Raw genomic sequence first — 114,018 nt, 5'->3', positions numbered from 1 at the left:
TACGGGTAAAAAACAATTAGAAGAAAATAGCAAATATAAACTACAATAAAATAGTAAGTATTAACGATTAGTAATCAAACAGAATATTAAGACTAACAAAAAAACAAGAAGTAAACTTGAAATTACACTAGATTTTGCTAAATTAAAAAAAATTACTTTGATTTTTTTAAACCCAATTAGTCGAATCAAAGACCTGTTTTTCAAATTTCTAGATTTTTCCCTAATATTTTTAAATAATGAATTGCAACTGTCAGCATTGTGTCGAAATTCAAAGACAAATTATTAGAGCAGAAAAAAGGCAAGCAATTTTAATTAAAGAAAGGAGTTCTAAATTAAATATTAGGTAAAAATTATTCCCTATATGGGAATACTGGTATTGAAATTCTTTTTTGTTTTTTATCGTCTTTACTTGAATTTTTTTCATAAAGTTCACTTTCAGATTTTAAAATAGATTTATTTTTTTGTTCGTCTATTGTTTCAAGATTTATGAAAAAGAAATACAATGCAATTAACAATAAATAGGGTATAAGATTTTTAATGTTTTTTAGTATCAAACCCATTAGCTTCATATTTTAAACAATTAATTTTATATATTATAATTCATTATTAAAATCTATGCAAAGTTTTATTTATTTTCCGAACTAAATTAATCAAAACATATGATATTCAAAATCTATTTAATTAAACATTTTATTTACAACAAATTAAATAAAAAATAATTTAAGCTAAAAACTAAATATTGTAAAAAAATCACGTTTGATTGACCCTTTTTTCTATAGAATAAGTCACGAATAGTACTAATAGTAGTTATGTTTATACTACTTTCAGGACTTAAGTTTTTTCGTTAGCAACTGCATTTTTTTAACTTATTTAGGGCATTGTCCTTGTCCTTGGAATCAAATACTTCTAATTTTCTTTCGCTATTTTTATTACATTTTTGATTATCTTTAATTCAGCAAGAAGTTCTGACGGGGAATCCAAATAGAATTAAGGATCAGGCTACTAGATTGCCAGACTTACACCCTAGATCCTAAGTCAAAAACTAAATTAACTAATTTTATTAACAAATAAAATATCATAATTTTTGTCGTTACTTTCAATAGCATCTATCCACTCTTTGAACTCGCTTTTTAGGGCTTTCTTATTTTTACCTTTGAGAGTAGAAAGTCTCTTGATTACAGAATTAATAGTCACCTCACAGCTATTAATTAAGTTTGCTTTTGACATTCAAGTTGATATTGCTCAGAATATTGTATTGATTAAACTTAATAAGGTTAATTAGTGAATCCCGTAATATAGCAAATTTTATCCTCAGTTCAAAATTACATAAGAATAGATTTTATTAATAAAATTTTTTTATACTAATACATATAATTTATGTACATATTACTATGATTTAGCAATATGTAATAATTTAAACTGAAACTAGTACTTGTATGATTTAAAATATAAAATGATTCATTTAATCTATGTCTTCAATGCAATCTGGAGCTTTTCATGCAGTTGAGGTAATGCTTAACGGATCACTCCGACGTCTCAATAATTTGCACGGAGATAACAGGGAAGCACTTTATGATGAATACAAGGAATGGATTGAGCTTGATGATAATAATGTAATCAATGAAGGAGTTTTGTATTGTAATTATCTTGGATAAAGAGGAAAGCTATTTTCCTAGCAAATCTAATTGTAAACATGCGGAGTAACACACTATCCCACACGCAACAGATAAATTCAAACTTCGAACTCCACCCATTTTCAAATTTTTCTCACCTCCTGGCATAGGTATACCCGCAACTATTTCACACTCGTTCATTATGTTATCGGGTAAACCTGTATCCTCTCTCCCGAATAAAAGTATATCTGTATTTTTATAAATGACTTTTGAGATAGAATTGCTACTTTTTTTTGTTAGAGCGATAATTCTTGAGTTGCTAAAAGAATTTTTATATTGTTCAAATGAGTCATATATATGTAAATCTACGTTAGCCCAGTAATCTAAACCTGCTCTTTTTAAATATTTATCTTCAAAGCTAAAACCAGTTGGCTTAATAATGTCTAATGAAATATTAAATGCTAAGCATGACCTACCAATTGTTCCAGTGTTCTGAGGAATTCTTGGCTCAAATAAAGCGACTCTTGGTCTAGAACTATTTAATGAATTCATGGTATTACATGACCATATTTATCTAGGTCAATTGCAGTCCCATTGATAGCAAGCCACCTTTGCTTTGAATAGCGACTTATCAAAGAGGTTAGTTTGCTATGACGTTCACGAAATAAATGACCTATCGGTGTAGCAGGAACAATTCCCCAACCAACTTCCTCTGAAACAACTACAATACATAAATTGTTTTCTGAAAGGCAATTAAGAAATTTAATTTGGAAATAATTCCATTGATCGTCATCTTTTATTAGGTGCTGTTCCACTAAGCCACCTAACGAGTCAATTAATATTGACTCATTTCCTTTAATCGATTCAATTGCATTGCTAATGTCTTTTGGATGCTCTATTAGCGTCCAGCTATCAGGTCTTCTTTCCCTGTGGATAGCTATCCTATCTTGCCAATCTGAATCATTTGGTCTTGGTTTTGATGTTGCTATGTAAGTGACTCGATCTTGCTCCGAAATTAAAAATTCAGCTAATTTACTTTTTCCACTTCTCGTTGGTCCAGTAATTGATATGAGTCCTTTATAATTTTTGGCTATTGGTGTGATCATATTCTGAGCTATTGGATAAATCTATTAATAGTGTTTTTTAATATATTATATCGATATTGATTAAGAAATAAGGTTGGCTTTGATATGTATAATAAAGAATCAATATATTGATTTAAAATATTGAATAGATAAATGTATAAACTTTCTAACATAGTTATAATATTTGGAACTTTTTTACTAATTTTATCAATTATAAATATTGGGTCTGCCAATCAAGTTAATCCAACTCTAGTAAGAGCAGAGACAATATCTGGAATTGCTTCAATAGCGTTAATAACAATAGGTTATCTATGGACTGAAATTAAAACTAAACAACCTTCTAAGGTTAGCTTGGATGGAAAAGAGGGTTTTGAACTTTGTACTAAATTAACTGACGATCAAAGAAATGAATTAGCATGGGGAAGTCAGCAAATACTTACAGCAACGGCAGCTAGTACAATTTTAATATATTGGGATAATAAAGTAATACTTAGAAGAGGTTTGATATCTGAGAAAATATTTGAACCTGGAGAAATATGTAAGAGATCAATAGATCAAAGACGATTAATCTCACTAGTTAATACTGAATTATTTCCAGGTAGAAATGAGTTTGATGGAGTATTGAATAATTTACCTGCAGTTATTGTTTATCCTCTTGAAAATAGAGGCCTTACAATAGTTGGGGGTTGGTCAAAGAGATCGTTTACTAATTCAGATGAAAAATGGATATCAGGATGGTCAGATAAGTTATACGTACTACTCAGTAAGTAGGAAGTTTATAGTCGTTTCAACCTGTTTCTCGTTAGATGTAAATACTAAAGTATTATCTTTTTTAAACCATTTTGCAAAATCAGAAGAAATTATTATCTGATAATCCTCTTCACCTTTTGAATTATATATATATCTATTAAATTTACTATTGTCTATTTTAAGTAATTTTTCATTAATATTATATAATCCATTAGTTGCGTTGATTCTAGTGTTATCAAAATTAATATTGAGTGGATTATTTATATTAATAATAGAGGTATTTAAATCCCAATCAAAGGAATTAGTAATTATATAATAATCGGGATTGTCAAGAAATGATATGTTTACACTATTAAAAACCCTAATAGAGTTAGTTAAATTGGTGAGAGTTGAGTTGCCAGAATTAACTTTAAAGCCTTGACCATTTTTATTAAGTAATTCAATTGTGCTGTCAAATATATCTATATTATTATTTGTTGGATCAATTGTGGCTTTAGGACTAGTTATTCTTACACTGCTTTGATTATTGAGATTTTCCTGAAGTAGTTCAAAATCTTTAATGTAGCTTTTATTATCTATCTGAGTAGAAGATTTGTTTGATTTTTGACAACCAAATAGAGGTAATGTAGCAATTATTATCAGAAAATAAATTGATAAATATTTCACTATAAATACTTCTCATTAAATTCAATTTTATTCATTACAGGACAAGGATCATCTAGTCCATTATCCGGATCTAGCAAACCCCAATGTAATGACTTTTCAAAATTTATATTTGAAGAATCAATATTTAATTGGTTTAATATTCTAATACTTAAATTGGGTACAAAAGGATATAACAAAATTCCAATAATGCGGCAAGATTCTAGAACAGAATATATATCAATAGCAACAACATTTTTATTTTTTAAATCTTTAATTAACTTCCATGGTGCACGATCATTTAAGTAAAGATTTGCGCTATTCGCTAAATCTATAATTGCATTTGCTGAATTTTTAAAATTGCTGTCTTTAAATGATTGCATATATTCATTTATTTTTATCTCTGATTGAACCTTAAGAGGTGATTCAGCCAATAAAGAATAATCTATAGGAATTTTATCATTAAACCATTTTTTTGACATTGTAATAGTTCTGTTTAACAAATTTCCAATGGTATTACTTAAATCACTATTAACAATATCCACAAATCTTCTCATTTGAAAATCACCATCTTCTCCAAATTCAATATCTCTTAAAAGATACCATCTCATTGCATCTATACCCCCATATTCCAAAAGTTCAATCGGGTCAAGAACGTTACCTAATGATTTACCCATTTTCTGGCCTTCTCGTGTTAAAAAGCCATGACCAAAAACACTTAAAGGTGGTTTCAAACCAGCAGAAAGTAGCATTGCTGGCCAATAAACCGCATGAAATCTGAGTATATCCTTCCCAATTACATGTATATTTGCAGGCCAATTACATAACGATTCCTCGGTAAGTTGAGGAGAGTTTTGATCGCGAAGAGACCCACTAATATAACCTAATAAAGCGTCGAACCATACATAAAAAGTGTGATCATTGTTTCCAGGAACATTTATACCCCATTTTAAGTTTACTCTAGAAATTGAGAAATCTCTTAAACCTTTTGAGACAAAATTGATAATTTCATTTTTTCTACTTTTTGGAGAAATGAAACCATCAATTTTAATTAATTTTTCAATTTGGTCTTGATATTTTGATAACTTAAAAAATAAATTTTCTTCATCTCTCCATTCTAATTCCTTTTTATGAATAGAACATATTGGTTTTTTTTCATCCACATCTACATCTTTATATTCTTCACATCCAACACAATACCAGCCACTTTGTCTACCCATATAAACATCGTCAGAATTCAAAACTTTTGAGTAAAATTGATGAACTAGTGATGTGTGATCTTCAGAGGTTGTTCTCACAAAACGATCATAACTAATATTTAATTTATCCCACAAATATTTATACTTTTCTGTGATTTCATCACAATGCAGTTGTGGTTGAAGATTTTTACTTTCTGCGGTTCGCTCTATTTTTTGGCCATGTTCGTCAACTCCAGTGAGAAATAGTACTGTATTACCACTTAGTCTTTGAAATCGAGCTATTGCATCACAAGCGATTGTTGTATATGAACTACCAAGATGAGGCTTGTCGTTTACATAATATAGTGGTGTTGTAATTGTGTATTTCATATTCATAATATATTCTAATTATTATATTGTATTTTTAAAACTCTTGCACAATTATGATAAACTCTTATTTTATAATGAAATTAATTCAAAATATATTATATTATTATTATTATTGACCATATTTTTAACGTTAAAACTCTCGCCGATATTTATGTTCTTTTTTGATTTTAGAATACATATAGTAGAAAAATGATATTCAATAAAGTATAAGATACAAATACATTTATATTTGTTTATCCAATTTAGTAAAATCACATTATATTTCTTAAAAAAGTTTTTTTTGAACCATTTAATCAACCAATATTTTTGATCCTCTCTATATCGCATCATATTTTGTCTTGCTTGATTATTAATCTCAAGAGTAATTTGATCAACATCTTCTTTAGAAATAAGTTCTTTATTATTTAGATATTTGTTTATTTGGTAGTTAACCAACAAGTCAGAATATCTCCTTATAGGAGATGTGGCATGTAAATAAGATTTTAATCCTAAACTTGAATGCGGCATTGGGTTTATCGAATAATATGACTTTCCCATAGTTTTCTTAAGAAAATAATTATATAAAACTCTATTATTAGAATCTTGAATATTATCTTTAGAAAGTTTATCTATACGTTGTTGGACTCTATATGGAACAGGAATTTTATTGACCTTAGTAAAATCTGAAATTAGATTTCCATACAAGATCATTGCTTCACTTATTAATTGTCTGGATAACGTTGGATCTATTATCTTGAGGCTAGGATTGTTATTTTCTACAATAATCTTTCCAAATGATTCTAATATTTCCGTAGCACCTAAATTCTTTCTCCAACATTTTCTACTTTGTAAAATTTCAGAGATAATACTTAAATCTTCTTCTTCTTTTGGCGCATAATCTATTAGTTCATCAGCTTCTGTATAATTTAACCTGAAGTCTACTTTAATAATACTCTGGACTATTTCTGTAGAACTAATACTACCGTCTTCATTAAAAATAACACCTATACTTAATGATCTTCTTTTTTCTTTATCACTTAGACTAAAAACATCATTTATTAATATTTCAGGAAGCATATAATAAGTATTATCTGATAAATAAACAGTTGAAATAAGCTTCCTTGCCTTCTTATCAATAGCTGATTTATATTCAAAATATGAAGTAGGGGAGGCAATGTGGATCCAAAACTTATGCTGATAAGATAATTTTTCTAAAGAAATAGCATCATCTATTTCAATAGTTTCAGAATCATCTATTGAAAATGTTTTAAGATGTGTTAGGTCTTTGACTGAAGCATTAACATTAACTGTTTGTTTAAATCTAGAAATTATATTTTTAACTTCATTATCTATTATTTTATTGTACATTCTATTATTAATAGAATATTAAGTTACCCTTCTGGATTAACAAAGGGAAGTAAGGCAATAATTCGTGCTCTTTTAACTGCTGTGGTTAAATCTCTTTGTTGCTTAGCTGTTAATCCAGTAAGCCTTCTAGGTAAAATTTTTCCTCTATCTGTAATAAATTTCTTTAATAATTCTACGTCCTTATAATCAATAGGATCTCCAGGCTTTATGGGAGAAAGCTTTTGTTTGAATAGTGAATTAGTCATTTTTAAAAAGTGTATAAAAGGAAATAATTATTTGATTTCCCTATGAATCGTCATCTTATTTAATTCAGGGCAGAATTTTTTAAGTTCCAGTCTTTCAGTAGTGTTTCTACGATTTTTTTCTGTGGTGTATCTAGATACTCCTGCAGAACGCTTTTCTGAGCTAGGTACAGATCTAGACTCAGTACATTCTAAAGTGACCACTATTCTGGTGCCTTTTTTAGCCATACGAACTTAGCTCAATTTTTGTGAGTCTAGGGAACAAAGTACAATCTTACTAGGCTAAGCACCCTTTTTTATAAATTCATTCGATCACCTATGTTTAACTCCTGTAAGAGCAAATCATGAAGGTATCAGTCTCTTGGCTAAAAGATTATGTCGAATTTAGCAATGATATTGATGAATTGGCTGAAAAGCTTTCAATGACAGGCTTTGAAGTTGAATCATTAGAAGACTTATCAGCCCAAGCAAAAAATGTTGTTATTGGTTACGTAGAAGAAATCACACCTCATCCAAATGCCGAAAAGCTCAAGGTTTGTTCAGTAGATGTTGGTTTACCCAAAAAGTTAAGTATTGTTTGTGGTGCACCAAACGTAAAAGCCGGGTATCACGTCCTTGTGGCTAAGGTTGGAGCCTATTTATCATCAAAGTCATTAAAAATAAAATTATCTAATTTACGAGGCGTAGAAAGCGCAGGAATGATTTGTTCATTGGATGAATTAGGGATTGAAAGTTGTAATGAAGGTATAGAAATTCTTGAAGAAAATGAAACCAATATCCCTCCAATTGGTTCAAATGCTGTCGATTATCTTGGATTAAATGACACCATTATTGAATTAGCTATTACGGCTAACAGACCTGATGGTATGTCTTTGGCTGGCATAGCACGAGAAATATCAATACTAACAAATTCAAAATTAAGATTACCAACCTTAAATTTCAATAAAGACTTTGAAAAATTTGATCCACAAATAAAAGAAAAAGAAACGATAGGATCAGACTTTGTTTACTCACTTACATACATAGAGAATATAGACAATAATGGAAAGATAAATAAATCTATATCCAATAAATTAAATTCATTAAGACAAAATTGTATAAACCCTGTTGTGGACATAACAAATTTTTTAATGTTTGAGCAAGGCCAGCCACTACATGCCTTTGATGCAGATCTATTGGATAATATAGTTGGTAGAATAGTTATGCCAAATGATTTTGGTATTAGAAATGGTAGAGAGGGCGAATCATTTATTGCACTCGATAAAAAAGAATATAAATTAAATGAAAATATAAAGGTAATTACATGCGGCGATATTCCAATTGCAATAGCTGGGGTTATCGGAGGAAACAACAGTTCCGTAACTGCTAAAACTACAAGAGTTTGGTTGGAAGCAGCTGTATTTACTCCTACATCTGTTAGAAATAGTAGTAGAGAGATAGGACTCAGAACAGAGGCAAGCAGTAGATACGAAAAGGGTATATCACCTAATATGACAACTGCTGTATCTCTAAGAGCTAGTGATATTATTTCTTTGGAATTAGGTGGTAATATTAAATCGACTCATGTCAATAATGAATTTATTAGAAAAGATATTAGTATCAATCTTAGAATAGAAAAAATAAACAAGGTTCTAGGTAAATTGATTTACATAGATAATAATCAGTTAGATAAAAGTTCTAATACATACCGTTATCTTAATAAGGATGAGATTGAGCCTCTTCTCACAAAACTTGGCTGCCTAATTACGTCAACTTCTAGTGGTTGGGATGTACAAATTCCTCCTTATAGATCATCTGATTTAACTAGAGAAATTGATTTAATAGAAGAAATAGCAAGACTAATTGGATATGATAATTTTGATTCAAATATGCCAAATCCTCTTGAGCCAGGAGTACTAAAACCTGCAAATTTAGTTGAAAGACGTTTACGAAATTCCTTTATCCATAATGGTTTTCAGGAAGTAGTGACCTCATCACTTGTTGGTCCTGATAACACTGATGGAAATGCTGTAATAATCAAAAATCCATTATTATCAGAGACTAGTAGATTAAGAACAAATGTATGGGATGAACATCTTAAAATTCTTCAGAGAAATGTATCATTCGGAGCTGAAGGGTGTTGGATCTTTGAAATAGCAAAGACATACAAAAAAGATAAAGAAAGCTTTGTTGAAACAAATTTATTATCAGGAGCATTGACTGGAAATAAACGATTTAGTAAGTGGGGCTCAGCATCAAAACTAATATCTTTAGATTATTTTGAAGCAAGAGGAAAACTTAAGCAATGCCTTGAAGTTCTCGGAATTGAAACTATTGATAGGCAACTTATCGAAAAAGATTTCATGCATCCGGGTCGAACATCAGAATTGTTTGTTGAAGGAAAAAGTATCGGCTTCTTCGGACAAATACACCCTTCTCTATCCGAGAAATATGATCTGATTAAAGAAACATACTTATTTAATCTTGAGTTTGATTCATTGATTAAGGCCTCGACAAGGAAAACAAATTGGATAAGAATTTACAAGGATTACCCCACTGTTCCTTACATGGAAAGGGATATTGCGCTTATTCATTCAAGAAAATACAGTTCCTTAGAAATAATAAATCTAATAAAGAAATCTGGAAGACCACTTTTAGAGAAAGTGGAATTGATAGATCGTTACGAGGGATCCTCTATTCCCGAGGATTCAATTAGCCATGCTTTTAGAATAAAATACAGAGATCCTAAAAAAACACTAATAGAAGAGGATATAAATCCAATACACGAAAAAATAAGAACTGCTCTTAAAGAAAAATTAAATGCGGACCTCAGAAGCTAGTCTTGAGGATCTTACTCACGACTCACAATGAGTCCAGTATCAAGACTTAAAATAGACAAATTAGACGCTAATTTTCATTCCAAAAAATATTTTAACATTTAAAATATCTAGTCGATCATTTAACTTTTTTATCTTGATAAGAATTGCCTTATTATCGATAAATTTTAATTTTAAATTCGACAGGAAATTAAGAAATAAAAAGTAATGGTCTTATTGATCTCATTTAAGATTCAACTCTAGACCCGTAAATAGTCTCATCTAAGATTAATTAGAAAATTATAAATAAATTTCAGAACCAATTGCTGGCCAATCCAACTGCCAGGGATTTATGTGATGACTATGCTGCATAACTGTCTATTAAGCAGTTATGCACAGTAAAAAAGCTAGTCATATCAGGGCTAGAGAAACTAAAAAATCCGATTGGACAAAATATGGACATTTACAGGCGGAAGAGGCATATAGACTAGATTAAAACTGTTCAACAAAATCCAGAATATTCCTGCATTTTAAAATGCACTGGATGATGTCTAGTAATCTTGATTTGTTTTTCATACAGAAAACAATCAAATAATTTATTCGGCCGATTCAAATAGCCCATCACTGAATAAAAAAAGCAAAAAAAGAAGTCTTTCAAGTCTCATGTAAGTCGCGTAACTAGACTAGTTTTGAGACCAATCCGATACTTAGTAGAAGCTAATTTTTGTATAAATCTTTTAGTAATTGATAAGCCTCGTTTAATTTTCTCATATTTTCGTTTGATCCTCCAGCATCAGGGTGATTGGAAAGAGCTTTTTCTTTATACGCCTCTCGGATGAACGAAAGAGTCAGAGATGATCCTGCTTTTGTTGGTAAACCTAATAACTTCAAAGCACCATGAACAGTCATAGTTGACTCAAGTGTTTGGAAAGAAGTCACATTTTGACTACGTTTGAATTTATTCACAAACCTTCGGATAAGAGTGGGAATTCTATTTCTTAAGTTTTTAGTTGAAAAGGGGTCTTCAAGAGCACCCGCCAAGATGACAACATCATCAAAAGTTACTGAACCGATATTCCATTCACGACAATATGAATTAAGCATCTTACAAGCAGCATTCCAGGTAAAAGGTATGTTTTCTGTGCCATCGACATGGGGCCAGATATCTCTTGCAAGCCAAATCATTGATGCCTCGATAACACTTTCAGTCGGTTTTTGCCCATAAAGGTATATCCAATGTTTTTCTACAGCGTCTTTAGCTTTTATTAAATCATCAATATTAATTGTGGTTATTGAAGTGTCTTCCATATTTTTAAAAGTTTTGTCTTTACTCAAACTTTTTTTAAGGTTTGTCGTCTGTTTTCTTATAAAACCTGGTAATTCAATGCCTGTAGAGACAGTTCCCTTTTGATTTGTTTTTGCATTATTAGTTTTAACATCATTTACCGTTACATTTTTTATTTCAATATTTTTATTTCCTACTATCACTAATGCTTTTTCTTCTTTTTTACTATTTTCAATTCCACCTTGATCGCTTATAGAGTCATGATGGTCATTATGAGTAAAATCTAATTGTTCATTATCAATTACATCTTCATCTAAATCCTTAGGTAAAATAACTTGTAATAGTCTCTCGAAAACCTGTCCTCTTCTTCTGAATCCCCACTCTTTACGAAGGCGGTCGACGCCTTCTATGAGATCAATTGGTAAATCAATTGAAATTCTCTTAATATCTTTTTCTTCACCTTCCGCCACAAGATCATAATAACTATTCATATATTAATGGCCTTTTTATTTTCCACACACCTTTAGCTTTGAATTTATATAATTAAAATGATTATGAAATGAATATAATTATGGTGATATTGTTTAAAAACTAGGAAATAGCCACATCGATCAAGACTTATAAGTATTATTTAAAAAAATTAGTAAATTTAAATGGACTTTTGCACATCCTCCCAAAATTGGAACGAAAGAAAAAAATTTTTTCAAGCCAAGAAATTAAATTTTTTAATTTCTGTTAAAGAATCCTATGAAAGAAAACTTGCAGCTATTACTGCATCAATATCAAAGCTCGAAGAACAAATGAATACAAACAGTCAAGGTATTGAAAGCTAAATTAACTCTGATCTAGTTATTCAATTACATCTTTTAATATTTGTTCTGGACCAAACTTTATAAGTTGATCTACATCAGATCTTTTTGTTCCAAGAAAATATCCAGCAAAACCAAGAGCATTTATACTAAATCCATATGCACTATCTGTTTTACGCGTTATAAGCGCAATCCACTCTGGAGTAATAATCAAATTATACGGTTTTAAAGGTTTACTATCTACTTCAATATTACCTAAATTCATCTCATTAATCATAGATTTATATAAACTATATAGGTCATTTGAGCTTGAGTCTAATTTATTATTCCTTCGTTTAATTGAAACACAACAAGAAATCAGAGAGTTTTTAATATCGTTACTAATTAATGAGCAGAACCAATCATATCTAGGGCAAATACTCTCATTATTATGTCTTGGTAACAATTGAAAATGTCGATGAGGTTGACTTGCTCCAGCTTCCTTACTGCTATTAAAGAACCATAAACCAGTAGTATCATTATCAACATTTTTTATAGCATCGAAATCATCATTATCAAGCCATCCATTTTGGGGTTTCCATTTATTTGTTATTAACAACATATGTCCAATCTGTACTGGATATTTATTTAAAATTAATGTATGATTACTATGTATAGATTGTATTTCAAGCCTGGAATCCCAAGGAATAAATGGGTTTCTTTTTGGACCATATTCAATAAAATGCCTTGGGATAGGACTTAAAAGAAAACGTAATTCATAATCACAAAATAGCTTGCTTGTTTTATATTTTTTGGTTTCTAGAGGAATTACAGCCCCAGAATAAACAGCTTCTCGACTAATTTGAAGAGCTTTGGCCCATATAATTTGGCTCTTCACCTCAAATAGTCCTTTAATAAATAATCTAATGCAATTATATTATTAATATTCAAAAATATAAAGAATAATAAAAAGCTTAGTAACTAACCACTAATAATCAATTACCAAGTACTCGATGAACAAAATAAAGCTTCTTCAAATCATGCAATTTATGCCTATCAGGGGTTCCAAGGTTTGAAAGTTGATTTAGTTCTAGTTGAATGGTTTGGTGCTCTAGAGACGATTTATGGGCACCTACAGACCGATTTATTACTTACAAGATCTTTTTGAAAAATTATTGTACGAAAGTTCATAAAATCAAATTTACAAAAATCAAAAAGAAAAAAAGTCGTGAATAATCATTTGGTAATTAAATGAGCATAATCCCGAGATCAGTTGTACTGGAAAGGTTTTTGGTATACACAAAGACAATTCAAATTTATCAATTTGCAAAATAGTTTCAGATTATTAGCAAATAAGGTTGACGAAAGCAGGGGGGAAAGAGGTAAAACCTCTTTCAGTAATGTGTCCTCGATGGATTGGGACTTTTCTGAAGACGAAGCTTTTTTGGCTCTTTGCGATGCGTTTCGCGAGAGCGGGGAAACGTCTGCTATGGAATTTTTAGCAACAGGTGAAGGTGCTTTTCACTTTCAGGAATTAACTCAAAATGCTGCCGGGGAGGGGATTGATTTGAGTGACTCAGAATCAATGGCTGAGTTTCAGATGGAAGTATTAGAAACTATCGATGAAATGAATAACTAATTTTCTAAATTAGTTTATAAATTGAAGAAAATATTTAAATAATTTAAATACCAAAGTATTTAGCTACTGGATGTAATGCAACAATAGCTGTTGTACTTTGTTCAGGATGCAGTTGCTCACTTTCATCCATAGAGATATTAATTTTTTTAGCATCAAGCCATAACAATTGTTTTCTAGAATCAGAAACTTCAGGACAAGCTGGGTAGCCAAAAGAATAACGACATCCTCGATATTTAACATCTAAGATATCCTTTATATTATTTGGTTCACAGTCTTTAAATCCACATTCAATCCTAATTACAGAATGTATATATTCAGCAAGTGCTTCCGCTAGCTGGACTGTCAAACCATGAAAGAATAGATAATCTGAGTATGAATCCTGACTAAATAATTTATGGGAATATTCACTAGCTGATTCTCCCATTGTTACAGCTTGCATTGGCAAATAATCACTAGGCTGATTGTTATTTAAATCATTATAAAAATCTGCTATGCAAAATCTTTTTCCGGATCTTTGCCTAGGTAATAAAAAATTACCCAATAGACTTTGGTGATCTTTATCATATATATTTAAAGAATTACCATCTCTACCACAAGGGAAATACCCATAGACTAAAGAGGGTTTAATAAGCTTTTCATTGATTATTTTATTCATCCAGTAATCCAATTTCGGTTCTGCCTTCTCTAGTAAAAAATTCTTATAGTCGGATGCAGACATCTCCTTGGAACGTTTCATTTGCCATTGGCCTGCAAATAAAGCATTACGATCTAGGAAATTATAAACCTTAGCTATATCAATATCTTTTTCTAATAAAAACTTTGGGCCTATGAATGGCGGTTTAATAGGATCTATTTGAGGAATATTTTTTGATCTTGATTTATCTTCAATAGGATTTTCTTTTATTTTATTGATATTAATTTCCTGATGAGTATTTTTATTTTTATAATTACCAATAGTAATCCCCTCGGGAGCACCTTCTTTAAAACCCGAGAAATTATCCCAATTATTTAATTCCTTTGCCTTCATATATGAATCCATAAATTTTAAATCTGTAAAAGCATCTTTACCGTAAATAACCTTCCCTTTATAAACACTTGCACAATCTTGATTAACAAACTTTGGAGTCAAAGCTGCTCCTCCAAGAATAATAGGCACAGATATATCTTCTTCATTTAATGCTTTAAGATTATCTTTCATAAATGCAGTGGATTTAACTAGTAGTCCACTCATAGCAATACAATCAGCGTTATGCTCTTTCTGAGCATTAATTATTGAATTGACTTCTTGCTTAATTCCTAAATTAATAACTTCATAACCGTTATTAGATAAAATTATATCTACTAGATTTTTACCAATATCATGAACATCACCCTTAACTGTAGCGATAATAAATTTTCCTTTTGATTGATTAACCTCAGATTTATCCATGAAATCCTCTAAATACGAAACAGCAAATTTCATTGTTTCCGCAGATTGGAGAACAAAGGGTAATTGCATTTGACCCGACCCAAATAATTCACCAACTACTTTCATACCATCCAATAAATATTCATTAATTATTATCAAAGGTTTATATTTCTTTAATGCGAAATCAAGATTTGAATGTAAATTAGTTTTTTCACCATCAATAATATGATTCTTTAGTTTTTCTTCTATTGGTAATTTAATATCATCATTATTTGTACTTTTATTTAAAAGTGTCTTTGAATCTTCGAAATAACTAGTTAATGTTGTTAAAGGATCATATGTACATACTTTATTTTCAAATATTCTTCTATCATAAATAAGATCCATGCAGATTTTTATCTCTTCTTCACTTATTTTGTTTAGAGGTAAAATCTTGGACGGAGAAACAATTGCAGAATCAAGACCGGCCTTAATTGCTTCATCAAGAAAGATAGAATTAAGAACAATTCTTGCACTAGAAGATAAACCAAAACTTACATTTGAAATTCCAAGGATTAAATGAACTTCTGGATATTTATCTTTTATTAACTTAATTGCATTTATAGTTTCTAAACCATTCTTTCTATCTTCTTCTAATCCAGTTGAGATAGGTAATGCTAACGGATCATAAAAAAGTTCATAAGATTTTAATCCAGAATTAGTCGCATCCTTATATGCTCTTGTTGCTATTTCTGCTTTTTTATCAGCAGATCTAGCCATTCCATCTTCGTCAATTGTTCCAATCACTACCGCTGACCCGTAACTTTTAGCAAGATCAATAACTTTATAAAATCTATCTGGTCCATCCTCATAATTAGTAGAATTTAAAATACATTTTCCGCCAGCATGCTTTAACCCACTCTCCATTTTTTCATAATCTGTTGAATCAAGCATTAAAGGCAAATTAATATTATTTACAAGTCTTTTGACTAACATAGACATATCTTCGATACCATTTCTTCCAACAAAATCTACATTTACATCTAAAACATGAGCATTTTCCTTCAGTTGAGATTTTGCTATTCCAACAAGTCCGTCCCAATCCTCATCGTTTAGTAGTTCTCTTACTTTTTTAGATCCACTAGCATTTAATCTCTCACCTACGATCAAGAAAGAATTATCTTGCTCATAGGGAATAGACTCATATATTGATGATGCAGCTGGAATTATAGATCTTTCTTTTGAAAGAGAATCCAATCTTTGCTCAGAAGATAAAAGCTCTTTAGATAAATCTGAAAGTTGCTTAATATGTTCCGGTCTGGTTCCACAACAACCTCCTATTAGTTGAACTCCTAAATCATTAATAAAATGACTAAGTTGGAACTTAAGTTCCATTGGAGTTAATCGATAATGAGCCTTGCCACCAACATTTTCTGGAAGTCCTGCATTTGGTATACAACTTATATGAAATGGTGAATGTTGCGATAAATATTTAATATGATCTTTCATTTCTTCAGGGCCAGTTGCACAATTAAGGCCCAAAATATCAATGTTAAATGGCTCCAGTATTGTTGTAATAGAAGAAATATCACTACCAATAAGCATCTGGCCGGTGGTCTCCATGGTTACTGACACCATTAATGGAATTTTCTTTCCAGAACCAATAGCTTCATTTACGCTTTGCAGAGCAGCCTTGATTTGAAGGACATCTTGGCAAGTTTCAATAATAAAAAGATCAATTCCACCCTCAATTAGTGCTTTAGCTTGCTCAAGATAAGAATTTTTTAGCTCATCAAAACTGATATGACCTAGGGTTGGTAGTTTGGTTGTTGGTCCAATAGATCCAGCTACAAATCGTGGTTTCTCATCTGATTGATATTTATTTGCAACATTCCTTGCTATTTGTGCTGCTTTTAAATTGATCTCATAAGCTTTATTACCAATTCCATATTCATCTAGAACAATTGAAGTAGCACCAAATGTATTTGTTTCGATTACATCACAACCTGCATTTAAAAATGATTCATGTACTTTTTCGACGCTGGAGACTGATGTCAGTACAAGGTTTTCATTACAACCCTCTAATGAAGCTCCGCCATAGTCTTCTGCATTAAGTTGTTGATCTTGCAGAGACGTGCCTGTGGCGCCATCAAAGACTAATATCGGTCTCTTTTCAGAGTTGAGATAACCTAAAAAATCAGTCATAAATTATATATTTAACTTATTAGAATGAAAATCATTAATTTAAATAAGTTATATAATCTTATTTTAATCTATATGTACACGTTTGACCCAATTTTCATATTCAGGAACTAAACCTTCTGTAATTTTAGTCAACTTCGTTCTTAATGAATTCATTATTGGCATCTCTTTGCTCATTGATGTGGTTTCAATCATTTTTATAGGGGTAATTTTTGCCGCAGTTCCTGTAAGGAATACTTCATCAGATATAAACAATTCTGTTTTATCAACTGGTCTTTCTATAACTTTTAAACCATCTTTTTTTGCCAGTTCTATAACACTTGAACGAGTTATACCTTCAAGAATATCTTGATCAACACCAGGTGTAATTAATTCACCATTACGTACTATAAAAATGTTCATACCACTTGCTTCACTGATTTTTCCCTGACTATTTAATAATAGTGCTTCATCAAATCCACTTTTTACTGCTTCAGTTTTGGCTAAGGAGCTAGTGATATAAGCTCCACTAATTTTACCTCTTAATGGAAGTGAGTTGTCTTGCTGACGAGTCCAGCTACTAACGCGACAAGTAACCCCATCTGGTGACAGATAATCACCTAGTTCTATTCCATAAATAAAGAAATTAGTTTCTATATTATGTAACCTTGGTGCAATTCCTAAGTCACTAGTATATACAAATGGTCTGATGTAAACAGGTTGAGTCGGTTTGTTTTTAACAAGAAATGTTTCAAGAGACTTTAATACAAAATCCTCATCTAATTCAGTCATCAAAAATCTAGCACTTTGACATAATCTTTTTGCGTGTTTGTCTGCTCTAAATAATAAAAATGATTTACTATTATTTGGATCAGGAATAGCCCGCATTCCTCCAAAAGCTGCAGTTCCATAATGAAGTGCATGAGTAGCTATAGATAGCTTCGCCTCATCAAATGGTATACATTGCCCTTCAAACCAAGCAAATGGAAGAAAATTATGCATTATTAGTTCCAGCTAAGATGAAAACAATCAGCATTTCAGTTTTTACTGCTCTTATTACACATAATAAATGAATGCATAGAATTTCCACCCTTCCAGGGAATGAACCTCAAGAAGAAAATACATTTATCGAACAGCCATCAGCTCCAGTTGTCTTCCTAACTAGCGCTACAACTGATATAACCTGTTTATCTACAGTATTAAAGCTCCCTGAAAACAATAAGTGGAAAAATAAAATAAGAGCATTACCCATATCTTATTTATCATCAAATGCATCAATTGATCATTATATAACTAATACATGTAATACAGCTGAAATTATTCTTGTTAGATTTTTAGGGTCAAGATCATACTGGTCTTATGGCTTTGAACAATTAGGTTTATGGCAATTAGAGAAACCAAATAGACATCTGATAGTAGTCTCTGGAATTGAAAGTACAGCAAATGATGTTCAAGAAATTAGTAGCCTAAATCAAGAGAAAGTTGATTTAATTCAAACACTTTTAAATCAAGGAGGTATAAAAAATTATAATAATATGCTTCAAACCTTAGAGAAAATAATTAATTTTAAAGAAATTAATTTAAATTCAGATTTAATTGAATATCATCAAGAGTTAATAAAATGGAAATGGAAAAATAATGGTAATCCATCTATTGCTGTATTTCTCTATAAATCACTTTTACAATCGGGTAATACAGAGTTAGCTGATAAAATAAATGATATATCTAATAAATATAACTTAAATGCCAAAATAATATGGATTACAAGTTTTAAATCTAAAAATATAGAGAATCAAATAATAAGTTTATTAGAGAAAGAGAACATAAAAGCAATAATAACTACAACCTCATTTTCATCAGTTGAATATAAGCATGATGATGTGAAGAAAAACTTGTGGGACAGATTAGATATACCTGTATATCAATTACTAATATCTAGCTCATCTATAACTGAGTGGAAAGAATCTACAGTAGGTCTTAACCCCATTGACTTATCAATTCAAGTTGTTTTACCAGAAGTGGATGGTCGAATATGTACAATACCAGTTGCATTTAAAAACCTGTCTTATACAGATAATGAATTATCAATTGCTGTATATAAAACAGAGCCATATGATAAACATATTGAATGGTGCATAAAATATATAAAAAATCTAACTTATCTACAACAAACGAATAATTCAAATAAAAAGATAGCTCTCGTGATAGCAAACTACCCAGTAAAAGACTCAAGAATTGCGAATGGAGTTGGTTTAGATACACCCGAAAGCCTATTAAATATTTTGAACTGGCTTAAAGACGAGGGATATAATCTAGGGAATGAAGATATTCCTGATAATAGTAAAGAATTAATTAACCTTCTATTAAGTCATAGGACAAATTCTGAAGAGACAATCTCAAATGAACCTCAATCATATTTAAATATTCAAGATTATTTAAATTATTGGAAAGATCTCGACTCTAACGTTAAAGAAAAGATATCAAATCGATGGGGAGACCCACTTGATTCATTTCAATTAGAAAAGTCTGGCTTTCCTATTAATGGAATAAACTTTGGAAATATAACAATTTTAATTCAGTCAAATAGGGGTTATGAGAGCGATAATTTATCTGATTTACACTCGCCCGACTTACCTCCTACACATAAATATATTGCACAATATTGTTGGCTATATAATACATTTAAAGCGAATGCAATTGTACATCTGGGTAAACATGGAAGTTTGGAATGGTTACCAGGAAAAGGGGTTGGTTTAGGTCATAATTGTTTCCCATTTATTCTTTGTCCTCCTATTCCAAATATATATCCATTTATTGTAAATGATCCTGGCGAAGGCTCCCAAGCTAAAAGGAGAACACATGCAATCATTATAGATCATTTAACCCCACCACTATCTCATGCCGGTAGTTTTAATGACCTACTAATAATTGAAAATTTAATTGATGAATATTATGAATCTAAATTAATTAACGATAATAGAAATGAATTATTAGAAAAAAAGATACTAGATCTTTTAATTAAAAATTCATGGCCAGGCATTGAATCAAATAAATTAAAAGCAGAAAAAGATAAGTTAATTATACAAGATCTAATTGATAATGCAGAGAGTTATTTATGTGAAATTAAGAATTCTCAAATTAGAACTGGTCTTCATGTGTTTGGAGTTAATCAGAGTATAGATAAATTATTAGAATTAACACTCACAATTTCTAATGTACCTACAGGAAAAATTCTCGGTCTTACACAGGGTTTAGCAGAAGATTTAGGTTTTACGTTCGACCCTTGGAGTGACGAAGAGAGTAAAAACTTAAACCAAGTTGACATTGATTTATTTAAAGAGTATACAGATATTAATGCTAGGAAAGTCGGTAAAGTAGTTGAATGGTTGAATGATATCGGGAAATATATAATAGAGTTTCATTGTTTTAAAATACTTAATTACAAGATTAAATCAAAAAAGAAGATAAAACTAAATAGTAAAATTTTAAATTACCTAGATCTCGAAAAACCGAATATTTTTATAAATCATTTACTAAATAATATTTTACCCAAACTATTAAATAGTTCAGTTAACGAAAAAATAAATTTTCTCGAGGCTTTAGACGGTAAAAGAATTTCTAGCGGTCCTTCTGGGGCGCCTACAAGAGGGAAATTAGAAGTTTTACCCACAGGCAAGAATTTCTTTTCTGTTGATATAAGAGCAATACCAACTGAAACAGCTTGGGACTTAGGGAAAAGAAGTGCTGAACAAATAATGGAACTTTACCTACAAGAAAATGGTGAACACCTTTCACACCTTGCTATTTCAATTTGGGGTACTTCAACAATGAGAAATGGTGGAGAAGATATTTGTCAGCTTTTTGCTCTCATGGGTTTAAGACCAATATGGGACGGAACTTTAAGAAGAGTAGTTGACGTTGAGGTCATTCCCCTAAGTGTATTGAACAGACCAAGAGTAGACGTAACATTAAGAATTTCTGGTTTATTCAGGGATGCATTTCCACAGATAATTGAATTGATTCGAAGAGGTCAAAATCTTATTGGAAATTTAAAAGAATCCTCTTCTAATAATCCACTTGCTGAGTCATACAGAAATGGAAATACAAAATCAAGAATATATGGATCTGCCCCCGGATCATACGGAGCAGGATTACAAGAAATAATCAATAGTGGATCTTGGGAGAATCAATCAGAACTCGCTGATGCTTTTATCGAATGGAGTAAATGGAGATATGAAGGTTCAAGTAAAATCATAAAAGACAAAGATGGATTAGAAAGTAATTTATCAAAGGTAAAAGTAGTACTGCATAGTCAGGACAATAGAGAACACGATATACTTGATTCAGATGATTACTATCAATTTCAGGGTGGGTTAATTTCCGCGATTAAAAAAACTAGTGGAACAAATCCTCAAGCCTATTTTGCAGATAATTCAAGGTATCAACGGCCAAGAATTCACAAACTCTCAAAAGAAATTGATAAAGTCGTTCGTAGCAGATTATTAAACCCTAAATGGATAGAGGGGATTAAAAAACATGGATATAAAGGAGCTTTTGAAATGTCAGCTAGCCTTGACTATTTATTCTCTTATGATGCAACAACAAACTTAGTTCCTAATTGGTGTTATCAATCTATAGTGAATAATTGGTTAATGAATAATAATACGAAAAATTTTATTAGTGAAAACAATCCTTGGGCCTTAAGAGATATCGCTGAAAGATTACTAGAGGCCTCTAACAGAAAACTTTGGACAAATGCAACTATTGAAGAAATATCATCTATAAAAAAAATTCTATCAGATATAGATAGTAAAATTGAAACCTATTCGTCTAGTAATAATTTATAAATTATTTAACGCCTAAGAAGAGATAGTCCGTGGCTATCGGTACCACACGTTGATAATAATGAATAGGAGTTTGCACAATCAAATATTTTATCGCAGACAAATTCCGATGGGATCCAATCATGCGCTCTTTCGTAGTTATACCAGGTTTCAACACCATCAAAATTTAGTTTTGATGCTTCGTTAATCAGTAGATCAAATGGAAGCCTATATCTAGCAGGATGAGCTAACACAGCAATTCCATTAGCTTTATGAATCGAATCAACTACAGTCGAAGCTAATAATTCATTTCCAATAGCAGACTTATGGTCAACATAAGGTAATAAGTATTTTGATTTATGATCAAAACCAAGACCTAAAACATGAACTAAACAACCCCTTAACAGACAAGTAATTTCAATTCCAGTCCAAAGTTTAGGGAAATTAGATCTACCTTTATATATAGAATCGTTAGATTTACTTAATTCAATATATGCATCAACTGAATGATGATCTGTAATTGCATAATGATCAATATTTAGTTCAATTGCTTGTTTATAAATTTCTATAGCAGTTAAGCTTCCATCACTATATGTTGAATGCAAATGAAAGTTAATTGAATTTGGACAACTATATTTAGTAATTGATTTAATTATTTTAATTAACTTATGCTTATCAAAATTAGACATATTAATTAAATCAAAATTTGGATACTGATTCAATCAATTCATCAACCTTTTTAAAATCTGTTAATTCATAAACTTGCGAGATATCCTTTGGTCCATTTGTAATAACCATTATGAATAATATTGCTAATTTATTTGCACAATCTAGACTAGGGTAATCTAGTCTCCCAGCAAAAACCCCTTTTATGGTTGGTTCCCATTGTACTTTTTTAAGAAATTTTATAATATAAGGATTAGTTTCTGGTGTGTTTTTTTCGGGTTTCCGGGCAGTAAGATTTAATGAAAAGAAGGCAGTCTTTTTTTTCTCTAATGTTTCTTTATTGGTATTAATAAACTCATAAACATTCTTGCGATGATAACCATATCTTACACTCGCTCCAAGAACGATTTCGCTAAAATCTGACAAGTTAAATTTATCGGATTCCTCAAGAGAAGAAATTGTTATATCCTTATCTTTATTAAGTTTGTCTGACATATATTCACATATGTGTTTTGTATGTCCGTCAACGGTTGAATATAAAATTAAAAGTTTAGACTTTTCTTCAGTCACGGTTAGTTTTTGATACTTGCATACATTTTACTTCTAATTTTCAATAAAAACCTGAATTATCAATTTCTATGAATTATTGATAGTATATCAATAATGATTAACTATCTTTGATTCGTTATAATTTATCGATAAATTAATCATTTTCGTCTGGATGAAAATATTTTCGGATAACACCAGCAGTAGATGACCCTAATCCTGGTGTTGATGAAAGTTCAGAAAGAGATGCCATTTGGATAGCCTCAATTGATCTAAAATGCTCCAATAACAATTTGATTCTTTGTGGTCCCAATCCTGGTATCTCATTTAATTGAGAACGTTTCATACGTTGACTTCTTTTTTGTCTGTGAAAGGTAATTGCAAACCTATGAGCTTCATCTCTAATTCTTCTTAACAAAAGCATTCCAGGTTGATTAGGGTCAGTGTCTAATGATTGCTTAACATTTGGAATAAATATCTCTTCTTTCTTCTTGGCTAAAGATATGAGATTTATATTTTGATCTAGATTCAAATCTTCTAAAGCCTCTAATACCGAACTTAATTGCCCTTTACCTCCATCTATTACAACTAAATCAGGCCAATCATTTAAATTATCCTTGTCTAAAACACTAGATTCATTACTTGATAGATTATTCATATCACCTCCATCATCTTTATAACGAGCCCATCTTTTAAATCTCCTAGTAATAACTTCAGCCATTGATTCGAAATCGTCACTATGTCCTAGTTTTATATTTGAACTTTTAATTTTATATTTTCTGTAATGTTGTCTAGCCGCAATACCATCAATAAATACTACCTGAGAAGCGACAGCATCACTACCTTGTATATGACTAATATCGTAACATTCAATTCTTTTTGGAATTTTTACTAACTCAAGAATATTGGTCAAATCGTCAAGCTCAAGTAAATTTTTATCATGAGATTGTCTAATTCTTTGTAACTCCATATTTGCATTCTTTTCTACTAATTTTATAATTTCCGCCTTCTTAGATCTTTTTGGGATTGTTATGTTAACTTTTTGCTTTTTTAATTCACTTAGCCAATCCGATATTATATCTGTATTTTGTAATTGATGTTGAACTAATATTTCAGAAGGTATTTCAATCGGATCAACATTTGAGTAATGATTTTCTACAACTTTTTGAAGTATTTGAGAAGTACTGAGATTATTATTATCTGAGAAATATCCAAGTCTTCCAATTAATTTTCCTGAGCGCATTTGAAAAATTTGAATAGAGGATATATTCTCTTCTGATGCCAATGCGATTATATCTCTGCATACAGATGAATCAGGAATAATCATCTTTTGAGATTCATACAATCTATCTATACCCTTTAGCTGATCTCTGACAGATCCAGCTTCTTCAAACTTCAATGACTCTGAAAAAGAATGCATCTGTTTTTCTAATAATAGTCTCAATTCTTCAGTTCTCCCTTGAAATATCATTTCAACACGTTTTAGTGTATTTTTATAATCTTCTGAACTTATTTCTTCTTGACAAACGCCTGGACATCTTCCAATTGAATAGTTAAGACACGTTCTATCTTTGTAAAGTGGTATTCTTCTTTGTCTAAGAGGAAACAGTTTTTTTATACTAAAAAGGGTCTGTCTAAGTAAATAAACATCAACGTATGGACCATAATATTTATCTTTTTTCTGTCTTTCCCTTCTTTTCCTAGTTAAAAATATTCTTGGATATTTATCACCCCAGGTTATACAAATATAGGGATATTTCTTATCATCTTTTAATAGAACATTAAAATAGGGTTGATTAGATTTTATTAAATTTGATTCTAGAGTTAAAGCTTCACTTTCGGTATCAGTAACTATCAACTCAATATCTACAACTTGCCTAACCATTAAAGATATTCTTGGACTCAATTCATCACTTGCTCGAAAATAACTTCTAACTCTATTTCTTAACTTTTTTGACTTACCAACATATAACAATCTGTCCTCACGATCTTTCATCAAATAACAACCAGGATCGTTTGGTATATCCTTCAAAAAATTCGATAGTCTTGACTTGTCCTTAATTAACGGCGTTAATTCCACCGATCATGTCTCGTTAAATTAGCCGCCATAGTTCCAACCTGTACTCGCTAAATTTAAAGCAGATCCATCTTTATTCAACACTGCACTCTTTACTTCAGCGACAAAGACTGTATGGTCGCCGTGTTCTACGCCCGAAATAACTTCACATTCAACTCCACCTATTACATCCTCGATTAACGGCATACCAAACTCTCCATAAGTGAATTTACAAGCTTCAAATCGTCCCCCTAATCCTTTTTGTGGCTTAAAGAACACAGCTGCTAGATCCTTTTGATCTTCTCTCAAAACATTTAGAGAAAACATCTTCGTTCTTTGAATAATTCCATGACTGGATCCATCAGCGCGAACAGCCATTACAACTAAAGGAGGCGTAAATGATCCTTGGGTTACCCAACTAGCAGTAAAACCATTTATTTCATCTCCTTCTCTTACCGCACATATAAATAATCCATGAGGGATTTTGCGCAAAAGAACTTTTTTGGCATCCTGATTAAGAGTCATGCGCTTTGATACGTTTATAGATATGTGATTCTAAGAAAGAAATGGACTTTTTTAAAGTTAAAAAACCATGAAGGCGCTTTATCCCGGTAGTTTCGACCCGTTAACCTTTGGGCACCTTGATCTAATTCAAAGAGGAAGTGATTTATTTGGAGAAGTTCTCATTGCGGTTTTGGAAAATCCTTCAAAAAAGGCAACCTTCTCATGCGAGAGGAGAATAGAGCAGATTAATGATGCCACCAGAGATATACCAGGTTGTAGAACAATAGCTTTTAAAGGTCTAACTGTGGATTGTGCTAAAGAACATAATGCTCACCTTATTTTAAGAGGCTTAAGAGCTATGAGTGATTTTGAATATGAATTACAGGTAGCTCATACAAATAGATCTTTAAATAGTAAATACGAAACAATTTTCCTCGCGACAGAAACACATCATAGTTTTTTAAGTAGTTCTGTAGTCAAAGAAGTCGCAAGATTTGGTGGCGAGATTCGCCACATGGTTCCTGAGTTTATAGCCAAAGATCTAATGGCACTAAATACTAATTAACTACAATCTTCAGTATTATCTACTATTGATAAAATTTTCATTATATGTTTAGTTGAATCATCCATATTGTTAACTATAATACTAAAAATTTTACCCTCACCTAATATAAGACCGGAAAAAGATCTAACGTTATTTAGTCTTCCAGATTTAGCCAAAATTCTACCTTTAAGGCTTATTGGAGCACTTAAATTAGATAATGAGCCCCTAACACCTAAAATTGAAAAAGACGAGAAATAATAGTCAGAAAATCTATTAAGCTTCATTCTTCTCAAAAACTGAGATAAACCATAGGTAGTTACTCTATTTTTTCTTGATAAACCACTGGCATCTGCAAAGATAAAATTATCAGAATTAAAGTTTTGATCTGCTATCCAATTACTGTATTTTATATTAGGAAAATCATGGGACCAGTTATTTAATGCATGTCTGAAAATAACTTCAGCAGTAAAATTATGGCTCTCTGAGTTAACAAGATTTAGTAAAATAAATAAAGGAGCAGAATTGATAACGTTAATCGTTGAAATATAATCAATAGGATAGTCTTCACTTACGACTTTTACAAAATATCTTTTAGATAAATCTTTTTTTCTTAAAGCAGTCTCTAACTCATAAACAAAATTATCAATTGGATTAATTAAAGAGTTAATACTTGAATTACTAGCTATTGAATATTTAGTTATAGGTGCTCCATATTCTTCTTTTCGATCGGCATATGACCAGCTAGAAGGCCACCAATTTTTTTTATTGCTACCTTTAATAATTATTGGATATTTGAAATTAGGATTAGAAAGAATATTATTAAGATCGATAATCAACTCCTCTAAATGACTTGTTTCGAAATCTGGATCACCAGATGCCTCAATAAAAAAGCTGCCATCATTTATCTCTTTTAAAGTTGTATTAAGAGTATACTGAGGTCCTAATATATCTAAAGAGAAAGCACTTGAAAGAATCTTCTGATTAGAAGCAGGGATCCTAGGTATTTTGCCATTAATATCTGCAATAAAGTCGCCAGATTCATTCAAAATACTAATACTGATTTTAGAATTAAAATTATAAGTATAATCAACCAATTTATTTTGCAAAGGCTCACATATATTTATCTTTTCAGGGCTTAAAGAATAAATATTTACCCTTTGTCTAATGTATAAAAATAATGAAAAGATATTACCATTAATTATATTCGCTGATAATAAAATCAAGCTACTATATAAACAAATCTTTTTAATCATCCCGTTATAGATTAAGGATTATAGTTTCATCGTCAGGACGCTTATCGAATGATTTCACAAAAGAATAACCATTAGGATTTAATTTGAAAAGTTCCCAGTTATTAGGAAATTTCTTTAACAACGCTCCCATAGATAATGGTTGAACAAAATAAAGAACTTTCCATTTTTCAGCAAATCTTTTTCTCATCTCCCTACCTACACTTCCGATTCCTACAATGGGATCTTCCAATTTACCATTTATCATAATAACGGTTGTATTTGTATGCGAACATACCTCCTCAAACATCTCAATATCATATGGTTGAGGGGAACAGACTATTAATACTGAATTCAGATAATCTGTAGAATTAATAAACTCCTTAAATGTAAAAATCTTATTCGCTAGGCCGGGGTTATCCCTTTTAGCAAGAGCCGCTCCACCAGCATCGGCCCACAATAAAATATTATCGAATTTGAATTCAGTTAGTTTATCGGACAAACGAAAGATAATTGGATTGATTCTTAATCCTTCAAATTTAAGGTTAATAGAAAGAAAAGATTGTTCAGAATTAGATAAAAAATAACTTTGAATTGATTCATATATATTTGATTCTGCTTCTTTAAGATCTGAGGGTAGCTTATTGATCATTTGATAATCATTGCTTTTCGAGTTCTAAAGATTGCAATGATTCATATATTATATTTGAAACTGAATTAATATCATAATTTGAAATCCATGGACCAACAGTTATTCTCAATCCGGATTCTTGAAGTGATTTATCAACATTAATTGCTACCAATATAGGATTAGGTCCTTGACTAGATGAAGAGCAAGCACTACCACTACTTGTATAAACGCCATGTTGTGACAATAATCGAACCATTTCTCTACCTTTAATCGGTATCATTGATTTTGTATGACAGAGAAATGAAATATTATTAGGTAGTCGTTCTTTATGAGGCCCAATAAAAGTAAGTTGTTTATTCTTAACTAGATTTTTTTTTAACAGAGCAGTCATTTTGGAAACATTATTCTCAGGGAATAATGTTTGATTATCATTAACCTCTATGTATCCATTTAGCAGGTCAATTGCTGTAGAAAACCCTGCGATAAGGGGAACCGATTCAGTACCAGATCTTATAGAGCCACTCTTAAATCCATATGAAAGATCATTCATTAATAAATCTCGAACACCCTTTCGCAAAATCAATAAGCCAATACCTTTAGGTCCTTGAAGTTTATGTGCAGAAGCACTAAGCATATCAACATTTAAATTACCCCAATCAATTAGTCCACTTGGGAGAACCTGTGTTGCATCAGTATGAAAAAGTATATTTCGTTTTTTACATTCCATACCTATGAGATTTATGGGCTGAATTGACCCAATTTCACTTTGGCCCCAGATTATCGAAACCAATTTTGTTGGAGGAGATAACATCTCCTCCAACAAATCTAAGTCAATAATTCCATAACGATCTACAGGCCAGTATTTAATATCCCAGCCATCATTAAGTAATTGTTTGGCGATTAAGTTAATCGAAGGGTGTTCAACGCTACTTATAACAAGTCTTCCCTTATTAAGATTATTAGATACAACTTTTAGAGAAAGATAATTTGACTCAGTTGCCCCAGATGTAAAAAAAATATCGTCAGGTGAAGCTTGTAATTTATTAGCTATTGATAATCTAGATCTTTCCAAAATCTCACTTGCAATAATACCAACTTTATGGATACTTGATGGATTCCCCCAGCATTCCAATTGAATATCCTTTAGTTTATTAATAACATCTATATGTGGCGGAGTGGTCGCTGATGCATCGAGATAAATATTATTCATATTGATGAGAAATTAAATATCAATCTCTCCACTAAATACCTTTAATGCAGGGCCATTCATTAAGACTGGCCCGGTTTGATTGGGCCAGTCAATCTCTAATTTACCGCCAGGTAAATAAACGTTAGCGTTGTTAAAAGTTTTACCTAGCTTAGATGTTACGACCAGACACGCGCACGCTCCTGTGCCACATGCTAATGTTGGACCGCAACCCCTTTCCCATACTTTAACTTTAATATTTGATTTATCAATTAATTCAATAAAGTGAACATTCGTATCGTTGGGAAATGTATTGTGTTTTTCAAGATATTCCCCCCACTCTTCAAATGGTATCTCATCAATGTTATTAACAAATACTATCATATGAGGATTACCCATGCTAGCAGCATAAATATTTAATTTTTGATCATTTATAGTAATCTTTCCATTAGGAACTTTTAAATTATTCATTAACAATTTTGTAGGTATATCTTCGGGGGAAAGGATAGGTTCTCCCATATTTACTTTAATATTTTTATTAACATCAATAGAGGTAAGTATAGGACCGGCTTTAGTTTCAATTTTGATCTCAGACATCTCATTAATTTCATTATTATCGTTTAAGAAAGCAATCAAGCATCTTATACCATTGCCACACATTTCTGGCTCAGAACCATCAGAATTAAATATCCGCATTCTAACAAAACATTCATCTTTGGATTCTAATATAAGAATAATGCCGTCAGCTCCAATGCCAAAATTTCTATTACATAGATGTTCAATAAAGTTATCCTTATTTTCAGTAAAGAAATTATCTAAATTATTACCACGTGCATCAAAGATAATAAAATCATTACCTAGTCCTTGATATTTTGAGAAATTATTTTTCATGATTTAATGTTTGTTTTACTATGTTCTTAGTAAATTAAGCTTTCTTGGTAGTAATTTCAGAACTATTCGCATATTGGGCATCAATTTATGAGAATATTATCTGATTGGCAAATCAACTACTGAAGGAGATCTTCCTTGAATAATACTACTTCAGAGATTATCGACCAGCGTTACGAGCCACGTAATGTGGAGGGGTATTGGCAAAAAGAGTGGGCTAATCAAGGGATTTATAAAACAAAAACGGATGTAAACAAAGACAATACCTTTTATGCATTGTCTATGTTTCCTTACCCTTCAGGTTCTTTACACATGGGGCATGTGAGGAATTATGTCATTACGGATGTACTAGCTAGATATAAAAGGATGCAAGGTTATCACGTTCTTCATCCAATGGGATGGGATGCATTCGGTCTACCGGCTGAAAATGCAGCAATAGAAAGAGAAACAAGTCCATCTGCCTGGACAGATAAAAATATTTCACAAATGAAAGATCAATTAGATCGACTTGGATTATCAATAGATTGGTCTAAAGAAGTTACTACTTGCAAAGAAGATTATTATAAATGGACTCAATATATATTTAATCAATTACATAAAAATAATCTTGCCTATCAAAAAAAAGCGACAGTAAATTGGGATCCAATTGATCAAACCGTGCTTGCTAATGAACAAGTAGATACTGATGGTAAATCTTGGAGATCTGGAGCAAAAGTTGAGAAAAAAGAATTAAATCAGTGGTTTTTAAGAATTACTAGTTTTGCCGAAGATTTAAATAATGATTTAGTTAAGCTTAATGACTGGCCAGAAAGAGTCAGGGTTATGCAAAAAAATTGGATTGGCAAATCAATCGGCGCGGAAATAACATTTGATATAAAAAATCATTCTCAAAAAATAACCGCTTTTACCACAAGGATCGATACAATCTATGGAGTAAGTTATCTTGTCTTAGCATCAAATCATCCAATAATTGATCAATTAATAAGTGATAAAGATATTGATAAATTAATAGAATTCAGACAAAAACAAGAAAAGTTAAGTGATCTAGAACGTAATTCAGATAGTAGACAAAAACTTGGAATGTATTTAGGAAAAAATGCAGTAAATCCAGCAAATAATAAAGAGATCCCTATTTGGATTGGCGATTATGTGATTATGGAATATGGGACTGGAGCTGTCATGGGCGTTCCAGCACATGATAGTAGAGATTATAAGTTTGCTAAATCCTATAATTTACCAATTAATTATGTAATTAAGCCCAATAATGATCAAGATGATAATTATTTAAATGCTGAGTATGTAGATAAGGGAATAATGATAAATTCTGATATATTTAATGGGATTGAATCTGATATTGCAAAAGCAAAAATACTTGAATTAGGATCCAATGCCCATTGGGCAAAATCAAAAATTACTTATAAGTTAAGGGATTGGCTTATATCTAGACAAAGATATTGGGGTTGCCCAATTCCGATTATTAATTGCAAGAAGTGTGGTCAAGTAAGAGTACCTGACAAAGATCTACCTGTTTCTCTTCCTGTTGATATAAAATTAACTGGTAAAGGCAACTCACCTCTAACTAAAAAAACAGAATGGATAAATACTTTTTGTCCAAAATGTGGACTTAAAGCAAAAAGAGAAACTGATACGATGGATACTTTTATGTGTTCATCATGGTACTTTCTTAGATATATAAACCCCGAGAATGAGGAAGATCCATTTATAAAAAGTGAAATAGATAAATGGCTCCCAGTTAAACAATACGTTGGTGGTATTGAACACGCAATTCTTCATTTACTTTATTCAAGATTTTTAACCAAAGCTCTAAAAAGCTGTGGATTATTAAATATTGATGAACCCTTTAAGAAACTATTAACTCAGGGTATGGTCCAAGCTGTTACTTTTAAAAATCCAAAAAATAATAAATATTTTTCAAAAGATCAAATCAAAGATATGAATGACCCTAAAGACCCAATTACTGGAGAAAATATTGAAATTATCTATGAAAAGATGTCAAAGTCAAAATATAATGGTGTAGACCCATCATTGGTCATAGACAAATACGGTGCTGACACAGCCAGAATGTTTATTCTTTTTAAGGCTCCTCCTGAAAAAGATTTAGAATGGGATGACTCAGATGTAGAGGGACAATATAGATTTATACAGAGACTCTGGAAATTTGTTGTTAATACTTTAGAACTAACAAAAACTAATTCAAGATTAAAGATAGAAAAAGAAAAGTCAAAAGATGATGAGGCTTTACGTTTAATTAATATTGCTATTAAAGAAATTACTGATGATCTAGACAACCTTCAATTTAACACAGCAATATCTGAACTTATGAAAGCTGTGAATGGCCTAAGTTCAATAGTTAATTACTGTAGTAATGAAACTCTAAATAATGTTATTTCAATGTTAGTTAGAATAACCTCTCCATTTTCTCCTCATATTGCAGAGGAGCTTTGGAAGACAATAGGAAATACTCAAAGTATTCATCTTCAGTCATGGCCAAAATTCGATGAAGGTGCAATTGAACAAGATACTTTTAGATTAATGATTCAAATTAATGGAAAAGTTAGAGGATCAATCGATGCAAGTAAAAATCTATCTAAAGACGAATTAGGGGATATAGCTATTAAAAGTGAGGCCGCTCAAAAATGGATAGATGGAAATGAACCAAAACGAATAATTGTTGTTCCGAATAAACTAGTAAATATAGTTATTTAGAAATCAATTTTTCGAAATAGTTAAATGATCTGGATTTGATTGATTTCCATTTATTAAATAGTGATCTGAATTTTCCGAAAGTTTCCTCAGAATTAAATAAATCGACTCAGTTGAGTCAGTTGACAATGCATCATTAATTTGACTTACAGTTCTTTCCTTTCCATCTTCCAAAAGCTCCTGAATTTCTTTTTGTAGATTAATTATGCTTGTAGCGGCTTTTTTCCCAGATTCAACACCTGGTTGATTGTAAGCATTAACATTAATCAGTTCTGCATATAAACTTACTGCTCGCTCAAATAAAGCAATTAAAGCCCCAAGACTAGATTCATCAAATGATTTAAATGTGATTGTCAGATTCTGTCTGCCCCCTTCTGTTAATGCTGATCGAGTTCCATGAAGAAAGCCTGACAAATAGTCTCCTGGTTGTTTATTTTTTACTTCTACTATCTCAGATGGATCGTGTAGAATCTCAATAAAATTAACAAAGAAATTATCAACACCATCTCTTAATTGCTGCACATATGCATGCTGATCTGTAGAACCTTTATTTCCATAAACTGCGATACCTTGATTAACTTGTTTACCATCTCTATCTAACTTCTTGCCTAAAGATTCCATTACTAATTGTTGAAGATATCTACTGAAAACTTCTAACCTGTCTCTATATGGAAGCACAACCATATCTCTTAAACCCTTTCCATTTCCGGATTTGTACCAAGCTAAGGATAAAAGTCCTGCTGGATTATTTTTAATGTCTTTTTCTCTCGTTAGAGCATCCATTTGAGATGCACCATCTAAAAACTTGTTTATGTCAGCGCCAATTAGGACGGCAGGCAATAATCCAACGGCACCAGTAATACTTGTCCTTCCACCAACCCAATCAGGTAAATCAAAAACATTTAACCAATTTTCATTTACTGCTAAATCATCTAATTTGCTACCTTTTGATGTAATTGCTATAGCTCGAGATGACCAAATCTGATTGTTATCTTGGACAAACTTCATTGCTTGCTCCATTCCTATCAAAGGTTCAGGAGTGCCACCTGATTTACTAACAACTACAAACAAAGTTGATTCAATATTAGGAAGAATGGAATTTAATTTATGTGAAATCCCCTCTGGGTCTACATTGTCTAGAAAATGAAGATTCAATCCGATTGAGTCTCTCTTAAATGACTCTTTAATAAGTAAGGGACCCAAACCACTACCACCTATTCCTATCCAAAAAACATCGGTATATTTTTTTCCATCAGTGTTAGTTATTTCACCATTTAATATTGAAGCTCCAAATTTTGATATGTCTTCAATTTCTTTGGTGATAGAGTCTGAAATTTGTTGAGTTGGAGCAATCTTGGGATTTCGAAGCCAATAATGACCAACTTGTCTATCTTCGTCGATGTTGGCAATCGATCCATTCTCAAGACTTTCTAAAGAATCAAAAGCATGGGAATAAATGTCCTTAAATTTCTCAAAATCGCTCTTCTCCACATCCATTCTGCTTATATCTAGCCAAAAACCTAATGAATCATTGCAAAATAAAAGATCGCAGTACCTTAACCATTTATCGTTGTTATTCAACTGGAAGATGTCAGTTATTGCCATTATTGATAAGAGAATACTCCTTAATGAGTTCTGTTAGCAGGTATTCTCAAATGAGAACCGCTAAGCAAATTGATTTAATTTATATTAGTCAAGATTGGTTTTCAAGTGGTGAATGTTTAGTAATTGACAAATAGGAATAAACTAAGCTTGATAATTATTATTATTATTTAAGTTCGGGATATCTAAGTATTGATTTAACCTTCATTACTATTAAATATGTCTTTATATTTAGATATTGTAATTTCTTCTAAAGGTCATATATTAAGTTGTAAATAATCATTTTTTGATGAAGCAGTATAATAGAGAATATAGTGAGAATCATATGTCTTATGATTTAAATGAACAGTGTATAATTAGTCCATTAGAAAAATCAAACCTTATATTTGGTCAAAAGATAAGATTAGGTATCCTGGCGTCTGGTAATGGATCTAATTTTGAGTACATTATTAAATCAATACAAAATAAACAACTTAATGCGGAAATTTCTATATTAATCGTCAATAATCCTAATTGTTTAGCAATAAAAAAGGCAATCAAATACAAAATACCTTATGTAGTTTTAAATCATAGAGATTGTAATTCGAGATCAGGACACGACATGTTGGTATTAAAAAAACTAGAGGAATCATCAGTAGAACTTGTTGTTATGGCTGGATGGATGAGAATTGTTGGTGAAGAATTAATTAATAGGTTTGAGAAAAGGATTATTAATATTCATCCATCACTTTTACCATCTTTTAAGGGCGTTGATGCAATACAGCAAGCAATGGACAAAAGAGTAACTATTACTGGCTGCACTGTTCACTATGTTCAAAAGGAGGTTGATTCCGGATCAATAATTATTCAAGCGGCAGTCCCCCTTCAGGAAAAAGATAGTAAAGAGACTCTAAAAAAAAGAATTCAAGATATGGAACATATAATATTACCTTTAGCTATTGCAAAAGTAGCAATGGTAATAAGAGCTAATTTCAAGGATAATAAGTAATTTTTGGAAGACCAATATCTGATTCAAGTCCTTGCATAATATTTAAATTTTGTATTGCTTGTCCCGCTTGACCTTTTAATAAGTTATCAATAACACTCATAAGTACTATTCTTCCATTACGTTTATCAACTTCTACTGAAATCATAACTTTATTAGTATTTTTAACCCATTTAGTAGCTGGATATGTTCCGACAGGCAAAATATCAACAAATGGTTGATTTTTATAAAAAGCTTCAATGACAATTTTGCAGTCTTCTGCTGTTAATCCAGGATCTCTTAAGCGAGCATAAACAGTAGATAAAATCCCTCTAACCATTGGTACCAAATGAGGCGTAAATTGTAAATTCACTTCATGACCAGCAAATTGACTAGCGATCCTCTCTATCTCTGCCGTATGTCTATGCCCAATGACTCCATAGGGCTTAATTGATTCAGAACATTCAGACAACAAAAGTTGTTCACTTGGATTTCTCCCGCCGCCGGATGTCCCAGATTTTGCATCAATAATAATTCCTTCACTTTCTATTAACCCTTGTTTTAAGAATGGAATAAGGACACTCAGAGATGCGGTTGGATAGCAACCTGGACAAGCTATCAATCTAGATTTTGAGATTTCACTACTAAATTCTTCTGAAAAGCCATAAACAGCCTCCTCACACAATTCATGGTCATATCTTTGATATTTTGCAGCTTCATTAGAATATACTTCTTTCCATTTATCTAATGATTTAAATCTATAATCAGCTGATAAATCAAGTACCTTAATACCCTTTTCTAATAACAAAGGGGTTAGTTGTGAAGACAATCCATTAGGCAGACTCAATATTGCATAATCTGAATCTTGAGCGATTTCATCAATATTGCTTTTTGTTATGTCTTTATCCACCATAAGTTTCATAAAAGGATTTATTTCATTCCAGCTTTTACCTGCTGATCGCTCCCCATTTAAAGTTGATATCTCAAATTTTGGATGCTCATTAATTAACTTAACGAGTTGAAGTCCTCCATATCCAGATGCTCCAATAATTGCGATCCTCCCAGTTTTCGAAGTGCTAATTGCCATAACATCAAGGTTATTTCGTAGAATGATGAGATATTCATTTGAGAATAATTAGCAAAGAACCATTTCACCACAAACACGAGGAATAAGTTGAAATCAGAAGATTGCTATGAAATTGAATTTGATGATATAGCGGATGCTCTTGCTGCTATTAGGAACGGTGAGTGTGTTGTTGTAGTTGATGATGAAAAAAGAGAAAACGAAGGAGATTTAATCTGTGCTGCTCAATTTGCGACTCCTCAGCAAATAAATTTTATGGCAACAGAAGCTAGAGGTTTAATATGCCTAGCAATGCAAGGGGAACGACTAGACCAGTTAGATCTTCCTTTAATGGTAGACAGAAACACTGATTCAAACCAAACAGCCTTCACAGTAAGCATTGATGCAGGTCCTGAATTTGGTGTATCAACTGGTATATCAGCTGAAGATAGAGCTAAGACAATTCAAGTTGCTCTTAATAGTCAAACAAGACCAATAGATTTGAGAAGACCCGGACATATTTTTCCATTAAGAGCCAAAATAGGTGGGGTATTAAAAAGAGCTGGACATACTGAAGCAGCAGTAGATTTATCGTTGTTAGCTGGCCTATCTCCTGCAGGCGTTATTTGTGAAATCCAAAATCAAGATGGATCAATGGCAAGACTTCCGGAATTAAAAACATATGCGAAGGAACGAAATTTAAAACTTATAAGTATTGCTGATTTGATTCATTACAGACTAGAAAATGAGAGGTTTGTATATAGACAAGCAGTAGCTAAGTTGCCAAGCCTATTTGGAGATTTCAAGGCTATAGGTTATAAGAATGAATTGGATGGATCAGAGCATGTAGCAATAATAAAAGGAGAACCAGAAAATTTAAAAGAGCCAGTATTGGTCCGTATGCATTCAGAATGTCTAACAGGAGATGCTTTTGGCTCATTAAGGTGCGATTGCAGACCTCAATTGGAGGCTGCTTTATCAAGAATATCTGAAGAAGGAGAAGGAGTTGTTGTATATCTAAGGCAGGAAGGCAGAGGAATAGGTTTAGTAAACAAATTAAAAGCCTACAATTTGCAAGATGGGGGATTAGATACTGTTGAAGCTAATGAGAAGTTGGGTTTTCCAGCAGATCTAAGAAATTATGGGGTAGGTGCACAAATACTGACTGATTTAGGAATTAACAGGCTTAAGTTATTAACTAATAATCCAAGAAAAATTGCAGGACTTGGAGGTTACGGATTACAGGTTGAATCAAGAGTACCTTTGGTGATTTGCCCTGGAGATCATAATGCTGCTTATCTGGAGGTAAAAAGAGAAAAACTTGGCCACTTATTTGATAATAATCTCAAGGCAAGTTTAAGCAATGAAAGACAAAATATTGTTGTTTATTGGGATGGTAAAGTCAACAATAATGATTTAAAACATTTTGAAGACAAGGCAAATAAATGGTCAGAAAATCATTTTTTAAATATTTCTATTCAAAATTCACAAAGGTTGGTAGCTCTTTGTAAAAACCCATTATTTATTTGGAATGTACGACATAGAGACATTAAAAACCATTTAGAAGGCAATTTGATAGATAAAAGATTACTGGAATCACTCCTTAAAGAACTAAGTAATTGGAAACATACAGAAAGAATTGGAATAATTAAAACTGATAATTACGAAAGACTTATGCACCCTTCTTCAAACTTATTAATTGAGGAGAAAAAAATGATCGAACTTACAAATTTTGAAAATTCGCCATTATTTGATTGGGACTTTAAAGATAAAACAAGTACAATTGAATGGAATTAAACATGCAAACCAAATAAAAAAATACTTTTACTTGATTATACTTACACTATTAATCTTTGTTCCATTAGTTATAGATAGTACAATTTCCATGTCATCTGTTTTACCAAAAACTGTATGAACTCCATCCAAGTGAGGCTGTGGAGCATGAACTAAAAAGAATTGACTTCCTCCAGTATTTTTTCCTGCATGTGCCATAGAAAGAGATCCAGCTACATGTTTATTGGAATTAATTTCACAATTAATGGAATAGCCAGGTCCCCCTGTACCAGGAATACCTTTTGATCCTTCTCTTGTATTTGGACATCCGCCCTGAGCCATAAAGCCATTAATTACCCTGTGAAAAGAAAGGCCATCATAAAAACCATCTTTTACTAGCTTCAAAAAATTTTGTACGGTTTTTGGCGCATCATTATCAAATAGGTCAATAGTTAATTGGCCTTTATCTGTTTTCATCAATACTTTGGACATAGCTCAAATAAATTTTTTTTTCTATATTAACTGCTTTTAAAATTAAATGCAGAATGATTATTCTGTGTATCTAAATTTAAATTTAGAAAATAATTCAATCACAACAAAATTTACTTAGTGCTGTTCTCAAGTTGCCTTGGGAATCATCAAGTATCTTCTTGGCATTGATAACATCCAGACCAGACAAAGCAATTAATAAAGATAGTTTTACCGATCCATTTGTTTTGTTTAATAATTCAAGACCTTCTTCTCTATCAACTGAGCCTATATCCAACAGAATTCCAAGCGCTCTCTCTAATAACTTATCGTTCGTTACTGATAAATCAATCATCCTATTGCCATAAACCTTACCTAACTGAATCATCACAGATGTAGAAATAATGTTGAGAGCCATCTTCGTTGCAGTTCCTGCTTTTAATCTTGTTGAGCCTGCAAGAATCTCTGGTCCCGTAATCAGTCTTATATCAATATCAGTTGATATGGTTGAATCACGGAAGGGAACAGATGAAATAGAAATTGATAGAGCATTTATGCTTTTAGAATAATTTAATGCGGCAAGAACATAAGGAGTTCGTCCACTTGCAGTAATTCCAATTAAGACATCTTTATTAGAAAACTTTTTATCTTTAAGATCAAAAATAGCAGGCTGAGATAAATCTTCTAGAGATTCAGAACTTCTTGTGAGTGAGGGTTCACCCCCAGCAATTAAACCTTGAATAAGATCTGGATCTGTACAAAAAGTCGGAGGACATTCAGAGGCATCGAGAACCCCCAATCTTCCAGATGTACCAGTACCTATATAAAATAATCTACCATTTGATTTTAATCTTAAAGTGATTTCATCAATAGCTTTAACTATCTCTGGGATAGCTTTCTCAACTGCCTTTTGAGGCTCTTTATCTGCGGTGGAAAAAAGATTGACTATTTCATAGGTCGATTTAGTATCTAAATTTACAGAAGATAAATTAATCTGCTCAGTTAATATTCGATAATTATTATTTAAGTTGTTATTTAAATCTTTCATAAAAGATTTTCTAATCTTTTTTTTATCTCTTCGAGTTGATCATTAGTGGATAAATTATCATCTCTTTTATCTTGATCCTTCCAATTTCCAACTTCTAAATTTGAAAGAGGTGGAGAAATCATTAAGCGTTCCTCATCGTTTCTTGGAATAAAACCTTTTTCGACATAACGAGCTTCATAACCTGCTTCAACACAAAAAGCTTCAATATCGATCTTCGTCAAAAGCTCAACGGATGGTATAGGAAAATCCTGAGCTTCTAAAAGGCCACAATATCTCTCAGCATCGTCCTTATCTTCGAACATAAGGATTACCGTTTTGCCCTTAAGCTCAAGGGAGTGTATCCCCTCATTTTCAGTCCCTGCATCATATAAAAGGACATTAACTAACATAGGAATTAAATAATCAAATACATTATAAATAGATAAAATAAATACACAATATGCTACTAATAAGACTCTAGTGATATTTCATTTAGACGTTGATACAATGCAAGTTCAGAATCACTCAAATTATCTGGTAATACAATAATTATTTCAACAATTTGATCACCTCGATATTCATCATACTTCAATCCACGACCTCTAAGTCTTAACAACCTTCCTGTGGAGGAATTAGGGGGAACTTGTAAGGTTACCGATCCATTTAGAGTTGGGATATCAACTGCACATCCCAACAAAGCATCATGAGGGAATAATTCAAGACGATACATAACTCTTAATCCATCAATTCTTAACCCATCATCGGTTTGAACCTTTAGTTGAACAAAATGATCTCGGCAACCAATTGCAGCACCTTCTATCCTTAGCCTCCAACCATCGCCAGCAAAAGGGGGCGTTAAAACTTCTACAAGAGTCCCGTCTTGTAACTGAATCTCAACTGTTGAACCATAAAGAGCTTGATCTGGCGTTATTTCTACAACTGATTCTTGGTCTTCATAAATTAATGTTGGTGGTGGTGAAGGATAACTTGTAGTAGGAACATATTCATTAAAATTAGATTCTTCATAGTCATCGTATTCATCTTCAGAAAGGTCGGAATATGGATCATTAATGTCATCTTTATCGTTATTAAAATTTGTTTTTATACCCAATACGACATCTAAATATTCTTCATAAGAAGGAAATCTATTTTCAAAGATATCTTGACTTTTATTATGTAATTTTTCCCATTCTTTTCTCTTTTTTGGATCACTTAAAATTGCATAGGCTTCATTAATTAATTTGAATCTTTCTTCAGCATTGGCATCATTTTTATTTAAATCAGGGTGCCATTTTCTAGCCTCTTTTCTAAAGGCTAATTTAAGTTCAGTAGAATTACATTCAGGTGAGACACCCAGTAAAGACCAATAGTTAGGATCAACGGTAGTAGTCATTATCCCAAGGATCTATATCCCTTCTTCCATAATTATTTTCACCACTTCTATCTTGACCTCTTTGAGAATAATCCCATGGATCATCATCCCAATAATCATCAGAAAATAATTCATCCTTTAAAGATCCAAAAGTATTTTTAATCCCTTGTATTGGATTAGATTCAGTTTTTCTTTCCGCTGATAAGCGACGATTCAAACCAAATAATGCCTCTTGCAGAGCACCAACGGCGTATTCAAGTTCTTGTAAATCATCATCTTCTAGCAAATCCTCAACGTCCCTCATCGCAACTTCAACTGATCTTTGTTGTCTTTCTGCACCATAAGGTCCTAATTCCAGAGAAGCATCTCTTAATCGTCTTTCAGCTTGGGCAACAAGTGTTAAAGCATTATTCTTTTGATCAATAGAGGCACGCTTCTTTCTATCCTCAGATGCTTTTATTTTGGACTCTTCAATCAATTTATTAACTTCATTTTGATTCAGGTTGGAACCACCAGTAACACTTACGGATTGTTTCCTTCCAGTAGTTCTATCCGTTGCACTAACTTCTAATAAACCATTGGCATCGATATCAAAGGCAACCTGAACTTGAGGCACTCCTCTAGGTGCTGGAGGTATACCAGACAATCTGAATTTACCCAGTGATTTGTTATCTGAGGCCATTTGTCTCTCTCCTTGCCATATATGAATTTCTACTGATGATTGGTTGGAGGCCGATGTACTAAAAACATCGGATTGTCTGACTGGTATTGAGGTATTACGAGGAATTAAAACTTTCATTAAACCTCCGACGGTTTCAAGCCCTAACGAAAGAGGAGTTACATCATTTAATAAAAGGTCTCTTAATTCTCCTGAAAGGATTCCGCCTTGTATTGCGGCCCCAATAGCGACTACTTCATCAGGGTTGACAGATTGACAAGGTGGATTTGGTACCAATGTCTTAACTAATTGCTTTACCATTGGCATACGAGTGCTTCCTCCTACAAGCACTACTTCATCAATTTCCTCAGGATTCCATCCTGAATCATCAATTACAGTATTAACAGGATCAAACAATCTATCCAAGAGATCACTGCAAAGACTCTCGTACATTTTTCTAGTAAGAGTCGTCTCTATGTGTAATGGACCGTCTTTGCCTGTGGAAATAAAAGGTAGTGATATTGGCGTTGTTTGTACACCAGAAAGTTCTTGTTTAGCTTTTTCAGCTGCTTCAGTTAGTCTTTGTAAAGATTGCCTATCTCTTCTTAGATCAATTTTATTTTTTTCTAAAAAATCTTCAGCGAGCCAATCAACAATTCTTTGATCAAAATCATTACCACCTAATTGGGTATCGCCTGAAGTTGCCTTTACGTCAAAAACACCATTTGAAATTGACATTAAAGAGACATCAAATGTTCCACCGCCTAAATCAAAAACCAATACTTTTCGAGAAGAACTCTTATCAAAACCATAAGCAAGAGCAGCTGAGGTTGGCTCATTCAGAATCCTTTCAACGGATATACCCGCCAATATTGCAGCATCTCGAGTTGCTTGTCTTTGCGAATCGTTGAAGTAGGCGGGAACAGTAATAACAGCAGAATCAACATTTTCACCTAAATAGGTTTCTGCATCATCTATTAACTTCCTAATAATATTGCCAATCAATTCTTCTGGGGCATATTCTCTTTTTGTCACTGGAGAAGTAATTCGAACATTACCCTGATCATTTGAGCGAACGCTATAGGGAACAGAGAGACTTGCGTCTTCAAGCTCATCCCATGCTCTACCAACAAATCTTTTTAAATTTGAGAAAGTATTTTTTGGATTAAGTACTAATTGTCTTCTGGCTAGTTGACCCACCAATAATTCAGATTCCTTAGTAAAGCCCACAACTGATGGAGTAGTTCTGGAACCTTCAGCATTAGAAATTACTACTGGCCTACCAGCCTCTAACACCGCTACGACGGAATTAGTAGTTCCCAAATCAATGCCAACGATTCTCCCCATGGCAATACTTATTTAAGCCTCACAGTAAATAGCATTCAAGGGTATTCAATACTTATTATGTACCCTTCAACACTTAAAGCCAATCATTAACCCCCTGTTAATGAAAAATTTGAAATTAGATATAGATTCATAATGTAAATGCTTTTGCAAGTGGACAAAGCTAGTACAACAAAATTTTTGCTTAGAAGAAGGCCAACTTCAGAAAAGTTGGTAGATATTAGCTTTAAAAATTTTGTTATTGCTATGGCTTCAATGGTAGCTATCATACTTTTTTCGATATTTGCAGTTGTTTACTATGAATCAACCGAATCAATTTCAAAATATGGATTGAGGTTTCTTTTTAGCTCAGCGTGGAATCCTGTGACAGATGAGTATGGAGCATTCACTGCAATATATGGTACTCTTTTTACATCAATAGCATCTTTATTAATTGCTATTCCATTGGGCGTAGGCACTGCAATATTTATAACTGAAAATATAATCCCTAAAAATATAAGAAATGTTATCGGAATAATGGTTGAGCTTTTAGCAGCTATTCCATCAGTAGTTTTAGGACTCTGGGCACTGTTTATTATGGAGCCATTTATAAGACCATTTTTGAACATGGTCCACGAAATATTTGGTTTTATACCTTTTTTTGGGACTGAGCCTCTGGGAGCTGGAATGATGCCTGCAATATTAATTTTAGTTGTAATGATATTACCTATAATTACATCTATTTCAAAAGATTCATTAAATCAAGTTCCATCAAATCTTAGACAAGCAGCCTATGGGATTGGAGCAACAAGATGGACAACAATTTTTAAAGTAATTATTCCAGCAGCAATTTCTGGAATAACTGGGGGTGTTTTACTAGCTCTCGGTAGAGCCATGGGTGAGACAATGGCAGTAACTATGATTATTGGCAATTCAAATAACTTTAGCTGGTCAATCTTTGCTCCTTCATATACTATTTCATCAATGTTAGCTAATCAATTTGGGGAGGCAGATGGCAGCCAGGTCTCTTCTCTGATGTATGCGGCATTAATCCTTATGATACTAACATTAATGGTAAATGTATTTGCTCAGTGGATTGTTAAAAAACTGAGCTTAAAATATTAATAAATGAAAAATAATTCACAAAAAAATCTAACTTATAATCCCTCTCTAAATAGAAATATTGGGAACAAAGCGTTAAGTATTATTTCTGCTCTTTTTGCCATAATTTCTGTACTTCCTTTAATATTAGTCATAAGCTATGTGTTAATCAAAGGAGGAAGCTATATAAATTTTGAGACATTAATACTTGAACCTGAACCTCCGGGCGATGATCTTCTATCTGCAGGAGGGATAGGACCTGCAATTACTGGTACTTTTATAATGACATTGATTGCTTCAATAATATCCATACCTGTAGGAGTAGGGGGTGGAATTTATCTTGCTGAATATTCTAAGTCTGGAAGATTTGCAAGCTTTGTTAGGTTTGGATCAAATGTACTTGCCGGAGTTCCATCTATAATCGCTGGTGTATTTATATACGCAATAATTGTTTCTACTAAAATATTGTTTGGTTCAATGTTTAGTGGTATTGCAGGAGGTATTTCTTTGTCTATTTTAATGTTGCCAACAATAATTAAGACAACTGATGAAGCATTAAAATTAGTTCCAGATAATCTAAGAAGGGCTGCCTTTGGAGTTGGTGCATCAAAATTTACGATGATATATAATATCACTTTGCCAGCAGCAATAAGTTCTATATCTACGGGTATACTTTTAGCACTTGCAAGGGCCGCAGGCGAGACAGCTCCATTAATCTTTACAGCATTATTTTCTAGATATTACATAACAAGTTTTAACGATATTTTTTATGAAATGGGTTCATTATCGGTGCTAATTTATAATTTTGCACTTGAACCATATGAATCACAAAATCAACTAGCTTGGGCCGCATCTTTTATTTTAGTTGTTGTACTATTAGGTCTAAATATTCTCTCAAGATGGATCAATAAACGTGGTGCTTTTTCTAAAAATAAAGTATAATTATGAACATAGTAAATAATAAAATGCTTGAAAAAAAAAGTCCAAACAACAAAAAATTTAAAAACGACTCTTCTATCTCTGTTTCCCTAGATAATGTTTCGATAAAATATGGAAATTCAGTAGCTGTAAAAAATATCTTTTGTGATATAAAAAAACATCAAGTTACCTCTTTTATCGGTCCATCAGGATGTGGGAAATCAACCGTTATTAGAGCAATAAATCGCATGAACGATTTAATTGAAGGCTGCGAATTATCAGGAAGTGTCATTTTTGAAGGTACAGATATATATGCAAAAGACATTGATCCAGTAGAAGTTAGAAGAAGAATTGGAATGGTATTTCAGCAACCTAATCCTTTCCCAAAAAGCATTTATGAGAATATTGCTTTCGGAGCGAGAGTAAATGGTTATGGAGGTGACATGGATCAATTAGTAGAGGAATCTCTTATCAAGGCAGCGGTTTGGGATGAATGCAAGGATAAATTAAACGAAAGTGGTTATTCATTATCTGGAGGACAACAACAAAGATTATGTATCGCAAGGACAATTGCCATCGAACCTGAAGTGATTTTAATGGACGAACCTTGTTCAGCACTTGATCCGTTATCTACATTAAAAATTGAAGAAACAATACATGAATTGAAAAGGAATTTTACAATCATTATTGTCACTCACAATATGCAACAAGCCAATAGGGTGAGTGATTTTACAGCCTTTTTTAATACAGAAAAGAAAGGGAAAGATCTCGGAGGAAAAGTTGGATTCTTGGTAGAGTTTAGTAAAACAAAAAATATTTTCAATTCACCAAAGCAAAAATCAACTCAAGACTACATCTCTGGTAAATTTGGATAATATCTAAAGACTTCAATGTAAACGCGATCTAAGTAAGGCACGGAGAGAGAGGGATTCGAACCCTCGATAGAGTTGCCCCTATACAGCATTTCCAGTGCTGCGCCTTCAACCACTCGGCCACCTCTCCTTTAATTCAGCAATGAAATCGTTTTTTTCGATTGCTGAATTTAAATATATACCACAAGAGAGCGGTTGTTAAAAATTTAAATGTTGGATTTATTTATTAATTTTTTTTATAATAAAATAGGACCCAGAAATCAGTAAAATATTAATGAAAATAAATTGATTTAAAGATAAATAGAATCTTCCAAAAGGCGACGATTATTATAAATAAAACTAAAGTTATGATTATACCTATTTGTAAAAGCGCAGCCGTGGATGCAGGGCTAAATAAATCTGAAATTAATAAATTATTAGAAATTGCAAAACAGGCCGCTGAAAAAGGCGGTGAATCGCTAATGAATAATTATGGCAGAATTAAAACGATAAAATGTAAGGGGACTACTGGAGATCTCGTTACTAACGCAGATATAGAATGTGAAAAGATAGTAATAGATTATTTAGAAAAAGAGACTCCAAACATTTCTATTCTTGCTGAAGAAAGTGGATATAAGTTAAAAGATGGAGAATTAAAATGGTGTATAGACCCTCTTGATGGAACAACAAACTATGCACATGGATATCCATTTTACGCGACTTCAATTGGTTTAATTTGGAATAGCAATCCAATATTAGGAGCGATATCAGTACCTTCTTTAAATGAAATTTATTATGCCTCTCCAGAGCATGGATCATTTTGTAATGGCGAGAAGATAAATGTTACTGACACAAATTCCTTATCAGATTCGCTCTTAGTTACTGGTTTCGCTTATGACAGACGAGAAGTATTAGATAATAATTATTCCGAATTCTGTTGGCTAACACATCGGACTCATGGCGTTAGGAGAGGAGGAGCAGCCGCAGTAGATCTAGCATTTGTAGCCTCAGGCAAAGTGGATGGTTTTTGGGAACGTGGCCTTGCGAAGTGGGATATGGCAGCAGGGGTACCACTGGTTGAAATGGCAGGTGGAATAGTTTCCAATTACCCCTCCGGAGATTTTGATCTTAATACTGGGAGAATTCTCGCTTCTAACCCAAAGATAAGAAATGAGCTTCTAAAAGAATTTGAAAAAATTAGACCATTAACACCTAACTCTTATGGTGGAAAATAGTCCTAATTTATGTGATCCTTAAGTAATAAAAAGATTCAAATAATGACATTGCAACCTGCCTCGGGTGCGCGCGACTTAAATCCTCAGCAAGTAAGAAAAAACCATCTCATTGCATCAAAACTTTCATCTTTATATCAACTATGGGGATATGAGCGAATATCACCACCACATATTGAACGTCTAGACACACTTATGGCAGCTGGTGGAATTTCGAACAATGAAATACTAAAAATTGTCTCTGATGAGCCACTAGGATTAAGGCCTGAAATAACAGCGTCAATTGTTCGTGCCGCTTCAACTAGATTCAATGAATATGAAAGGCCACTTCGTTTTTGGTCAACAGGGACTTCGTTTAAGTGCAATCAAAGCATTGATGGTGGTGTTGATATTGAAGAGTCATTTCAAAGCGGAGTTGAATTAATAGGCACTAAAGCTATTAATGCAGAGATAGAACTTTTATCTCTGCTGATCGAATCATTAGAAGTAATTGAAATTGATCAGAAATATAAATTGACATTGCTTATTGGAAATACATATCTATTGGAACTTATTTTAAGCATATTTGATTCAACCCGAATAGACCAAATAAAAAATATTCTCTGCGATCTTAATTACATAGCATTGAGTACACTTGATGTAAAAGATGAACAAAGAAAGTTTATAAAAAATATAATGAATATGAGAGGAGAACCAGAAAAAATACTAACTAATCTAAAAAAAATTTATGGCTCAGATTCCAACATTGATAACTTAAAGGAATTATTCACAATTATTGAACCACTAGCTAAAGAGAAAAGGATAGAAGTACAACTAGACCCTACGTTAGGAACAAAATATAAATTATATAGTGGATTAACATTTTCTCTTGTTTCATCATCATCAAGTGCTCCTGTTATCCTAGCCAAAGGAGGTAGATATGATGATTTAGTGAAAAAATTTAGTTCAAGCGATCTTAACTGTTTCGGAATTGGATTTAGTATTAGCATTGATAAAGTTAGGGAATTAATATCCTCAAGAGAGGGAATGAAAAGTAATAATGAAAAAGTATTAATAGCATATAAGAAAAGTGCAAGTTTATATCAAGCCTTAAAACGTCAGAAAGAATTTCATGTTAAAGGAATTGTTTCATTAATTTCACATGAACCTTTAAAGACAAATGATGAAAAAGATCAACTTTTAAAATCAAACAGATGTACTAAAATTGAATGGATAGATTGATATCAAACAACAATATATTTTTAATAATTGTCAGGGATCGAAAACTATTGAGCCTTTATTAATGACACTTTTGCTCTTAACACCTAAATATAAATTTGTATCGCTATGATGATGAAAATTTAGTTAACTCATGCCTGTTAAAGAAGAAGGAACTATTCTAATTCACACAGAAAATATATTTCCAATAATAAAGAAAGCAGTTTACTCAGATCATGAAATATTTATTAGAGAGCTTATAAGTAACTCAGTAGATGCAATCAAGAAAAGGAAAATGGCCGCGTTTGCAGGTGATTGTGTCGCATCTGAAGATGAAAAAATAAAAATCTCAATTGACAGAGAAAAAAAGACATTGACAATTAGTGACAATGGAATAGGAATGACTAGCGATGAAATCAAAAAATATATTAATCAAGTAGCTTTTTCAAGTGCAGAAGAATTTCTTGAAAAATATAAACAACCTGATGACGGATTCATTGGTCATTTTGGACTCGGTTTTTATTCAAGTTTTATGGTTGCAGAAGAAGTTGAAATAATAACCAAATCAGCAAAGAAAGATTCACAAGCTATTCAATGGAAATGTAATGGTTCTCCTCAATATTCACTTGATGAATCAGATAAAGAAGAAATAGGTACAGATATAATTTTACATTTAATGGAAGAAGAAGTTGAATACATTGAACCAACCAGGATTAAAACATTAATAAAAAAATATTGTGATTTCATGCCGATTGAAATCTCTCTTGAAGAAGAAGTTATCAACAAAATGAATCCACCATGGAGAGAAAGCAAACAAAATCTGAAAGATGAAGATTATATTGAACTCTACAAGTACCTCTACCCTTTTCAAGGCGATCCTCTTTTATGGGTTCATCTAAACACTGACTATCCATATAATTTGCAGGGCATATTATATTTTCCAAAGATAAGTGGCAGAGCAGATTGGGAAAGTGGTGAAATAAAACTTTTCTGTAATCAGGTATTTGTAAGTGACTCAATTAAAGAAATTGTTCCTAGATATCTATTACCTTTGAGGGGAGTAATTGATTCACCTGACATACCCTTAAATGTAAGCAGAAGCGCATTACAATCAGATAGAAGAGTAAAATCTATTGGAAACTTTATAGCAAAGAAATTAGCCGATAAACTTAAAACATTGAAGAAAGATGAAAGCCAATTTTATGCTGATATTTGGGACTCCATATCTCCTTTTATAAAAATAGGTGCGATGGAAGATGAAAAATTTTCTGAGCAAGTAAAAGATATAATTTTATATTCCACAACTAAAAACATTTCAGAGGATAATAAAGACGCTGAAGAACTAATAAAATCTGGTTCAAAGACTTTTACCACACTTGATGGTTATAAGAATCGGCTCACTGATGAGAACAAAAAGGTTTTATATTCAACGGATGAAGTTTCTCAATCCACTGCACTCAATATGTGGACTTCACAAGGCAATGAAGTTTTAAAACTTGATACTGTCATTGATACCCAATTTATTCCTTGGCTAGAAGAAAAAAATAAAGACATAAATTTTGTCAGAGTCGACTCAGAACTTGATGAAAGTCTTAAAGAAGATTCGCCTGAAATTGCAGATAAAGATGGAAATACAAAGTCAGAAACCCTAAAAAAGATTATTAGTGCAGCTCTAAACAATGAAAAAGTGACGGTACAAATTCAAAGCCTTAAAGGTAAGAATTCTCCCCCTTCATTAATATTATTACCAGAGCAAATGAGAAGAATTAATGACATAACAGCATTAATGGAACAAAAACTACCTGGTTTACCTGAATATCACAATTTAATCGTCAATTCAAACCATCCACTTATTCAAGGACTACTAAAGTTAAATTCCAACCCAATAATTATGGAAGGATCCAACAATTCCGAAGAAGGACAGTTGGCTAGTGAAATCGCAATCCATGTTTATGAGATGGCAAAACTGTCAATCGGAGGTCTCGAGAATAAAGATATCGCAACTTTTCAAACTAGGAACGCTGAGGTTTTAGGAAAATTAATGCAAAAATTCGTTTAAACTGAACCTCATTTGATAGAATATTAAGACGATAAAGTTTGAAAAATGTCTAGGGTTTGCCAACTTACAGGTACTAGAGCTAACAACGGAATGTCAGTCAGCCATTCCCATATTAGAACCAAGAAATTGCAGCAAGCAAATTTGCAGCAGCGTAGATTATGGTGGGAAGAAGAAAACAAATGGGTAAATATAAGAGTAACCACAAGAGCACTAAAAACTATTCAGAAGAAGGGATTAGGAAGCTATGCCAAATCATTAGGGGTAGATTTAAACAAACTTTAAATTTGATTTATTAGTCAAATGAAAAGAAGAAAATTTATAAAATCTCTTATTTTATTTTCCAGTATTTTATTTATTAAACCTTCAAGATTATTTGCAAGTATTAATTCGGTTGGAATTGGTCAAAGAGCACCTTTTTTCTTATTAAATGGTTTCAACAAAAAAAATCCCAACAAAAAGGAATGGTCTCTAGATGATTTTTCTGGTCAATGGTTAATTTTATATTTTTATCCTAAGGATTTCTCTAGCGGTTGTACATTACAAGCTAAAAATTTTCAAGATAATCTTTCTAAGTTTAAAAAACTTAATTCCTCCATAGTTGGAATCTCTGCTGACAATGAAGAAGAACATGAATCATTTTGTACATCCGAAAAACTTGGATACACCTTACTTTCAGATCCAAGTGGAGAAACAAGTAAATCATATGATTCATGGTTGGATCCTTATTCAAAAAGAAATACATTTATGATCAATCCTAAGGGTATAGTTGTATATAAATGGATAGGGGTAAGGCCAATAGGACATGCTCAAGAAGTTTTAGAAGAGCTTATTAAACAAAAGAAAATATATGCATGAACTTTCCTTGGGAACTTGGTTTATCCATATTGCAACCCTATTTGAGTGGGGGATTGCAATAATAATAATTGACTATATTTCATCAATATCCAATAATAAGGCATTAGGTTATTTCGCTTTAGCAATGTTGCCAAATCTAGCTAGCGCTATGGCCGCAATCACTTGGCATGTATTTGACAATAGTATTGAATTAAAAGGATTGGTTGTATTACAGGCAGCTCTTACAACAATAGGAAATATATGTCTTGCTTTTGCTGCATGGAACTTGTTTAGATCTGAGTCATCACAACCAAACCAATGAGTATTTCAATGCTTAGTCTTGAATCAATTGCACGAGTTGATCCTAGTCCATTTTTCATTCTTTCTCTAATTCCTTATCTCATATTCCTGCGTTACGCTGGTAAATCAAAAACGATACCAAAAATATCATTTTTAGGTTTTAAATTAACTCTCTTATTTGTATTCATGACAATAGTTTTTGCAATAATCGCACAAATTTATTTTGGAGATGAATTAACAAATGTAGATGTACTACACGGACTAGCAGAATCGTTTTTAACCATTAGCGATGCATTTGTTGTTTACGGTTTTGTTTTGATGATGCAGTCAATCAAAACTAAAACAGAAGTAAAAAACTCTTAAGAGGTGAGTAACATTTGACGCAAAAGCATTGTTTATGGTCGATAATGAATAATATTCAATAGGTATAAAAGATGTTCACAACATTACTAGCTGCTGCTGATCCTGTGACATTTCAGTGGTCTCCAAAATGTGCCGTTGTGATGATCATTTGCAATTTACTTGCATATGCAATAGCTAGATCAAATATTGAAAAGCCAAACGAAGGTTTTCCTATGCCCAATGCTCAGTTCTATGGCGGTCTAAGCCATGGATCTTTTGTAGCTGCAAATTGCTTAGGTCATGTTTTAGGAATAGGTTCAATTTTGGGTCTAGCAGCTAGAGGCGTTCTATAAAAAAAAAAAGGGATTGTTAGTTAATAATCCTTTTTTTTATTTTTATTATTAGTTAATTAATTAAAATTAAATTTATTTCTTATTTGATCAGCCATCATCTCGGGAGTTAAACCAAGGGATTCTTTACTTTGCTGTGGAGTTGCATGATCAACTAATTTATCTGGTATTCCAATTCTTAATGTGGGAACAAAAATATCATTATCATTAAATGATTCAACCACTGCTGAACCAAAACCACCCAACAATGTACCTTCTTCCATTGTTACTACTTTACCAATCTTTTTAGCAGCATTATGAATCGTTTCCTCATCTAATGGTCTTATAAAGCGAGCGTTAATAACAGTGCTATTTACACCAAATTCTTTAAGTATTTCTGCTGTTTTTATTGCTGGGCATACCATAGAGCCATAACCAACGATTAATAAATTATCCCCCTCTTCTATTATCTCAGCCTTACCAATTTCTAAGGTCTCCCATCCTTCCTCCATCAATGCGGCCCCTTCTCCAGAACCTCGAGGTATTCTTAAAGCTGACGGACCATTGTGGTTAATACATGTAACTAACATTCTCTGTAATTCTGACTCATCTTTGGGAGCCATAACGGTGAAATTAGGTACACATCTTAAATAACTAATGTCATATTGTCCTTGATGAGTAGGCCCATCAGCACCAACTATTCCAGCTCTATCTAATACGAAAGTTACGGGTAAATTCTGTATTCCGATATCGTGTATCAACTGATCATATGCTCGTTGTAAAAAAGTACTGTAAATAGCCACTACTGGCTTCAAACCCTCGCAAGCCATTCCTCCAGCAAGAGTTACAGCATGTTGTTCAGCTATTCCAACATCTACATATTGATCTGGAATAGCTTTCTGTAAGAGATTTAAAGCAGTACCTTCAGCCATCGCTGCTGTAATACCTACAATTTTGCTGTCTTGCTCGCAAAGCTTTACTAAAGTTTGACCAAAAACTTTACTAAAACTAGGAGGTTTAGGAGTTTTAGAAGGTATAGATTTACCCGTCGTTAAATCAAAGGAGGACTGAGCATGGTAACCAACCTGGTCAGCCTCAGCATATGGATAACCTTTCCCCTTAGTAGTAGCCACATGAACCATTACTGGTCCGCCAACTTTATGCGCTGCATTAAATGTCCTAGTTAATTCAGCAATATCATGACCATCCACAGGCCCCATATAAGTAAAACCCAATTCTTCAAAAACAGCTCCAACCTTAGGAACTGCTAATCGTCTAACACTACCAGTAAGAGATTTAAATTCTTCTTGGATAGCATCTCCCATAAAAGGAAGATTTTTCACACTTTCTTGAACACTGTCCGAAATGAATTGGACAGGTGGGCTATGCCGCATACGATTTAAATAAGTGGACAATGCACCAACTGGAGGAGAGATTGACATGTCATTGTCATTTAAAACAACCAAAAGTGGGGTTTTAGGTAAATGTCCAGCATGGTTTATTGCCTCTAAAGCCATTCCACCAGTCAAGGCTCCATCGCCAATTACAGCCACACACTTATAATTTTCTCCTTTTCGATCTCTAGCAATAGCCATACCAAGAGCAGCAGAAATAGATGTGCTCGCATGCCCCGCTCCAAAATGATCAAACTTACTTTCTGTTCTTTTTAGATAACCAGCTACTCCTTTTTGCTGCCTAAGCGTATCAAATCGCCCATATCTTCCTGTGAGTAACTTGTGAGGGTAAGCTTGATGTCCAACATCCCATATAACTTTATCGACATCTAAATCTAGAGTCTGATAAAGAGCAATTGTTAACTCAACAACACCAAGACCTGGACCTAAGTGCCCACCACTAGTAGAAACAACTTGAAGATGCCTTTCTCTAATTTGGCAAGCAACATCTTCCAATTCACTAATGGCTAAGCCATGAAGCTCATTCGGATGACTTAACTGGCTCAGACGCATACAACTCTGAGATTTAATCTCTCCAATCTACGAGGTCTACCCTACATTTTGATAAAACTTGCACAAGAACAAATGGAATGTAGAAAATACATAAACCCAAAATCGGCGAAAAACTAGATATGGAGGACTATCTACAGAAAATACTAAGAGCCCGTGTTTATGACGTTGCTGAAGAAACACCCCTAGAAAGGGCAAAAAACTTAAGTAAAAAATTTAAAAATGACATCTGGCTAAAGAGAGAAGACCTTCAACCAGTCTTCTCATTCAAATTAAGAGGTGCATTTAATCGCATGTCTCAGTTATCTAAAAAAGAGCTATCCAAGGGTGTAATTGCATCAAGCGCTGGGAACCATGCGCAAGGAGTTGCTTTAAGTGCATCATTCCTTAATTGCAGGTCAGTGATTGTAATGCCTTTAACAACTCCCATAATGAAGGTAAAAGCAGTTGAATCACTTAAAGCAGAAGTAATTCTTTTTGGTGAAACATATGATGAATGTTACGAAAAAGCTTTAGAAATATCCAAAAAAGAAAATCTAACTTTTATTCATCCTTTTGATGATCCCGAGGTTATTGCTGGACAGGGGACAATAGGTCTTGAAATACTTAGACAAAGTCATACACCACCTGACGCAATATACATCGCAGTTGGAGGAGGAGGACTCATAGCAGGAGTAAGTGCATACGTAAAAGCAATTTGGCCAGACACAAAGATTATTGGTGTTGAACCTGAAGATGCTTGCGCAATGACACTTTCAATAAAAGAAAACAAAACCGTTGAGCTTGAAAGTGTTGGCCTTTTTGCAGACGGTGTTGCTGTGAGAAAGGTAGGAGAAAAGACTTTCTCAATTTGCAAAAAGAATGTTGATGAAATGATTACAGTTAATACTGACGAAATTTGCGCAGCTATAAAAGATGTTTTCGAGGATACCCGATCAATTCTAGAACCAGCAGGTGCTTTATCTATTGCTGGTTTAAAAAAACATGTTGTTAACAATAAGTTAAAAAATAACAATCTGGTTGCCATTGCTTGTGGTGCAAATATGAACTTTGAAAGATTAAGATTTGTAGCAGAAAGAGCTGAATTAGGAGAAGAAAAGGAAGCAATGATTGCAGTAGGGATTCCTGAAAAAGCAGGAAGTTTAAAACTTTTATGTCAAACACTTGGATCAAGAAGTTTAACTGAATTTAGTTACAGAATGTCAGAAGGTAAAACAGCACAAATATTTATGGGTGTTGAAGTGTCGAACATAAATGACAGGGAACTATTAATAAATGAAATTAAAAAGAAGGGTTTTGATTGTTGTGATTTAAGTAATGATGAATTATCTAAGGTTCATCTCAGGCACATGGTTGGGGGCAGGCTACCAAGATCAATAAATCAACTATCAAATGGAGAATATAGAGAATTACTATACAGATTTGAATTTCCGGAAAGACCTGGAGCATTAATGAGATTTGTCAATTCAATGAGACCAGAATGGACAATAAGCATTTTCCATTATCGAAATCATGGCGCTGATACTGGAAGAATAGTAATAGGAGTGCTTGTCAATGATTCCGACATTCCAGCTTGGAATGAATTTGTTGAAAAAATAGGTTATAAAAGTTGGGAAGAGACAAATAATCCAGCATATGAATTATTTTTAGGTGCACACTTCAATTAGACACGTTAATTTTGGATATCAAAAAAAATAATTTTTAATTTCAAAATTATGAGTGAGAACATACAAATTTCTATACCAGCGAAGATTGAAGCAATCCTTTATCTAAAAGGAAGACCAACATCATCAAAAGAGATGGCTGAATTACTTGAAAAAGATATAGATGAAATTGAAAAAGCACTCTGGGAACTTAAGGCTGGATATGCTCAGCGCGACACTTCTTTAGAAATAATTGAAAACAAAAATTATTACAGCTTAGAATTAAAACAAGGACTAGGTGAGTTGGTTCAGGATCTTCTCCCAGCAGATTTATCGATTGCAACCCTAAGAACGTTGGCTACTGTTGCGCTGAAGAAGAAAATACTCCAATCAGAATTAGTTGATCTTAGAGGTTCTGGAGCATACGATCACATTAAAGAACTTGTGGATAAAAATTTCGTGGAAAGAAGACGTCAAAAGGATGGTCGTTCTTTCTGGTTAACCCTCTCAGAAAAATTTCACCAAACATTTTCCGTATTACCTGAACCAGATCAAGCAGAAGACAAAAATGCGGCGTAATATAATATAAAAAATTGATTGCCAATGGGTTACGAAATTATTCCAACAATTCTGCTTGTACTTTTAAAAACACTTGGAATTTATTCAACAATATTGATCATTAGGGTTTTACTGACTTGGTTCCCAAATCTTGATATGAGTAACCCAATACTACAAAATTTATGCGCTATTACCGATCCTTACCTGAATTTTTTCAGAGGTATAATTCCTCCACTAGGAGGCTTAGATTTATCTCCTATTTTGGCCTTTGTAGTAATTAGAGTTGTTCAAGGAATACTTGGAAATGCAGCAGCACTCGCAATGGGAGGATTTCAAATGTATGGATAATTTAAAATTCACCGATTATCGCCGCTACCTTGGATTTTCCCTCGAAATTTTCGACTGTTCAGCTTCTGCAAGTTTGCATGAGCAACCTCTTCCAATTCATATCCCAATTCGCTAGAAAGTTGTGATATGTACCAAAGAACATCACCTAGTTCAAATTTAATTGCATCCTTACTATCTTTATCAAATACACCTTTTTTATCTCTCAGAATTTTCTTAACTTTATCAGCGACCTCACCGGCCTCACCAACCAGACCTAACGTTGGATAAATAGCATTGCTACCGACTTCAGGATAAAGAGCTGTCTTGCGAGATTCTCTTTGATAATCATTTAATTCCATTTTTATTTACTTGAAAAAGCAAAGTTGACAAATAAAACACAACAAGATGTTAGTTTTTTGTTATCACAAGCCAAATAAATGACGATACTCGACCTAGCCCGAAGGACCAAAATCGTTGCCACAATAGGCCCCGCAACTGAGAGTGCGAGTCAAATAACTAAATTAGTAGAAGCAGGTGCTACTACATTTCGTCTAAATTTTAGCCATGGTGACCATGATGAACATGCTGAAAGGATAAAAACAATTAGACAAGTTTCAAATGATTTAGGAATTCACATTGGAATACTCCAAGATCTGCAGGGACCTAAGATTAGACTTGGAAAGTTTAAGAACGGTCCAGTTAATGTCAAAAATGGAGATAAGTTTATTCTTACATCAAAAAATATTGAATGTAATAAAGATCAGGCAAATGTCACTTATGACAAATTAGCTGAAGAAGTAAATGTAGGAAATAGGATTCTCTTGGACGACGGAAGAGTAGAAATGAAAGTTGAAAAAGTTGAACTAAAAGAACAAAGATTAATTTGCAAAGTAACTGTTGGCGGAGTGCTCTCCAATAACAAAGGAGTTAATTTTCCAGATGTTCAATTATCAATTAGGGCCTTAACAGAAAAAGATAAAAAAGATTTAGCATTTGGTCTAAAAAAAGGTGTTGATTGGGTAGCACTCAGTTTTGTAAGAAATCCATCAGATCTAATTGAAATAAAAGATTTAATTAGAAATCATGGTTTTGATACACCTGTAGTAGCAAAGATTGAAAAATTTGAAGCAATTGATCAAATAGATGCTGTTTTAAAACTTTGTGATGGAGTGATGGTTGCCAGAGGTGATCTTGGTGTTGAGATGCCTGCAGAAGAAGTTCCATTGCTACAAAAACAACTCATTAAAAAGGCCAATAGCCTTGGGATTCCAATCATAACTGCCACACAAATGCTTGATTCAATGGCTTCAAGCCCAAGGCCTACAAGAGCCGAAGTGAGTGATGTAGCAAATGCGATACTTGACGGTACAGATGCTGTGATGCTTTCCAATGAGACTGCTGTTGGTGATTATCCCATTGAAGCTGTAGCAACTATGGCCACTATTGCGAAAAGAATCGAAAGAGATTATCCGCAAAAAGCATTAGAAAGTCATCTTCCAAGCACTATCCCAAATGCAATAAGTGCAGCTGTAAGCAGTATTGCCAGACAAATCAACGCAGCCGCAATAATTCCTCTAACAAAAAGTGGCGCCACAGCAAAAAATGTAAGTAAATTTAGACCTGCTACTCCAGTGCTAGCGGTAACGAATGAAAGGGGTGTAGCGAGCACACTTCAACTTGTCTGGGGAGTCACGCCAATTTTGATTGAGAATCAAACAAGCACATCTAAAACATTTGATGATGCCATGGCTATGGCAAAAAAAATGAATATTTTAAAACAGGGTGATCTTGTAGTAGAGACAGCAGGGACCTTATCTGGAGTAAGTGGATCAACTGACCTAGTAAAAGTCGGGATAGTTAGTTCAGAAGAAGAAACTGAAACTTTATTTATTTAAAAAATATGAAAAGGAAACTCCCGCTTACTGAAACATCGGGAATGGCAATAAAAAATCTTAAATCTAATAAATTTAGAAGCCTATTAACAATGCTTGGAATAGTAATTGGTAATGCCTCGGTAATAACGCTTGTAGGAGTGGGCAGAGGCGCTCAAAATCTTGCAGAAAACCAGCTAAGCAATTTGGGAGCAAATGTTTTATTTGTCGTACCTGGGAATAATGACACAAGAAGAAGAGGAGTGGCTTTCCCTAAAAATCTTGTTCTTAAAGATGCAAAAGCCATAGAGGAACAAGTTCCAACTGTTAAAAGAGTAGCCCCTCAAATCTCAACAAATGAAGTCATACAAAGTGGGTCGAAAAGTACAAGTAGTTCTATTTCAGGAGTAACAAATGATTTTTTAGTTGTTAGAAGCTTTGAAATTGCTAAAGGTCGTTTTATTAATGATCAAGATACAAAAGGGGCCAAGAATGTAGTTGTTATAGGACCAGATCTTGAGGAGAAGCTATTTAATGAAAAAGAAGGCTTAGGGGAAAAAATAAGAATAAAAGATCAGTCTTTTGAAATTGTTGGAGTAATGAAACCTAAAGGTGCTGTTTTTGGAAGTAATCAAGATGAGAATGCATATATTCCTCTATCAACAATGGTCAGCAGAATTACTGGTAAGGATCCAACTTATGGAATCAGTCTTAGTTTCATAAGTGTTGAAGCCATAAATGAAAAATCAACAAAGGCTGCAAAATTTCAAATAACAAACTTATTAAGACAAAGACACAAAATCATTAGAGATGATGACTTTGCTGTTAGATCCCAAAAAGATGCTTTACAAATAGTATCGACAATTACAGGTGGTTTAACATTAATGCTTGCTGCGATAGGAGGAATATCATTGTTGGTTGGGGGAATAGGAATTATGAATATAATGCTGGTTTCTGTAAGTGAAAGAACTGAAGAGATTGGGCTTAGAAAAGCACTAGGAGCGAGAAGATTAGATATATCGACCCAATTCTTAATAGAATCATTGATTCTATCAAGTTTAGGTGGAATTGCTGGAACAGGCTTAGGACTTACAACTGTAAAGATAGTAGCTTTATTAACACCTTTACCAGCAACAATTGGATTTGGAACTATTTTCATAACAGTTATTATTTCAGGCACAATAGGTTTGACATTTGGTGTTCTTCCAGCAAAAAGAGCTGCAAAGCTCGATCCAATTACAGCATTAAGAAGTTTATAAGAACTAATCTTTACTAAAAAATAATTTTTCAAAATTTCATCTGCAAAAATTATTTTTTGAATATTTCTTAGAAACTGTTGGAATCATCCAACAGAAAGGGGCATTACACTACTAGAATCATCCAAAAAGTTTTAAGATTTATGGATAAGAAATGGAAAGTTATAGCTCTTTGGGTCTTACCCATAACGATAGTAGTTTTAATTACATGGCAAATACTTGGCTCCGCAACAAACAATCAGGTTAATCAAGCCGCTTCATCTTCAGCAGCAAGAACTGCACCAGTTGGGAAAATTAGTTACGGAAGGTTCCTTGATTATGTCAAGGCTGGAAGAGTCACATCAGTAGATATTTACGAAGGTGGTAGAAATGCAATCGTCGAATCAGTTGATCCGGAAATAGATAACAGAGTCCAAAGATTAAGAGTTGATCTTCCTGGATTGGCTCCTGAATTAGTTTCATCTTTAAAAGAAGAGGGAATAAGCTTTGACATCCATCCACCTAAAACTGCTCCAGCTGGTATTGGAATACTTGGCAATCTCTTATTTCCACTAATCCTTATTGGGGGTCTAATTTTACTCTCCAGGCGATCAAACTCAATGCCAGGTGGACCAGGGCAGGCAATGCAATTTGGAAAAACAAAGGCAAGATTTGCGATGGAAGCCGAGACAGGTGTCAAATTTGATGATGTAGCAGGAGTAAATGAAGCTAAGCAAGATTTAGAGGAGGTAGTTACTTTTTTAAAGCAACCTGAAAGATTTACCTCTGTTGGCGCTCAAATTCCTAGAGGGGTATTACTAGTTGGGCCCCCAGGAACAGGAAAAACACTCTTAGCTAAAGCAATCGCTGGTGAGGCAGGAGTACCTTTTTTCTCCCTTTCAGGATCAGAATTTGTAGAAATGTTTGTTGGCGTTGGTGCCAGCAGAGTTAGGGATTTATTCAAAAGAGCCAAAGAAAACAGCCCTTGCTTAATTTTTATTGATGAAATTGATGCAGTCGGAAGACAGAGAGGTGCTGGAATTGGAGGTGGAAACGATGAAAGAGAACAAACTCTTAATCAACTACTTACTGAAATGGATGGGTTTGAAGGAAATAGTGGAATCATTATCATTGCAGCAACAAACAGACCTGATGTTCTTGACTCAGCATTGATGAGACCAGGAAGATTTGATAGACAGGTGACTGTTGACGCGCCAGATATTTCAGGAAGATTATCAATACTTAAAGTACACTCTAGAAATAAAAAATTAGAAAAAGACTTAACTTTAGAAAGCATCGCAAGAAGAACTCCTGGTTTTACCGGAGCAGATCTAGCAAATTTATTAAATGAAGCAGCTATTCTTACAGCAAGGAGAAGGAAAAATCAGATAGGTCTCTCTGAAATTGATGACGCCGTTGATAGAATTATCGCTGGAATGGAAGGAACTCCTCTTGTTGATGGAAGAAGTAAAAGACTAATTGCATATCATGAGGTTGGTCACGCTTTAATTGGTTCTCTAGTCAAAGATCATGATCCTGTTCAAAAAGTCACAGTTATTCCCAGGGGACAGGCGCAAGGTTTAACGTGGTTCTCACCTGATGATGACCAAACATTAATTAGTAGAGCTCAATTAAAAGCTAGAATCATGGGAGCGCTAGGTGGACGTGCTGCAGAAGATATCATTTTTGGAAGAGAAGAAGTAACAACTGGTGCTGGAGGTGATGTTCAAATGGTCGCATCCATGGCAAGACAAATGGTTACTCGATTTGGCATGAGTAGTCTTGGACCCGTTTCATTAGAAGGGGATAGTCAAGAAGTGTTTGTTGGAAGAAGTCTAATGAATACATCTGACATATCAGATGAAATCTCAAAGCAAATTGATGAGCAAGTCAGGTCAATAGTTAAAAAATGCTATGAAGAAACACTTGAACTGGTATCAAAAAATAGATCAGCAATGGATAAATTAGTTGAGATATTAATTGAGAAAGAAACTATGGATGGAGACGAATTTTGCGAAATATTGTCAAATTATACTGATATCCCTGAAAAAGACAGGTTTATACCAGTATTGCCAGATAAAGAGAAGTAAGGCCTAGACTGAATTAATAGGCCTTTTATTAAAAACATTGTCTATAATTCCGTATTCCACAGCTTCAGTGGGAGACATGTAAAAATCCCTGTCTGTATCTTCCCTGATTCTCTCAAGAGGTTGACCAGTCCTTTCTGACAATTCCTTATTCAACTTGTCCTTAATAAATAATATTTCATCTGCTTGAATCCTGATGTCACTAGCTTGCCCTCTAGCTCCTCCAAGTGGTTGATGAATCATTATTCTCGAATGAAGCAAACTGCTTCTCTTTCCTTTCGCGCCAGCGCATAACAAAAAAGCTCCCATACTGGCAGCAAGACCAACACAAACAGTATGTATGTCAGGCTTAACATGTTGCATGGTGTCAAAGATACCAAGGCCATCATAAACAGATCCACCTGGTGAGTTGATATAGAGAAAAATATCTTTATCGGGATCATCAGCTTCTAAGAAAAGCAGTTGAGCAACAATGCGGTTTGCAGAATCACTTGTTACTGGTTCACCCAAAAACACTATTCTTTCCCTTAGGAGCCTTGAATAAATGTCAAAGGCTCTTTCTCCTCTTCCAGATTCTTCAATAACAATTGGAATCATCGAACGATGTGATGGTCGGTTTTCATGATCCTAGCTAAGTCACGGGGTAAGCTAAGGTTCTTAAGAATTATCTAGGTTTGGCATTGAGCGTTAGAGCAACAATTTCAGACAGCAAATCTGATTTCCATAAGGAATTTCCTTATGTCATTCCATCAATTTATAGAAAACTCGCAGACGAACTGCTTGTTGAACTTCATTTGTTAAGTCATCAAAAAAACTTTAAAAATGACGCCATTTTTGCAACTGGATTAAAGGAAATATTCAGTAAATTCACTAATGGATATAAGCCTAGCGAACATACAGAGAAACTTTTCGACGCTATTTGCAATTGCAATGGCTTTAATCCTACAGAAATCAAAAGCTCTTCTGAACAATTAATAAATAAAGTAAAAGAATTCACAAAAGATGATCTAATGAATTTTTTATCAACAAAAGAAAAAGGAACAAAAGAAGAAAATTACTATAGCCGTATAAATGCAATTGGTATCTACAAGTTGGTTAATGAGATACCTTCACTTAAGGACCTAAAAGAAGAAGATATTAATAAGGAGATAGTAAATATTTCTAATTCACTTGGCTACCAAAATTCAAGAGTAGAAAAAGATATAAGTATGTATAAGTCAAATATTGAGAAAATGAAACAAGCATTAGAAATTATCGCATTAAACGTAAAATCCAAATAATAATTCTATTAATTATTTTCTTCTCTTATCCTTCCAATCAATATAACTAATGTAAATCACACTTATTGTTATAAATGAAAGTAGAAAAATAGAAAAAAAAGATAGAAAGCTATAGAAATTAAAATCTATAGACATCACAATTACTAAATATCAATTGAACCATCACCATTTCTACCCCAAACAACCATTGCTATAGAAAAAGTGAAAATAGCAGCCAAAGATGCCCAACCCAATGTGAAGATCATTACATTTTTAATTTTATTCAATTATAACTTACTAGATAGGTTTGAATTGTGTACCTATAAAAAAACTATACCCAATTAAGAAATCATACGAAAATCATTAAATCTATGGGAAGACTTGTTCAAAACCACAGCACGCACATAAAAGGCTTAATCAAATGGTTAAAAAAGATATCAGAAAAAGATGAAATCAAGACAGTTACACCTGCTTCGCTGTCAAAAACCAACGGTAGAGGTGAAAATCTTATTCTAAAAGTAACTGTTAAAACAAGTGAAGGATATAAGCTCCTAGCAAGAAAGGGTAAGCTCGTACAAGAGGTATTTCTTGTGACAAACTTAGACGAGAGTAAAGTTAAAGAAATTTTAGAAGAAACTAATCCGAAGCCTTCTCGGAAAAAGAAAGGTTTTTAGATGTAGATGGGTGAAAATATGACATTTTATTTTGCTTAGAAACAGATTCAGAAAGTTCTCGTATTATTTCTTCTTTGATCATATTCATAGCCGAATCAATTTCGTAAAGGTTATCTGCCATGGAAACAATAATTTTTTATAATTTAATCGCAAAAACAAAAGAAACTCTATTAATTAATAAAAAAATCAGATTTATAAAAACTAAAGCTTTATTGTGCTACAAATTCAATTAGAAAATTAGATTCTTAGGAAAAATATAATTAACTAAATTTTTATCTAATTATCGACAGATATAAATAAGTAAGAACAGCAATAAAAAGAATATAAACTATAGCTCATATTCATCTTTAAATTTATCCAAATTAGTCAAATAGAGTTGATGAAGGTTAGTAGTATCATCATTAAAACCCACGTCTTTATACATTTGATCAAGAGACATATAGGCACTCATTACAGGTAAAAAAGCAGATTTATATTCTTCTTGAATATCATCCTCATCTATATCATGAATTATTGCTGTAATCAATTCAATTTGCTTCTTGGCTAATGAAATGTTTTTCTCTAATTCAGGACTAAGTTTACGTCTTTTTTTTGCCATGAATACAATTCATCTTAAAAAAAATAATACACTATTTATATTCGAAAAATCAATGAGAGAAGTCATGGAATGTAAAAACAAGTTAAATAAGAGTAAATACTCATAAAAGCCATAGAAGAGTATTCCATTTTTATAAAAATGGTATATATTTTAGTTGGTATAATATTGATGTGATATTAGCCCAAAACATTGTTAGTAAAGGGCTATCTAATCTTACTATCACTATGAAAAGTAATTCAGATAAAAATCAAACTAAACTGCCATGGTGGGTCGAACTTTTGTTTGTTCAAATCGGGTTACCTGATTCATGGCTTTCAAAATATCTCAAGAAGAAAAAACAAACATTGAATTTTATTGATCTAAATAAGAAATATATAGCCTATTCTGCCTTATTAATTGCAGGTGTATTGTACATATACCCAATAGTAAGATACACATCATCAAGTGCTTCATGCATAGATAAAACCACAAAATATCTAAAATCAAGCAGAGTAAATAAATCTCAAAATGAAATGGATATAAATTCGATGGCAGTTGGATATTGTCATGGTGGTACTTTACCAGAATAATTAGTTTTTAAATTTCTTTTCACCGTCAATATCATATGTAGGTTTTTTTTCAGGAGACTTTCCTTCAAGTAAAGGAATTAAGCCCGAAATCAACCTACCAAATACTGGCACCCAAATGTTCTTGTAAGCATTTTTAAGTACCTTATTCATTTTTGTTTTTTAATATTATAGATAATATAATATTATTTACTAACATTTATCAATAAGAACTGATTGTCAAATTTTTTAATAGACTTGAATAAAGGTCTAATATTTAAAGCATTTAAACTATTGATATCGGAAGTAATTAAATATTTATAGTTACTAATATCATCTAACTTTTGAACGACTTGGGAGGAAGGCAAATAAAATGATAATAAAGTCCGGATTTTACTTTCAACTTCAAATAAATAAATAGTGTTTGAGGTGATAATCGAAGATACAAGCTCATCTCTTAAAAATAACTTTATACTTAAGTTTGGACTACCAAGTAGACCAAAGTTAAACAGCAACAAGATAGAAATATATTGAGGTATAATTATACTATAGAAGAAATTGATTAAGTCTCTTCGAAAATCATATATATTAAAAAGAAGTTGAATTGATCTAATATAAGATAGTATTAAAAATAAAGATACTAAATATATTAACGAGTTATTTCCATTAGAATGCTCTATTATAAAATCATTGTAATTAAAAATAAAGAATAATATAATAGATGTTATTAATATAATTAACAAGGATAATAAATATTTAATGCTCGTTTTAGAAAATGAGTATCTTAATGTATTTGATGTAAGCAAGACGGCAAACAAAATTGATAAAGAAGGTAAGAGAAAAAGGTAATAATGTGGATATGTGGTCGACATGCATAATAAAATTAATAAAGATATAAGAGGGTAAGAATAAATTAATAATGGATATTTAATTTTTTCCCTTGGTCTAGTAAAAACAAAAAGGATAATAAATAATATACCAACTGGAAAAGTTAAATACAGAAAATTAAAAGGTATAAGTAATAAATTGCCAAAGTCAAAGTCTCCAATAGCTTGTTTCCTTACAAAATCAAAGAGCGATGTAATTCCATTGACCCCAAACTTTTGAAATGAAAAATAAAGATTAAAGTAAGTTGGAATTGAGCCAATTAATATTCCAGTAGCAAAAAGTATTTTCAAAAGATTATCCTTATTTTTTAAGTTATAATAAATAAAAGGTGAGAGTCCTATCAAAGGAACAAATGTCATATAACTTCTAAGAAAAAAAGAAGTAGAAATAAAAAAACCAGAAATTAATATATAAAAACACTTTCTTATGTATTGCAAAGAATCTAGAGATTTAAGAAAAAATAAAATTGTCAAAAGGATACACAATACGAATGGAATATCTGGACTCGCATATCTTGAATATTGAATCCACAATGGCATTGAAGAAAGTGAAAATAAAGAAATCAATGCAGACTTTTTGTCTGTAATTTTTACTGCAATTAAGTACGAGCTAATCAAACAAAGGAATGAAGAAATGATACTTGGAATTCTTAGAGCTAGTTCACTACTTCCAAACAACCTAATGGCTAATGCTATTAACCAATAACTTCCTAATGTCTTATGATGAGGGGAAGGGAATGGAGGTGAAAACCAGTTTTCAGAGTTTTCAATCAACCTAGCTCTTCTAGCGTAAAGCCCCTCATCATGAGCGACGAGGCTTTGAGTAGAAAAGTCGATAAGAAAATAAAGTAAACTACAAAAAATAACAACAAGTAGTGGTAAGATAATTCTCTTATTCTTTGAGAAAAAATTAGTAACTCCTACTTTAATTTTTATATAGCTAATAACATTAGATGGAAGAATTTGCATTTTTGAATATGATTAAAAATTCATACGTTCAATTTTAATGAACCATACTTTAAATTAAATTATATCCTTAGTAATTTGATTTGGGAATCTATGAGGCTGTGAATTAATAACATCATGTATAATAATAGATATTTTAAGACATAGAAAAGATGGCAACCGCAAAGGAAAAGAAAGAAGAAGTAAAAGCGTCTCTAAAGATTTTACGTGCAGAACTTAGAAAAATGCATTTAGGCGTAACAGAAGAGCTATCACTCCCAGAGCCAACAGAAGTTAAAAAATTAATGACTCAAATGGAGGAGCTATTATTAGTGATTGAACCCAAGTCATCTCGGAAGGCAAAAAAGTAAGATAACAGTCCAATTATTTTTTTTAGAAGTTTTAACTGACTGTAAAAGCTCGAATAAACAAAATTATTATTTATTCGAGCTTTTTTTATTCTTAGTAAAAAGAATAGGGCTTGAAATTAATATTGTAATAGCAAGAGGGTGTTCAAAAATAGTATAAAAGAAAGTAGAGAAAGTGAAAAAATCTATTAATATCCTGAGGTCAGTTCTTAAATCATAAATTGATAGTAAAATTAGAATAATTTGTAACCAATTATATTTTATATAAACAAATATTTTATCTATAGAAATGAAGAACATATTCAATCATTCAAGCTGTTTGTTGCTGGTTATTGATAACAATGAAGGTGCTAAAGCTATACTCGACCAAGAACCGGCTATAACACCTATTAATAAAGCAAATGCGAACCAATACAATGTTGATCCACCCCAAATCAATATACATATTAAAGGAAGTAGTGTGGTAAGACTTGTATATAGAGTCCTAGTTAACGTTGCACTAACAGCTTTATCAATTTGATACTTAAAACTTAATTGTTTCTCTACTAAACTTTTTTCTCTGATCCTGTCAAAAACTACAACAGTATTGTTTACTGAATAACCTGCAATTGTCAAAAGAGAAACAGCGAACAAAGAGTCGACCTCTACATTAAAGAAATATCCCAACCATGCAAATACACCGCAAACAATAAGTATGTCATGCAAAAGTGCAAATAAAGCTAGGAATGAGTATCTTCGGTCATATCTAAAGTTAATATATAAAGCTATTCCAAGGAAAGCAAAGATAAGAGAAATTAAACTACTTTTAAGTAACTGCTTCCCAAGACTTGGACCAATAATTTCAACTGAAGTATTTTCATTGTTAAACGGGCCAAAAGATTTATTAATCACTGACACTACAGACTCAGATTGAGCTGCAGATAAAAATGGAAGCCTGATGGATATTAACTTTGAATTATCGAGTAATTGTATTTGTGACCTAGTTAAATTAGGAGATGTATTTGAAATAAAGTTTTTATCTAGATTTCTTAGACCTGTTATCTTATTAGATATATCACTTGTATTTAAAGTAATACATTCATCAGCACAACTCCTCTCTAAGGTTATTTGAGTTCCTCCGGTATAATCTAAACCAAGATTTAAAGGTGCCTTAATAGAAGTAGTTTTAAGGCAAATTAGCATCCCAATTATTGATATTAAACATAAAGAAAATGAAACAAGCCAAACATTTTTTCTATTTTTATAGAGTTGAACATTAAAATAAGAATTCATAATTTAGTTGATTTGAATTAGTTGTTATTGAACGTTGGTAGATGGTGATGAAATCTGATTAGGGTTAATAAAGTTAGAAATTTTTCTAAGGCCTTGATAACTCATTAGGAACTTCAATATTGCTTTTGTACATGTTAAGGCCGTAAACAAGCTCAACACAACACCAATACCCAAGGTAGCTGCGAAACCTTTTACAAATCCAGTACCCAAATAAAATAATGTTATACAGCTTATCAAAGTGGTTAAATGACCATCAATTATTGATGAAAAAGCGTTTTTAAAACTTGCGTCTATTGATCGAATCAAAGTATTTCCATTGCGCAATTCTTCCTTTAATCTTTCAAAAATAAGAACATTAGCGTCAACAGCCATTCCTATGCTTAAGATAAATCCCGCTATACCTGGAAGAGTAAGAGTCACTGGGAGTAGTGCATAAATAGAGAGGGTGAATAGCGAGTAAAAAGACAATGCCAAGACGGCAACAAATCCAGCTAGTTTATAGATAAAGATCATAAAAACACCTACAAAAAGCAAGCCTGTGAGGGCAGCAAAAAGACTAAGACGGATATTTTGAGTCCCTAGAGAAGGACCTATCGTTCTTATCTGAATAATCTCAATAGGTAGAGGCAAAGCTCCTCCCCTTAATTGAACTTCTAAATTTCTAGCATCATCAGCAGTAAAATTGCCGCTTATTGTTGCTGCACCACCAGTAATGCCGGCAGTTTCAAATTGCTTACCAACACTTGCTTCGCTATATGAAATACCATCAATAATAATTCCAAGCAATCTAGGGGTGCCAGCTATAGATTTTGTGAGGTCTGCAAATAATTCACCTCCTTCATTATTGAAGCTTAAAGTAACTTCCCAATTATTAGTATTTTGATCTTGTCGTCTGCCTGCATTTGTAAGATATTTTCCAGTTAATGATGTTGGTTCAAACAGAGCTGCAATGTCAGTACTTATTTTATTCCTTAAAAGATTAAACTGATCTAAATTTAGTATCTGATCGGATTGAATATTATATTTTTCAAATAATTGATTAATTTCCTTGTTAATATTGATCTCCTTTATTAATTGGGCTGAATTATTATTCTCTTCTAATAATTTAATAATAGATTCAACGCTATTTCGTTGATTTTGTAAGTCTCTTAACAGCGCCGCTGTCCCATTTTTCTGAATTCTGAATTCCAATAGAGCAGTTTCTCCTAATACCTTCGCTGCCGCGGAGGGATCTTGCTCTCCAGGAAGTTCTAATAACAATTGGTTTGTTCCTACTGTTTGAAGTTGTGAATCTGAAACTCCTAATCCGTTTACCCTCTTATCAAGGACAGCTTTTACCCCTTCAATTTCGTTGGGGGTAATTTTTGTAATTTCCTCAGTAGGTTGAACCTCTAGAGTAAGTTGACTACCTCCGCGTAGATCCAATCCTAATTGGAATGGTATATTGGTGCATATGAAAATACTTAATACTGCAAAAATGATAACTATAAAAAACCAATAGTTTTTTCTACCCATTATTAATCAACTCCACCATTATTAATAATTTTTTCTGCAGCGTCTACTATTTGATGAGGTTGAATAATAGTTAAGTTTTCTAAGTTTCCATTATAAGGAGTTGGAATATCCTGACTGCTTAAACGAACAGGAGGAGAATCTAAATCATCGAAGCAATTCTCAGTAATCAATGACATTAACTCAGCGGCAATACCACCTGTTTTCATACACTCTTCAACAATTATTACTCTATGAGTTTTTCTAATAGATTTAGATATGGTTTCCATATCAAAAGGCTTAAGGCTAATTAAATCAATCAATTCAGCATCAATTCCTTTCCCTTCAAGAAGTTCAACTGCTTTCAAGCAGTGGTGACGCATTCTCGAATAAGTCAAAATCGTAATGTCACTTCCTTGCTTTACAAGATCGGCTTGATCTAAGGCACAGACATAATCACCCTCAGGAAGCTCTTCAGTAAGGTTGTAAAGAAGAACATGTTCAAAAAAGAGAACAGGATTATTGTCTCTAATAGCAGCCTTCATTAGACCTTTAGCATTCGTGGGAGTACTACAAGCCACAATTTTGATACCAGGAACAGCATGAAAATAGGCTTCAAGTCTTTGACTGTGTTCAGCACCTAATTGCCTTCCAACGCCACCAGGACCTCTAACAACTGTTGGAATAGTAAAATTTCCACCGCTCGTATATCTAAGCATTCCCATATTGTTGGATATTTGGTTAAACGCAAGTAACAAAAACCCCATATTCATCCCTTCCACAATTGGTCTTAACCCTGTCATAGCAGCACCAACAGCCATACCAGTAAAACTATTTTCAGCGATTGGTGTATCTAAGACTCTGAACTCTCCGTATTTTTCATACAGATCTTTTGTAACCTTATAAGAGCCGCCATATTGTCCGACATCCTCTCCCATTACACAGACCAAAGGATCTCTGTCCATTTCTTCATCAATTGCTTCACGAAGAGCATTAAATAAAAGAGTCCCTTTCACAGAATTAACAGATCGTCCGGATTACCGGTTTGTTATTCCAAACTATCTCAATCAGTGCCTAATTACCCACCTGCCGCAAAAGTCGATAACAGCAATATGGAGAGCAACATTCCAGGAGAGAGTAATAAAACGAGAAGTCCTAAATCATGAAGAGTCATAGAAACATCTAAATATGACAATTTAATAGTTAAATCCTAATCAGTTTTGTCCTTGTTGCCTTCAATCAAACTTCGAATAAATACTAAAAACAAACCAAGTCCAATAAAACCAAAGGTAAAAGTTGAAAGAAAACTAATTCCAATAATTAGTGTTTTAAAACCAGAAGCAATACTCTGGGCAATTGGCGAAGAATAATTCGGTGTATGAATCGAAAAATATAAAACTATTTTTTTACTAATAAAGAGGCTTATAAAGCCAAAAGATAAACTGGTAATAGAACCTGAGAGAAAGCTTAAGGGACCTTTCTTTGGTTCAGAACTAGCGGAAGATATTGAACTTGCTGATGAATTAGCTAAATCATCAGATTCATTTTTAAACCCATTACTAGGTGAATTCATTTCTTAATTGAACTCCATTAGATTTCATTGAACATGCCCAAGCGGATAAACCAGCTTTTTCAAATTCATTAACATGTTCATTTAGTACTGTATTTGCTTGCTTATAATTTTCAAACAAGGCAAAACAACTTGGACCAGAACCACTCATTGAAACAAGACGGGAATCAGGTAACCGAGACAATATATTTAAAGACTTTTCAACCTCTGGTGACAGAGGGCAAACAACTTTTTGCAAATCATTTTGTACTTTTTTTCGATTATCTAAAAGCGACTGATCCGACCAGTTAATTGATCTGACAATGTTTCTCTTGATTTCAAAATCCCTATCATTTTCAAGATATCTATTCCCAAACTCTTCTTTATATTTTTTATATGCAACTGGTGTAGAAACTTGTATAGAAGGATCTTTAACTAAAATGAGACCTAAATCAAAACGATCAAGATTTAATCTTTCTAAGATTTCTCCTCGACCAAAACATATCTGTCTACCTCCTGATACGCAAAAAGGTATATCCGATCCGATTTCTTTTGATAACTTCTCTAATTCAGAAATCTCAAGATTTAATTTCCAGAGCTTATTTAATCCAACTAATGTTGCAGCCGCATCAGCAGATCCACCCGCTAATCCTGCTCCAATAGGAATATTTTTTACAAGTTCAATATCAGCGCCTAATTGAGTATTTCCAACTTTATTTCTCAATAGCCTGGCAGCTTTTATTATTAAATTATCATCACCATTACTAATCTCATTAGTATTTGTTTTTAGAGTAATATTATTATCTTCATTCTTTACCATCCTCAACTGATCACTTAAATTAATACTTTGCATAACCATTGCCAATTCATGAAAGCCATCGTCCCTAATCCCTAAGACTTCTAAATGTAGATTAATTTTTGCATGTGCTTCTGCAATAAGAACATCTTCATTTTCTTTGGGAGGAAACATTTTCAATAACACACGTTTCTTTTAAAGCTTTTGCCAAGGCAAACCAATTGGAAGGTGAAATTTCCTGTGGTCTTTGATCAAGACTAATACCTCTATGGGCGAAAAATTCCTCTATCTGATCATTGGGAGTAACAAAACTTCCAATCGTGTTTCTTAATTTCTTTCTTCTACCACTAAATGCATGCTTCAAAAGTTTCTCTAATAAATTTCCTATCTCATAAAACTCTGGATCACTAGGTACAAAGGGCTTTATCATGACTACTTTGGAATCGACCTTTGGTGCCGGTTGAAAACATTTAGAGGGCACATCGCAAACGTTCTGACATTTTGCTAGAAGCTGAATACGTACGCTTAAAGCACTAAAATTACTACTTCCTGGCAAAGCAACAAGTCTTTGTGCAACTTCTTTTTGCACAAGTAAAACTAAAGTTTCAAAACGATTGTCAGGGGCTTTTCTTAATTCACCAATCAATCTTTTTAATAGTGGGCCCGTAATGTTGTATGGAATATTAGCGACTACTTTGTTAATAATCAGTCCATTTTCAGCTTCTAGTGGAACAGATAGAACATCCCCCTCTCTCAAACCAAATTTATTTTGATGACTAAAACGTTTCTTCAAACCAAAGACCAAATCTCTATCCAACTCAATTGCTTGGATGAATTTTGCTTGGGATTCAATTAATTTTTCAGTTAAAGCACCTTTACCTGGACCAACTTCTAATACGCAATCTTCGGAATTCAATTCAGCAGCCTTAACTATTTGATTCAAGACATCTTGATCATTCAACCAATGCTGACCAAAACGTTTTCTAGGAATATGCCTAAAATTATTCAAAGCGTTATCACCCATACGAACAATCCCAAAACCTCATTAGAAAAGATCACATATTTCACTCAAGTAAAAATAAATTATTTAAAATATACTTACAAAAAGATCTCCAATCAATATACATTTTCCAAAATGACTTTTAATAGCCATAGCCTTGAACGCTTAAAACAACTAGGACGAAAACTTCCTAAAGAGATATCAAAACCTGAATCAAATGAATTAAAAAGTCAAAAAAAAGCAAAAAACCATAAGTTACACCCAGTTGAAATCGAAACCAACCCTGAACAGCTCTTTCGAGAGTTGATGGAAATAAGTCCAGATGGGAACGTACCGCCTCATTTACTAGAAAGGCTGAAAAAACTTGAATCAAAAAATCTGAATATTTCTGCCTATGCAGATCCAAATATTAATAAAAATTCTAAAGATTTTTCCAGCGTAGATTCACTAAATCTTTATACTCAATTTCAACAATTTCTACTCGAAGATGATATCGATTAGAAATATCTTTTTTATGATTAATATTTCACGCTACAAAATCATTGCCGTTGGGAAAATAAAGAAAAAGTGGATTCAAGAAGGTATAGATATGTACTTAAAAAGATTACCTGGCTTAGAAGTTATAGAAATTAAAGACAACAACCAAACAAAAGAAGAAAATACGATCAGAGAAATCATTAGCAAAAACGAAATTCTCGTAACTCTCAATGAAAATGGTCAATCTTTCACATCAAAGCAACTAGCAACAAAACTTCTAAACTCTCATAATCAAAATATTATTTTTTTTATTGGAGGCGCATTAGGTCTTGCACCTTCCCTCAATAATTTGGCCTCTTGGCAACTAAGCCTTTCACCTTTAACTTTTCCGCATGAAATAGCTCGTCTTTTACTAATAGAACAACTCTACCGCGCAAAAACAATAGTCCAAGGCGGGCCATACCATAAAGGATAGAAGGAGCACGAGCGCAGCCAGAGTAGTTCGCATGTACTATATTGGCTGTATTGGTCTAGGTCTATGTATTCAAAGAGTTCATACTCTCCATCAAAGGAGGACTTATCGACATTATTAATTCCATTAGCAACAGAAACTATTTCTGCAGGTTTCCCTTCTCCTGCGGAAGACCACATAGAACTCGGGATCGATCTAAATAAATACTTAATCAAAAATCCAATAAGTACTTTCTTTCTACGTGTAAGCGGTAGTTCAATGAATAACGCAGGAATTTATAACAATGATTTATTAATAATAGATCGCAGTATAAATCCAAAGCCTGGGCATATTGTAGTTGCTCTCTTGGATGGAGAATTTACTTTGAAAAGACTTATAAAAAAGCAAGATAATTATTATCTAAGAGCAGAGAAAGAAAATTATCCAGCAATAAACTTATATGAATATATAGATATACAAATATGGGGGGTAGCCACTTATTCGATACATGAATTACAAAAAACAAAAGTCTAATTATGTCAAAAGTAATACTTCAGGTTGATGGGAATAATTTCTATGCCTCGTGTGAACAATTAGTCGATCCATCTATAAGAGGAAAAGGCTTAGTTGTACTTTCAAATAATGATGGATGCATAATAGCTCGAAATTCAGAGGCTAGAAAAATGGGAATTCCTATGGGACAACCTTATTTCAAGTTAAAGAATAAGCTAACTCAATTAAATATAAAAGTGAGAAGTTCGAATTACGAGCTTTACGGTGATCTAAGTAATAGATTAATGCAGCTACTAAGAAAAAATTGTGAAGAACTGGAAATCTACTCTATAGATGAAGCCTTTGGAACGATAAAACGTCCTAAAGAAAAGTGCTTATATCAATGGGGAAAAGATTTAAGAGCCTTAGTTTACAAAAACGTCGGAATACCAATAACAATCGGTATTGGTGAGACAAAAGTTTTATCAAAAATTTCTAATCATCTAGCAAAAAAAATACAAAATAATTCAGGCATATTTGACATCGGTATTATTGAAAATAAAGACCCTTATCTTAATCTAATTAAAGTAGATCAAGTTTGGGGGATAGGTAAAAGAATGTCCATATGGCTAAAAGAAAAAGGGATCTCTAATGCCCTAGAACTTAGAGATATGTCAAGTAACCAAATTAAAGAAAAATATGGTGTGGTTGGTCTACGCATTCAAAACGAATTAAAAGGAAACCTCTGTATCCCAATAAAAGAAACATCATCAAATAGAAAACAAATCTGTGTAAGCAGGAGTCTTTCAGATCCAATAGATAGCTTAGAAGAGTTGAGGCAGATAATCATTAAATATGTTTTAATCGCAAGTGCTAAGCTTCGAAAATACAATCAATTATCTTCAGCTATTACAATATTCACGAATACAAATATTCATTCAAAAGACTTTTATAAAAGCGAAGCAACAGGAAAAATAAATGTCCCAACCTCTGATTCAAGAATTATACTTGAAACAAGTTTAGACTTAACACGGAAAATATTTAGACCATATAAAAGGTTAATAAAAGCAGGTGTAATATTACATAAACTACAAAGTAACCAATATGAACAAAAACAATTATTTAACCAACAATCAATTGAAAAAGAGTTATCTCAACAAAAAATAAATTATTTAATAGATGAAATCAACAATAGAAATGGTAGAGATACAATAAATTGGGGATCATCTATCATTGAAAAGGAATGGAGCCCGCGAAGGGAAAAATTATCTCGTATAAAGACAACAAACATAGAAAATATTCCAACAATATATGCTAATTAATATTTAATATTATACTTAAAAAAAGAATGATCATTTTCACAATAAATGAAATAGAAAGTTATGATAGAGTAAACTCAGTAAAAATCATAAGCATTAAAAGAATAATGGAATTCGTAGATTTTCTAGATAAAATAGAACTAGAAATAATAAAGCTAGTTGAACAAGCTGGTTACAAAACAGCCGAGAATACAACACTATGCTTAGCAAGTAATAACTATGTAGGTTTCTTAAATAAGAGGACGAAAGTACTTGTCATTTGCACCAACAATGCCAAGAAGAGAGAAGGCTATATAAATTTACGAAAGAAAGATAAGGATATTCTTGAAAGGACAGCATTACATATAAAAAAAGCTTTAAGACATGAAGCTGTTCATGTTGCACAAGAATGCAATGATGGAAAGTTATTAAACATAGATCAAAAGTTATCAATAAGTCCCTCAAAGATAAAGGCTTTAAAAGAATCTATAAGAATATCCGGCGAGGAAGAGAAAGAAAGACAAGCGTATATATTAGAAAATAAACCAAAATTAGTAGTGAAAGAATTGAAAAAATATTGTTTATAGTAGTTGAATAAAATTAATTTTCTCTAAGTAGTTGAATAGCTTTTGTTTTACCACTAAAAATCAAAACCATTCCTGGATCCAAATAAGAAAAACCAATATAAGTCTTAACAGCATTTGCATCAACCAGAGCCGTTCCACATGTATCAAGAAAAAGGACGGGTATCGTTAAATTAGATCCCTGCATTCTCTGAAGATCGAGAGACTGACGTATAGCTAATTTTGCTTTTATAAAACCAATTTTATTAATAAAGTCTGGCCATAGATCATTAGATAAAGAACATTCATCTAAATTAAAAGAAGAGGAATATATCACTTTTAGATATAACTATAGAAAATTATTTGTAACATCGCTGTTGATCTAAACTTAATATATGCTTCCTTTCGGCGTAATAAAGTTGCTGAAAATTTATAGCATCATTATTTAACTCTTCAAACATGCTAATCACTTTCTTTTCCATATCAGATGAATTACTAGGCTTAGAAGATTCCTGAACAATCAGAGAAGCAATACAGTTCTCAAGAGTTTGTAATCGTTGAGAACTCCATGCCTCAATTAGATGTCTACAACGTTTTAAAGATTTTTGCTTTTCAAGAGCAGCTAGAGATCCACGAATGAGCGCTTCGGGATCAGTTAGTGTTGCTAAACGAAGTTCATCAGCCTCTAGTAAGGGAGTAAGCTTAGGAAGATGTTCATTGTTACTCACGAGAAAGCTATCTAACAAGTTTTTAATTAAATCGACATCGGCTAGAATATTATTTGAATCATTAGAACGATTTATCTTCTCAACAGTTTCAGACCCGAACTTATTCTCCTCAATATTACATATAGTTGACCATATCGCTCGATGATGATTGATTGCAAAATCGTCTAATTCTCTTAATCGCAATTCATAACGAATATAAGATCGATAATTAGGACAGTGAATATAAGTAAAAAGTATATCTGCTTCGCTTCTTTCTCTTAGACTAACTTCTTGGGGTTTTTCATACTTTTTAGAACGTCCGTGCCATCTTTGACCACTAATTTGATTACGTAAATCTTCTTCTAGTTGTAGAGCGAATCTAGCTTGACCTCCACTAAGACGCTGAGCGACCTTCTGTAGATAGTGGGTTCTGATGGCTGTTTGAGGTAGTTTGCCAAGAAGACTTACTAAAGTACTAACAGCTTCCTGAAATTGATCAGATTTATTTAAATCTAAATCCTTCAATGATTGATCTATTTGCCAATCCATCCAAAGAGGTGATTTAGCTGCTAATGCTTCATATTCAGAGGGTGAATTATCCTTAAGAAACTCATCTGGATCTTTACCTAAAGGTAATTGAAGAACTCTTAAATCTAACTGACCTTGAATAGCAAGGTTTTCAACCTCACTAATAGCGCGATTAGCCGCTCGAATTCCAGCATTATCTGAATCAAAATTTAAAAGAATTTTTTTACTATCGGTAGAACGAGATAGCAGCGTTATTTGATTACTACTTAATGCGGTTCCTAAAGAGGCGACAACATTTGTAATACCAGAATCATGAAGTGCCATCACATCAAAATATCCTTCAACTACAACTGCATAATCTTTTTTCCTAATTGAAATAGCTGATTTATCTAAACCAAAAAGATTTTTACCTTTTTCAAAAATTTCAGTCTCAGGTGAATTTAAATACTTAGGCTCTGACCCATCAAGACTTCTTCCTCCAAAACCAATAACTCTTTTTTGCCTATCATGTATGGGAACAATAATACGATTACGAAATCGATCATAAAAACCATTACCACCCTTTCGAGGTACGATTAAACCAGCCGATTCAAGGATCTCAACACTGACTTTTTCTATATCTACAAAATATTGGAGTAATGAATCCCAATTATCTGGGGCAAACCCAAGCTCAAAATTGATTAAAGTGCCATCACTCAAGTGACGTTTATTTTTAAGATAATTAAGGGCATTTTCCCCACATGGAGAGTTTAATTGATTTCTAAACCAACCTGTAGCCAGTTTCAAAACACGATAGAGCGTATCTCTTCGTGAGATCTGTTGCTTTAGTCTTTCTTGTTGCGGTCCTTCAACTGTATCGATTGGTACTTGATATTTTTTAGCCAGCTCAAGAACAACATCACTAAAACTTTGTCTCTGAAACTCCATTAAAAATTTAATGGCATTTCCACCAGCTCCACATGAAAAGCAATAATAAAATTGTTTACCAGGGATTACTGACATTGAAGGCTTACTATCATCATGAAAAGGACATATTCCAACATATTCTTTACCTTTTTTCTTTAAAACAACATGTTCACCAACAACATCAACAATATCTACACGCTCTTTTACAGACTCAATTGTTCTAGGATGTAGTCGAGCAGAAGCCATATGATAATTTTAATTGAAGTTTAAATATTTAGTTAAGAGATTTAGAAATTGAGAGAAAAAAAACTTACAGGTGAATTTAATATTGGAAAAAATCTAGAAGGGATCAAATTTTTAATAGGAAGTGGGTTAGCGTTTAGCCTTATGAGTGTATGCGTTAAAGCCATTGGAGGGAGGATCCCTATTTCAGAACTTGTTTTTGCTAGGGCTAGCATAAGTATAATAATAACAAGATTTTTCTTATATAAAAATAAAATCAATCCCTGGGGATATCAGAAAAGATTATTAATTATAAGAGGTTTGTCAGGAACATTAGCCTTATTTTGTATATTCAAAGCCTTAACAATATTACCAATAGCAACAGCAACAGTAATTCAATACACTTACCCTACATTTACAGTTATATGTGCATACATATTTTTAAAAGAATTTATATTAAAGAGAATAGTTTATTCAATCATTATTGGCTGGATAGGAATTCTTTTAGTTAGTCAACCAGAATTCAACTCCAATAGTAATATTGAAGAAACAATATTAGCACTAATCATTGCAATATTAGGCGCTTTAATGACGTCATTAGCATACATATGTGTAAGAAAACTTTCTTATAAAGAACACCCACTTGTAATTATTTTCTATTTTCCTTTGGTTTCTATACCCTTATCTATTCCTTTTATCATTAATGATTTTGTATTACCAACCGGAGCAGAATGGCTTTGGATAGCAGGCATTGGTATTTTCACACAAATTGGTCAACTCTGTATAACGGAGGGTTTAAGACTACTACCAGCTGGCCAAGCGACCTCATTAAATTATTCACAGGTTATCTTTGCAAGTATATGGGGAATATTAATTTTCAAAGAATCAATAACAAGTTCAATTTACTTGGGTGGTTTTTGTGTACTAATTTCCACTATTATTAGTATAAGTGCATCCAAAACCTCGCAAACAAAAATATGAAATGTAAATCAATGATTTTTGCGATAGTGCTTATTTGCACTGGATCGACATCGATTCTTGCAGATGATTATCAGAGAGGTTACTCCTCAAGTAGAACTTGTACGAGAAACGAATATAGAGAAGAATATGTTCCAGGAACAAGAAAGGATCCTGGATATGTAAAAAAATGGGAGGAAACGGTTGAAGTCCCCTGCCCAGGTATTGGCTTAACAAACAAAAACAGTGATTTTGATAACAATGATTGCTCTGAAGGCAAAGTCGCAGGTGGCATTTTAGGTGCTGGCTTCGCTACAGCAATATCCAGAGGTAAAGATCGTTGGTGGGCAATCCCTGCTGGTTTAGTAGGTGGATCAATGGTCGGATGTCAGATTGATGGTGGTTGAGTTTTAAACTTTTGCAGGAACTTAATCAGAATAAATAATGATTAGTTGGTTGAAAGGTAAAATAGTACATAAGTGGAAGACATCCACCAAAAAAGGAATTGTACTAAATGTTGGTGGCATTGGTTATGAAATACAACTATTACCAAAACACTTAGAAGAGTTTGAAGTCTTTAATGAGATTGAATTATGGATTCACCAAATAGATCGTGAAGATGGTACAAGTTTATATGGTTTTATAGAGGTTAATCAAAGAGATTTATTTAGAGAAATCATCAGTGTTAATGGTATAGGTCCACAAATTGGCATAGCTTTGTTAGAGGACTTTGAAGTTGCTCAATTAATTAATGCTATAGAAAATAAAGAGTCTAATTTATTAACAAAAAGTCAAGGAATAGGTAAACGTATCGCAGAGAGATTAATAGTTGAGCGAAGAAACAAACTTCAAAGATTTATAGTGACTAATGAAACAAATAATAACAATAAAAAAGACAAAGAGTCTAATCAATTTTCAAAATATATTGATGAAATATATCTAATTCTGAATTCACTTGGCTATGTAGATAATGAAATAAAAGATTCAATTAAAATCATAACAACCAACGAAAAAGAAAATTCTTTATTACTGAACTCTCTATCATCAGAAGAAAAAGCAAAGCTAATGGATAAACATCTCAAAGAGATTCTTATGAAATTGAGTGAAAAGAGTACTTGATAGAAGGCTAGGGATTAAATTAGACTTGAAAAGATAGAAAAGCCAAATCAAATGTCACTAGGCACAGAAGAGAAACAAAAGCTAATCAACACACATCAAGTACACCCAACTGATACGGGTTCAGTAGAAGTCCAAGTGGCGATGCTTACTACAAGGATCTCAAAATTAAGCAAACATCTTCAGGGGAACATACATGATTTCTCCTCAAGACAAGGATTGCTTAAAATGATTGGTCAGCGTAAAAGACTTTTAGGTTATGTACGTACTAAAAGTGAAAAAAGATATACAGAGCTTATTGAAAAATTAGCAATTAGAGGATAATGACTTGTATTGAATTGTTAGAAGCTAATGAAAGGTACAAAAAAAAACAAAAAGGAACAACCTAAAGAAGTTAAAATAGGATTTTCCAGTAATAACTCAGCCCCAAAAATAGTTTCAAAGAAATCATCAAAAAGTACTAATAAGAAGTCAGGTATTCCAAGCTATGTCGCAAATAGAATGGCAAGGAGAATAGCTTTTACTACAGGTATTCCAACCCTAAGTGGTATGGGAGTTTTTATTGGAAGTTATTTTTTAATAAGCAAAGGTATTGCTGATATATCTCCAACACTCACTCTAGTCAGTTCAGCAATATGTTTTCTCATTGGCTTATTAGGATTAAGTTATGGAATACTCTCTGCCAGTTGGGATTTTAATCCAGGTAGTTTGCTTGGTTTTGAAAATATAAAGCCAAACATTAATAGGATGAAAGACGCATTCAAAACAAGTCAAAAAGATATTACTAGTTAAATATAAAATTTAAATTACAAGACTTTGACTTGTTCTCGCTATGAAGGAATTCTTAGATAAAGAATCTAAAGCCAAGTCAGCATCTTTTACACAGAATTGATCGCCTAACCTTACATACCTAGTGTTATCATTGTCCTTAAGGCAAGCTACGACAGGGATACGAACGCCTAATTCATTTCTAGCGGGTCTAATATTTGAAAGACATTCTCTTAATTTATGCTGCACATTGATATCAGTAGCTTGTTCAGGGCGTAGATCTATCAGAAGAAATCTTAAATCATCAATTTCACGACAATCATCAATAATCAATTGAACAGTCTCATCTCTCCTATCGACGCTGCCCCAAATCAATAATCTAGTTTCAACCATCAAATGATCAGACAATCTTTCATAACTTTTGGGGAAGACAACCGCTTCACAAGAACCAGTTAAATCCTCTAGTTGAATAATCGCCATTCTGTCACCTTTTCTTGTTGTGACTTGTCTCATTTCCGGAATCATTGCTATTACACTAACCTTTGACTTATCCTTCTGATCTTCTAAAGAGCAAAGGCTGATAGGAGCAATCAATTTTGCAGGTTCTGAAAGTTGTTTCAAAGGATGATCCGATAGATAGAAGCCAACATGCTCTTTTTCTAATTTGAGCTTCTCTGAGGGAGGGTACTCTTTAACTGGTTTTGCCTTTGGAGCAGATGAATAATCATCAGTCGAGGATGAAAGATCAAAAAGGTTTCCTTGGCCACTAATTCTATCTTTTGCCCTTGAAGAAGCCCATTCAATAGTTAAATCCAAATCAGCAATAAGCTGACCGCGATTTGCATTTTCCTCAAGACAATCAAGAGCTCCTGAATGTATCAAAGCCTCAAGACCTCTTCGGTTAATAGAACTAAGTGAAATTCGGTCACAGAATTCTGCTAATGAACTAAATTCGCCATCTTTATCTCTAGAGGTAATAATTTTTCTAATTGCACCATCACCCAAATTTTTTACCGCTGAAAAACCAAAAAGAATTGAATTATCATTTGGAGTGAAATCAACCCCAGAAGTATTTATATTGGGTGGCATTACGTTTATGCCCATTGAATTACAGTTAGAAATGTATCTTTGAACCTTGTCAGCCGAGCCAGCATTAACAGTAAGCAATGCCGCCATATAGGCTATGGGATAATGTGCTTTCAAATAAGCAGTTTGATAAGTAACCGCGCCATAAGCAGTTGAATGACTTTTGTTAAAGCAATATTCAGCAAATAAAACCATTTGATCAAATAACTGTTCAGCAACAATGGCAGAAACGCCATTCTTAACTGCCCCCTCAACAAAGAGATTTCTATGACGCTGCATTTCGGATACTTTTTTCTTACCCATTGCCCTTCTTAATAAATCTGCTTGACCAAGCGAATATCCTGCTAAATCCTGTGCGATTTTCATGATCTGCTCTTGATATACCATGATTCCATAAGTTTCACTTAAAATAGGTTCAAGTGATTGATGTTGAAAATCAATACTTTCCTTACCATGTTTTCTATTTATAAATTTAGGGATTAATCCCGCATCAAGAGGACCAGGACGGTAAAGAGCAAGAATTGAAGAAATATCCTCCAGAGATGAGGGCTTTAAATCTTTTACTATTTGTCTCATTCCACTAGATTCAAGTTGAAAGATTCCTTCTAAATCACCCCTAGAAAGTAATTCAAATGTTTTTTCATCTGTAAAAGGAAATGAATCAGGATCTAATCTCTCACCAATAGATTTCTCAACTAAATTAATTGTCTTTTCTATCATTGTAAGATTTCTAAGTCCTAAAAAGTCCATCTTCAAAAGGCCAAGTGATTCAATATCTTCCATAAAATATTGAGTGATTATTTGTCCGTCATTATTTCGTTGAAGAGGAACTAAATTATCAAGTGAATTAGCAGCTATAACTACACCTGCTGCATGCACACCAAAAGTCTTATTTGTTCCTTCTATCCTCATTGCCATATCAACCCATTTCTTTACTTTTGAATCATTGTTGTATTTTTCATAGAATTCCTTATTTGGCGATTCCTTTGAAATCATAGATGACAATTTTGCAGGTTTACCCCTTACAACTGGAATTAATTTCGCCAAACGATCTGCATCTCCATAGGGAATATCAAGTACACGAGCTACATCTTTCAAAACAGCCTTAGATGTCATTCTGTTAAATGTAATTATCTGTGCGACCTTGTCTTCACCATACTTATTGGTAACATAATCGATAACTTCTCCACGTCTTTCAATACAAAAGTCGGTATCAATATCAGGCATAGACTTCCTCTCAGGATTGAGAAATCTTTCAAATAATAATCCATTTTCAACTGGATCAATATTAGTTATGTGAAGAGAAAAAGCTACTAGAGAACCTGCTGCAGAACCTCTACCAGGACCTACAGGAATATTTTGTTCTCTTGCAAATCTTATATAATCCCACACAACAAGAAAATATGTGGGAAAACCCATTTGTTCAATCACGTTTAACTCATACTCAAGTCTTTCCTTATAAACATTTGGGAAATTATCAAATTCTGAAATATCTAGGATTTCTTTCAAACCATTGATAGTTATTTCCTTAAGATATTCGATTGGTTTGTATCCATTAGGTATAGGAAAATTTGGCATCTTATAAGTGCCTAATATCTTATATTCTTCAATCTTATTTGATAGTTTAACTGTATTTTCTATTGCACTATTTATTACTTTACTGTCTAAATGATCAGTAAACAAACATCTCATTTCATCCTCAGATTTAATATATTCTGTGCCTGTATATCTTAATCTTTTATGATCACTAATTAATTTTCCAGTCAAAACACAAATCAGTGCGTCATGTGCTTCTATATCATTCTTTGATACATAATGTGCATCATTGGTAGCAATAATTTGGATATCAAGTTCCTTAGATATTTTGACTATTTCACTATTAACAATTCTATCCTCAATAGATCCATGGTCTTGAATTTCAAGGTAAAAATCATTACCCAAAATTTCTTTATACCAAGCAGCTACCTCCCTAGCTATATCATTTCTACCTTTTAATATCGCTTGTGGAATTTCACCGCCTAGACAAGCTGTTGAACAAATCAAACCCTCACTATATTTTTTAAATAAATCCTTGTCTATGCATGGTCTTGAAAATATACCTCTCCCCCTTACTCCATTCAAATGACTAAGGGTTGTTAATTTTACTAGGTTTTCATAACCTATTTGGTTTTTCGCAACAACCACAAGATGATATCTTTTCTCTTTTTTGGGTTGAGGGTCATCAATTGAACCGTTAATGACGTACATCTCATTGCCAATAATTGGCTTTATATTTGCTGCCTTACATAACTTCAATAATTCAATGGCTCCATACATAACCCCATGATCGGTAAGGGCTAAAGCTGGCATACCCAAATCCTTTGCCCTTTGTACCATCAAAGGGAGTTGACTAGCTCCATCAAGAAGGCTGTAATCACTATGATTGTGGATTGGCACAAAAGCCATTTATACCCTATAGAGCTACACTGCATATAGTGTAGCGACAATCATACACTCCACATAAAGTGGTTTAATCTTTATAACGTGAATTCTGTCTTAGGTCTATTTTTATAAACCGCAGCAGCGTCTTCAAATTGACTGGCTACTTGAAGTAGCTTCGCTTCTTCAAAAACATTACCTATTAGCTGTAAGCCTATTGGAAGACCTGATTTATCAAACCCGCATGGCAAGCTGATAGCTGGTAACCCAGCCAGATTTGCTGGAATAGTTAATAAATCTGATAAATACATTGCCATAGGGTTGTCAATATTTTCTCTAGAGCCAAAAGCAGTAGTAGGGGCCGTAGGAGCTAACAAAATATCAACTTTTTTGAAAGCATCGTCAAAGTCTTTACGTATCAACGTTCGAACCTGCTGGGCTTTCTTGTAGTAAGCATCAACATAACCTGCAGAAAGAGCATATGTTCCTATAAGAATTCTTCGTTTAACTTCGCTTCCAAAACCAAGCGCTCGACTTTTAGAGGTCATTTCCATGAGAGATTGTTCATCCTCAGAGCGGAATCCATATTTGACACCGTCATATCTAGCTAAATTCGCTGAAGCTTCAGATGGGGCAATAACGTAATAAGTGGCAATTCCATCATTAAAGCGAGGGCAAGAAACACTAGTAATCTCGGCACCTAAGTTTTCGAGAAGTGAGGCAGATGCAAGAACAGAATCCTTAACATCAGTCGCCAAACCTTCATGTTCAAAGCAGTTGTCAATCAAACCTATTTTCAGGCCCTTAATTGACTTAGAAAGGGTTTCTAAATAATTGGGAACAGGAACATCAACAGTAGTTGAATCAAACTCATCTTTACCTGAAATTACTTGCAAAATTTCAGCTGCGTCTACAACGTTATTTGCAAATGGACCAACCTGATCTAAAGAGCTGGCAAAAGCTATTAACCCCCATCTACTCACGCGCCCATAAGTAGGTTTCATTCCAACCACTCCGCAAAATGCTGCTGGTTGTCGAATTGAACCACCAGTATCAGAACCAAGTGAGCCATAACACAATCCAGCAGCAACTGAAGCCGCGCTACCACCAGAGCTACCTCCAGGAACTTTTGTTATGTCCCATGGATTTAAAGTAGGACCAAATGCAGAGGTTTCTGTAGAACTCCCCATTGCAAATTCGTCCATATTTGTTTTGCCAATCATTATTGCTCCAGCTTTCAAAAGCCTTTTTGTGACAGTTGACTCATATGGGGGAACAAAATTGCCGAGAATCTTGCTTGCACAAGTTGTTTTAATTCCTTTAGTACAAAGGTTATCTTTAATGGCCAATGGTATGCCCGATAAAGTCGGGAGAGAATCGCCAGAGGCAATTTGTTTATCTATATGGTCAGCATTATTTAATGCCTGATCGGCATTAACAGTTAGGAAGGAATTCAGAGTTGTATCTAATTTCTTTATTCGATTTAGTTTTTCTTGAACAAGCTCCTTGCAAGATACTTCACCACTTTTCAATTTCTGGCGTAAGTCTGCAAAAGTCATTATTAAATTATGAAAAAAATATTTTTAAGCTTATGACGTTAGAGGCTCATTACGGCGACACCTAATTAAACTATGGCTTATTTTCTGAGGTGATTCTGCAGAAAGATCTTCTACAAAACCATTTAATCTGACTTTCAAGCTTCGACGAGTAAGAAATGGACCAAACCAATAGGTTACCTCAGGTTGAATTGTCTCAACCTTGGCCCACCAGGCCAAGCCAAAACTATTACCTAAGCTTCGAAGAGCCCTAATGGGACCCATAAGTAGACTGCGTTTGCTTTATTATAGTTTCTTAACGTGATTTTTATCAAAGGAAAAAGGAATATTATGTTCACTTGATGATGAAACATATATTTGAAGCAAAAAAATATTGAATATAAAAAGCTGTGCGTTAAAAACTTTTATATCTAATTTGATAATGAAGTATTAAAAATTATAGTAAAATTATAAAAAATATTTTCTCCTTTTCAAGATTAAAAAAAAACTATTAGTTATTAGTTTCAATAGAAATCTGAGGTTTTTGTAATCTAGGTGATGGGTCTTGTCCTGATAGAGATCGCATCCATCTAGATCTAGCTACTTCATATAAGAAAATAGAAGTAGCAACTGATGCATTGAGGCTTGTAGTTACTCCTTTAAGAGGAATCCTTACCAACTGATCACACAACCTTCTCGTTATGAGGGAAATTCCTTTATCTTCTGACCCAATTACTACTACTAGTGGCCCTTGGTATTTAATTTCAGACAAAGTTGAAGGTCCTTCCTCTGCAAGGCCCACTACGGTATAACCTGCATCTTTCAATTTCTCCAAAGCCCTATTTAAATTTACAACTCTTGCCACAGGAAGATGTTCCAAAGCTCCGGCAGCAACTTTTGCTACTGATCCAGTTAAACCAGCACTTCGTCTTTGTGGAAGTATTAAACCTTGAGCACCTAAGGCCTCTGCAGATCGAATTATTGCCCCAAGATTCTGAGGATCAGTTAAACCATCTAAAGCTAGAAGCAATGATGAATCTCCAAAAGCTTTGCATGCATCAATTAAATTCTTCAAATCATGTGTCTTTGATGCAGCAATTTGTAAAACTATCCCTTGATGAACTGCTCCATTGGTGAGTTGCCCAAGTCTGGACCAAGAAACTTCTTCAACTAAGACCCCAGAAGCTTTTGAATCTTTGAGAAGCTGAAAAAACTTTGGAGCACTGCGTAATTCTGAGGTACACCAAATTCTGTGAATTGCCCTGCCAGCCAAAAGAGCTGCCTCGGTTGAATGACGACCCCAAATCAAATCATCACTTAAAGTTTTGGTAAAACTTTCCGAATATGAAAGCAGGTCTTTATTTTCAACTCTTCTGGAATTATAAGTTCCACGAGTATTTTGATTTTTATATGACGGGTCAGCGGATTTTCTCTCGAATCGGTTAGACCCTCTGTAAATGTTATTGTCTTGAGTGTTTTGATTTCTGTATGAAGAGTTGGTCGATTTTCTCTCAAATCGATTAGATCCTTTGAATGTGTAGTTTGATTGATGACTACTTTTTGATCGTTCAGAAGATTCTTTATCTGATGAATATTGATTTACTTGATCAGAGGAAAGACGATTAATTTTATTATTTGTTCTTCTGCGATCTTTAAAGTTTGATTTATTAGCATCATTATCCTGACGATAATAATTACGATTTCGTTTATCAAATGAAGAATTTTTGGAATTCCTTGTGTCTTTATTGAAACGATAACTCATTTTTATAAGAACTATTTTCTAGTTAATAGGTCGATCAAGAAGATCAAATAAATCTGCAAGGCGGTTTGGATTTTTTAAAAACAACCATCCAACAATAGTCTCAAATCCGGTAGCAATTGCATATGTGGCTGCATCTACATTTTTAGGACCTCTTCCAGCTTTGTTTCTGCCTTTTCTAAGAAAATCCTTTTCAATATCAGTAAGGTATGGCTCTATTTTTCTAATTACCCTGGCTTGACTGGATGCATTTACCTCTTTAACTACAGCATTATGTAGATCCTTTGATCGCATTGGACTACTGCAATATCGCAACCTTTGATGCATTTCCCATACTGCATCGCCTAGCCAGGCCAGTTGCAAAGGACCTAATCCATCAGGAGAAATGGATGATTTGCAAGAGCGAATCCAATCAGTCAAGCTGATAACTTACTAATTGCTGTATTCAAATCTGGTACTAAATGAAGGTATTCCTCAAGGCGGACAAGTTTAATCGTTTGAATAACTCGCGGGTTCCCAACAACATTAAAGGCTCTTTTCGACTTTGAACATTTTTTAGCAGCTTGAACCATTGCCCCTAGTCCACAAGAATCAATGAAATCAATATTGGTTAAATCAATAACTACTGATAGTTGATTTGAACCTAAAACTTCATTGATATACGTAGTGAATTGCTTCTCTGAATAGGCATCCAGTTGACCAGTGAAATTTAAAACCAAACAACCATTTTGCTGGTTGTGACCACCTCTAAGAGAAACAGTAAGTCGTTGTAATTCAGCTATGGGATTAGTCCCCTAAGACTTCTTGATGGAAGTGTAGTGATAGAAACCAAATTAATCCACGATTCATCGTCGTTCTTCTATTAAGGTTACGAAATGATTAAAATGATGATCAGCGTCATGAGGACCAGGGCTTGCCTCAGGGTGATATTGCACACCAAAGAAAGGCCTATCTATTACTGAAATAGCGGCAACTGTTTGGTCATTTAAATTGAATCGGGTGATTTTTACTTTTTCGGAATTTAAAGATTCTGAATTAAGCGCAAAGCCATGATTTTGACTTGTAATTTCAACTTTTCCATTCAATCCACACGGGTGATTGAGTCCTCTGTGTCCATAAGAAAGTTTAAAAGTTTTTCCACCAAGAGCCAATCCCAGAATTTGATGGCCTAAGCAGATTCCAAACACAGGAAGTTTTGCGTATTCAATTAAATTCTTTGCAAGTTCAATACCACACTCAACTGTGGATGGATCACCAGGGCCATTGGAAAGGAAAACCCCCTCGGGAGACAAAGATAAAACGTCGGAAATTGATGAATTTGATGGCAACACAGTCACTTCACAACCGTGTGCTACTAATCGATCCAAAATCGATTGCTTTATTCCAAAATCTATAGCAACAACTTTATATGGGTTGTTTTTTATATTTTTAATCCTCTTATCGAACGAAACAAGACAAGTTGAATTAACCTTATAAGTGTTCTTAGTTGTTACTTTATCTACAAGATTTAAACCACTCATTGAAGGTGATCTTTTTAAAATTGAAAACAATTCAGCAATCGAAAGGTTTGACTCTGATGAAATGATTCCATTCAAAGAACCATACTCTCTGAGATGCCTTACTAGTGCTCTTGTATCTACTCCATGAATTCCAACAACATTTTCGTCCTTTAACCATTTCTCAAACAAATTTTCATGCCTCCAGTTACTGGAAGTAGCTGATATTTGTCTAGTAATAACACCTTTAACAGAAGGATGGGATGATTCATTATCCTCAGAATTAACCCCTGTATTACCTATCTCTGGGTACGTAAATGTAATTAGTTGTCCATAATAGCTCGGATCAGTTATGACCTCTTGATATCCTGTCATACCAGTATTGAATACCACTTCTCCAGAAATAGTCCCTATTGCTCCAAAAGATATTCCTTCAAAATAGGTACCATCCTCTAATAATAATATTGCAGAACAATCAGTATCAAAAAACATAAGTAATTGAGTTTATAAGGTTAAAAGAATTAGGTAGCTAAAAAATCTTTTAACTTTTTAAAGAGAAGCCATGATTTGTCTGTATTCAAACAATCTAAGGATCTTTTTACACCTAAATGCAAATCATCTTCAGCTCCTGATACCCATAAAACAAGAGCTGTATTTAATGCTACGACTTCTTTATGACATTTATTTCCTTCTCCTTTGAGTAAAGACATTAAAATTTGAGAATTGGTTTCCAAATCATCACCTTTTAAACTTTCATTAGAAATTTCAGTAAGCCCAAGAGCACTAGGATTAATATTTTCTGATCTAATAATACCTTTATCTAGGAAACGAAATTGATTAGGCCCAGCTAGTGAAGCCTCATCAAGCCCGCCTGCGCCATGGACCACTACAGCTCTTTTGAGCCCCATTCCTCTTAAAGCTGCAGATATTGGATCAAGCAAATCAGCTTTGGCAACTCCTAATACTTGAGACTTTGGCCTAAACGGGTTAACTAATGGGCCCAACAGATTAAAAACGGTTCTAACCCCTAAGCTTTTTCGTAAAGGAGCAAGATTTACCAATGCGGGATGCCAAGAAGGCGCAAAAAGAAATGTAATCCCCAGATTATTTAGAGCCTCAAGGACTTTTCCCGAAGAGACATTCAAAGGTAATCCCAATTTTTCTAATACGTCAGCTGATCCAACCTTCCCACTTGCACTACGATTTCCGTGTTTAGCGATTTTCACTCCTAAAGCAGCTGAGACAAAAGCAACCGCTGTGGAAATATTGAATGTATTAGCCCCGTCTCCACCAGTTCCACATGTATCAACCAAATCAAAAGATGGAAACTCTGATGGGGTTAGTGAGGCATTTTGAAGGATTTTTGCCATGGCTGAAAGTTCAGCACCAGAAACCCCCTTTGCTCTAAATGCAGCCAAGAATGCACCTGTTAGAACTGGTTCAACTTTGTTTTCAAGCCATGAATTCATTAAATAATTACATTGCTCTTCATTTAAATCATTGGCTGAAAGAAGTGATTCAAGAATTACTGAAAAAGTTATAGGATTTAGTGGGTTCATTTATTTAAAAAATGCTAGGGCACTATTCGATCCTGGCAAAATATTTTTTACAACTTAATCATTAATATATCCATTATTGAAGTTATTTAAATAAAAAAATAATTTCCTAACATTAAGCTTGAGAGGAATCTGACGTATCAAAGCCAGATCCAACGTTTTCAGGACTTGAGTGACTTGTAGGACGAAATCCATCCGACCAAATCTTTCTTGTTATTTTCTCTAATTCATCTCGATTAATACTCCATTTTTTTAATAATTTATCCATGTCAGAATTTAGATCTTCGGCACCTATGAAATCTTGATAGCGGATTAATAATCTAGCTAATTCAACAAAATTATTAGAAGTGGGGGAATCTATGGCACATAAACGATCAAGATTTTCACGATCTGTTGAGTACAGCGGATGATTTTGAGCCTCGTTCATAAATTAGCTAAATTCAATTTTGGTCACGTCCATGGGCTTATATTGCCTAGGCTATTGAGCATATTAATAAAAGAATGGCTGCATTAAGACTAGATCTAGTAAAAAACTATTTAAGACCACATAAAAGAAAGCTTATAGCTGGTGCTTTTTGTCTAATTTTTGTAAATATTTTAAGTGTTGCAATACCAATGGAAGTTAGAAATATTGTTGATGATCTAAAGGAGGGTTTTACATTTTCATATGTCTTTAATAAGTCGACATGGCTAATACTCTTGGCAACAGTAATGGGAGGAGCAAGGTTACTATCACGGCAACTCGTATTTGGAGTTGGTAGACAAGTAGAAGTTTCATTAAGACAAAAATTATTTGATCGAATGCTGGAACAAGATCCAGCATGGGTTCAAACCATTGGGACTGGAGAAGTAATAACAAGAGCAACTAGTGATCTAGAAAACATTCGAAGATTGCTTGGCTTTACGGTTCTAAGTCTTACAAACACATTGTTGGCATACACTTTCACCTTGCCAGCAATGTTGAGCATAGATCCACTTTTAACCTTTTTTGCTATTTCTGTCTATCCAGTTTTGCTTGGCACCGTAGGATTATTCGGCGGAAAAATGGTTAAACAAAGAAAGAGGCAACAAAAAGCATTATCAGAATTAAGTGAATTAATCCAAGAAGATCTATCTGGGATTAGCGCCATTAAGATTTATGGACAAGAAAAAGCTGAACAAGAAGAATTTAAGAAATTAAACATTAGATATAGAGATTCTGCAATCAATCTAGCAAGAACTGCAAGTACTTTATTTCCACTTCTTCAAGGTTTATCCTCAATCTCATTACTTTTACTTATTGCGATTGGGAGTGGTCGATTAAACAGCGGAAGTCTTACAGTAGGAGGGTTAGTAGCTTTAATTCTCTATGTAGAAAGACTAGTTTTCCCAACGGCCTTATTAGGTTTTACACTTAATACCTTTCAATTGGGTCAAGTAAGTTTAGAAAGAGTAGAAGAACTTTTAAAGCATGAACCAACAATTAAAGACAAAGATAATACGGTCAATATATCTAAACCTATTTTAGGCAAATTAGAAGCTAAAAATCTATCAATAAAGTATGAAGATTCTTCTAGGAAAATACTTAATGAAATTTCTTTTAAAATAAATCCAGGAGAAATAGTTGCATTAGTTGGACCTGTAGGTTGCGGAAAAACCACATTGGCAAGAGCTTTAGGAAGAATGATAAACATTAAGGAAGGGACATTATTTTTGGATGACAATGATGTCACTGATTTAAAGCTAAAGCAGCTAAGAAGCAATATTGCTTTGGTACCTCAAGAGGGATATCTTTTTACAGAAACACTTACAGAAAATATTAGATATGGAGATCCAAATGCTTCTATATCGAGAGTACAAGAATCAGCTTATGAAGCACGAATGACAGAAGACATAAAAGGTTTTCCTGATGGTTTTAAAACTCTCGTCGGTGAAAGAGGGATAACTCTTAGCGGTGGGCAAAGACAACGAACGGCCCTAAGTAGAGCATTACTGGTAAATTCAAAAATAATCGTTCTTGATGATGCTTTAGCAAGCGTCGACAACAAAACAGCCTCAGCAATACTTCAAACAATAAAAAACCAATACAATAAAACTGTTTTAATGATTAGTCATCAACTTTCAGCTGCTGCATCGTGTGATCGCATATTAGTAATGCAGGAAGGGAGAATTGTTCAGGAAGGCACTCATAAACACTTAATTATGAAAGAGGGTCTTTATAAAAGCATGTGGGAAAGAGAAAAAGCTAAAGAGCAACTTCAGTCAGATGATTAATCATTACTTATTATATTTTTTTAATTAATCTAAATTAATTTAGATATAAGATATTAGAACTATTATGTTCATAGAAATAATTATTTAATCATGAGCGCATTAACAAAATATAAACTTATTTGCGATCTTGCATTTGGTGATATTTACATACAAATCCTTGCATGGATGGGTGTGATTTTTGTAAGTCTTGCTGCAGGCCTTGCCTTGATGGGCTCATCAAGGCCTATTTTTGCTCTCTTGGGTGTTGGATTAATCCTTGTATTAAGCCTTCCTTTCTTATTATTTGCATTTGTTACTACATTAATTAATCATATTAAAATAGAAACTATAAATTAAGATTATGATTAAAAAAATCAGTGAATATTTAACATTAATAATTGAGAAGCTATATTCTAAAAAAAGTTTAGAAATGCAAAATAAGAAAGTGCTCCATACAATATTAAAAACTGATCTACACGCACAACCAAAAGACAATGAGGAAGAAATACTTTTTGGTTGTGGTTGTTTTTGGGGGGCAGAGAAAGGTTTCTGGAGGCTTCCAGGTGTAGTTAATACTGCCGTTGGCTATGCTGGCGGAGAGAGGGAAAATCCGAACTATAGAGAAGTATGTTCTGGCCTAACAGGACACACTGAAGTCGTAAGAGTTGTTTGGAATAATAATAAAATTGATCTAAGCGATTTACTAAAATTATTCTGGGAATGCCATGATCCAACACAAGGCAATCGTCAGGGTAACGATTGTGGAAGTCAATATAGATCAGCGATTTATACAACTAGCAAAGAACAACTTACTAAAGCATCAGAAAGCAAAAATAGCTATCAAAAAGAGCTAGAAAATAATGGATTTGGAGAAATCACCACAGAGATTCAAAATGGAATTAAGTTTTATTTTGCGGAGGATTATCATCAACAATATTTAGCAAAACCTGGTAGCAGACCATATTGCTCAGCAATGCCAACCAAGGTAAAATTTAATGACTTTACTGGGGCAAACTTTAAACTAAATGAAAAAATTTGGACTAACTATAATTGGGACATAAGTCATTGTATTCTTAGAGGCGAGAATACACCGATCGAATCAAATTTATAATGAATGATCAATTACCTGATAAAACGGTTTTACTAATAATATTAGCAACGTTGTTGCTAGTATTTTTCATAGTATTTAGCTTCAAATCTCCAAAAATTGAACAAGAAAAAACAATTCAATGGATGGATAGTTCACTAAATACGGAATTAGTTTATCCAAACTAAAGAAAATTATATTTAACTTTAATTATATTTTTTTAGATATATGAAAAATAATAAATTAGAAAGAAATTTAGAGAGGGCCAGGATAAATATATATAATATTCTTGCAATTTTAATTGTAATTATTCCAGAATACTTTGCAGAGTTAATCTATTCAATCGAAGCATCGCAACACAAAGATATTTTGCCAAACGAGGGGGATGCCTGGGAAAACGATACTGAATTAATACTCTCAAAAAAAAATATCTACGAGTTAAGATTAATTGCTAAAAGACTATCTATTCATGGATATTCTAGTGAAAACAGGAATTCACTCATTAGACGAATAAATAGAAAGACTAAAAATAGAATTAAATGGAAATCATTAAAAAATGGAACTATTAGCAAGACCTTGTGATAATTTTAAAAAACGGGACGTAGCGCAGTTTGGTAGCGCACCACTTTGGGGTAGTGGGGGTCGTGGGTTCAAATCCCGCCGTTCCGATAGACTAGAAAATGTATTACTAATCAGTTTCTTTGACTAAAGATTGGATTAATTTCGTTGTACTGATCAAAACAGCCAAAAAAACAAAAAGACTTAAAAAAATAATTAGCGCAAAGAGATATGGTGGTATTTCAATCTCCCCAAAAGAAACGATGAATAAATTAGTTAAAAGCCTCATCAAGAACAAATCAATATCATAAATCAATATTAAACTAAAGAATATAGAAAATTAAAATTTATAAAGCTGATAATATAAAAACACCAAAAGCTAAACGATAATAGACAAAAATAAAAGTATTATTTTTAGCTAAGAACTTCAGAAGTAGGTCAATAGCAAATAATGAAGAAAAGAAGGATGAAATAATCCCAATAACTGTTGGTATAATATCCGTAGCAGATAATGTTTTAAATAAAGTAAAAAATTCAACTAGTCCGGAAATTGAAATGGCTGGGATCCCAACCAGAAAAGAAAGGCGAGCTGCCGTTTTTCTTTCAATTCCAGAAAATAGAGCTGAGGTCAGAGTAATACCAGATCTCGAAACTCCAGGGATTAAAGCAAGTGATTGAGCAAGGCCTAAAAACATAATATCTTTTAAATTAATATCATTAATTTTCTTTTTTCTTTTACCATAAATTTCCGAAAGTGCTAATAATGATCCCATAAAAATAGATGTAATAGCTATGGAAAATAAACCTCTCAAGTTCGATTCAGAAAAATAGGGCCAGTATAATTTGATAAGAAACCCCAAAATACATATTGGAATATTGGATATAAAGATAAAAGTAGCAAGTCTAGTATTATCGTCCTTCAAAATTTTTCGCTTTTTAAAATTCAAAATAAAGGAAACAATAATTGAACTAATCTGATATCGAAAATAATAAATAATAGCAACTGCACTTCCTAATTGGATGGAAGCTGAGAAAGAGACACCAGGATCATTCCATCCCAAAAAATAAGGAACAACTTTTAAATGAGCTGTACTACTAATAGGAAGAAACTCAGTAAGACCTTGAATAATACCTAAGAAAATTGATTTAAGGTAAATAAATACATAAGGACTAATGTCTTCGTGCATATTTTGAAAATAATAAAAAGAGAAACTCGTTAATTTTCTTCTAATTTTCAATTAGTATAGATATAATTTCAAGAATAAATCATGGGTAAAAAATTTATATTATCATTAATTCTTGTTCTAACATCATTGGCTGGATTACAAGGAAAGGCTAAAGCAGATTACTGGTTAGTTATAGGCAGCTACAGACAAGGTCCTGGAGGAAAACCACAAGTAAGTGGAATCACAAGTCCATCATTATTTGCTATTCCTATTGGGTCCGAAAGGATGTGTATGGAAGCTGGAAAGAAAATCGAGAATGATATCTACAAACCTGTATGGCAATTTGACAGCAAATGGACCTGCATCAAAAATTCAGTTAATTAAAGAAAATCATAATAATAGCTATGAATTGGGTAAAAATTACTATCTCTGTACATCATGAGCACATCCATCCCCCTCATAATCATCGCTATTGTAATATCCATTCTTAGTGCCAAAAAAAACGGCTGAGACAACGAAAGGTACTGCCACAAAAATTAAAAAACTAGATAAATTCAAATTAATCTAAACAGTTCACTACTAATGAATCTAACAAGAAAATCAATTTTTTTACATTAAAAAATCTTTATAAATAATTAATCTATTAAAAAAGTACGTGTTAGCTAAACCTAGAAAGTATTGGATCTACTGCAAACTCAATAATGATAAACGTTAGGGCAAACCAAGAAAGGATAAAGAATATAACTAAACTTGGACCTTTGAGAAAAGGTTGAAAATAATTATTAGATCCGTCTCCATCTAGAAGAGACTTGCATTCTTTTACCTGCGAATTAGCAAGTCGATAGTAATCTGAACCAGGTAATCTGTAATCAACATATGTTTTCCTAAGATTTTTAATAATCGGTTCAGGTTTTTCGGTAATTAAGAAAGCGACCAATTCTCCAGGTCTTAAATCAATTCTTGTGCGTTCAAGGTTGTTAGTAAAACCAATATTGAATAAATCGCCGTTTTGAATCAAATAGATATATGAAGTCATTTTATCGGTATTTGTAAGATTTATATTTAATGATAATAGTGTGTAATTAGATTAAAAGATAAAAGTTTAACAAAAGATAAACTAGTGAACAAAATAATAATAATTAAGATAAAAACTAACTAATATATATTATTATATTAAAATTGGTATTTAGTTGACTTTAGTTTTTTAATGCGACGATTTTGATTGATTTCTACTGAAGTATCTGAATTAATAAATGACAAAGATTGCTGTGGGATTGCGGTTTGAATCATACGTACAAAATTAGATAAATTATTACCTTTTAAACCTGATCCTTTTAATTTAATCATTTCATTTTCTTGATTAGATTTCCACAGAACTGTATTATTAAATTCAGAAGATTTAAGATGCCATATTTTATGAAATTTTTTCCAAATTTCACTATATTCTAATAGTGATTCTTGGATCAACGCACGATAATCCTTTTCAGACTGGCTCAGGGACAAGTTAAGTTCATCCTGATCAAGATAATCAATTTTAAATAAATCTGAAACGGGAACGCAACCAACAAACCATCCTTCTAAGATTAAAACTTTAGGTTGATAGTTACACCAAGCTGATCTATCTCCTTTTCCGTCTCTTAAAGACTTATCAAAAGTAGGACTGCTTAAAACACCTGTTTCTAAAAAAGTGTCTAATGATTGATGCAATAAATCTAAAGAATGACTACCTGGAAAACCTCTAGGAACATTCCATGGATTACCCTTCATTGCAAAATCCATTTCTTGGGCAGGCAAATAAAAATCATCCAAAGATATAACTTTAATATCTAAAGACAGTTCTCTAGCTACATTATCAATCCAAAATCCAAGAGTAGACTTTCCAGATCCAGGTAGCCCAGAAAAACCTATTATTACTGGCTTATTAATTGTATTTATATAATTTTCTAATAGAGAAAAAAACGGAAATGTCAAAGACCATTTCCAATCTGATTTTTGATTTTTTGTCCAATATTTATCAATATTGGATTGAAGATTAACATCAGACCATTTTTGATAAAAGAGTGAAGGATTAATAGACAATCCTTCAAGAAATAAACCATAAGTATCAAGGGAAAAAAGGAAGTCTTTCCTTAAATCCTTAGGAAAAATACAATTTAGATCATAATTAATACCGTTTTCTTTCATAAAACCTTAAATTCCTTAATAACATCCTCTACACTCTTTGACCAGCCCTCAGCGTGAGGAGCATTTGCTAATCGAAAAGAACCGTTATCAATACCATTCTGTAAATACTTATTTGGTCCATTTTTACCAGGGATAACAATAGATATATCAGCATATTCAAGCAAAGGGAGATCATTTTGCGAATCACCAAGTGCAATAATCTTTACATCATTGTTCTGTAGATGAACTTTCAATTTATTAACGGCCTGGCCTTTGTGACTTTCACTGGAGAGCAAATGACTCATTCTATTTCCTTTAAAAACATGAACATTATAAGAATCACAAATAAGCTTTACTTTTTCAAAAATATCATCAGGAGGATTTAAGAAAGGAACACTCCATCGCCTATCAAGAGCTCTGGTAATACTTTGATCAGATAAACCAGTGAGTTCAAATATTTCATTTATACTTAAATCATTTAATGGGGTTAAGTGGTAGTTAACTGTTTTAGATATATTAAATAAAATAATTTTTAATTCCTTATAGCTTTTTCCTAAGATCAATTCCCATTCTGACGTGTTTTGATCATAACACCCATAAATAGCCGCTCCATTTTCTACAATAAAAGGATCTGTCAACCCATTCTCTTTTCGAAAATATCTAACTTCAGAAGCAGTTTTACTAGTACAAGGTATTACAGGAATATTCAATTCAGCTAACATTTTTATTGTTTTTTTTGCTGGAGAAATATCGTAGTCTTCATCCATTAATGTCCCATCGAGATCAGTAACAATCCAATATTTAGAATTATTTTTCATAAGGCTAATCAAACAATGTAAGCCAAACTACTTGATACGGATTAAGCTTGAAAGTATCAGTATTCAAATAAGAACCTGAAATATTATCTAGTAAACGCTTATGAGAACTTAAATCTGCTAAATTAGGTTCATTGAATGGAGAAATACGTAAAAATTCAGGAGACATATTACAGATAACATAGACACTGTCCTCAGCCAAACCTCTTTGAAGAATTACACAATTAGCTATATTTGTAGAGATGCATTTCATACTCGCCTCCGGATGAAAAGCTTTAAGTCTTGACCTGACTTTAACTATATGAGTGAGGTATGAAATATTTTTACTAGCTGGAGAATCAAAGTTTTTAAGTGCCAAAAGTAATTTGTTTGCTTCAAATTTTTCTCGATTTAAATCTCTTCTTTGCCCTGTTTTTCTAAAAGAATCAATATCATTAGGGGAGGCTAAAATAGCTGGAAGATAAAAAGCTGGAACCCCTTTTATAGATAAAGTAAAAAGCTGACTTAACAAAAAACGTTCAAATTGAAATACAGTATTATCAGAACCTTCGTTGGACATTGCACTCCACCAACTAATATTTAATTCATAAGGTTGATCCTCTCCATTTGAAAGCCGGCGATGACTAACTAGTCCTCCGCGTTTCTCTGATTCAACCAAGAGATTATGGACTCTGTTATCGTCCATAATTCCTTCTAATGCTCTCAATCCAATCCCATCATGTGAAGAAGTGAAGTTGAGCAGTGATGTATCTTTCGGTAACTCATTCCAATTAGATAACCAATCATTCAATAAATCAGTTTTTCCAGTATAAATAGCTTCTAATAATAGAGGAGGTAACGTAAAATTATAAGCAAGGTTGGCTTCATTACCATCAATTAAATAAGAAAGATTTTCTTTTTCTGGAACATTAGTCTCGGTAATTAATACAGCCGAAGGTTTAATAACCTTCAGGCATTTATTTAAGAGCTTAACTATTGAGTGTACTGGATCTAAATGTAAACAAGTCGTATATGGTTCCTTCCAAACAAATGCAATTGCGTCAAGTCGAATCCATTCAACTCCATTAGATATGTATCTAACCAATAGTTTCAAAAACTCAATAAAAATATGTGGATTTCTCCAATCAACATCAATTTGATCTGGTCCAAACGTTGTCCATACGTTCCTAAAGCCTTGATTAGTATTTACGTTAGTGAAGAGAGATGAATTTCTAGGCCTTATAACTTTCTCCCAAATATCAGTCTCAGAAGGAGCAACAATGTACGACTTGCCAGGATCCTCTGATTTGATAAATTGACGAACCCAAGGATGAGAAGAAGAAACATGATTTAAAACAAGATCTGCCATTATTTTCTGCTTACTTGATAAATTCTTTAAATCATTCCAATTCCCAAAAACATCTTCAATTTTTTCATGATTAGAGACTGCAAATCCTCCATCACTTGTAGAAGGGAGAAATGGTAAAACATGGATGACTGAAGAAAGACCACTTAATCTATTTTTTACGAATTCAGTTAATGTTTTTAAAGTTGATTCATCTTTCCTATAAATTGAATCTGGGTAAGTAATCAAAACAACACTAGAAGAATCCCAAACTGATTCGATCTCTAATTCTCTGGTGTCCTGATTAACACGAAATGGATCGAGTATCTGCAACAATTGTGACCACACTGAATTGATTTCTTGTTCAGAGTGGTCAGGATAAATTTCTCTGAGAGACAATCTCAGCTCAGCTAATTCACTATCCAACTCAGACACTCTTTAAAGGAAAACAATCTTCTCTACCTCATCGTAGCTCCCACCTTGAATCTGTAAAACTTTTTTATTGAATGGACTTTCAGCAGGGTTTAATCACAACTATTCATGAGTATGGATTAGCAAAAGATCCATTAACTCAACTAAATAAAGACCTCTTAAAACGACCAACATCAATACTTATTCCATGCCTATATGATGAGTTCAGTAGGCCAGCATTAAAACTTATAAGAACAACTTTAAAACAATTAAAAAATTTAAATCAGCTTGTCATAGCCCTATCTGCAAGTAATCAAAACGAGGTCAAGAAAGCAAGAGATTTCTTTAAAGAAATGCCATATCCAGTTCACGTCCAATGGACTAATAGTCCATTGGTTATTGAATTACTAAAAGACCAAGAAAAGAATGGACTAGATTTATTAGGTGTTCCAGGAAAAGGATGGGCAGTATGGCAAGGAGTTGGTGTTGCTACGAAAAGTTCAGAGGTTGTAGCACTTTTCGATGCTGATATCAGAACATTCAACTCTAATTATCCAGCAAGAATGTTGGGCCCTTTACTAGAAAAATCTAATGGGATTTCATATGTAAAAGCTTTTTACAGCCGCCTATCTCTCGAGACAAATGCACTTCAAGGTAGAGCTACGAGATTATTTGTAGGTCCACTTCTATCAAGTTTGGAACAATTGATGGGGAATGCCCCATTCCTTCAATATTTACAATCATTTAGATATCCACTTGCTGGAGAGTTTGCTTTTACCACAGACTTGGCAATGAATTTAAGAATTCCTTGTGACTGGGGATTAGAGATAGGGCTTCTATCAGAGGTTTATAAAAACGTAAGGATATCAAGAATCGCACAAGTTGATCTTGGTATCTTCGACCATAAACATAAAGATATAGGTTCAAAGGCAAATGAGGGTCTTCAAAAAATGTCTACGGAAATTCTTTCGAGCGTATTGAGAGGATTGATGGAACACGAAGCAAGAACACTTACAAGTTCTCAATTAGCAAACTTGGAGGTTTTATATAGAAGAGCAGGAGAAGACAGAGTTAAACAGTTCAGTTTAGATTCCTCAGTTAATCAATTGCCCTACAGTCGACATAAAGAGGAACTAGCGGTTCATACTTTTGGAAAACTATTAAGACCCGCAATAAATAAATTCCTGGAATCACCTGTCAAGCAGCAATTGCCATGCTGGGCGAGGGTTTTAGATTGTGAAAGTAAATTGCAAGATGATTTAGAAAAGGCTGGTTGCGCTTAAAAAACTAATAACAAATCAACACTCATAAAAAGGCTTTAATAAGTAATGAAATTCCAACAGAAAAAGAAACTAACTCAAAAACAACTTTAATAAATTTAGACCCTTTAATTATTGAGAAATAAGCTCCAAAATAGCCACCTAGAAGTGAACCTAGAATCAAGACAGGTATATAGCTCCAAATAATATTTCCCCTTAATCCTAAAGAAAGTGCACCAATGCCATTCCAAAAAATTCCAACAAAAATCAAGGTATAAGCAACCGCCACAGAAAAAGTTAAATCAAATACTGTTATCATCCAAATCGTTACAAAAAGTCCAGTACCAGAAGAAAGATAGCCATTGAAGAAACCAATAGTAAAAAGGCCTAATGAGCCAATTATTATTCTTAACTTATTAATTCGAATTTTTTTATTTGAACTTCCAAGTTTTTTCTGCTTTATTGAGTAAAAGCTAAGAAACAAAGTCAAAAAACCTAATAAGGTAGTAGAGAAATTATTGGGTAGAATGGAGGAAGTATATGCCCCTAATAAAACACCAGGTATCCCCGAAATTAATATTAAAAAAGCATATTTTATTTGTAAGCTATTTTTCTTTAAGTGTGGGACTGAAGCACCTATACCTAGCGCAACACTAGCAACTTTGTGAGTTGCCAAAGCTTTTGAGAAAGGTAGACCGAAAAATATGAGAGCTGGAAGTTGTATTAAACCTGCTCCACCTCCAGATAAAGCAGAAATGAAATTAGATAAAAATGATATAAATCCCAAAGAGATTTGAGAAATAAAATCATTATTTAACATATAAATCTAAATATATATTATAAAAAATTAGTTCTGGTGAAATGATCTAAATATTCTTAATCATTTCCCTTCTAATAAGGTCAATACAATTTGGGTGTTCATGAATATACCTATTAAATTCCATCGCAAGTAATCTTGCCTCGTAAGCATCACATGCATAAAAGCAATTCTCAAGACGCTGATTATCACAGTTTCTGTAATGAACTGTGTAAGGCCTTAAGCTTGAAAGTGGGATTTTAAATTGAGTTTGATCCATTTTCAATTTATATTCCTATTTCAGTTATGCATCCATTAGAAAAATTTTTCTACAGATGTCTTGTAACCAATATAAATTAAAATTTATTTAGAATTTGAATTCAAATTAAAATTTGTTTTATAAAAATTAAATAAATTAGTAAAATGATTCACATGATAAAATTATCTGAAATAGATCTAGGATCTGCCCTATTATCGACTTTTATATTAATCGGATTCATAGCTACGGCTTTTGTTTTTATAAGGCTAACGATAATTGGAATTAACTATATTAAAATTAATTATTCAAAAGAAGAAGTAGAGGAAAGCTTGAAAAAGGTAGACAAAAGCAAGAGCAAAGGTTTTTGAAGACAAAAAACAGGCTTTCCAACACATAAAAGAATTATTAGTAGATTGATAATTAATTCATTCATACGAAAAATATGTTAATTTAGTCAAATCCAAAGTTATTCATAATGGAAGTAAATCCACTAATACCAATTGGAGCAAAGATAAAAGTAGATAAGTCGAAAATAGAAAATCTATTGCCAAATAAATTATTGGATGACTTACCGCAAATGATAGATGGAGAAATTGTTGATTATAAAATGACAGATGGGATGGGTATTGGCTATGTATTAATGACCGAAGATGATCTAAGAATTTGGATTTTCAACACGGAATTAAATGAACAAACACTGAAAGAATATAGCTTGGAAGAGACTAATAAATATTATAAACCCAAAAATAGTGATCTAATACTAGGAAAATATAAAATGACTTACGAAATAAATGGAAATAGGAATATTAAAGCGATAGCAAATCCATTAAATCTAATCAATTGGTTAATATTTACGATGAAAGATATTTTCTAAAATACTAATCAACTTGTCTTTTCAAGATAAGAAATAACATTTTCCCAATCTTAATTGTTTCTGAAAGTTCCCATCTCTCCAGCCCCTTTTGATTTAGAAATTTACTTAGTTGAATAGCAGGATGTTCGGAACCTTCTTTTTCCAGATATTGTTCTGGAAATTGATTTTTAAGAAAATCTGGACTCAGTGAGCCTTTAAGTTTTTCGCTCGCCACCTCAGGATTGCTTGCTTCTTCATGATTAATTGATGAATCATCGACGTTTAGATGCACTACATGATATTCCCACTTCATAAATATAATTTAAGATAATATGTATTATACATTATTAAACTAAAAGCGAATTTGATGTATTCAGATTTCAAAAAAGTTAAAAATCAGATCTTTAGTCAAAAAAATATTAATATGTAAAAAATGAATTAAGATGAACGTGGAAGGATTTGACCCAGCAATAAATTATGGTCCGAATGATGCTGGCATATCAGCAATATCAATAATTCTAGGTATTGTTGGCCTAATTGCTATCTCATGGTTGTTTGGAAAAATATACGCACAAATCTCCAAAATATTCGAAAGCACTAATAAAAATGATTAGGAGATAATATCAGATTCAAAACATTTATATCTATAAAATAAACACATTTAAAAAAGGTTAATTATTTAATAAAAAAATAAAGATGTGAATTATTACAACCTAAAATAACAAACCAATATTATATGTAGTATTTTAAGATATATCTATTAATACCTAGTTATGTTGGCTTCCTTGATGGTTCATGAATGGGCGACACCATTAAATTTATCAGCTCCAATAGCTGGAATAATAACAATAGGTGGCTTTATGGGTTATTACAGTTTATCTAGGAAGTTTTAGATGTAATCCATCAAAAGGAAATAATAGATATAAATAATAAATAAATGATAAAGTTAAAGGGAATAGATTTTTATGAAAAAATATATTAAATATATATTATTCTCAAAAATTAAAGATTTAATGGGGTTTATGGATTTTCCAAGGCGTATTATCTTTTGCTGTTGCATTAAGTCATTCACTCGGACTTCTCTTATTAGTCAAACCTAAAAATTATTCACTCATAGTTGATGATTTTTACGATACTGAACATAAACTTGAGAAGATAAAGCATATAAAGGGTTCAGAAGCTAATGTATGGATAAGCAAAAACAATCCTCATAGTGGAATAGCTATAAATACATCAAAGATAATGAATTGATAATATCACTTGGGAAAATATAATTGCCGCTGACAAAGATAGAGAGAGATATTACCAATCTAGAAACTAAAGTTTTACCACATTAATTCATTATTTCTATCTTTTCTATATGAGTAATTACAAGGTTTGAAATTTAGTAATTCTTCTAATTTCATAGCAAAGTCATAAGTATCTCCTTTTAATCCTATGTAAATATAATTATTTTTTGTTTTAATTTTTTTTCTAAAGTTCAATACACCAATATATTTATTCCATATAATTTGATTATTATAATTATTTGCCCATAGATCAAAAATATCCTCAATGAGGTTAATGGGAATCTCAGAAGAATAAGCTGTATTTGAACTATCTAATTTAAATCGATCTAATTGAGAATAGAAAGAGAGAATATCTAAGGTTGTATTAATTGCTTTCTTAACTTCAACTGCTCCTTCAAGACCAAATAACTCCTTTCTGTAACACTCAAGTAATTTAGTACCAAGAGAATTGTAAATATCCTCCTCCTCAGTAAAGTTAACCAGCCAAAAGCCTTTACCTTCACTTACACCTGAAGCTAAATATAGATTTACTGATTTAGTCATTATGAAAATTATAGAGACGCTTGGAAATAAATAGAATTTAGAAAAAGCTAGTTTAATAAAAAGATATCTTCCTATAAAATAATAATGTTTATGTACTTAAATTGAAAAAGTTATTTTTATTGCAAAAATAAAATAACTTCTCAAAAATATGGAAAAAGTAGTTCCAAGTTCCAATGGATATAGTGGTTATAGAAAAAGTCTTGGCCCTGGAATCCTTTTAGCTGCAGCATGTATAGGCGGATCTCACCTGATGTCATCTACTACAGCAGGAGCTAAATTTGGATTTTCGCTTATTGGACTAATCTTATTAACAAATTTAGTCAAATATCCATTTTTACTTGTCGGTACAAGATTTACAGCTGTTACGGGACTATCGCTTCTAGAGGGCTTTCAAAAACGTAATAAATTTTATTTGCCATTATATTTAATAGTTGGATTAATTACTGGTACATTTACTATTTCCGCAGTTAGTTTTGTTACGGGGCTTTTATTAAAAAATATAATAATTTTTTCATCCTTTCCTCCTTTAGATTTAGCTATAGGTATTTTAATAGTATGTTCGTTAATATTATTTATAGGTCAATATAAAGCCCTTGATAGGATTTCCAAGATTCTTGTATTTTTGCTTACATTATTAACATTTTTTGCTGTTATATCCTTAGTAATAAAAGGACCTGCAGGAGATATCAATCTTTCATTATTAAACAGCAATCCCTCTCCATGGACCCTCTCAAACTTAGGATTTTTAATTCCCTTGATGGGTTGGATGCCTGGTCCAGTAGAACTTTGTATATGGCCATCACTATGGATGTTTTCTCGAGCTAAAGAGACAGAACATACCGCTACTTTGAAAGAAGCTGAATTTGATTTCAATCTTGGATATTTCATCACAGTCTTAACTGCTATTTTCTTTCTAACTCTTGGTGCCTACACAATGTACGGTACTGGCGATGAGATGCTTACTGGTTCAGGTGTTAGTTTTGCTCAGAATTTAATACGTTTATACACAGAATCAATTGGTGGATGGGCAAAGTGGATAATTGTTCCTGCAGCCTTTGCAGCTATGTTTAGTACCACACTTACATGTCTAGACGCATATCCGAGAAGCATTTCATCAGCTCATGGATTGATAACTCGTTCAGACAAGGGAAATAGCACTACTTTGACAGAAAAGAAACGTCTAAAAAAATGGATCATATTTCATGTGTTTGCATCGCTTTGTGCACTTTTGATTGCCAAATCTGGCGGGATTGGAGTTAAAGACTATGTATTTGGGGCTATGACCGGTAGTTTTCTATCAGCTCCTCTCTTTGCCTGGATGGCTATGGATACAATGAATAGTCCATTAGTAAAAAGTCAATTTCGTTATGGCCTTGTTCTAAAAACAATTTGTTGGTTTGGAATTTCATTTCTCACAATCTTTAGTTTATTATTCATAATCAATACATTCTTTGGTATTGGACAATAAATCAATCTATTAATTAATTGATTATGAATACAATTAAAAATAAAAATCAAAATATATTTATTTTTATTTAACTTGAAGCAGAAGTATAGTGTTTAAGAGCAAATTTCCAGAATAATCTACTAAGAATAAAAAATAAACTACTTAATAATAAACCAAATAACATTATATTTAATTTCAGATCACCTAAAATTGCTTCAGCTGGGAATGTGGTTAAAAAGGCTACAGGTAAAACCAATGTAAATACGAATCTCAAAATAACTGGGTAAGCTGAAATGGGATATCTACCTGCAGCCAACAAAGCTCTAAGTACTTCTGTTGCATTCCATGTCTTAACAAACCAAATACTAGATGCAGCAATTAGGAACCAGACTGAATAAAGAATAACAAAACCAATGAATAAGGAAATAATGAATACAGATAGGGAGTAAATTGAAAAAGAGGAGCCAGTTTGAATGGACGCCCAAAAAACAATAGAAAGTCCCAAAATGATTTCAGGTAATCCTGCAAAAGAAAACTTTTTAACTGATAACCAAAATTGACTATCTATAGGTTTTAATAAAACATAATCTAAAGTACCCTCTCTAACATAATTAACTATTTCGGTTAAATTTGGTCGTAATAGAGCATTTGTTAAACCATCCAAAAAGGTATAAACACCTTGAATAACTAAAGCCGATTCCCATGTCCAATCTCCTAATTGTCTCCCTCCCGTAAAGAAAAGAGATAATATAAAAACACTTCCCAAGAGTGTGCCCAACATAGCTAGCAACTCAATTAAAAAATTTAATTGATATTCAAGTTGAGATGCAAAAGCTGTAGACCAAAATAATCTAATTGTTTTAAAATAACGATACATATTATGCTCCCATAGCTGTATATCTTTTCACACCAAGTTTCCAAAGAATATTTACTGAAGGAATGAGAATTGAGATCCACAAAATTTGTGCTAAAAAGCCATTAAAGATATCAACTGGCATGCCTGATAATATCTTTGCTGGGAAATTAATTAGATAAGGAAATGGCGTTAGCATTGCAACTTTTAGAACATTAGAAGGAAAGGCTGATAAGGGTACCAATAAACCAGAGAGAAAAAGATAAGGAACAAATATTAATCTCTCGAGAGAACTAGATTTTTCAGTCCAAAAACAAAGAGCAGCAACTAAACTTTGAAGAAGAAATGCAATAGAAAAAGCCAAATGAGTTGATAAGTATGCAAGAAAAACTTGAGCTAGTGAAGGAATCCAAAAAGATGAAGGATTTAGTAAGAAAAAAGTTATGGCGATAGCTATTGCGAAAGGAAGTCTTGTTGCCTGCTCTGCTAAGTGAGCCGCTACATATCTCAAAAGGGGATGCAGAGGCTGAAGCAAATACGGTGATAATCGACCGGAGAGTGAGTCTTCTTCAAAAGAAAAAACAACCCACACTACAGAAAACTGCCTAACCAGAAAAGCACTCAAAAAATATCTTGCCAAGCCAATATCATTTAGACCAAATGTATTACCAACATCATTTTGACTCCAAAGGGAAAACATTATAAAAGGAAGCACCCCCGAAAGAGCCCACAAAGCTATTTCGATGCGATATTCCAACATGTATGCATATTGTGTTGTAAGTAAAGTCTTAATAACCTTGAAAGACAATCCAAATATTCTCAATTGACTTCTCCTTTTTTAAATAATTCTCCGATCAATTGATCAATAGGAGGGTCACTAATCTCTAAATCTATAATATCAAAATCAGTTAAAAGGTTACTTACTACTTCTGTTAATTTATCCCTTGAAACTAACAAAGATATAAAACGATCATTCAAATCTTGAATCTCACCATATTTAACAAATTGATCTCTTATACATGGATTTTTCAATTCAACTTTTACCTCTCTTGAGGGTGATAATGAATTAGCAAGCGAATCAAGATCGCCATCGTAAAAAAGTTTCCCTTTGTGAATACAAATTACTCTTGGACATAACGCTGTTATGTCAGCCATGTAATGACTAGTTAGTAAAATTGTCGCGCCAGTTCTTTTATTGTATTCGGATAAAAAGCTACGAACTCTTGCTTGAGCATTTACGTCTAGTCCTAGGGTAGGTTCATCTAGAAAAAGAACAGATGGCTTATGTAATAAGGCAACGAGTATTTCAGCTTTCATTCTTTGTCCTAAAGATAACTTTCTGACAGGTCTTGTAAGTTCTTCTCCAAGTTCAAGCATATCGGCCAATTCATTTATTCTTTCTTTTGCTTCGTAGTCAGACAAACCATACACAGCAGCATTTACATACAAAGAGTCCATTGGAGGAAGGTCCCAAATCAACTGTTGCTTTTGACCCATCACCAAAGTTATCTCATTCAGAAAAGCCGTTTGCCTTCGTTGAGGAGAAAAACCACAGACATCAACCAAGCCTCTCGAAGGGTGAATAAGACCACACATCATTTTTAATAATGTGGTTTTACCTGCCCCATTAGCTCCAAGAAAGCCAACTATTTCTCCTCGAGTGATTTTGAAACTTATATCAGTTACAGCAGCAACATCATTAGTCTTTCGATCAAAAAAATGCTTAAGAGTGCCTTTAAACCCCGGCTGTTTGTTTGCAACTCGATAATATTTACTCAGCTGATCTACAAGGATCAAGTCACTTGGATTATTAGGCAATTAAATGTCAAATGCTGCAACATTAAGATAAAACATTTTTGCGTTAATAGCAGATAAAATCAAATCAAAGAAAAATCAATAGGTTTTAAAACTAAATGGATGAACAAAAATATGTAATAGCCATAGCTCTTGCTGAGCAAAATAATAAAAGATTAATGCCTCTTGGAGGAAAAACTTTTTCTGGAGTTGATACCTTAAGTCAATCGTCTGAAAAAGAAGTCGAAAAGATAATACTTGATTTATTACTAAGGGTATTTCAAAGAACAACTGAAGGTAGTCTTAAAATATCAAACGATGAAACTGGATTATTACTAGCAGAAATTAGTTTTGATAGCATGCATAATAATATTCCAGTAATTAAATCAAATTGGATTAATAGTGGAGATACAGATACTTTAATAGAAAAATTAAAATCAATATGTTCAAATCTTTGGAGCATTAAATTCCAAAAACATGAAGGAATAATTTTTAATGACTTGAAAAATAAGAAACTATCCTGAAATCTTGGATTGAGCTTTCTCAGCCTTACGAATAATCTTCTGAGCTTCTTCACGAGACATGCAAGACTCAGCTTTGGTTTGCAACTTTATAAGTTTCGCATGCTGCTTCTCCAACTTCATAAACCAAATTTAAGAATTAAATAATTAACATAAATATAACATACTTCTTTGAATTTGTAAATAACGTAAGTTATTAAAAACCAATATTTACAATAATTCTATAGATCTATTCTTTTATTTGAGATGAACCTATGAAGGACAGAAACATCTAATTCACCTAAACCAGCCTGAATTAATCTTTGCTCGATTTCTTTTACTCTAGATGCAATGGGTAAATCAATATTTATAGATTTAGCTAACTCAATGGCAATAGATAAATCCTTATGATGCAACTCTAATTTAAATCCCAATGGATGTTTATCAATCAACATTGCTTTTGATCTATTTTCTAATGGCCATGAATTCGCTGCTCCTACTTTTAAAGCAGCAACGACATCATCCATTGGCAAATCAAGCAATTTACCTAATTCCATTGCCTCGGCTACAGCAGCATATGTTCCTGCAACCAGAATCTGATTGAGCGCTTTGACTTGCTGACCTTTACCTACTCCATTAAAGTAATTAATTGATTTACCTAGTACTTTAAATATATGTTCAAAAGATAAACACTCTTTTTCATTTGCACCAATAAATAAAGATAGTGAACCGTTATGAGCACCCTCTGTTCCTCCTGAAACTGGACAGTCAACATAAAAAATATTTTGTCGACCTAATCGTTCATGTATTGAGATAGATTTATTAGGACTTATTGTAGAAAAATCAATAACAAATGAATTAGGCTTTAGTGATCCTGATACTCCATTATCCCCAAACAAAACAGATTCAACTGCATTATCATCAGTCACGCAAATCAAAAGGCCATCGCAGTCACTAACAGCTTCTATAGGGTCAAAAAAATAGTTTCTTTTTACGTCATTATTTAATTTATTTCTCTGATATAAATTCAAATCATAGCCATTATCAATTAGGCGCTGAGACATTGGCTTCCCAATAGCTCCAAGGCCAATAAAAGCTAGTTTCATCAAAATTGGATTTTCATTCAAAACGAACTAAGAGTAATAAGTACAACAAAGATTTGAACTATTACTATAAAAAATTAATATGCTGCCAAAAGAAGAAAATATGATGCGATAATCATCTCATTGAATACTTAAGAAATTGACTAATTTTACAGATTCCAAGAATGCTACTCATCATTGGTATCCATTCTTGAAGTATCAAGAGGAATGTGAAGCCGCTGGCAAGGAAGCTAGTGTTAATGATTGGATGAGAGCTTCAGGGCAACTACAAAACAGAATTGATTTTGAAGAAGCAAAAAAAGCAGCTGAAGCTGAAGCTCTTAAAGCAAAGGCTGAGGCTGCCAAAAAAGAGGCTTAAATAAATAATTTTTAATTAAGAGAAAAATATATACCTCCAAATAATTAGGTAACTTACTGACAGATAAGGAGGAAAAATCTTGTGAAGATCTATCAAACTAGTTGCATCAATGTGAGTCACTTTACTAAGGTTATTTAATTAAGGTCTTAGGCAAGACAAAGCCTAAGATAAATACATATCTGATCCTAAATAATGTCAGAGACCAAAGCCCTAAATGTACTTATCGCCCCCGAAGGCCAATTGCAGGGTAATGGACAATTAAGGGAATCCTTTCATGAGAGAAGGGATCGAAGGGGGTCCGATTATCCAATGTGGTATTTAAATTCCTCATTAGTAAGAAAATTCAGAATTACTGATAAAGAAGGATATGAGGCTGTTGTTGCAGAGGATCCTACGACAATAGCCTGGCTGAAGCTTCGATTCGGAGGAGAAAAGTTAAGTAAAGAACTCAGCATCGATGAGCTTTGGGAGCATGCAAGTTCACCCCCTGAACCACCAGAGATAAAAAATATAGCAATTAAGAAATAAATAGCACTATGAAGCCAGTTCATAAAATAACTATTCACCACAAGCAGGAAGGAAAAACATATTCCTTTGACGTTCCAGAGGGAGAGTATATTTTGAGAAATTTCGAGTCCAAAGATGAGAATGGTGAAATTATTGGAGACAGGCTTCCATTCTCCTGCAGAAACGGTTGCTGCTCAGAGTGCGCAGTTAAAATAATCTCGGGTGAAATGGATCAAGAAGCTTGTATTGGTTTATCAAAAGAGCTTAGAGCTAAGGGCTTCGGTTTGCTATGCGTTTCTAAAGCAATAGGACCTTTGGAATGTGAAACACAAGAAGAGGATGAGGTTTACAACGCCCAATTTGGCAAATATTTTAAAGGACTGGATACCCAAGCAGGCAATCCGTTTGATATTTAAATCCCAAAAATTCTTATTTGTCAGTCCAAAAATTCAAGATATCTCCACCTGTAAAACTAACATCTTTGTCGTATCTCAAAGCATTAGTTGGCTCCATCGGCAAAGCAAATTGCTTAAATATTAAAGAGACAAAGTTAACGAATTTAATTGGTTTGGCTATACCTTTTGTAGAGACAAAGGCTCTAAAGGCATCGATTATGTTATTTCTTAAGTCCCAAAATCTGTTGTCTTCAAGATTAAATACCCATGGAAATGCATTTTTAGCGGTGTGGTTTGTTCTTTTGATAACTTCCTCATCAAATTCTCTGGGCACTATCCCCAATAGCTCATAAAATTCTCCTCTCTCACA

120 protein-coding genes, 2 tRNA genes and 1 pseudogene (1 of these 123 cut by a window edge) are annotated in these 114,018 nt (G+C 32.9%); 55 read left to right on the top strand and 68 right to left on the bottom strand.

Translation table 11 applies throughout. The features are described from left to right. Positions 1–350: 350 nt before the first annotated feature. Together AC6EIY_RS01795 and AC6EIY_RS01790 are read right to left on the bottom strand one after the other, a co-directional pair. Positions 351–569, bottom strand: a complete 219-nt coding sequence (locus AC6EIY_RS01795; protein WP_498507260.1) for a hypothetical protein — start codon at positions 567–569, stop codon at positions 351–353. Positions 570–1,047: 478 nt separating this feature from the next. Further along, positions 1,048–1,227: a hypothetical protein gene (locus AC6EIY_RS01790; protein WP_498507259.1), complete on the bottom strand. Its 180-nt coding sequence runs from the start codon at positions 1,225–1,227 to the stop codon at positions 1,048–1,050. A gap of 242 nt (positions 1,228–1,469) precedes the next feature. On the opposite strand from AC6EIY_RS01790, the gene AC6EIY_RS01785 reads away from it, so the two are divergent. Next, the gene (locus AC6EIY_RS01785; protein WP_498507258.1) at positions 1,470–1,655 is read left to right on the top strand and encodes a hypothetical protein; all 186 of its coding nucleotides are present in this window, start codon (positions 1,470–1,472) and stop codon (positions 1,653–1,655) included. A gap of 9 nt (positions 1,656–1,664) precedes the next feature. On the opposite strand, the gene AC6EIY_RS01780 is transcribed toward AC6EIY_RS01785, so the two are convergent. Then, a complete protein-coding gene (locus tag AC6EIY_RS01780; protein ID WP_498507257.1) occupies positions 1,665–2,165 on the bottom strand; it encodes a tRNA (cytidine(34)-2'-O)-methyltransferase in 501 nt (166 codons plus the stop codon). Continuing rightward, entirely contained in the window at positions 2,162–2,719 is a 558-nt protein-coding gene (locus tag AC6EIY_RS01775; RefSeq protein WP_498507256.1) for a bifunctional adenosylcobinamide kinase/adenosylcobinamide-phosphate guanylyltransferase, read from the bottom strand. The genes AC6EIY_RS01780 and AC6EIY_RS01775 overlap by 4 nt, the downstream gene beginning before the upstream one ends. A gap of 132 nt (positions 2,720–2,851) precedes the next feature. Between AC6EIY_RS01775 and AC6EIY_RS01770 the strand changes: the two genes are divergently transcribed. Next, entirely contained in the window at positions 2,852–3,469 is a 618-nt protein-coding gene (locus tag AC6EIY_RS01770) for a cofactor assembly of complex C subunit B (protein ID WP_498507255.1), read from the top strand. Here AC6EIY_RS01770 and lptC read toward each other — a convergent pair. The 5 genes from lptC to rpmG form a co-directional block, all read right to left on the bottom strand. Then, on the bottom strand, positions 3,455–4,114 hold the full coding sequence (lptC, locus tag AC6EIY_RS01765) for an LPS export ABC transporter periplasmic protein LptC (protein WP_498507254.1): 660 nt from the start codon (positions 4,112–4,114) through the stop codon (positions 3,455–3,457). The genes AC6EIY_RS01770 and lptC overlap by 15 nt on opposite strands. Next, a complete protein-coding gene (gene metG / locus AC6EIY_RS01760) occupies positions 4,114–5,664 on the bottom strand; it encodes a methionine--tRNA ligase (RefSeq protein ID WP_498507252.1) in 1,551 nt (516 codons plus the stop codon). The genes lptC and metG overlap by 1 nt, the downstream gene beginning before the upstream one ends. A 63-nt stretch (positions 5,665–5,727) precedes the next feature. Then, positions 5,728–7,005: a ribonuclease catalytic domain-containing protein gene (locus AC6EIY_RS01755; protein ID WP_498507251.1), complete on the bottom strand. Its 1,278-nt coding sequence runs from the start codon at positions 7,003–7,005 to the stop codon at positions 5,728–5,730. 23 nt (positions 7,006–7,028) lie between these two features. After that, positions 7,029–7,250, bottom strand: coding sequence for a 30S ribosomal protein S18 (rpsR, locus tag AC6EIY_RS01750; protein ID WP_011293874.1), 222 nt, complete (start codon positions 7,248–7,250; stop codon positions 7,029–7,031). 27 nt (positions 7,251–7,277) lie between these two features. Then, complete coding sequence (gene rpmG / locus AC6EIY_RS01745; RefSeq protein ID WP_011823694.1) at positions 7,278–7,475, bottom strand: 50S ribosomal protein L33; 198 nt, start codon at positions 7,473–7,475, stop codon at positions 7,278–7,280. Between the two features lie 116 nt (positions 7,476–7,591). Between rpmG and pheT the strand changes: the two genes are divergently transcribed. After that, positions 7,592–10,066 carry a phenylalanine--tRNA ligase subunit beta gene (gene pheT, locus AC6EIY_RS01740; protein ID WP_498507250.1) on the top strand — a complete coding sequence of 825 codons (2,475 nt, stop codon included), beginning with the start codon at positions 7,592–7,594 and terminating at the stop codon, positions 10,064–10,066. Between the two features lie 693 nt (positions 10,067–10,759). Here pheT and AC6EIY_RS01735 read toward each other — a convergent pair. Beyond that, positions 10,760–11,818, bottom strand: a complete 1,059-nt coding sequence (locus AC6EIY_RS01735) for a molecular chaperone DnaJ (RefSeq protein WP_498507249.1) — start codon at positions 11,816–11,818, stop codon at positions 10,760–10,762. Between the two features lie 162 nt (positions 11,819–11,980). Here AC6EIY_RS01735 and AC6EIY_RS01730 point away from each other — a divergent pair, with 162 nt between their 5' ends. Beyond that, entirely contained in the window at positions 11,981–12,160 is a 180-nt protein-coding gene (locus AC6EIY_RS01730; RefSeq protein ID WP_498507248.1) for a hypothetical protein, read from the top strand. A gap of 16 nt (positions 12,161–12,176) precedes the next feature. On the opposite strand, the gene AC6EIY_RS01725 is transcribed toward AC6EIY_RS01730, so the two are convergent. After that, positions 12,177–13,013 (bottom strand): ATP adenylyltransferase family protein, encoded by an 837-nt coding sequence (locus tag AC6EIY_RS01725; protein ID WP_498507247.1) that lies wholly within the window; start codon positions 13,011–13,013, stop codon positions 12,177–12,179. 513 nt (positions 13,014–13,526) lie between these two features. Between AC6EIY_RS01725 and AC6EIY_RS01720 the strand changes: the two genes are divergently transcribed. Beyond that, positions 13,527–13,754: a DUF8667 family protein gene (locus AC6EIY_RS01720; RefSeq protein ID WP_269625503.1), complete on the top strand. Its 228-nt coding sequence runs from the start codon at positions 13,527–13,529 to the stop codon at positions 13,752–13,754. 43 nt (positions 13,755–13,797) lie between these two features. Here AC6EIY_RS01720 and metH read toward each other — a convergent pair whose 3' ends face one another. Both metH and AC6EIY_RS01710 read right to left on the bottom strand, forming a co-directional pair. Next, positions 13,798–17,346 (bottom strand): methionine synthase, encoded by a 3,549-nt coding sequence (gene metH / locus AC6EIY_RS01715; RefSeq protein WP_498507246.1) that lies wholly within the window; start codon positions 17,344–17,346, stop codon positions 13,798–13,800. A 63-nt stretch (positions 17,347–17,409) separates the two neighbouring features. Further along, positions 17,410–18,324, bottom strand: coding sequence for a branched-chain amino acid transaminase (locus AC6EIY_RS01710; protein WP_498507245.1), 915 nt, complete (start codon positions 18,322–18,324; stop codon positions 17,410–17,412). 71 nt (positions 18,325–18,395) lie between these two features. On the opposite strand from AC6EIY_RS01710, the gene cobN reads away from it, so the two are divergent. Continuing rightward, entirely contained in the window at positions 18,396–22,169 is a 3,774-nt protein-coding gene (cobN, locus tag AC6EIY_RS01705) for a cobaltochelatase subunit CobN (RefSeq protein ID WP_498507244.1), read from the top strand. Positions 22,170–22,174: 5 nt separating this feature from the next. On the opposite strand, the gene AC6EIY_RS01700 is transcribed toward cobN, so the two are convergent. The 4 genes from AC6EIY_RS01700 to AC6EIY_RS01685 form a co-directional block, all read right to left on the bottom strand. After that, on the bottom strand, positions 22,175–22,834 hold the full coding sequence (locus AC6EIY_RS01700) for a PHP domain-containing protein (protein ID WP_498507243.1): 660 nt from the start codon (positions 22,832–22,834) through the stop codon (positions 22,175–22,177). A 10-nt stretch (positions 22,835–22,844) separates the two neighbouring features. Continuing rightward, positions 22,845–23,381 carry a menaquinone-dependent protoporphyrinogen IX dehydrogenase gene (gene hemG / locus AC6EIY_RS01695; protein WP_498507241.1) on the bottom strand — a complete coding sequence of 179 codons (537 nt, stop codon included), beginning with the start codon at positions 23,379–23,381 and terminating at the stop codon, positions 22,845–22,847. 133 nt (positions 23,382–23,514) lie between these two features. Continuing rightward, complete coding sequence (uvrC, locus tag AC6EIY_RS01690; RefSeq protein ID WP_498507240.1) at positions 23,515–25,437, bottom strand: excinuclease ABC subunit UvrC; 1,923 nt, start codon at positions 25,435–25,437, stop codon at positions 23,515–23,517. 18 nt (positions 25,438–25,455) lie between these two features. Continuing rightward, positions 25,456–25,938: a flavin reductase family protein gene (locus tag AC6EIY_RS01685; protein ID WP_269605578.1), complete on the bottom strand. Its 483-nt coding sequence runs from the start codon at positions 25,936–25,938 to the stop codon at positions 25,456–25,458. A gap of 67 nt (positions 25,939–26,005) precedes the next feature. Between AC6EIY_RS01685 and coaD the strand changes: the two genes are divergently transcribed. Continuing rightward, positions 26,006–26,482: a pantetheine-phosphate adenylyltransferase gene (gene coaD, locus AC6EIY_RS01680; RefSeq protein WP_498507239.1), complete on the top strand. Its 477-nt coding sequence runs from the start codon at positions 26,006–26,008 to the stop codon at positions 26,480–26,482. Here coaD and AC6EIY_RS01675 read toward each other — a convergent pair. Genes AC6EIY_RS01675 through dapF form a run of 4 tightly spaced genes read right to left on the bottom strand, consistent with a single transcriptional unit; the run spans position 26,479 to position 30,398 of the window. Beyond that, positions 26,479–27,714 (bottom strand): D-alanyl-D-alanine carboxypeptidase, encoded by a 1,236-nt coding sequence (locus tag AC6EIY_RS01675; RefSeq protein ID WP_498507238.1) that lies wholly within the window; start codon positions 27,712–27,714, stop codon positions 26,479–26,481. The genes coaD and AC6EIY_RS01675 overlap by 4 nt on opposite strands. A gap of 4 nt (positions 27,715–27,718) precedes the next feature. Beyond that, positions 27,719–28,342, bottom strand: coding sequence for a DUF1995 family protein (locus AC6EIY_RS01670; protein WP_498507237.1), 624 nt, complete (start codon positions 28,340–28,342; stop codon positions 27,719–27,721). A gap of 7 nt (positions 28,343–28,349) precedes the next feature. Next, entirely contained in the window at positions 28,350–29,531 is a 1,182-nt protein-coding gene (locus tag AC6EIY_RS01665) for a cysteine desulfurase family protein (RefSeq protein ID WP_498507235.1), read from the bottom strand. A gap of 12 nt (positions 29,532–29,543) precedes the next feature. Continuing rightward, positions 29,544–30,398 carry a diaminopimelate epimerase gene (gene dapF, locus AC6EIY_RS01660; protein WP_498507233.1) on the bottom strand — a complete coding sequence of 285 codons (855 nt, stop codon included), beginning with the start codon at positions 30,396–30,398 and terminating at the stop codon, positions 29,544–29,546. A gap of 135 nt (positions 30,399–30,533) precedes the next feature. Here dapF and leuS point away from each other — a divergent pair, with 135 nt between their 5' ends. Beyond that, complete coding sequence (leuS, locus tag AC6EIY_RS01655) at positions 30,534–33,122, top strand: leucine--tRNA ligase (protein WP_498507232.1); 2,589 nt, start codon at positions 30,534–30,536, stop codon at positions 33,120–33,122. Positions 33,123–33,125: 3 nt separating this feature from the next. Here the strand turns inward: leuS and AC6EIY_RS01650 are convergent, their stop codons facing one another. Beyond that, positions 33,126–34,724 (bottom strand): glucose-6-phosphate isomerase, encoded by a 1,599-nt coding sequence (locus tag AC6EIY_RS01650; protein WP_498507231.1) that lies wholly within the window; start codon positions 34,722–34,724, stop codon positions 33,126–33,128. 286 nt (positions 34,725–35,010) lie between these two features. Here AC6EIY_RS01650 and purN point away from each other — a divergent pair, with 286 nt between their 5' ends. Then, entirely contained in the window at positions 35,011–35,709 is a 699-nt protein-coding gene (gene purN / locus AC6EIY_RS01645; RefSeq protein ID WP_498507230.1) for a phosphoribosylglycinamide formyltransferase, read from the top strand. On the opposite strand, the gene argC is transcribed toward purN, so the two are convergent. Beyond that, positions 35,693–36,772 carry an N-acetyl-gamma-glutamyl-phosphate reductase gene (argC, locus tag AC6EIY_RS01640; protein WP_498507229.1) on the bottom strand — a complete coding sequence of 360 codons (1,080 nt, stop codon included), beginning with the start codon at positions 36,770–36,772 and terminating at the stop codon, positions 35,693–35,695. The two genes, purN and argC, sit on opposite strands and share 17 nt — an antisense overlap. 87 nt (positions 36,773–36,859) lie before the next feature. On the opposite strand from argC, the gene ribBA reads away from it, so the two are divergent. Further along, a complete protein-coding gene (ribBA, locus tag AC6EIY_RS01635; RefSeq protein WP_498507228.1) occupies positions 36,860–38,545 on the top strand; it encodes a bifunctional 3,4-dihydroxy-2-butanone-4-phosphate synthase/GTP cyclohydrolase II in 1,686 nt (561 codons plus the stop codon). A 27-nt stretch (positions 38,546–38,572) separates the two neighbouring features. Here ribBA and AC6EIY_RS01630 read toward each other — a convergent pair whose 3' ends face one another. The 5 genes from AC6EIY_RS01630 to dnaK all read right to left on the bottom strand — a co-directional run bounded on the left by AC6EIY_RS01630 (position 38,573) and on the right by dnaK (position 43,393). After that, positions 38,573–39,013 carry a peptidylprolyl isomerase gene (locus AC6EIY_RS01630; RefSeq protein WP_498507226.1) on the bottom strand — a complete coding sequence of 147 codons (441 nt, stop codon included), beginning with the start codon at positions 39,011–39,013 and terminating at the stop codon, positions 38,573–38,575. Positions 39,014–39,107: 94 nt separating this feature from the next. Further along, positions 39,108–40,037: an N-acetylmuramic acid 6-phosphate etherase gene (gene murQ, locus AC6EIY_RS01625; RefSeq protein WP_498507225.1), complete on the bottom strand. Its 930-nt coding sequence runs from the start codon at positions 40,035–40,037 to the stop codon at positions 39,108–39,110. Beyond that, the gene (locus AC6EIY_RS01620; protein WP_498507223.1) at positions 40,034–40,426 is read right to left on the bottom strand and encodes a DUF3110 domain-containing protein; all 393 of its coding nucleotides are present in this window, start codon (positions 40,424–40,426) and stop codon (positions 40,034–40,036) included. The genes murQ and AC6EIY_RS01620 overlap by 4 nt, the downstream gene beginning before the upstream one ends. Before the next feature lie 56 nt (positions 40,427–40,482). Beyond that, positions 40,483–41,409: a DnaJ domain-containing protein gene (locus tag AC6EIY_RS01615; RefSeq protein ID WP_498507222.1), complete on the bottom strand. Its 927-nt coding sequence runs from the start codon at positions 41,407–41,409 to the stop codon at positions 40,483–40,485. Then, a complete protein-coding gene (dnaK, locus tag AC6EIY_RS01610; RefSeq protein ID WP_498507220.1) occupies positions 41,393–43,393 on the bottom strand; it encodes a molecular chaperone DnaK in 2,001 nt (666 codons plus the stop codon). The genes AC6EIY_RS01615 and dnaK overlap by 17 nt, the downstream gene beginning before the upstream one ends. Before the next feature lie 138 nt (positions 43,394–43,531). Here dnaK and pstC point away from each other — a divergent pair, with 138 nt between their 5' ends. From pstC to pstB, 3 genes are read left to right on the top strand one after another with little or no spacing between them, the layout of a single operon-like run. Further along, on the top strand, positions 43,532–44,494 hold the full coding sequence (pstC, locus tag AC6EIY_RS01605) for a phosphate ABC transporter permease subunit PstC (RefSeq protein WP_498507219.1): 963 nt from the start codon (positions 43,532–43,534) through the stop codon (positions 44,492–44,494). 3 nt (positions 44,495–44,497) lie between these two features. Further along, a complete protein-coding gene (gene pstA / locus AC6EIY_RS01600) occupies positions 44,498–45,412 on the top strand; it encodes a phosphate ABC transporter permease PstA (RefSeq protein WP_498507218.1) in 915 nt (304 codons plus the stop codon). Between the two features lie 23 nt (positions 45,413–45,435). Further along, positions 45,436–46,263, top strand: coding sequence for a phosphate ABC transporter ATP-binding protein PstB (gene pstB, locus AC6EIY_RS01595; protein WP_498508136.1), 828 nt, complete (start codon positions 45,436–45,438; stop codon positions 46,261–46,263). 40 nt (positions 46,264–46,303) lie between these two features. Here the strand turns inward: pstB and AC6EIY_RS01590 are convergent. After that, positions 46,304–46,390: transfer RNA gene (locus AC6EIY_RS01590), tRNA-Ser, on the bottom strand. A 217-nt stretch (positions 46,391–46,607) separates the two neighbouring features. Between AC6EIY_RS01590 and AC6EIY_RS01585 the strand changes: the two genes are divergently transcribed. From AC6EIY_RS01585 to psaK, 8 genes are all read left to right on the top strand, one after another. Next, complete coding sequence (locus AC6EIY_RS01585) at positions 46,608–47,474, top strand: inositol monophosphatase family protein (RefSeq protein ID WP_498507217.1); 867 nt, start codon at positions 46,608–46,610, stop codon at positions 47,472–47,474. Positions 47,475–47,516: 42 nt separating this feature from the next. Further along, positions 47,517–48,692 carry an ATP phosphoribosyltransferase regulatory subunit gene (locus tag AC6EIY_RS01580; protein WP_498507216.1) on the top strand — a complete coding sequence of 392 codons (1,176 nt, stop codon included), beginning with the start codon at positions 47,517–47,519 and terminating at the stop codon, positions 48,690–48,692. Between the two features lie 130 nt (positions 48,693–48,822). After that, complete coding sequence (gene htpG, locus AC6EIY_RS01575; RefSeq protein ID WP_498507214.1) at positions 48,823–50,727, top strand: molecular chaperone HtpG; 1,905 nt, start codon at positions 48,823–48,825, stop codon at positions 50,725–50,727. Between the two features lie 45 nt (positions 50,728–50,772). Then, positions 50,773–51,009 (top strand): 50S ribosomal protein L28, encoded by a 237-nt coding sequence (rpmB, locus tag AC6EIY_RS01570; protein WP_498507213.1) that lies wholly within the window; start codon positions 50,773–50,775, stop codon positions 51,007–51,009. Positions 51,010–51,027: 18 nt separating this feature from the next. Beyond that, a complete protein-coding gene (locus AC6EIY_RS01565) occupies positions 51,028–51,582 on the top strand; it encodes a peroxiredoxin (RefSeq protein ID WP_498507212.1) in 555 nt (184 codons plus the stop codon). Continuing rightward, the gene (locus AC6EIY_RS01560) at positions 51,575–51,883 is read left to right on the top strand and encodes a DUF2499 domain-containing protein (RefSeq protein WP_498507211.1); all 309 of its coding nucleotides are present in this window, start codon (positions 51,575–51,577) and stop codon (positions 51,881–51,883) included. The genes AC6EIY_RS01565 and AC6EIY_RS01560 overlap by 8 nt, the downstream gene beginning before the upstream one ends. Beyond that, on the top strand, positions 51,880–52,224 hold the full coding sequence (locus tag AC6EIY_RS01555) for a DUF3593 domain-containing protein (protein WP_498507210.1): 345 nt from the start codon (positions 51,880–51,882) through the stop codon (positions 52,222–52,224). Before AC6EIY_RS01560 ends, AC6EIY_RS01555 begins: the two co-directional genes overlap by 4 nt. 71 nt (positions 52,225–52,295) lie before the next feature. Continuing rightward, on the top strand, positions 52,296–52,556 hold the full coding sequence (gene psaK / locus AC6EIY_RS01550; RefSeq protein ID WP_269605532.1) for a photosystem I reaction center subunit PsaK: 261 nt from the start codon (positions 52,296–52,298) through the stop codon (positions 52,554–52,556). A gap of 56 nt (positions 52,557–52,612) precedes the next feature. On the opposite strand, the gene dxs is transcribed toward psaK, so the two are convergent. After that, complete coding sequence (dxs, locus tag AC6EIY_RS01545) at positions 52,613–54,499, bottom strand: 1-deoxy-D-xylulose-5-phosphate synthase (protein ID WP_498507209.1); 1,887 nt, start codon at positions 54,497–54,499, stop codon at positions 52,613–52,615. 119 nt (positions 54,500–54,618) lie between these two features. On the opposite strand from dxs, the gene ilvA reads away from it, so the two are divergent. From ilvA to AC6EIY_RS01530, 3 genes are read left to right on the top strand one after another with little or no spacing between them, the layout of a single operon-like run. Beyond that, a complete protein-coding gene (ilvA, locus tag AC6EIY_RS01540; RefSeq protein ID WP_498507208.1) occupies positions 54,619–56,163 on the top strand; it encodes a threonine ammonia-lyase, biosynthetic in 1,545 nt (514 codons plus the stop codon). A 48-nt stretch (positions 56,164–56,211) separates the two neighbouring features. After that, positions 56,212–56,718: an SMC-Scp complex subunit ScpB gene (gene scpB / locus AC6EIY_RS01535; RefSeq protein ID WP_498507207.1), complete on the top strand. Its 507-nt coding sequence runs from the start codon at positions 56,212–56,214 to the stop codon at positions 56,716–56,718. A gap of 24 nt (positions 56,719–56,742) precedes the next feature. Then, entirely contained in the window at positions 56,743–57,045 is a 303-nt protein-coding gene (locus AC6EIY_RS01530) for a YggT family protein (RefSeq protein WP_498507206.1), read from the top strand. 8 nt (positions 57,046–57,053) lie between these two features. Here the strand turns inward: AC6EIY_RS01530 and AC6EIY_RS01525 are convergent, their stop codons facing one another. Next, positions 57,054–57,383, bottom strand: a complete 330-nt coding sequence (locus AC6EIY_RS01525; RefSeq protein WP_498507205.1) for a nucleoside triphosphate pyrophosphohydrolase family protein — start codon at positions 57,381–57,383, stop codon at positions 57,054–57,056. Positions 57,384–57,461: 78 nt separating this feature from the next. Between AC6EIY_RS01525 and pyk the strand changes: the two are divergent. From pyk to ftsH, 3 genes and pseudogenes are all read left to right on the top strand, one after another. Next, positions 57,462–58,886 (top strand): annotated as a pseudogene (gene pyk / locus AC6EIY_RS01520) (pyruvate kinase); the annotation flags it as partial. 38 nt (positions 58,887–58,924) lie between these two features. Next, positions 58,925–60,154, top strand: coding sequence for an ABC transporter permease (locus AC6EIY_RS01515; RefSeq protein ID WP_498507204.1), 1,230 nt, complete (start codon positions 58,925–58,927; stop codon positions 60,152–60,154). Between the two features lie 140 nt (positions 60,155–60,294). Beyond that, positions 60,295–62,220 (top strand): ATP-dependent zinc metalloprotease FtsH, encoded by a 1,926-nt coding sequence (gene ftsH / locus AC6EIY_RS01510; protein ID WP_498507203.1) that lies wholly within the window; start codon positions 60,295–60,297, stop codon positions 62,218–62,220. A 3-nt stretch (positions 62,221–62,223) separates the two neighbouring features. On the opposite strand, the gene clpP is transcribed toward ftsH, so the two are convergent. After that, positions 62,224–62,814 (bottom strand): ATP-dependent Clp endopeptidase proteolytic subunit ClpP, encoded by a 591-nt coding sequence (gene clpP, locus AC6EIY_RS01505; protein WP_498507202.1) that lies wholly within the window; start codon positions 62,812–62,814, stop codon positions 62,224–62,226. 83 nt (positions 62,815–62,897) lie between these two features. On the opposite strand from clpP, the gene psb29 reads away from it, so the two are divergent. Continuing rightward, the gene (psb29, locus tag AC6EIY_RS01500; protein WP_498508135.1) at positions 62,898–63,497 is read left to right on the top strand and encodes a photosystem II biogenesis protein Psp29; all 600 of its coding nucleotides are present in this window, start codon (positions 62,898–62,900) and stop codon (positions 63,495–63,497) included. A 143-nt stretch (positions 63,498–63,640) separates the two neighbouring features. On the opposite strand, the gene petN is transcribed toward psb29, so the two are convergent. Next, positions 63,641–63,742, bottom strand: coding sequence for a cytochrome b6-f complex subunit PetN (gene petN / locus AC6EIY_RS01495; protein ID WP_071841048.1), 102 nt, complete (start codon positions 63,740–63,742; stop codon positions 63,641–63,643). 105 nt (positions 63,743–63,847) lie between these two features. On the opposite strand from petN, the gene AC6EIY_RS01490 reads away from it, so the two are divergent. Continuing rightward, positions 63,848–64,150 carry a DUF2103 domain-containing protein gene (locus tag AC6EIY_RS01490; protein WP_498507200.1) on the top strand — a complete coding sequence of 101 codons (303 nt, stop codon included), beginning with the start codon at positions 63,848–63,850 and terminating at the stop codon, positions 64,148–64,150. A gap of 328 nt (positions 64,151–64,478) precedes the next feature. Here AC6EIY_RS01490 and AC6EIY_RS01485 read toward each other — a convergent pair whose 3' ends face one another. Then, positions 64,479–64,748 carry a hypothetical protein gene (locus AC6EIY_RS01485; RefSeq protein ID WP_498507199.1) on the bottom strand — a complete coding sequence of 90 codons (270 nt, stop codon included), beginning with the start codon at positions 64,746–64,748 and terminating at the stop codon, positions 64,479–64,481. Positions 64,749–64,972: 224 nt separating this feature from the next. On the opposite strand from AC6EIY_RS01485, the gene AC6EIY_RS01480 reads away from it, so the two are divergent. Continuing rightward, positions 64,973–65,317: a hypothetical protein gene (locus tag AC6EIY_RS01480; RefSeq protein ID WP_498507198.1), complete on the top strand. Its 345-nt coding sequence runs from the start codon at positions 64,973–64,975 to the stop codon at positions 65,315–65,317. On the opposite strand, the gene AC6EIY_RS01475 is transcribed toward AC6EIY_RS01480, so the two are convergent. Both AC6EIY_RS01475 and AC6EIY_RS01470 read right to left on the bottom strand, forming a co-directional pair. Then, positions 65,318–65,467 (bottom strand): hypothetical protein, encoded by a 150-nt coding sequence (locus AC6EIY_RS01475; protein WP_498507197.1) that lies wholly within the window; start codon positions 65,465–65,467, stop codon positions 65,318–65,320. A 32-nt stretch (positions 65,468–65,499) separates the two neighbouring features. Further along, positions 65,500–67,149 (bottom strand): ArnT family glycosyltransferase, encoded by a 1,650-nt coding sequence (locus AC6EIY_RS01470; RefSeq protein ID WP_498507196.1) that lies wholly within the window; start codon positions 67,147–67,149, stop codon positions 65,500–65,502. Between the two features lie 149 nt (positions 67,150–67,298). Between AC6EIY_RS01470 and AC6EIY_RS01465 the strand changes: the two genes are divergently transcribed. Beyond that, positions 67,299–67,496 carry a DUF8635 family protein gene (locus tag AC6EIY_RS01465; RefSeq protein ID WP_498507195.1) on the top strand — a complete coding sequence of 66 codons (198 nt, stop codon included), beginning with the start codon at positions 67,299–67,301 and terminating at the stop codon, positions 67,494–67,496. A 303-nt stretch (positions 67,497–67,799) separates the two neighbouring features. Here the strand turns inward: AC6EIY_RS01465 and secF are convergent, their stop codons facing one another. The 6 genes from secF to rsmA form a co-directional block, all read right to left on the bottom strand. Then, a complete protein-coding gene (gene secF, locus AC6EIY_RS01460; protein ID WP_498507194.1) occupies positions 67,800–68,765 on the bottom strand; it encodes a protein translocase subunit SecF in 966 nt (321 codons plus the stop codon). Positions 68,766–68,789: 24 nt separating this feature from the next. Then, positions 68,790–70,280 (bottom strand): protein translocase subunit SecD, encoded by a 1,491-nt coding sequence (gene secD, locus AC6EIY_RS01455; protein ID WP_498507193.1) that lies wholly within the window; start codon positions 70,278–70,280, stop codon positions 68,790–68,792. A 2-nt stretch (positions 70,281–70,282) separates the two neighbouring features. Further along, positions 70,283–71,221 (bottom strand): pyruvate dehydrogenase complex E1 component subunit beta, encoded by a 939-nt coding sequence (locus AC6EIY_RS01450; protein WP_498508134.1) that lies wholly within the window; start codon positions 71,219–71,221, stop codon positions 70,283–70,285. A 245-nt stretch (positions 71,222–71,466) separates the two neighbouring features. Further along, positions 71,467–71,829 carry a DUF3082 domain-containing protein gene (locus AC6EIY_RS01445; RefSeq protein ID WP_498507192.1) on the bottom strand — a complete coding sequence of 121 codons (363 nt, stop codon included), beginning with the start codon at positions 71,827–71,829 and terminating at the stop codon, positions 71,467–71,469. Beyond that, positions 71,816–72,775, bottom strand: a complete 960-nt coding sequence (ispE, locus tag AC6EIY_RS01440) for a 4-(cytidine 5'-diphospho)-2-C-methyl-D-erythritol kinase (RefSeq protein ID WP_498507191.1) — start codon at positions 72,773–72,775, stop codon at positions 71,816–71,818. The genes AC6EIY_RS01445 and ispE overlap by 14 nt, the downstream gene beginning before the upstream one ends. After that, positions 72,753–73,625, bottom strand: a complete 873-nt coding sequence (gene rsmA / locus AC6EIY_RS01435; RefSeq protein ID WP_498507190.1) for a 16S rRNA (adenine(1518)-N(6)/adenine(1519)-N(6))-dimethyltransferase RsmA — start codon at positions 73,623–73,625, stop codon at positions 72,753–72,755. Before rsmA ends, ispE begins: the two co-directional genes overlap by 23 nt. Before the next feature lie 111 nt (positions 73,626–73,736). Here rsmA and AC6EIY_RS01430 point away from each other — a divergent pair, with 111 nt between their 5' ends. The 5 genes from AC6EIY_RS01430 to AC6EIY_RS01410 all read left to right on the top strand — a co-directional run bounded on the left by AC6EIY_RS01430 (position 73,737) and on the right by AC6EIY_RS01410 (position 76,906). Continuing rightward, positions 73,737–74,102, top strand: coding sequence for a hypothetical protein (locus tag AC6EIY_RS01430; protein WP_498507189.1), 366 nt, complete (start codon positions 73,737–73,739; stop codon positions 74,100–74,102). A 13-nt stretch (positions 74,103–74,115) separates the two neighbouring features. After that, positions 74,116–74,553, top strand: coding sequence for a 23S rRNA (pseudouridine(1915)-N(3))-methyltransferase RlmH (locus AC6EIY_RS01425; RefSeq protein ID WP_498507188.1), 438 nt, complete (start codon positions 74,116–74,118; stop codon positions 74,551–74,553). A 63-nt stretch (positions 74,554–74,616) separates the two neighbouring features. Then, a complete protein-coding gene (locus tag AC6EIY_RS01420) occupies positions 74,617–75,063 on the top strand; it encodes a LexA family protein (RefSeq protein WP_498507187.1) in 447 nt (148 codons plus the stop codon). A gap of 2 nt (positions 75,064–75,065) precedes the next feature. Further along, positions 75,066–76,343 carry a Y-family DNA polymerase gene (locus AC6EIY_RS01415; protein WP_498507186.1) on the top strand — a complete coding sequence of 426 codons (1,278 nt, stop codon included), beginning with the start codon at positions 75,066–75,068 and terminating at the stop codon, positions 76,341–76,343. Between the two features lie 26 nt (positions 76,344–76,369). Beyond that, positions 76,370–76,906, top strand: coding sequence for a DUF8637 domain-containing protein (locus AC6EIY_RS01410; protein ID WP_498507185.1), 537 nt, complete (start codon positions 76,370–76,372; stop codon positions 76,904–76,906). A 13-nt stretch (positions 76,907–76,919) separates the two neighbouring features. On the opposite strand, the gene AC6EIY_RS01405 is transcribed toward AC6EIY_RS01410, so the two are convergent. Next, entirely contained in the window at positions 76,920–77,219 is a 300-nt protein-coding gene (locus AC6EIY_RS01405; RefSeq protein ID WP_498507184.1) for a hypothetical protein, read from the bottom strand. 22 nt (positions 77,220–77,241) lie between these two features. Then, positions 77,242–79,269 carry a DNA primase gene (gene dnaG / locus AC6EIY_RS01400; protein WP_498507183.1) on the bottom strand — a complete coding sequence of 676 codons (2,028 nt, stop codon included), beginning with the start codon at positions 79,267–79,269 and terminating at the stop codon, positions 77,242–77,244. Positions 79,270–79,317: 48 nt separating this feature from the next. Here dnaG and AC6EIY_RS01395 point away from each other — a divergent pair, with 48 nt between their 5' ends. From AC6EIY_RS01395 to AC6EIY_RS01375, 5 genes are read left to right on the top strand one after another with little or no spacing between them, the layout of a single operon-like run. Beyond that, positions 79,318–80,226 (top strand): DMT family transporter, encoded by a 909-nt coding sequence (locus AC6EIY_RS01395; protein WP_498507182.1) that lies wholly within the window; start codon positions 79,318–79,320, stop codon positions 80,224–80,226. Further along, positions 80,223–80,609, top strand: coding sequence for a cAMP phosphodiesterase (locus tag AC6EIY_RS01390; RefSeq protein ID WP_498507181.1), 387 nt, complete (start codon positions 80,223–80,225; stop codon positions 80,607–80,609). Before AC6EIY_RS01395 ends, AC6EIY_RS01390 begins: the two co-directional genes overlap by 4 nt. Before the next feature lie 37 nt (positions 80,610–80,646). Then, the gene (gene ruvA, locus AC6EIY_RS01385) at positions 80,647–81,321 is read left to right on the top strand and encodes a Holliday junction branch migration protein RuvA (protein WP_498507180.1); all 675 of its coding nucleotides are present in this window, start codon (positions 80,647–80,649) and stop codon (positions 81,319–81,321) included. Between the two features lie 51 nt (positions 81,322–81,372). Continuing rightward, on the top strand, positions 81,373–81,642 hold the full coding sequence (rpsO, locus tag AC6EIY_RS01380; protein WP_269610248.1) for a 30S ribosomal protein S15: 270 nt from the start codon (positions 81,373–81,375) through the stop codon (positions 81,640–81,642). 27 nt (positions 81,643–81,669) lie between these two features. Then, positions 81,670–82,110 (top strand): photosystem II biosynthesis protein, encoded by a 441-nt coding sequence (locus AC6EIY_RS01375; protein WP_498507178.1) that lies wholly within the window; start codon positions 81,670–81,672, stop codon positions 82,108–82,110. 9 nt (positions 82,111–82,119) lie between these two features. Here the strand turns inward: AC6EIY_RS01375 and AC6EIY_RS01370 are convergent, their stop codons facing one another. From AC6EIY_RS01370 to AC6EIY_RS01330, 9 genes are all read right to left on the bottom strand, one after another. After that, positions 82,120–85,617: a DNA polymerase III subunit alpha gene (locus tag AC6EIY_RS01370; protein ID WP_498507177.1), complete on the bottom strand. Its 3,498-nt coding sequence runs from the start codon at positions 85,615–85,617 to the stop codon at positions 82,120–82,122. Between the two features lie 71 nt (positions 85,618–85,688). Beyond that, a complete protein-coding gene (gene gatA, locus AC6EIY_RS01365; protein ID WP_498507175.1) occupies positions 85,689–87,149 on the bottom strand; it encodes an Asp-tRNA(Asn)/Glu-tRNA(Gln) amidotransferase subunit GatA in 1,461 nt (486 codons plus the stop codon). Between the two features lie 30 nt (positions 87,150–87,179). Further along, the gene (locus AC6EIY_RS01360; RefSeq protein WP_498462645.1) at positions 87,180–87,410 is read right to left on the bottom strand and encodes a DUF1816 domain-containing protein; all 231 of its coding nucleotides are present in this window, start codon (positions 87,408–87,410) and stop codon (positions 87,180–87,182) included. A gap of 226 nt (positions 87,411–87,636) precedes the next feature. After that, entirely contained in the window at positions 87,637–88,887 is a 1,251-nt protein-coding gene (rlmB, locus tag AC6EIY_RS01355) for a 23S rRNA (guanosine(2251)-2'-O)-methyltransferase RlmB (protein ID WP_498507174.1), read from the bottom strand. 18 nt (positions 88,888–88,905) lie between these two features. Further along, positions 88,906–89,304, bottom strand: coding sequence for a Mini-ribonuclease 3 (locus AC6EIY_RS01350; RefSeq protein WP_498507173.1), 399 nt, complete (start codon positions 89,302–89,304; stop codon positions 88,906–88,908). Beyond that, the gene (locus AC6EIY_RS01345; protein WP_498507171.1) at positions 89,301–89,603 is read right to left on the bottom strand and encodes an STAS domain-containing protein; all 303 of its coding nucleotides are present in this window, start codon (positions 89,601–89,603) and stop codon (positions 89,301–89,303) included. Before AC6EIY_RS01345 ends, AC6EIY_RS01350 begins: the two co-directional genes overlap by 4 nt. A 126-nt stretch (positions 89,604–89,729) precedes the next feature. After that, on the bottom strand, positions 89,730–90,872 hold the full coding sequence (gene carA / locus AC6EIY_RS01340; RefSeq protein ID WP_498507170.1) for a glutamine-hydrolyzing carbamoyl-phosphate synthase small subunit: 1,143 nt from the start codon (positions 90,870–90,872) through the stop codon (positions 89,730–89,732). Between the two features lie 29 nt (positions 90,873–90,901). Continuing rightward, the gene (gene trpD, locus AC6EIY_RS01335) at positions 90,902–91,939 is read right to left on the bottom strand and encodes an anthranilate phosphoribosyltransferase (protein ID WP_498507169.1); all 1,038 of its coding nucleotides are present in this window, start codon (positions 91,937–91,939) and stop codon (positions 90,902–90,904) included. Positions 91,940–92,051: 112 nt separating this feature from the next. Beyond that, complete coding sequence (locus AC6EIY_RS01330) at positions 92,052–92,363, bottom strand: DUF3288 family protein (protein WP_498507168.1); 312 nt, start codon at positions 92,361–92,363, stop codon at positions 92,052–92,054. 74 nt (positions 92,364–92,437) lie between these two features. On the opposite strand from AC6EIY_RS01330, the gene AC6EIY_RS01325 reads away from it, so the two are divergent. From AC6EIY_RS01325 to AC6EIY_RS01305, 5 genes are all read left to right on the top strand, one after another. Then, entirely contained in the window at positions 92,438–94,189 is a 1,752-nt protein-coding gene (locus AC6EIY_RS01325; RefSeq protein ID WP_498507167.1) for an ABC transporter ATP-binding protein, read from the top strand. A 90-nt stretch (positions 94,190–94,279) separates the two neighbouring features. After that, positions 94,280–94,525: a hypothetical protein gene (locus AC6EIY_RS01320; protein WP_110860620.1), complete on the top strand. Its 246-nt coding sequence runs from the start codon at positions 94,280–94,282 to the stop codon at positions 94,523–94,525. Between the two features lie 4 nt (positions 94,526–94,529). Further along, a complete protein-coding gene (msrA, locus tag AC6EIY_RS01315; RefSeq protein WP_498507166.1) occupies positions 94,530–95,279 on the top strand; it encodes a peptide-methionine (S)-S-oxide reductase MsrA in 750 nt (249 codons plus the stop codon). A 204-nt stretch (positions 95,280–95,483) separates the two neighbouring features. Then, the gene (locus tag AC6EIY_RS01310) at positions 95,484–95,837 is read left to right on the top strand and encodes a hypothetical protein (protein ID WP_498507164.1); all 354 of its coding nucleotides are present in this window, start codon (positions 95,484–95,486) and stop codon (positions 95,835–95,837) included. A 13-nt stretch (positions 95,838–95,850) separates the two neighbouring features. Next, positions 95,851–95,924, top strand: a tRNA-Pro gene (locus AC6EIY_RS01305). A 236-nt stretch (positions 95,925–96,160) separates the two neighbouring features. Here the strand turns inward: AC6EIY_RS01305 and AC6EIY_RS01300 are convergent. Continuing rightward, the gene (locus tag AC6EIY_RS01300; RefSeq protein ID WP_498507163.1) at positions 96,161–97,000 is read right to left on the bottom strand and encodes an undecaprenyl-diphosphate phosphatase; all 840 of its coding nucleotides are present in this window, start codon (positions 96,998–97,000) and stop codon (positions 96,161–96,163) included. An 81-nt stretch (positions 97,001–97,081) separates the two neighbouring features. Here AC6EIY_RS01300 and AC6EIY_RS01295 point away from each other — a divergent pair, with 81 nt between their 5' ends. Beyond that, a complete protein-coding gene (locus tag AC6EIY_RS01295) occupies positions 97,082–97,363 on the top strand; it encodes a hypothetical protein (RefSeq protein ID WP_498507162.1) in 282 nt (93 codons plus the stop codon). A 39-nt stretch (positions 97,364–97,402) separates the two neighbouring features. Here the strand turns inward: AC6EIY_RS01295 and AC6EIY_RS01290 are convergent, their stop codons facing one another. The 5 genes from AC6EIY_RS01290 to AC6EIY_RS01270 form a co-directional block, all read right to left on the bottom strand. Next, positions 97,403–97,537 carry a DUF8629 family protein gene (locus AC6EIY_RS01290; RefSeq protein ID WP_498507161.1) on the bottom strand — a complete coding sequence of 45 codons (135 nt, stop codon included), beginning with the start codon at positions 97,535–97,537 and terminating at the stop codon, positions 97,403–97,405. Between the two features lie 100 nt (positions 97,538–97,637). Next, positions 97,638–98,015 carry a GIY-YIG nuclease family protein gene (locus tag AC6EIY_RS01285; protein WP_498507160.1) on the bottom strand — a complete coding sequence of 126 codons (378 nt, stop codon included), beginning with the start codon at positions 98,013–98,015 and terminating at the stop codon, positions 97,638–97,640. A 137-nt stretch (positions 98,016–98,152) separates the two neighbouring features. After that, complete coding sequence (locus tag AC6EIY_RS01280; protein WP_498507159.1) at positions 98,153–99,163, bottom strand: nucleoside/nucleotide kinase family protein; 1,011 nt, start codon at positions 99,161–99,163, stop codon at positions 98,153–98,155. Then, on the bottom strand, positions 99,160–99,960 hold the full coding sequence (yedP, locus tag AC6EIY_RS01275; RefSeq protein ID WP_498507157.1) for a mannosyl-3-phosphoglycerate phosphatase-related protein YedP: 801 nt from the start codon (positions 99,958–99,960) through the stop codon (positions 99,160–99,162). The genes AC6EIY_RS01280 and yedP overlap by 4 nt, the downstream gene beginning before the upstream one ends. Positions 99,961–99,964: 4 nt before the next feature. Continuing rightward, a complete protein-coding gene (locus AC6EIY_RS01270; protein ID WP_498507156.1) occupies positions 99,965–101,716 on the bottom strand; it encodes a sugar phosphorylase in 1,752 nt (583 codons plus the stop codon). A 71-nt stretch (positions 101,717–101,787) separates the two neighbouring features. On the opposite strand from AC6EIY_RS01270, the gene AC6EIY_RS01265 reads away from it, so the two are divergent. Beyond that, complete coding sequence (locus AC6EIY_RS01265; protein WP_498507155.1) at positions 101,788–102,975, top strand: glycosyl transferase; 1,188 nt, start codon at positions 101,788–101,790, stop codon at positions 102,973–102,975. A gap of 22 nt (positions 102,976–102,997) precedes the next feature. Here the strand turns inward: AC6EIY_RS01265 and AC6EIY_RS01260 are convergent, their stop codons facing one another. After that, positions 102,998–103,771, bottom strand: a complete 774-nt coding sequence (locus AC6EIY_RS01260; RefSeq protein WP_498507154.1) for a sulfite exporter TauE/SafE family protein — start codon at positions 103,769–103,771, stop codon at positions 102,998–103,000. Positions 103,772–103,817: 46 nt separating this feature from the next. After that, positions 103,818–104,027 carry a DUF8647 family protein gene (locus AC6EIY_RS01255; RefSeq protein ID WP_498507153.1) on the bottom strand — a complete coding sequence of 70 codons (210 nt, stop codon included), beginning with the start codon at positions 104,025–104,027 and terminating at the stop codon, positions 103,818–103,820. A gap of 454 nt (positions 104,028–104,481) precedes the next feature. Here AC6EIY_RS01255 and AC6EIY_RS01250 point away from each other — a divergent pair, with 454 nt between their 5' ends. Continuing rightward, positions 104,482–104,880 carry a DUF2862 domain-containing protein gene (locus AC6EIY_RS01250; protein ID WP_498507152.1) on the top strand — a complete coding sequence of 133 codons (399 nt, stop codon included), beginning with the start codon at positions 104,482–104,484 and terminating at the stop codon, positions 104,878–104,880. Positions 104,881–104,884: 4 nt separating this feature from the next. Here the strand turns inward: AC6EIY_RS01250 and AC6EIY_RS01245 are convergent, their stop codons facing one another. Then, the gene (locus AC6EIY_RS01245; protein WP_498507151.1) at positions 104,885–105,172 is read right to left on the bottom strand and encodes a hypothetical protein; all 288 of its coding nucleotides are present in this window, start codon (positions 105,170–105,172) and stop codon (positions 104,885–104,887) included. A 136-nt stretch (positions 105,173–105,308) separates the two neighbouring features. Here AC6EIY_RS01245 and AC6EIY_RS01240 point away from each other — a divergent pair, with 136 nt between their 5' ends. Continuing rightward, on the top strand, positions 105,309–105,473 hold the full coding sequence (locus AC6EIY_RS01240; protein ID WP_498508248.1) for a hypothetical protein: 165 nt from the start codon (positions 105,309–105,311) through the stop codon (positions 105,471–105,473). Positions 105,474–106,184: 711 nt separating this feature from the next. Here AC6EIY_RS01240 and AC6EIY_RS01235 read toward each other — a convergent pair. Next, positions 106,185–106,691 (bottom strand): josephin, encoded by a 507-nt coding sequence (locus AC6EIY_RS01235; protein WP_498507149.1) that lies wholly within the window; start codon positions 106,689–106,691, stop codon positions 106,185–106,187. Between the two features lie 148 nt (positions 106,692–106,839). On the opposite strand from AC6EIY_RS01235, the gene AC6EIY_RS01230 reads away from it, so the two are divergent. Next, the gene (locus AC6EIY_RS01230; protein WP_498507148.1) at positions 106,840–108,159 is read left to right on the top strand and encodes an NRAMP family divalent metal transporter; all 1,320 of its coding nucleotides are present in this window, start codon (positions 106,840–106,842) and stop codon (positions 108,157–108,159) included. A gap of 67 nt (positions 108,160–108,226) precedes the next feature. Here AC6EIY_RS01230 and AC6EIY_RS01225 read toward each other — a convergent pair whose 3' ends face one another. The 3 genes from AC6EIY_RS01225 to AC6EIY_RS01215 are packed head-to-tail and all read right to left on the bottom strand — an operon-like array spanning position 108,227 to position 110,809. Next, a complete protein-coding gene (locus tag AC6EIY_RS01225; protein WP_498507147.1) occupies positions 108,227–109,015 on the bottom strand; it encodes an ABC transporter permease in 789 nt (262 codons plus the stop codon). 1 nt (position 109,016) lies between these two features. Continuing rightward, positions 109,017–109,814, bottom strand: a complete 798-nt coding sequence (locus tag AC6EIY_RS01220; RefSeq protein WP_498507146.1) for an ABC transporter permease — start codon at positions 109,812–109,814, stop codon at positions 109,017–109,019. Then, a complete protein-coding gene (locus AC6EIY_RS01215) occupies positions 109,811–110,809 on the bottom strand; it encodes an ABC transporter ATP-binding protein (protein ID WP_498507145.1) in 999 nt (332 codons plus the stop codon). The genes AC6EIY_RS01220 and AC6EIY_RS01215 overlap by 4 nt, the downstream gene beginning before the upstream one ends. A gap of 95 nt (positions 110,810–110,904) precedes the next feature. Between AC6EIY_RS01215 and AC6EIY_RS01210 the strand changes: the two genes are divergently transcribed. Continuing rightward, entirely contained in the window at positions 110,905–111,309 is a 405-nt protein-coding gene (locus tag AC6EIY_RS01210) for a DUF8680 family protein (protein ID WP_498507143.1), read from the top strand. 218 nt (positions 111,310–111,527) lie between these two features. Here AC6EIY_RS01210 and AC6EIY_RS01205 read toward each other — a convergent pair whose 3' ends face one another. Beyond that, a complete protein-coding gene (locus AC6EIY_RS01205; protein ID WP_498507142.1) occupies positions 111,528–112,391 on the bottom strand; it encodes an NAD(P)-dependent oxidoreductase in 864 nt (287 codons plus the stop codon). A gap of 136 nt (positions 112,392–112,527) precedes the next feature. On the opposite strand from AC6EIY_RS01205, the gene AC6EIY_RS01200 reads away from it, so the two are divergent. The 3 genes from AC6EIY_RS01200 (at position 112,528) to AC6EIY_RS01190 (ending at position 113,669) form a co-directional block, all read left to right on the top strand. Then, positions 112,528–112,746 (top strand): hypothetical protein, encoded by a 219-nt coding sequence (locus tag AC6EIY_RS01200; protein ID WP_498507141.1) that lies wholly within the window; start codon positions 112,528–112,530, stop codon positions 112,744–112,746. Between the two features lie 192 nt (positions 112,747–112,938). Further along, positions 112,939–113,274, top strand: a complete 336-nt coding sequence (locus AC6EIY_RS01195; protein WP_498507139.1) for a hypothetical protein — start codon at positions 112,939–112,941, stop codon at positions 113,272–113,274. 8 nt (positions 113,275–113,282) lie between these two features. Continuing rightward, on the top strand, positions 113,283–113,669 hold the full coding sequence (locus AC6EIY_RS01190; protein WP_498507138.1) for a 2Fe-2S iron-sulfur cluster-binding protein: 387 nt from the start codon (positions 113,283–113,285) through the stop codon (positions 113,667–113,669). A 13-nt stretch (positions 113,670–113,682) separates the two neighbouring features. Here AC6EIY_RS01190 and acsF read toward each other — a convergent pair whose 3' ends face one another. Continuing rightward, on the bottom strand, positions 113,683–114,018 hold the 3' portion of the coding sequence (gene acsF, locus AC6EIY_RS01185) for a magnesium-protoporphyrin IX monomethyl ester (oxidative) cyclase (protein ID WP_498507137.1). It continues 771 nt past the right edge of the window; the window shows 336 of its 1,107 coding nt (coding positions 772–1,107); its start codon lies off the right edge, out of view; its stop codon occupies positions 113,683–113,685.

This window comes from Prochlorococcus sp. MIT2304, assembly GCF_059772405.1.
This window is presented reverse-complemented; position numbering and strand designations above follow the sequence as displayed.

What these genes read in the sequence shown, in the direction of transcription:
- yedP (WP_498507157.1), bottom strand. Translation starts at nt 99,960, where the DNA reads ATGAAAAATAATTCTAAATATTGGATTGTTACTGATCTCGATGGGACA.
- AC6EIY_RS01490 (WP_498507200.1), top strand. Translation starts at nt 63,848, where the DNA reads ATGGGAAGACTTGTTCAAAACCACAGCACGCACATAAAAGGCTTAATC.
- AC6EIY_RS01430 (WP_498507189.1), top strand. Translation starts at nt 73,737, where the DNA reads ATGACTTTTAATAGCCATAGCCTTGAACGCTTAAAACAACTAGGACGA.
- AC6EIY_RS01700 (WP_498507243.1), bottom strand. Translation starts at nt 22,834, where the DNA reads ATGTCTAATTTTGATAAGCATAAGTTAATTAAAATAATTAAATCAATT.
- psaK (WP_269605532.1), top strand. Translation starts at nt 52,296, where the DNA reads ATGTTCACAACATTACTAGCTGCTGCTGATCCTGTGACATTTCAGTGG.
- AC6EIY_RS01560 (WP_498507211.1), top strand. Translation starts at nt 51,575, where the DNA reads ATGCATGAACTTTCCTTGGGAACTTGGTTTATCCATATTGCAACCCTA.
- AC6EIY_RS01425 (WP_498507188.1), top strand. Translation starts at nt 74,116, where the DNA reads ATGATTAATATTTCACGCTACAAAATCATTGCCGTTGGGAAAATAAAG.
- rlmB (WP_498507174.1), bottom strand. Translation starts at nt 88,887, where the DNA reads ATGAGTTATCGTTTCAATAAAGACACAAGGAATTCCAAAAATTCTTCA.
- AC6EIY_RS01205 (WP_498507142.1), bottom strand. Translation starts at nt 112,391, where the DNA reads ATGAAACTAGCTTTTATTGGCCTTGGAGCTATTGGGAAGCCAATGTCT.
- AC6EIY_RS01370 (WP_498507177.1), bottom strand. Translation starts at nt 85,617, where the DNA reads ATGGCTTTTGTGCCAATCCACAATCATAGTGATTACAGCCTTCTTGAT.
- AC6EIY_RS01515 (WP_498507204.1), top strand. Translation starts at nt 58,925, where the DNA reads ATGAAAAGGAAACTCCCGCTTACTGAAACATCGGGAATGGCAATAAAA.
- AC6EIY_RS01480 (WP_498507198.1), top strand. Translation starts at nt 64,973, where the DNA reads ATGAAAAGTAATTCAGATAAAAATCAAACTAAACTGCCATGGTGGGTC.
- AC6EIY_RS01735 (WP_498507249.1), bottom strand. Translation starts at nt 11,818, where the DNA reads ATGAATAGTTATTATGATCTTGTGGCGGAAGGTGAAGAAAAAGATATT.
- AC6EIY_RS01475 (WP_498507197.1), bottom strand. Translation starts at nt 65,467, where the DNA reads ATGAATAAGGTACTTAAAAATGCTTACAAGAACATTTGGGTGCCAGTA.
- carA (WP_498507170.1), bottom strand. Translation starts at nt 90,872, where the DNA reads ATGTTTTTTGATACTGATTGTTCTGCAATATTATTATTAGAGGATGGT.
- AC6EIY_RS01235 (WP_498507149.1), bottom strand. Translation starts at nt 106,691, where the DNA reads ATGACTAAATCAGTAAATCTATATTTAGCTTCAGGTGTAAGTGAAGGT.
- AC6EIY_RS01615 (WP_498507222.1), bottom strand. Translation starts at nt 41,409, where the DNA reads ATGACTACTACCGTTGATCCTAACTATTGGTCTTTACTGGGTGTCTCA.
- pstB (WP_498508136.1), top strand. Translation starts at nt 45,436, where the DNA reads ATGCTTGAAAAAAAAAGTCCAAACAACAAAAAATTTAAAAACGACTCT.
- AC6EIY_RS01675 (WP_498507238.1), bottom strand. Translation starts at nt 27,714, where the DNA reads ATGATTAAAAAGATTTGTTTATATAGTAGCTTGATTTTATTATCAGCG.
- msrA (WP_498507166.1), top strand. Translation starts at nt 94,530, where the DNA reads ATGATTAAAAAAATCAGTGAATATTTAACATTAATAATTGAGAAGCTA.
- AC6EIY_RS01780 (WP_498507257.1), bottom strand. Translation starts at nt 2,165, where the DNA reads ATGAATTCATTAAATAGTTCTAGACCAAGAGTCGCTTTATTTGAGCCA.
- AC6EIY_RS01320 (WP_110860620.1), top strand. Translation starts at nt 94,280, where the DNA reads ATGAGCGCATTAACAAAATATAAACTTATTTGCGATCTTGCATTTGGT.
- petN (WP_071841048.1), bottom strand. Translation starts at nt 63,742, where the DNA reads ATGATCTTCACATTGGGTTGGGCATCTTTGGCTGCTATTTTCACTTTT.
- AC6EIY_RS01280 (WP_498507159.1), bottom strand. Translation starts at nt 99,163, where the DNA reads ATGAAAGAAAACGGTATTAATTATGATCTAAATTGTATTTTTCCTAAG.
- rpmG (WP_011823694.1), bottom strand. Translation starts at nt 7,475, where the DNA reads ATGGCTAAAAAAGGCACCAGAATAGTGGTCACTTTAGAATGTACTGAG.
- scpB (WP_498507207.1), top strand. Translation starts at nt 56,212, where the DNA reads ATGAGTGAGAACATACAAATTTCTATACCAGCGAAGATTGAAGCAATC.
- AC6EIY_RS01285 (WP_498507160.1), bottom strand. Translation starts at nt 98,015, where the DNA reads ATGACTTCATATATCTATTTGATTCAAAACGGCGATTTATTCAATATT.
- pheT (WP_498507250.1), top strand. Translation starts at nt 7,592, where the DNA reads ATGAAGGTATCAGTCTCTTGGCTAAAAGATTATGTCGAATTTAGCAAT.
- AC6EIY_RS01730 (WP_498507248.1), top strand. Translation starts at nt 11,981, where the DNA reads ATGGACTTTTGCACATCCTCCCAAAATTGGAACGAAAGAAAAAAATTT.
- rpsR (WP_011293874.1), bottom strand. Translation starts at nt 7,250, where the DNA reads ATGACTAATTCACTATTCAAACAAAAGCTTTCTCCCATAAAGCCTGGA.
- AC6EIY_RS01255 (WP_498507153.1), bottom strand. Translation starts at nt 104,027, where the DNA reads ATGGATCAAACTCAATTTAAAATCCCACTTTCAAGCTTAAGGCCTTAC.
- cobN (WP_498507244.1), top strand. Translation starts at nt 18,396, where the DNA reads ATGCATAGAATTTCCACCCTTCCAGGGAATGAACCTCAAGAAGAAAAT.
- AC6EIY_RS01360 (WP_498462645.1), bottom strand. Translation starts at nt 87,410, where the DNA reads ATGGGTCCCATTAGGGCTCTTCGAAGCTTAGGTAATAGTTTTGGCTTG.
- clpP (WP_498507202.1), bottom strand. Translation starts at nt 62,814, where the DNA reads ATGATTCCAATTGTTATTGAAGAATCTGGAAGAGGAGAAAGAGCCTTT.
- AC6EIY_RS01230 (WP_498507148.1), top strand. Translation starts at nt 106,840, where the DNA reads ATGGAAAAAGTAGTTCCAAGTTCCAATGGATATAGTGGTTATAGAAAA.
- dnaG (WP_498507183.1), bottom strand. Translation starts at nt 79,269, where the DNA reads ATGGCTTCTGCTCGACTACATCCTAGAACAATTGAGTCTGTAAAAGAG.
- AC6EIY_RS01620 (WP_498507223.1), bottom strand. Translation starts at nt 40,426, where the DNA reads ATGTTAGTTAATGTCCTTTTATATGATGCAGGGACTGAAAATGAGGGG.
- AC6EIY_RS01260 (WP_498507154.1), bottom strand. Translation starts at nt 103,771, where the DNA reads ATGTTAAATAATGATTTTATTTCTCAAATCTCTTTGGGATTTATATCA.
- AC6EIY_RS01795 (WP_498507260.1), bottom strand. Translation starts at nt 569, where the DNA reads ATGAAGCTAATGGGTTTGATACTAAAAAACATTAAAAATCTTATACCC.
- pstA (WP_498507218.1), top strand. Translation starts at nt 44,498, where the DNA reads ATGAAAAATAATTCACAAAAAAATCTAACTTATAATCCCTCTCTAAAT.
- AC6EIY_RS01250 (WP_498507152.1), top strand. Translation starts at nt 104,482, where the DNA reads ATGGAAGTAAATCCACTAATACCAATTGGAGCAAAGATAAAAGTAGAT.
- AC6EIY_RS01580 (WP_498507216.1), top strand. Translation starts at nt 47,517, where the DNA reads ATGACATTGCAACCTGCCTCGGGTGCGCGCGACTTAAATCCTCAGCAA.
- AC6EIY_RS01300 (WP_498507163.1), bottom strand. Translation starts at nt 97,000, where the DNA reads ATGCACGAAGACATTAGTCCTTATGTATTTATTTACCTTAAATCAATT.
- rpsO (WP_269610248.1), top strand. Translation starts at nt 81,373, where the DNA reads ATGTCACTAGGCACAGAAGAGAAACAAAAGCTAATCAACACACATCAA.
- AC6EIY_RS01775 (WP_498507256.1), bottom strand. Translation starts at nt 2,719, where the DNA reads ATGATCACACCAATAGCCAAAAATTATAAAGGACTCATATCAATTACT.
- AC6EIY_RS01585 (WP_498507217.1), top strand. Translation starts at nt 46,608, where the DNA reads ATGATTATACCTATTTGTAAAAGCGCAGCCGTGGATGCAGGGCTAAAT.
- metH (WP_498507246.1), bottom strand. Translation starts at nt 17,346, where the DNA reads ATGACTGATTTTTTAGGTTATCTCAACTCTGAAAAGAGACCGATATTA.
- AC6EIY_RS01630 (WP_498507226.1), bottom strand. Translation starts at nt 39,013, where the DNA reads ATGTCCAAAGTATTGATGAAAACAGATAAAGGCCAATTAACTATTGAC.
- ispE (WP_498507191.1), bottom strand. Translation starts at nt 72,775, where the DNA reads ATGTTTCCTCCCAAAGAAAATGAAGATGTTCTTATTGCAGAAGCACAT.
- secD (WP_498507193.1), bottom strand. Translation starts at nt 70,280, where the DNA reads ATGGGTAGAAAAAACTATTGGTTTTTTATAGTTATCATTTTTGCAGTA.
- purN (WP_498507230.1), top strand. Translation starts at nt 35,011, where the DNA reads ATGAAGCAGTATAATAGAGAATATAGTGAGAATCATATGTCTTATGAT.
- AC6EIY_RS01710 (WP_498507245.1), bottom strand. Translation starts at nt 18,324, where the DNA reads ATGCATAATTTTCTTCCATTTGCTTGGTTTGAAGGGCAATGTATACCA.
- AC6EIY_RS01720 (WP_269625503.1), top strand. Translation starts at nt 13,527, where the DNA reads ATGGATTGGGACTTTTCTGAAGACGAAGCTTTTTTGGCTCTTTGCGAT.
- AC6EIY_RS01265 (WP_498507155.1), top strand. Translation starts at nt 101,788, where the DNA reads ATGGACTTTCAGCAGGGTTTAATCACAACTATTCATGAGTATGGATTA.
- AC6EIY_RS01310 (WP_498507164.1), top strand. Translation starts at nt 95,484, where the DNA reads ATGAAAAATAATAAATTAGAAAGAAATTTAGAGAGGGCCAGGATAAAT.
- AC6EIY_RS01390 (WP_498507181.1), top strand. Translation starts at nt 80,223, where the DNA reads ATGAAATGTAAATCAATGATTTTTGCGATAGTGCTTATTTGCACTGGA.
- murQ (WP_498507225.1), bottom strand. Translation starts at nt 40,037, where the DNA reads ATGAAAGATTTAAATAACAACTTAAATAATAATTATCGAATATTAACT.
- AC6EIY_RS01565 (WP_498507212.1), top strand. Translation starts at nt 51,028, where the DNA reads ATGAAAAGAAGAAAATTTATAAAATCTCTTATTTTATTTTCCAGTATT.
- AC6EIY_RS01770 (WP_498507255.1), top strand. Translation starts at nt 2,852, where the DNA reads ATGTATAAACTTTCTAACATAGTTATAATATTTGGAACTTTTTTACTA.
- trpD (WP_498507169.1), bottom strand. Translation starts at nt 91,939, where the DNA reads ATGAACCCACTAAATCCTATAACTTTTTCAGTAATTCTTGAATCACTT.
- gatA (WP_498507175.1), bottom strand. Translation starts at nt 87,149, where the DNA reads ATGACTTTTGCAGACTTACGCCAGAAATTGAAAAGTGGTGAAGTATCT.
- AC6EIY_RS01295 (WP_498507162.1), top strand. Translation starts at nt 97,082, where the DNA reads ATGGGTAAAAAATTTATATTATCATTAATTCTTGTTCTAACATCATTG.
- AC6EIY_RS01665 (WP_498507235.1), bottom strand. Translation starts at nt 29,531, where the DNA reads ATGAATAATATTTATCTCGATGCATCAGCGACCACTCCGCCACATATA.
- AC6EIY_RS01210 (WP_498507143.1), top strand. Translation starts at nt 110,905, where the DNA reads ATGGATGAACAAAAATATGTAATAGCCATAGCTCTTGCTGAGCAAAAT.
- AC6EIY_RS01685 (WP_269605578.1), bottom strand. Translation starts at nt 25,938, where the DNA reads ATGACTCTTAATCAGGATGCCAAAAAAGTTCTTTTGCGCAAAATCCCT.
- ftsH (WP_498507203.1), top strand. Translation starts at nt 60,295, where the DNA reads ATGGATAAGAAATGGAAAGTTATAGCTCTTTGGGTCTTACCCATAACG.
- rsmA (WP_498507190.1), bottom strand. Translation starts at nt 73,625, where the DNA reads ATGGGTGATAACGCTTTGAATAATTTTAGGCATATTCCTAGAAAACGT.
- AC6EIY_RS01375 (WP_498507178.1), top strand. Translation starts at nt 81,670, where the DNA reads ATGAAAGGTACAAAAAAAAACAAAAAGGAACAACCTAAAGAAGTTAAA.
- AC6EIY_RS01225 (WP_498507147.1), bottom strand. Translation starts at nt 109,015, where the DNA reads ATGTATCGTTATTTTAAAACAATTAGATTATTTTGGTCTACAGCTTTT.
- AC6EIY_RS01525 (WP_498507205.1), bottom strand. Translation starts at nt 57,383, where the DNA reads ATGGAATTAAATGATTATCAAAGAGAATCTCGCAAGACAGCTCTTTAT.
- AC6EIY_RS01190 (WP_498507138.1), top strand. Translation starts at nt 113,283, where the DNA reads ATGAAGCCAGTTCATAAAATAACTATTCACCACAAGCAGGAAGGAAAA.
- htpG (WP_498507214.1), top strand. Translation starts at nt 48,823, where the DNA reads ATGCCTGTTAAAGAAGAAGGAACTATTCTAATTCACACAGAAAATATA.
- dnaK (WP_498507220.1), bottom strand. Translation starts at nt 43,393, where the DNA reads ATGGGGAGAATCGTTGGCATTGATTTGGGAACTACTAATTCCGTCGTA.
- AC6EIY_RS01650 (WP_498507231.1), bottom strand. Translation starts at nt 34,724, where the DNA reads ATGGCAATAACTGACATCTTCCAGTTGAATAACAACGATAAATGGTTA.
- ilvA (WP_498507208.1), top strand. Translation starts at nt 54,619, where the DNA reads ATGGAGGACTATCTACAGAAAATACTAAGAGCCCGTGTTTATGACGTT.
- AC6EIY_RS01330 (WP_498507168.1), bottom strand. Translation starts at nt 92,363, where the DNA reads ATGAACGAGGCTCAAAATCATCCGCTGTACTCAACAGATCGTGAAAAT.
- AC6EIY_RS01485 (WP_498507199.1), bottom strand. Translation starts at nt 64,748, where the DNA reads ATGGCAAAAAAAAGACGTAAACTTAGTCCTGAATTAGAGAAAAACATT.
- secF (WP_498507194.1), bottom strand. Translation starts at nt 68,765, where the DNA reads ATGAATTCTTATTTTAATGTTCAACTCTATAAAAATAGAAAAAATGTT.
- AC6EIY_RS01530 (WP_498507206.1), top strand. Translation starts at nt 56,743, where the DNA reads ATGGGTTACGAAATTATTCCAACAATTCTGCTTGTACTTTTAAAAACA.
- dxs (WP_498507209.1), bottom strand. Translation starts at nt 54,499, where the DNA reads ATGCGTCTGAGCCAGTTAAGTCATCCGAATGAGCTTCATGGCTTAGCC.
- argC (WP_498507229.1), bottom strand. Translation starts at nt 36,772, where the DNA reads ATGGCAATTAGCACTTCGAAAACTGGGAGGATCGCAATTATTGGAGCA.
- AC6EIY_RS01245 (WP_498507151.1), bottom strand. Translation starts at nt 105,172, where the DNA reads ATGAAGTGGGAATATCATGTAGTGCATCTAAACGTCGATGATTCATCA.
- AC6EIY_RS01755 (WP_498507251.1), bottom strand. Translation starts at nt 7,005, where the DNA reads ATGTACAATAAAATAATAGATAATGAAGTTAAAAATATAATTTCTAGA.
- AC6EIY_RS01325 (WP_498507167.1), top strand. Translation starts at nt 92,438, where the DNA reads ATGGCTGCATTAAGACTAGATCTAGTAAAAAACTATTTAAGACCACAT.
- metG (WP_498507252.1), bottom strand. Translation starts at nt 5,664, where the DNA reads ATGAATATGAAATACACAATTACAACACCACTATATTATGTAAACGAC.
- rpmB (WP_498507213.1), top strand. Translation starts at nt 50,773, where the DNA reads ATGTCTAGGGTTTGCCAACTTACAGGTACTAGAGCTAACAACGGAATG.
- AC6EIY_RS01410 (WP_498507185.1), top strand. Translation starts at nt 76,370, where the DNA reads ATGATCATTTTCACAATAAATGAAATAGAAAGTTATGATAGAGTAAAC.
- AC6EIY_RS01450 (WP_498508134.1), bottom strand. Translation starts at nt 71,221, where the DNA reads ATGGACAGAGATCCTTTGGTCTGTGTAATGGGAGAGGATGTCGGACAA.
- AC6EIY_RS01195 (WP_498507139.1), top strand. Translation starts at nt 112,939, where the DNA reads ATGTCAGAGACCAAAGCCCTAAATGTACTTATCGCCCCCGAAGGCCAA.
- AC6EIY_RS01785 (WP_498507258.1), top strand. Translation starts at nt 1,470, where the DNA reads ATGTCTTCAATGCAATCTGGAGCTTTTCATGCAGTTGAGGTAATGCTT.
- dapF (WP_498507233.1), bottom strand. Translation starts at nt 30,398, where the DNA reads ATGAAAAATAATTTCTCAAAATATCAAGGACTAGGTAATGATTTTATT.
- AC6EIY_RS01465 (WP_498507195.1), top strand. Translation starts at nt 67,299, where the DNA reads ATGGCAACCGCAAAGGAAAAGAAAGAAGAAGTAAAAGCGTCTCTAAAG.
- pstC (WP_498507219.1), top strand. Translation starts at nt 43,532, where the DNA reads ATGCTTTTGCAAGTGGACAAAGCTAGTACAACAAAATTTTTGCTTAGA.
- AC6EIY_RS01470 (WP_498507196.1), bottom strand. Translation starts at nt 67,149, where the DNA reads ATGCAAATTCTTCCATCTAATGTTATTAGCTATATAAAAATTAAAGTA.
- AC6EIY_RS01420 (WP_498507187.1), top strand. Translation starts at nt 74,617, where the DNA reads ATGTATTCAAAGAGTTCATACTCTCCATCAAAGGAGGACTTATCGACA.
- AC6EIY_RS01555 (WP_498507210.1), top strand. Translation starts at nt 51,880, where the DNA reads ATGAGTATTTCAATGCTTAGTCTTGAATCAATTGCACGAGTTGATCCT.
- coaD (WP_498507239.1), top strand. Translation starts at nt 26,006, where the DNA reads ATGAAGGCGCTTTATCCCGGTAGTTTCGACCCGTTAACCTTTGGGCAC.
- AC6EIY_RS01415 (WP_498507186.1), top strand. Translation starts at nt 75,066, where the DNA reads ATGTCAAAAGTAATACTTCAGGTTGATGGGAATAATTTCTATGCCTCG.
- AC6EIY_RS01670 (WP_498507237.1), bottom strand. Translation starts at nt 28,342, where the DNA reads ATGATCAATAAGCTACCCTCAGATCTTAAAGAAGCAGAATCAAATATA.
- AC6EIY_RS01790 (WP_498507259.1), bottom strand. Translation starts at nt 1,227, where the DNA reads ATGTCAAAAGCAAACTTAATTAATAGCTGTGAGGTGACTATTAATTCT.
- ruvA (WP_498507180.1), top strand. Translation starts at nt 80,647, where the DNA reads ATGATTAGTTGGTTGAAAGGTAAAATAGTACATAAGTGGAAGACATCC.
- AC6EIY_RS01445 (WP_498507192.1), bottom strand. Translation starts at nt 71,829, where the DNA reads ATGAATTCACCTAGTAATGGGTTTAAAAATGAATCTGATGATTTAGCT.